The following is a 114,958-nucleotide window of genomic DNA, read 5'->3' as shown; positions in this document are numbered from 1 at the left end:
CACCACGCGGATGTTGTTTCGGGTATTGGCCTGTTGCCTGGCCGCGTCCTGCTGACTCATAACCACTCCAGAGTAAAAATTATCTTATTATTTGTTGCCGGTTGCGCGTTTTAACGCGATACGGGCGGTGATTCGCAATCTGATTAAGCGCCAGAAAATCCACACCAGCGTTGCGGCAGAGATCGCCGCCGTCAGGAGATAAGTGTCATTGTAGGCGAGAATATTGGCCTGTAGCGTCGAGGCGTTTTGCAGCAACGTGGTAGCCTGCACGTTCAATAGCGTGCTGTCGCCAATTTGGCTTTGATACATCTGGCTGTACTGCTGCAGTCGCTCGGCGATCAACGGGTTCAGCGTGGTTATCTGATCGGCCAACTGGCTGGAATGAAATTTTTCGCGCCAGGTCTGAAAGGTACCGAGGATAGCTGAACCGAGAAGACCGCCGATATTTTGGCTCATGCCAAACAGTACCGAGAAGCTGACCAGATTGCGCTGGTCGGCAATCACCCCGCCAATTCCCGCCAGCATGGCCGGCGCGAGGAAGAAGGCGCTGCCGAAACCAAGTAAAAACTGGCTGAACATTAACTGTTCCGGACGGGTCAGGGCAGTGGACTGACTATCAAGCAACGAGGCAATCATGATCAACGCCAGCGCGGTCGCGGTGGGCCAGTAAAGGCGCTGCGGGTTAAGCGTCAGACAACTGGCGACGATACCGCAGACGATACCGGCGAAAATCGACCACGCCAGGTTAGTCATCTGCTCGTTTTGCAAGCCGACGTACTGCAGCCAGCCGATGACCCCGGTATTCTGTTCCGCCAGTACGATACGAATCAGCAGCATAATCAGCCCCAGACGAATGATACTGCCGCTGGAAAGCCATTTGGTGTTAAGCAGCGGATTCGTTCGATTATGTTCAAAGGCGATAGCCGAAACGATCAGCACCACCGCCCCCGCCAGCGACCAGCCAAGCCACGGCGCCTCAAACCACCAGTCCAGACGGCCCAGCGACAGCACCGCGCAGACCAAAGCCATGCCGGGAGCCAGCAAGAAGAAGGTAATGAAATCCTTCTTCTCAAACACTTTTTTGCGATCGCTGGGCGGCAGTTTCAGCGCGATGACGCAGGCGAGCGACACCAGCGCCAGCCCGAGCTCAAAGAAATAGAGCCCGCGCCATTCGTCAATCTGCAGCAGTTCAGTCGAAAACAGACGCGCCAGCGGGATTGCCAGCGACGATCCGGTGATCCCAATGGTCAACGCCTTCAGACGGTGGCGCGCCGGCCAGGCCTGCACCTGATAGTAAATCCCCAGAGAACTCAGCGCCGCTGCCACCATGCCGTGCGCCGCGCGCACCATCACTGCCGAGCTGAGATCGTTGACGAACAGGTGGAAGAAAGTGACCAGTACATACAGTACCAGGAAGCCTTCAGTAAAGGCGCGCAGGCCAAACTGCTGGCGAAATTTCACCAGCAGCAGGTTGATAGAAACGTTAGTCATCACGTAGACCGCCGGCAGCCACGCAATTTCCGTCGACCAGGCGGCAAAAGTGCCCTGCAGCAGTTGCAGGTTGGCGGTAACGACGGCATTACCCAGCGCGCCGGTCAGACACACCAACAGCCCGACGATGCCGTAAGCGACGCGTTTCGGCGTACTGTGGATTGGCGTCGACGGCGAACCGAGCATCGCCGGCTTTTCATGCGGCGCCCAGTCGTGGGGCACATAAGGATTAGCTTCGCGACGAGGCATTATTTCTTTTCCACCTCGTGCAGCAGCTTTTCCAGTACCCGGTGGGTTTGCTCACGCTCTTCCGCAGTGATGGCGGTGAGGATCTCCTCGCGCAGGTCGTCGGCGACCGCTTTCACCTGATGGAAAAGCGCCATCCCTTTTGCAGTGGCGACCAGCAGACGCTTACGTTTATCGCTGTCAGGCTTAACGCGCTCCACCAGTTCAAGTTCGACCAGGCGGTTAATGAGCGGGACGATGGTGGCGCTTTCAACACCGAGCTCCTGCGCCAGTTCGCTTTGCGAGAGGGGCTGCTCGTTGCGGGCAATGGCTGAGACCGCCACCCATGACGCCTGGCTCATGCCAAGATTTTTCAACCGCCGGTTAACCGCCAGCCGCCAGTGATGCGCGGTTAAGTATAAGAGATGGGAAAAGTTAAGCTGTCGGTTATCCATGTTCCGCCTGCAAATTCATTAGAGCTCTAATGATTTTAGGCGCGGCGATTTACCGATTTCAAGTCACGAAGATAAAAATAGGTTAACGCAATGTGCGTTTTTTGTGGAAAAGGCCGGCTGACACGTGGAAAAAAAATAAAAAACCCGGGCGAGCCCGGGTTGAACATCTGGATTACCAGGACATTAGCCCGGATAGATGCCGCGATCTTTACGCGCCAGCAGGATGCGCTCACAGGCGACGATATAGGCCGCGGTACGCAGAGAACAGGCTTTCTCGGCGGCTTTATCGCAGACATGAACGATAGCATCGGTCATGATGCGGTCCATTTTGGCGTTGATCTCTTCTTCGCTCCAGAAGAAGCTCGCCATATCCTGAACCCATTCGAAGTAGCTGACGGTCACGCCGCCGGCGTTACAGATAACGTCCGGAACCACGATCACTCCGCGGTCGGCGAGCACGTCGTCGGCGTCCGGATAGGTCGGGCCGTTGGCGCCTTCGAGGATCAGCTTACAGCTGATTTTTTCCGCGCGCTCACGGGTGATTTGGCCTTCCAGCGCTGCCGGGATCAGGATATCCATCTCGGTGGTCCAGAAATCTTCTTTAGCGATTTCACGCGCGCCCGGGAAGCCGGCGATCTTCTTGTTCTCGGCCTGCCATGCGGTCAGCGCCTGCATGTCGATGCCGCCTTCGTTGAACAGGGTCGCGGTGTGATCCTGGATCACGACAATACGCGCGCCAACGTCGGCGAACAGACGAGCGGCTTCGCTGCCGACGTTACCAAAACCTTGCAGCGCGACTTTCGCGCCTTCGATTTCGATACCGTTACGACGAGCCACTTCACGACCGGTGACGAAGACGCCGCGGCCGGTAGCTTTTTCACGCCCCAGCGAACCGCCGAGATGAATCGGCTTACCGGTAACCACGCCGGTGATAGTGGTGCCGTGGTTCATGGAGTAGGTGTCCATCATCCACGCCATCACTTTACCGTTGGTGCCTACGTCCGGCGCCGGAATATCTTTCTGTGGTCCAATGATAATGCCGATTTCGCTGGTATAGCGACGGGTCAGACGTTCCAGCTCGCCTTCAGACAGTGAGAACGGGTCGACGCGGATGCCGCCTTTGGCTCCGCCGTAAGGAATATTGACCGCGGCGCACTTGATGGTCATCCAGGCAGAAAGCGCCATTACCTCGTTAAGATCGACATCCGGATGGTAGCGAACACCACCTTTACCCGGTCCACGCGATAGATTGTGCTGTACGCGATAGCCTTCGAAATGGCGGATGGTGCCATCATCCATCTGCACTGGAATATCAACGATCAGCGCGCGTTTCGGGTGGCGCAGGGTTTCCACCCAGTAGGCGAGGTCGCCCAGATACGGCGCGACGCGGTCGATCTGGCGCAGGTAAGTGGTCCATGGAGATGTACTACTTTCAGATGCGTAAGATAACTTTTCCATAAGAGTCCTGTATCTCAATGTTATTTGTGTCGTGTAAAACCGTGGAATAGGTACAGCAGTAAAATCTGTGTGATGAATGTTATCACCAATTTTATAAACCAGTATTTGACGGCTATTCCGAATTTTACATTTTTGTTAGTTTTTTGGGGTTGCATTTGAATAAATAAGCACACTCTGGCGCCTGCATGTCATGCATCAATATGCATATTTTATGCAGATAAGTGAATACTGAAATAATTTTTTCATATTTTTCATTATCTTGATGATCCTCTAAAAGTGAATAAAATGATTCGTGGTTGTATTGACTTTGTTGCGCGTCAGGGCCCAGCATTAGCTCACGCAATACACAAGGTATTAACCGTGAATTAACATATACCCATACAAATAAAATGGCTTATTTCAGTTGTGGTGAAAATATTTGTCATCGCAGCGGGACGTGTGCGCCCTGAAAACGGCTAAAGGGAAATTGTTAAATTCGACTATTCACGATTGGCCAATTTATGCCGCCGATCCTCGTTCCGGAGAATTGTTATGTCAGGCAGTATCACTCGCGAAGATTTTGATGCTTATATGGTTCCGTGTTTCGCTCCCGCGCCGTTTATCCCGGTGAAAGCGGCGGGCTCCCGCGTCTGGGACCAGCAGGGTAAAGAGTACATTGACGTGGCTGGCGGCATTGCGGTTAACGCGCTGGGTCATGCGAATCCGGCGCTGGCTAACGCGCTGAAAGCGCAGCTGGATAAGCTGTGGCACATCGGCAACGGCTATACCAACGAACCGGTGCTGCAGCTGGCGAAAACCCTGGTGGAGTCGACCTTCGCCGATAAAATTTTCTTCTGTAACTCCGGCGCTGAAGCCAACGAAGCCGCGCTGAAGCTGGCGCGCAAGTATGCGCACGACAAATTCGGCGCCGACAAGAGCGAAATCATCGCCTTCAAGAACTCTTTCCATGGGCGCACTCTGTTTACCGTCACCGTGGGAGGACAGCCGAAGTACTCCAGCGACTATGCGCCATTACCGCAGGACATCACCCATCTGCCGTATAACGACATCGATGCGGTGAAAGCGGCGTTCTCTTCCCGCACCTGCGCGGTCATCGTTGAACCGATTATCGGCGAAGGCGGCGTCATGCCGGCGGAACCGCAATTCCTGCAGGCGCTGCGCGACCTGTGCGATGAGCATGAAGCAACGCTGATTTTTGATGAAGTGCAGACCGGCGCCGGGCGTACCGGCCAACTGTATGCTTACCAGCATTACAACGTGGTTCCGGATATTCTCACCAGCGCGAAAGGGCTGGGCGGCGGCTTCCCAATTGGCGCGATGCTGGCGAAAGAGGCCTGGGCGCAGGTGTTCCAGCCCGGTACTCACGGCACGACTTTCGGCGGCAACCCGCTGGCGGCGACCGTCGCTAATAGCGTGCTGGCGCAAATGGATAGCGCGCTGCTGGCGGGCGTGGGCGAACGCCATACCCTTATCGTCGATAAACTCAATGCGCTGAACGCCAAATATGATGTCTTTAGCGCCGTGCGTGGGATGGGGCTGCTGATTGGCGCCGAACTGGCTAGCCATCTGCGCGGCAAAGCCAAAGCGCTGACCAATCTGGCGGCGGAAGAGGGGCTGATCGCGCTGATAGCCGGGCCGGACGTACTGCGTTTCGCCCCGGCGCTCAATATTCCCCTGGCGGATATTGATGAAGCCTTCGTGCGCCTTGAGCGCGCCGTCGCCCGCTTAACCAGCTAATCCGGGAGACGGCCTATGATGTTATTTCGTCCCGTACGGGAAAACGACCTTGATGATATTGTCCGCCTGGCCTCCCGGGCGGGCGTGGGAATGACATCGCTGCCCAATGATGCCGTGCGCCTCGCCGCACGGATCAAACGCAGCGTAGAAACCTTTGCCGGCAAGCTGACGCGCGGCGAACAGGGGTTTCTGTTTGTTCTGGAAGATACCGAACTGAGCCGGGTTGTCGGCGTCAGCGCCATTGAGGTCGCGGTGGGGCTCGACGAACCGTTCTACAATTTTCGTATTCAAAAGACGGTACGGGCATCTAAAGAGCTTGGGGTATACAAGCATCAGGAATTGCTCAATTTAAGCTACGACCATACCGGCCATAGCGAACTCTGTACCCTGTTTCTGGACCCGGAGTACCAGAAGAACCGCAACGGCCTGCTGCTCTCCAAAGCGCGGTTTGTCTTTATTGCCGCGTTCCGCGAGTGGTTTTCGCCTCATCTGTTTGCCGAACTGCGCGGGCGCAGCGACGAGCAGGGTAATTCGCCATTCTGGGATGCGTTGGGGCACCACTTTTTCGACATTCCTTTCGCCGATGCCGATCGCCTCACCGGTACAGGGATGAAAACCTTTATCGCCGAACTGATGCCAGCTTACCCGATTTACATCTCGCTGCTGCCGGATGATGCCCGCGAGGTGATAGGCCAGGTTCATGCTAACACCGCGCCGGCGCGGGCTATTCTCGAAAAAGAAGGGTTTAGCTGGCGCGGGTCCGTCGACATCTTCGATGCCGGCCCGGTACTGGAAGCTGAAACCGATAATATTCGCGCTATCAGAGAGAGCTATTCGCTGCCGGCGCTGCAACTCATGACGCCGCAGGCGACGCCAACCATCGTCGCCAACGGACAGTTTGATAATTTCCGCGCGGTGCTCATCGCGCAAGAGACGCCGGGAGCGCTCGATCAGCAGGCGCTGGACGCCCTGCAGGTCAATGCCACCGACCGGGTTCACGCGGTGACACTCAATCCAGAGGAAAACAGATCATGGCGGTAAATGCACAGTTTATAGCAGGTAAGTGGCAGCAGGGCGCAGGCGCGCCGTTAACTAAGCTGGCGCCGGAAGACCAGTCCGTTTTATGGCAGGCGCAAAGTGCGGGCGCGGCCGACGTGCAGGCCGCCTGCGCCGCCGCGCGCGAGGCGTTTTATGGCTGGTCGCATCGTCCATTAAGCGAACGCATTGCCGTGGTTCAGCGTTTCGCGGCGCTGCTGGAAGAGAATAAAGAGGCGCTGGCGACGTTAATTTCCCGTGAAACCAGCAAGCCGCTGTGGGAAACCCGCACTGAAGTACAGGCGATGATCGGCAAAGCCGGGATTTCCATTGATGCCTACGCCGAACGCACCGGTTATCGCGAGTCCGCTATGCCGGATGGCAAAGCGCTGCTGCGCCATAAGCCGCACGGCGTGATGGCGGTGTTTGGCCCTTACAACTTCCCGGGGCATCTGCCGAACGGCCATATTATCCCGGCGCTGATCGCCGGTAACACCGTGGTATTTAAACCGAGCGAATTGACGCCGGCGACCGCGGAACTCACCGTTCAGCTATGGCAGCAGGCTGGGATCCCGGATGGGGTGCTAAACCTGGTGCAGGGGGCGAAAGATACCGGCCAGGCGCTGCTGGAAAATCGCGATATCGACGGCGTGCTGTTTACCGGTAGCGCCGCCGCTGGCTTCCACTTCCACCGTTACCTCGGCGGTCAGCCGGAGAAAATGTTGGCGCTTGAAATGGGTGGCAATAACTCGCTGATCGTGGCCGACGTTACCGATAGCGTTGCGGCGCTGAACGTGATTATTCAATCGGCCTTTATCTCCGCCGGGCAGCGCTGCACCTGCGCGCGTCGTTTACTGGTACCGCGCGGCGAACAGGGCGATGCGCTAGTCGAACAACTGATTGATGCCAGCCGGCAGATCCGCGCCGGTAAATGGGACGCCGAACCGCAGCCGTTTATGGGCGGGGTGATTTCGCAAAGCGCGGCGCAGGGCATGCTGGCGGCGCAGGCGAAGCTGGAAGCGCTGGGCGGCAAAGTGCTGCTGCGCATGAGCCAGCCGGACCCTCACTCTACCGTGTTAACGCCGGGGATTATCGACGTTACCGGGATTACGGTACCGGATGAAGAGTACTTCGGCCCGCTGCTTACCGTGATTCGATACGACCGGTTCGATGAGGCGATCGCGATTGCCAATAACACCCGCTACGGTCTGGCGGTCGGGCTTATTTCCGCCGACCCGGCGCTGTTCGACAAGCTGGCCGACGAAGCGCGCGCCGGGATCGTTAACTGGAACAAACCGCTCACCGGGGCCTCCAGCAAAGCGCCATTCGGCGGTGTCGGCGCCTCCGGTAACCATCGCGCCTCGGCGTGGTATGCCGCCGATTATTGCGCCTGGCCGATGGCTTCTCTGGTCAGCGAAACGCTGACGCTTCCGGCGACGACGTCGCCAGGTCTGCCATTCTGATAACCGTTTTTGTGAGGACACTATGTCTGGATTTGAAGCGAATTTTGACGGCCTGGTGGGGCCAACGCACCACTACGCCGGGTTGTCGGTAGGCAACGAAGCGTCACAAAACAACCGTGACGGTTTATCTAACCCGAAGAAGGCGGCGCTGCAAGGGCTTTATAAGATGAAGACCCTGGCCGATCGTGGCTTTGTACAGGGCATTCTGCCGCCGCAGCCGCGGCCAAATATGACGATGCTGCGCAGCATTGGTTTTCAGGGCAGCGATGAGCAGGTGATCCAGCGTGCGGCCAAAGAGGCCCCGCAGTTATTATCGGCTTTTAGCTCCGCTTCCTCGATGTGGACCGCCAACGCCGCCACCGTGTCGCCGTCGGCCGATAGCGCTGATGGAAAAGTGCATTTTACGGTGGCGAACCTCAACAATAAGCTGCACCGCATGCAGGAAGCGCCGATCACCTCGGCCATCCTCAGGGCGACCTTCGCCGATGAGCGCTACTTTGCGCATCACGCGGCACTGCCGCAGCATGGCGATTTAGGTGATGAAGGGGCCGCTAACCATAACCGTTTCTGCGGGGATTATGACCGCCAGGGCGTGCAGTTTTTTGTCTACGGAAAGCGCGCCAGCGGCGGCATTGCGCCAGCTAAATACCCCGCACGCCAGACGCTGGAGGCCAGCGAAGCGGTGGCGCGTCTGCATCAGCTCGACCCGCAGTACACCGTATTCGCTCAGCAAAATCCGCAGGCTATCGACCATGGCGTATTCCACAATGATGTTATCGCCGTCAGCAACCGTCACGTACTGTTCCATCATCAACACGCCTTCCTGCAACAGCAGGAGGTGCTGGCGACGCTGAAGGAGAGAAACGCCAGTCTGAATATTCCATTTACCAGCGTTGAAGTGCCGGACGAGCAGGTTAGCCTCGATGACGCGGTGGCCTCTTATCTGTTCAACAGCCAGTTACTGAGCAAAACCGATGGCAAAATGCTGATCGTGGTGCCGGAAGAGTGTCGTCAGCGTGAAAACGTCTGGCGTTATCTCTCCGCTCTCGCCGCCGATAGCGCATCGCCTATCGATGAAGTGGCGGCATTCGATCTACGTGAAAGCATGCGCAACGGCGGCGGCCCGGCCTGTTTACGTCTGCGGGTGGTGCTTAACGATGCCGAGCGCGCGGCGGTCAACGCTCACAGTCTGATGAATGACGAACGCTACCGGCAGCTGACCGCGTGGGTTGAAAAGCATTATCGCGACCGCCTGCATGCCAGCGATCTCGCCGACCCGCAGCTACTGCGCGAGGTTTATCAGGCGCTGGACGAGCTGACGCAGATTTTACATCTGGGCGCGATTTATGACTTCCAGCGATAAGGGGCCGGGAATGGAACAAAACGTCAACGATTTACTGCATTGTAAACTGCAGACATGGACCTTTCCGCCGACTATCGAAGCCAGTTGGTTAGGCGATGGCATTCTGCAACTGCTGCCAAAAACGCCCTGGCGACAGGCGACGGTGCTTTCCGCCGGGGTGCACGGTAACGAAACCGCGCCGATTGAAATGTTGCTGCAGATCCTGCAGGGGTTAAGCCATGGCGAACAGCCGCTGACCCACGCGCTACTGGTGGTGTTCGGCAATCTGCCCGCCATTCGCGCCGGCCGTCGCTATCTGCATAACGATCTCAACCGGCTGTTTGGCGGTCGCCATCTGGCGGCGATGCCCGGTAACGAATCGCGGCGCGCTTTTGAACTGGAGATGGCCGTACAGGCCTTCTTCCGTAGCGCCGATGTCCACGGCAAGGTGCCGCGCACGCATCTCGATCTGCATACCGCCATTCGCGGGTCGAAATATCGGCAGTTTGCGCTGCTGCCCGCTCATGATGGCGACTACGGCGCGGATTTTTATCAGCTGTTACAGGCCAGCGGTATGGACGCCATCGTGCGCCATACCGAACCGGGCGGCACCTTTACCCACTTCACCAGCGAGAAGTTCGGCGCGCAAAGCGCCACGCTGGAACTGGGGAAGGTGATGCCATTCGGTGAAAATGATCTGCGCTTGTTTGCCGCCACCGAACTGGCCATCGGCGCGCTGATCGCCGACGGCATCATGCCGCCGCGTAGCAAAGCGCCGGTCGAATACTTTGTGGTGCAGCAGAGCATCATCAAGAGCGAGAACGGTTTCACCCTTAATCTCGACCCGAAAATTGAAAACTTTACCGCGCTGCCGGCAGGCTATGAAATCGCCCGTCAAGCGCAGAAAACCTGGGTGGTCAATGCCGACGCCCCCTACATCCTGTTTCCGAATGCGGGCGTCGCCGCCGGTCAACGCGCCGGGCTGCTGCTGACCGCTACCGCGCCAAGCCTTTCCATGCCTGCTTGAAGGAATCAACATGACTGAACATCAACGTGAGGGGCAGGTTCATCCTGCCGCCGACGGGGAGTGCCCGTCGCAGCTCAAACGCGGCCTTGGCGCCCGGCACATTCAGATGATTGCGCTGGGCGGCGCTATCGGCACCGGACTGTTTATGGGGGCGGGCAGAAACATCGCCGTCGCCGGAACGTCCATTCTGCTTATTTATCTACTGGTAGGTTTCTTTACCTATATGGTGATGCGGGCGATGGGGGAGCTGTTGCTGACCCGCCTGGATTATCGTTCGTTTGCGGATTTCGTCGGCGATTATCTCGGCCCGCAGGCCAGCTTCTATCTGGGCTGGACCTACTGGCTTAGCTGGGTGGTGACCTGTATCGCCGACGTGGTGGTTTGCGGCAGCTATATGCAGTACTGGTTCCCGGAGATGTCGGCGTGGATGCCCGCGCTGAGTACGCTTGGGATCCTGTTCTTGTTTAATCTGTTGTCGGTAAAGATGTTCGGCGAGGCCGAGTTCTGGTTTGCGCTGATTAAAGTTATCACCATCATCGCGCTGATTTTGACCGGCGCGTGGATGATTGCTATTGGCTGGACTTCGCCGGATGGCGTGAAGGCTTCTTTAGGCCATATTACCGACCCGACGGCCTTTATGCCCCACGGCGTGACCGGTTTCTTCGCCGGTTTCCAGATAGCGATTTTCTCCTTCACCGGTATTGAGCTGCTCGGCACCATGACGGCGGAAACACGCGATCCTGAGCGCATCCTGCCGAAGGCGATTAACGCGCTGCCGCTGCGCATCATTATTTTCTATCTGCTGTCGATGGTAGTGATTATTGCCGTGGCTTCATGGCCGGGCGTCTCGCCGGATGCCAGTCCGTTCGTGACCCTGTTCGCCAAGGCCGGGCTGCCTGCCGCCGCCGCGGTAATTAACTTTGTCGCCTTGACGTCGGCCATGTCGTCGGCGAACAGCGGCGTTTACTCCAGTACCCGCATGCTCTACGGCCTGTCGGTGGAAAAACATGCGCACTGGCAGTTCCGTATTCTGTCGCGTAATACCCGCATTCCGGTACGTAGCCTGCTGTTCTCCTGCTTCTGCATGCTAAGCGGCACGTTACTGCTGTTCCTGGTGCCAAACGTGATGACGTTATTTACCATTGTGTCGACGCTGGCGGCGATCATGGTGGTTTTCAGCTGGGGTATGATCCTCGTGGCATATCTGGTGTATCGTCATAAACGCCCGGACCTGCACGCGCAGTCGAAATTCAAAATGCCGGCGGGAGTGGTGATGTGCTGGCTGAGCCTGCTGTTTTTCGCCTTCTCGATCTTCATTATGATTTTCGACCCGGATACGCTGCTGGCGCTGATGGCCTCGCCGGTGTGGTTTATCGCGCTATGGTGCTTCTGGAAAGTGAAACAGAAGCGCGAAGGGCAACTGGCTTTGGATAATGTCAGCGCCTGATGATACCCGGCAGCTTAAGCGTGGCTGCCGGATTTTCCTTTTCGCCTTAGCGCGGTTTATGATGTCGCCCGGCACTCCATCGTTGGACCAGGACAAAAGAAGGAAAGGGTATGACAGAGCATTTCCCGGCGCTTTCGCTCGAGACGTTAGCGGCGGCCAATCAGATTGGCGCCTGGTTGGCGCAGGATGATTTACCGCAGGAGTCACAGCCGAAAATTGTCGTGCTGGCCGGCAATGCGGTGATCCCGACGATTGATGCCGCCTGTCACCTGGCGGCGCAGGCGCAGGTCCCGTTGCTGATAAGCGGCGGTATTGGTCATTCGACGACCTTTTTATATGACGCTGTACGAAAGCATCCGCACTATCAGGCGCTGCAGGTAGAGGGGCGTCCGGAATCACATATCCTGGCGGATATCGCCGAACGTTTCTGGCAAATACCGCGCGATCGCATTGTGGTGGAAGACCGTTCAACCAACTGCGGCGATAACGCGTGGTTTACCCGCCGGTTACTGGAAGAGCGTGGGCTGGATCATACCTCGGGCGTGGTGATTCAGGATCCGACCATGCAGCGTCGGACGATGGCGACGTTTGCCCGCGTCTGGCAGGATGCTCCGGCGCCGCCGCACTGGTGGAGCTACCCCGGTTGTTCGCCGCGGCTCGAAAATAGCGCTACTGGCCTGAGATTCAGCGGAGATGATAGTGGACTGTGGCCGGTGGGGCGTTATCTGGAACTGCTGCTTGGCGAGCTGCCGCGTTTGCTGGATAACCCGCAGGGTTATGGCCCCAACGGTAAAGATTTTATTGCCCATGTCGATTTCCCACGCGATGTTAGCGCGGCGTGGCAATGCTTGCGTGCAGATACGCTATTGAGCCAGGCGCTGAACGCCAGAACGCTGGGGTAGGGAGAAAGGCGGATAGCCGCAGCTATCCGCAGATTCTGGGATTACTTCGCGAATTTATCCAGCACGCGGACAAGCTGGGTGACAAAACCGTACTCGTTATCGTACCAGGCCACGGTTTTCACTAGCTGTACGCCGCCGGCCTCTACGATCTCCAGCTGGGTCGCATCATAGATTGAGCCGAAATGGCTGCCGATAATGTCGGAGGAGACAATTTCTTCTTCGGTGTAGCCAAAAGACTCGTTGTTCGCCGCCGCATTTTTCATGGCCTGATTAACCTCTTCCGCGGTGACTTTCTTCGCCAGCACGGACACAAGCTCAGTGACTGAGCCGGTTTTAGTCGGCACGCGCTGGGCGTGACCTTTCAGTTTCCCACTGAGTTCCGGGATCACCAGACCGATGGCTTTTGCCGCGCCGGTGGTGTGGGGTATAACGTTCTCCGCCGCCGCTCGCGAGGCGCGCAGGTCTTTGCCACGGGGTCCGTCGACCAGCGATTGCGTACCGGTATAAGCGTGAATAGTGGTCATGGTGCCCACGGTAATGCCGAAAGCATCGTTCAGCACTTTAGCCATTGGCGCCAGACAGTTAGTGGTGCAGGATGCAACCGAAATAATGGTGTCATCCGGGCTCATGGTGTCGTCATTGACGTGATAAACGATGGTTTTCATCTCGCCGGCAGGGGCGGAAATCAGCACTTTCTTCGCGCCGGCGGTCAGGTGCGCCTGCGATTTTTCAGCCGACGTATAGAAGCCGGTACATTCAACAATCACCTCTGCGCCCGCGGCTTTCCACGGAATATGCTGGGCCTCTTTTTCCGCATAAACGGTAATTTTCTTACCATCAACGATTAGCGCATCTTCTGTAAAATCAACGCTCCATGGGAAAGGGCCGTAGTTAGAGTCATGTTTAAGCAGATAGGCTAAGACTTTCGGCGAGGTGAGATCGTTGATGGCCACGACCTCTAGCGGGCTATTTACTTCCAACAGACGACGAAGTACTAAGCGTCCAATACGACCAAATCCATTAATACCAAGTTTACTCATGGGTACTCTCCTGGTGGTGAAGTTGATACATTAAAACTATCTTCAGATAGAGTGGGGAAGGATATTTCTCTTCCTTTCATTGACTTAGCTATTCACCTGCGGTGTTCCAATGGCTAAGTTATCTACCTTAAGCGTCTTCGGTCACTGTCACGTGGAGCGAGATGGTGCGAAGGAAGTATAACCCTGCCTGCTTCATCATGCGGCGTTAAATGGTAAACATTACCTACATGTCGTTACGGTATTTAGGCAGGCGTCCATCCTGCATGCACGCGTATGTGGTTGAATAATGAACATATGGCGAGAGGGTAGAGCTGACGCGGTCTGAGGCGAGTTATCCACAAACTATGCGATCTGATACTGACCCGTTTTGTGGATAACCTAAATGTTTCGGGATACTTAATTCACTCTGCGTTATAAGTTTGCGCCATACATCACGATAATCAATGTCTTCACTCGGTACCCTAATATAAGAATACTTAAATAGGGGAATAACATACCAATGAAAAAGAGCATTGCACTGACGATGGTGGCGCTGGCGTGTCTGTCGGCTAACGTTCTGGCGGCTGAGAAACTTGCGGGTAATGAAATACTTGCAGTACAAAAAGGCGGGGTGCCAGATAAAGTCTATACCCAAAATCAGCCGAAATTGCGCATAGCAACCTATAATATCGGCAAGAATGAAGCTTCTGATAATGTGGCCGATTTTACGGCACTTAATTCAGCGATTAAAAAAATTAACGCCGATATTATTGCCGTCCCGGAAGTCGATAACAAAACTCAGCGCAGCCAGAAAATCGATCAGCTTAAGACGATTGCCGATGCCAACAACATGCATTATGCCTTTGGTAAAGCGTTAGATTTCGATGGCGGAGAGTACGGTCTGGGGCTGCTGTCAAAATACAAAATCCTGCATTCGCAGGTGGTGAAGCTGCCATCAGGCAATGCGGAACAGCGTGTGGCGCTGCTGGCGCAGGTCGACGTACCTGGCTTTGATTCCGCGCCGATTATCATGGTGACTCATCTTGACTGGCAAAAAGACCCCACCATGCGTACCGAGCAGGCTCGCTATCTGCTCGATTTGAGTATTGGCGATGCGGCGTCTGATTTTAAAGATATCGCCTCCTCAATTAAGATCCTGGCCGGCGATTTTAATTCAACCCGTGAAGAACAGCCGGTGAAAGAGATCGGTTATTTCTTTAACGAAGTGTCGAAGCAGGGGACGGATACGCGTAGCTGGCCTGCCGTTAACCCGGCCATTGATATCGACCACATTTTCACCTTCAAAGGGCAAAAGTGGGATGTGAAGAAGCTGGAGATCCCGCATAATTCGCCGGAATTTAACTGGTCAGCGGCCAGCGACCATCTGCCGGTCATTGCAGAACTGCAGCTCACCGAGCAGTAACATTGCCCAGGGCTCTTTGCAAAAGAGCCCTATGATCTTCAATTCGCGCCAACGCTGTTGTTTAATCCTCGGTAAAGGTTAATGAAAATTTAAGGGAAGGCGGTTATGTTAACAACATCACACTTCCATTAAGGTTTATTCATGCGCGATAAATATTCTGGCCTGCAGATAGGAATACACTGGCTGGTCTTTTTACTGGTTGCCGTCGCCTACGCGGCGATGGAACTGCGCGGCTTCTTCCCACGCAGCGACCGCCCGGTAATCAACATGATCCACGTTTCCTGCGGCATTTCCATTTTTGTCCTGATGGTCGTACGGCTTCTGGTGCGCCTGAAGTCTCCAGCGCCGCCGATTGTTCCTAAACCCTCGCCGATGATGACCGGTTTCGCCCATCTTGGCCATCTGGTGATATACCTGCTGTTTATCGCGCTACCGGCGATTGGCATGGTAATGATGTATTACCGCGGTAACCCGTGGTTTGCTTTCGGCCTGACGATGCCCTTTGCGGCGCAAAGCAACTTCGCTTTGGTCAACACCCTGAAGGAACTGCACGGCGTACTGGCGAATATCGGCTATTTCGTCATTGGCCTGCACGCGCTGGCGGCGCTGCTGCATCACTATTTATGGAAAGATAATACGCTGCTGCGCATGATGCCGCGCAAGCGCTGAGTTCCCCGCTTATCACGACTGAACCCGCCGGCCGGCGGGTTTTTTGTTTCCGTCACTCGCCAATAAATGATTCGTGAAATGTTACTTATGCTGCAAATTTGTATCAATTATGTAAATAAAAATGTCTAAACGAAACGAAAGGTTCTATAAGAATCTCAGTGCGGTGGATTGAATCCAGCCGGGAGGTCGTCGAAACGATACCCTGGCACGTTCAGCGGTATCCGCAGCGTCATTGGCTAAAACGCCTGCATTTTCAATACCGATGAGCAAAAGGAAACCCTGACATGACCGATAATATACCGGCCACTTCTCCGCCTGTCGCCGACGCCGGTGGCGCTGAACGCCTGAGCCCGCACGAGCAGGTGGTGATCAATAAATTGTTCCGGCGCTTGATCCCTTTTCTGTTTCTGCTTTTTATCTTTTCGTTTCTTGACCGTATCAATATTGGCTTTGCCGGGCTCACGATGAGCCAGGATTTGGGGCTGAGTAGCACCATGTTCGGCCTCGCGACGACGTTGTTCTACGCGATGTATGTCATCTTTGGTATTCCCAGTAACATCATGCTGGGGATCGTTGGCGCCCGTCGCTGGATTGCCAGCATTATGGTGGTTTGGGGGATTGCATCGACAGCGACCATGTTCGCGACCGGGCCGAATAGCCTGTATCTGCTGCGCATGCTGGTGGGGATTGCCGAAGCCGGTTTTCTTCCGGGGCTTCTGCTCTACTTAACCTACTGGTTTCCGGCCTACTACCGGGCGCGCGCCAATGCGTTGTTTATGATTGCTATGCCGGTGACGATGGCGCTGGGCTCGCTGGTCTCCGGCTATATTCTCAGTATGGATGGTATGCTGGCGCTTAAAGGCTGGCAGTGGTTGTTCCTGCTGGAAGGATTCCCATCGGTGCTGTTGGGGGCGGTGGTCTGGTTCTATCTCGATGATAGCCCGAAAAAGGCCAAATGGCTGAGCGATGAAGACAAACGTTGCCTTAACGAGATGATGGAAAAGGACAAACTACGACTAGTGCAACCGAACGGTAGCGCCAGTCTCAGCGCGCTGCAGCAGGGGAAAGGCAGCCTCTGGCGCGACGTATTCACCCCGGTGGTGTTGATGTATACGCTGGCCTATTTCTTTCTCTGTAATACTTTAAGCGCGCTTAGCGTCTGGACGCCTCTAATTCTCAAAAGCTTTAACCAGGGCAGCAGCAATATCGCCATTGGCCTGCTCAGCGCCGTACCGCATATCTGTACCATTATGGCGATGATCTGGTGGAGCAAACGTTCTGACCGCTTACAGGAACGTAAGCTGCACACGTTATTGCCCTACCTGTTTGCCGCCGCGGGCTGGATGCTGGCGGCGCACGGGTCAAATAGCATCATGCAACTGTTGGGGGTGATTATGGCCTCGGCGGGTGCCTATGCGGCGATGGTGATTTTCTGGACCACGCCGGATCAATCCATCAGCCTGCGCTCGCGAGCGATCGGCATTGCGGTGATTAACGCGACGGGTAATATGGGATCGGCCATGAGTCCGTTATTATTCGGTTGGCTGAAGGATTTAACCGGTAGCTTCAACGCCGGATTTTACCTCGTTGCCGGGTTCCTGGTTTTGGGGGCGCTGGTGGTATCGCGCATCCCGATGAAGGCCAGCCGTCCACGAGCGACGCCATAAAAAAACAGGAGTAGCGATGAGAGTGAGACGCGCGGTACCCGATGAAGCCCCTGCGTTGTGGAATATCCGTAATCAGGCGATTCGCCATGGCTGTCGTCAAAGCTATGGCGCTGAAGTGATTCACGCCTGGACGCCGGAACAGATGCCCGAAGGGTATCGTCACGCCGTTGCCGATAATCCGTTTTATATCGTGGAAAATACGCAGGGCCAACCCGTCGCTACAGGCTATCTCGATATTGAGTCCTTAAGCGTGGAAGCGATCTTTACGCTTCCTGAGTGGGGCGGGCAGGGATGCGCGGATTTGATCATGGGGGCGGTTATTGCCGAAGCCCGCCGACGGGGGCTCGAAACCATTACGCTTGAGGCGACCCCCAATGCGGCGGGCTTTTATCTACGCCATGGCTTTGTTTCTCAAGGTGAAAAATATCATTATTCAAAAATGGCCAACGCCGAGTTACGCTGTATAGCTATGACCCTCACGCTCGATTAACGGTAATCCTGCGCCGCTATGCTATGGTTGTTAGCGGCGTTTCAATTTGCCACTTTAGTCAAATAAATATAGTATACCCCCCTATATGATATGGAGGGCATCTCGTGCCACATTCACCAGAAGACAAGAAGCGTGCGCTTAGCCGCGTACGCCGTATTCGCGGACAGGTTGAGGCGCTGGAACGCGCGCTGGAGTCCGGCGAACCCTGCATGACTATCCTGCAACAGATTGCCTCCATTCGCGGCGCCGCCAACGGTTTGATGGGGGAGCTGGTAGAGATGCATCTGCAGGATGAACTGGTTAGCGGCGATACCACCCCGGACCAACGCGCCGCTCGTATGGCGGAAGTTGGTCACCTGCTACGATCCTATTTAAAATAAAATCACGACGAGGAATGGACAGTATGAAATCACGTGCAGCAGTTGCCTTTGGCCCCGGCCAGCCGTTAAAAATCGTGGAGATTGACGTCGCGCCGCCAAAGAAAGGCGAAGTCCTGGTCAAAATCACCCACACCGGCGTTTGCCACACCGATGCTTTTACTCTCTCTGGCGACGATCCGGAAGGCGTGTTCCCGGCGGTGTTGGGCCATGAAGGCGGCGGTATCGTCGTTGAAGTCGGCGAGGGCGTGACCAGCCTGAAGCCAGGCGATCACGTTATTCCGTTGTATACCGCCGAGTGCGGCGAATGTAAATTCTGCAAGTCTGGCAAAACTAACCTCTGCCAGGCGGTCCGCGCCACCCAGGGGAAAGGTCTGATGCCGGATGGCACCACGCGATTCTCCTATAACGGCGAGCCGATTTATCACTATATGGGCACCAGCACCTTCAGCGAATACACCGTCTGCGCCGAGATTTCTCTGGCAAAAGTAAACCCGCAGGCGCCGCTGGAAAAAGTATGTCTGTTGGGCTGCGGCGTCACCACCGGTATCGGCGCGGTACATAACACGGCGAAGGTGAAAGAGGGCGACAGCGTCGCGGTGTTCGGGCTGGGCGGTATTGGCCTGGCGGTGATTCAGGGAGCGGTGCAGGCGAAGGCCGGACGCATTCTGGCGGTCGACACTAACCCGGATAAATTTACCCTCGCCAAAGAGATGGGCGCCACCGACTTTATCAACCCGAACGACTACGATAAACCGATTCAGGACGTGATTGTCGAGCTAACCGATGGCGGCGTTGATTTCAGTTTTGAATGTATCGGTAACGTCAACGTTATGCGCGCGGCGCTGGAGTGCTGTCATAAAGGTTGGGGTGAGAGCGTTATCATTGGCGTTGCCGGAGCGGGTCAGGAAATTAAAACTCGTCCGTTCCAGTTGGTCACCGGCCGGGTATGGCGTGGTTCCGCCTTCGGCGGCGTGAAAGGGCGTAGCCAGCTGCCGGGGATGGTTGAAGACGCGATGGCGGGTAAGATTCGCCTCGATCCGTTTATCACCCACCGGTTACCGCTCGATCAGATCAACGAAGCCTTCGATCTGATGCATGAAGGTAAATCGATTCGTACGGTTATTCACTTCGGTGATAACTAAGTATCACCGATAGCGAAGCCCGGGCCATTTATCGCCCGGGTTGACTTCTGGCTGTGTTAATACTTGCGCCAGTGCTCATAGCCCGATTGCCAACGTCGTTGCTCTCGCCGTTCTCTTTCGCGTTGAATATCTGACTTTTGATCCTCCCAGACTGGACAATCCGGGCCGCTTGCCACTTCGCAGGTGGCAGAGATTTCGTTTAGCGGATTGACCTTTTTTTCTTCCCACAGCGTCGGGTCGCGTAAATCCACTTCTGGCGCTTTCAGCGCCTGGGCTGAGGTGGTTGCGGCTAATAAGAGTGCGCCGATCGGCAGGTGATGGAGGGCTCCTTTCATCTTTTATCCTTGTTATATTGTTATTGATAACTGTTCGCAATAATAACATAACGCAATAAAACATTCTAAAATCGCAGCCTGTCGAAGAAACTTATAGTGCTGACTCAGGGATCATATTGATCTTAAATTCTCCCGGCATGGTTGATATCGCTTCTACGGTTAAACCGTTTTTATCGGTTCTGCCCTTAAAGACTCTACCGTCTGGTGTGGTGATTTGGTAAGGGAGATAGGGCAGCGGCATACCCGTACGCGGATTCTTCAACACAAAGTTGTGGCGATAAAGCTGTGGTGGTTCCTCGTTGGCGCATCCCGTTAGTAACGCAGCCAAAAGCAGCGCGCTTGAGCCTTTCATCAAAACCATAATGGCTTCCTCCCTGTTTATCCTGCCTGAGAAATGAGGTTCCATAGTAACAAAAGCCTGAAGATCGGCGCCTAAATGGAATCTGAAACCGGAGAGATAAAGAAAGGCCCCTGAACGGGGCCCTGGTTTTATTTTTGATCGGGTAAAGCGTAAGCGATGATGTAATCGCCGCGGTCGGGAGACTGACGCGCGCCGCCGGCGTTGATAATGATGTATTGCTTACCGGTTTTCGGTGAAACGTAGGTCATTGGGCCGGATTGGCTGCCCACCGGCAGGCGAGATTTCCAAATCTCTTTGCCGTTGGCGGTATCAAAGGCGCGCAGATAGAAATCCTGGGTGCCGGCGAAGAACAGCAGGCCAGACTGGGTAGAAAGCGAAGCTCCCAGCGTTGGCATGCCGATAGGGATCGGCATATGCATGCGGATACCCAACGGACCGGTATCTTCTACCGTACCTACCGGAACCTGCCAGACCAGCTTACCGCTTTTCAGATCGACCGCCGACATGGTGCCGAACGGCGGCTTCTGGCAGGGGATGCCCAGCGGCGACAGGAAACGCTCGCGCATTGCGCCATACGGCGTACCTTCCATCGGTACGATACCCATTTCGATACCGCTGGCATCTTTAGCCACTTTCGCTCGCGGTACCATGTAGTTAGCCAGTCCAAGGCGCATGTCGTTGACGAACATCAGGCCGTTATTCGGATCAACCGACACGCTGCCCCAGTTCATCCCGCCAAGCGAGCCCGGATATTGCAAGGAGCGGTCCTCACCCGGTGGAGTAAAGACCCCCTGATGGCGCATCTCTTTGAACTGAATACGGCACAGCAGCAGGTCAACCGGGGTGGCGCCCCACATATCCGATTCTTTCAACGTTTCGTTGCCGATCATCGGCATGCCGACGGAGTACGGTTGCGTCGGCGAGTAGCGTTCACCTTTAACGTTACCAGCCGGGACCGGACGCTCTTCCACTTTAGCGACCGGTTCGCCCGTCGCGCGGTTAAGCATAAAGATCATGCCCTGCTTGCTGGTTTGCACCAGTACCGGCGTCGTACCGCCTTTACCGTCCGGCAGATCGTACAGCAGCGGTTGCGAAGGCAGATCGAAATCCCACAGATCGTGATGGGTAGTCTGGAAATGCCAGCGTACTTTACCGGTGGTCGCATCGACCGCAACGATAGAGGAACTGTATTTATCATCCAGCGCCGTACGTTCGCCGCCGAAGAAGTCTGGCGTGGCGTTTCCGGTTGGCAGATAAATAAGATTCAGTTTGGCATCATAGGACATCGCGGACCAGACATTCGGCGTCCCGCGCGTGTAGGTCTGTCCTTCCGGCGGCACGCCGGTCAGTTGTGGATTGCCCGGATCCCAGGCCCAGGCCAGTTTACCGGTATGCACGTCAAAAGCGCGAACCACGCCCGGCGGTTCACCGGTGGAGTAGTTATCCGCTATACGACCACCAACGACAACAAGGTTACCGGCAACCAGCGGAGTAGAGGTCTGCTGATAATAACCGGGTTTGATTTCCCCCATGCCGACGCTGAGATCGACGGTACCGTGTTCACCAAATGCTTCACAGGCTTTACCGGTATCGGCATCGATTGCGATCAGACGCGCATCGGTAGTTGGCAGGAACAGGCGGCGGGCGCAGGCGGCAGGCTGGGTCCCGGCAACGGCATTAGCCTGTGCCTGGCTATCTTCGTAGTAGCCTAAACCGCGGCAACGTTGCCAGTTCGGCGCCGTCGCTTTTGAGTCGTAGCGCCATTTCTCTTTGCCGCTATCGACATCCAGCGCCAGGACTTTGCTATATGGCGTACAAACATAGAGAGTATCGCCAATCTGCAGCGGCGTATTCTGGTCTTCCGCGCCGGAACCGTTACTCTGCGGAATATCGCCGGTATGGGCAATCCAGGCAACCTGTAGCTGGTTGATATTGTTTTTATTGATCTGATCCAACGCGGCGAAGCGGTCGCCGTGAGTGGTATTACCCCAGTGCTCCCAGTTTTTTTGTTCTTCACCCGGTTGTACCGGTTTTACCGGCACGGGTTCGCTGGCGCTGACCAGCGGCTGGGATTTGAACATCCAGCCAAAGCTGACCAGCAGTACCACGGCCAGCACGCCCGCGAGGGTGAAGGCCGCGCCTTTTTTGGCCGGTGCGCTGGAAAGGAAAGGCCAAACAATGGCGCACAGAAAAGCCAGAACGCCAAGCGCGAACAGGCGTGAGAACAGCGGCCAGTAGGTCCAGCCGGCGTCGCTGATAGCCCAAACAATGGAAGCTGCGAAGGCGACGGCATAAAGAATGATGCCGCCGCGACGATTGCGGAAAATAAGCAGGGAGGCGATAACCATCACCAGCCCCATAATGGCGAAATACCAGGTGCCGCCGACGCTTGCCAGTTTGGCGCCTAAAATACCGATTGCCAGACCGATGATTAACATCAGTCCGGCGAGTAGCCACTGCAGGATCCGGGGGAATCCGCGCGGCACGTTGCCCGTAGCCATGTTGTCTCCTTTTACCACCCCTTGCCAGGTGTGTACCAAATGAATCAAGTGCAAATGGAAATTGCTTTTGAGTGAAGCTCCACAAAGCTTCATAAAGGTGATTTCAAAAGATGAATTCATTTCACATGAACCAAATGGTGAAATCATGGCTATGATAAATCTGTTAATGAAATGAGCGCAAATGTTAATGAATGATTTCGCACTAATTGATTAGCACGATGTATATATTAAGGGGCAGAAGAATGAACGTAGCGGTACCGTTACCCCGTTGTATTAGCTCGGGGTAACAACCATGAATAATCAGGCAGGCATGGATTTGCGTATCGCGCTGAGTAGAGTTTGCGCCCCCTGCGACAAGCTGGCGTCCACTCGGGTAAGAATACCGATCGGCTCGCCGGCGCCTTCGGTGGCGATAGGTAATGAGGTTAACAAACCGCGACGCAGGTCGTCTTTCACCGCGCCGGAAGGGACGAACCAGACATAGTCATAATCGACGGTGAGCTGGCGTGAAAGCGAGGCCGACAGCGTTTCAATACAGCCGGGGGGAATTTTACAGCCCTGGCTTTGCAGCAGCGTTTCCGCATTCTGCCGCGGAATGGTCCCTTTTGGTGAGACCACCACCGGCCATTCCATCACCCGGCTGAGCGTTACCGTCTCCTGCAGCAGCGGGTGGCCGGGGCGGACGACCAGTTTTAGCGATTCAAGAAACAGCAGTTCATAGTTGAGGCCGCTCATCAGTTCCGGATCGGACATGCGCCCAATACCAATATCGACATCGCCGGATTTCAGCCCCGCCAGCAGCATGGTGTTATTCATGGTGGCGACCTGTAAGGTGATATCTTTTTGCTGTTTGTGAAATTGACCAATCACCGTAGGCAAAATACCGAGCGCTGCGGTTGGCAGGGCGCCAATCCTAACCACATCGCTATTCATGCCTTCTTTACGATTGAGAGCCTGGCCTGCGGTATTGAGAGCATCCAGCACCTTGACCGCATGGGTTAGAAACTGTTCGCCAACCAGCGTCAACTGCGCGCCAAGCCGCCCGCGCTCAAAAAGCCGGGTACCGGTCAACTGCTCAAGCTCGTTGAGGGTTTTTGATAGCGCAGGTTGGCTAAGATTCAGGGTTTCTGCCGCCCGCCCCAGGGTTCCCTGTTGTGCGACGGCGACGAAAGTATGTAAATGGCGCAAGCGAATGCGCTGACTGAAGAGACCATTTTTTTCCATAATCGATGTTAAAAACAGAGCTGTCTCGGTAGCAAGCAAAGTTGTTTAATTTTGATAACTAGTTAGCAAAATACTATTAACATTTGATCTTATTGTCTTACAAGTCATTTCTACCAGAGGCGATAAAAAGCCCCGCACTCGGCGGGGCAGGGAAAAGGGAGTAATTTGGGGGGAAATTAAATATCGAAGAACACGGTCTCTTTATCGCCCTGTAAATAAATATCAAAGCGGTACACGACTTCATCTCCACGCACTTCACGTTGCGCGATAAGCGTCTGGCGGCGAACTTCCCATTCAATCAGATTCAGTACCGGATCCTGTTCATTTGCCGCCTGTTCATCAGCGAAATACATCCGCGTATTCAGGCCGATGTTGATACCCCGCGCCACTACCCACAGATTGAGGTGCGGCGCCATAAGGCGTCCGTCACGGCCGACGACCGCGCCGGGTTTGATGGTTTGAAAACGCCAGACGCCGGATGCAAAGTCAGAACAAGTACGGCCCCAGCCGCGGAAGTTCGTGTCCAGAGCCTTGTTCTGCTGGCGGTCGTCGGGATGGTTATAACGCCCGTCGGCGTTAGCCTGCCATAGTTCCAGCAGCACGTCGCGTACCGGGGTTCCGGAACCATCGAAAACCCGCCCTTCAATCGTAATGCGTTGGCCTTTGGTTTCCGCGCTCACTAAGTTGGGGCCAAAGTTTTTCTCAAAAATATGAAATCCTGCAGCGTCCGGCGCCAGACCAATATGCACATAGGGCCCGGCAGTCTGCGAGGCGGTTTCAGCTAAATAGTCTTTCATTGGGCGGCCCCCTGGGTACGATTTTCGAACAGCGTGGCGCGGTGGCCGCGCAGCACAAGGTCAAAACGATAGGCCAGACTGTCGAGCGGCACGGCGGCGTGGGTATCCAACTCGGCAATCAGGGTACGCACGGCATCATCGTTATTGATGGTTCTGACAATCGGACACTGTTTGATAAGCGGATCGCCTTCAAAGTACATTTGCGTAATCAGCCGCTGCGCCCAGGCATCGCCTGAGAGCGAAAAGTGAATATGCGCCGGTCGCCAGTCGCTAACCTGATTACGCCACGGATAGGGGCCGGGTTTGATCGTGCGAAAGCAGTAATAACCATTTTCATCGGTCAGAACCCGTCCGCAGCCGCCGAAGTTGGGGTCAATCGGCGCCAGATACTGGTCTTTCTTATGACGGTAACGGCCGCCGGCATTGGCCTGCCACACTTCGACCAGCGTATTTTTCATTGGCCGGCCAAAGCCGTCGCGCACGTAGCCGTGGACGATAATTCGTTCGCCAATCGGCAGGCCGTCTTTGGCGTAGTTGAGAATGAGATCGTTATCCAGCGGGCCAAGGTCGTCGCTGCTGAACACCGGGCCGGTAATCTCAGAAAGTGAATTTTGCAGGGAGATGAGCGCATTGCGCGGCGAGCGTAGCACGCTGGTTTTGTATCCCGGCGCCAGTGCCGGCGGATGGCTATTGTAATCGCGATGTACGACCTCGCGCGGTGACCATTTATTATTCATAGGGTACTCCATCAAACGGAAGAGAGGCATGTTGTTGTAATTTCGCCAGAAACAGTCTCTGTAAATGTTTTGTTAATTTAAAGTGAAATTAAATCTAATTTTTCATAACCCACGGTTATGATTTGTACAGGCGAAACGCGGTAGCAGGTTATCCGCATCACAGTTTGTAAATTCTTCCCGCCACTCTTAACGCGCTTTCCTACACTCCAGGAAGTATTCACTGGAGGTAAGACATCATGGCGAACACCATCACGGCTGATGAGATTCGGGAAAACTTTTCACAGGCTATGTCGGCAATGTACCAGCAGGAAGTTCCGCAGTATGGAACCCTCCTGGAGTTGGTGGCGGATGTGAATCTGGCGGTCCTGGAACACAACCCGAAATTACATGAACAATTGGCTAATGCCGACGAACTGGCACGGCTGAACGTTGAGCGCCACGGCGCGATCCGCGTGGGAACGGCGGAAGAACTGGCGACCCTGCGTCGCATGTTTGCCATTATGGGGATGTATCCCGTTAGCTATTACGATCTGTCGCAGGCTGGGGTACCCGTGCATTCTACCGCCTTTCGCCCGGTCGATGACGCGGCGCTGGCGCGTAACCCGTTTCGTATTTTCACCTCGTTGCTGCGCCTTGAACTGATCGGCAACGAGGCGCTGCGCCAGCGAGCGGCGGATATTCTCGCCCGTCGCGATATCTTTACGCCGCGCTGCCGTGAGCTGATTGCGTTACACGAAGATAGGGGGGAATTCACGGCTGCAGAAGCGCGCGAATTCGTCAACGAAGCGTTGGAGACTTTCCGTTGGCACCGTCATGCCACCGTCGACGAGCAAACCTATCACGCGCTGCATAATGAGCACCGGTTGATTGCCGATGTGGTCTGTTTCCCCGGTTGCCACATTAACCATCTGACGCCGCGCACTCTCGATATCGATCGGGTTCAGGCGCTGATGCCGCAGTGCGGTATCGAACCGAAAGCGCTCATTGAGGGACCGCCGCGCCGCGAGGTGCCGATTTTACTGCGGCAAACCAGTTTTAAAGCGCTGGAAGAGCCGGTGATGTTCGCCGGCGAACATAAAGGTACGCACAGCGCGCGCTTTGGCGAAATTGAACAACGCGGCGTCGCGTTGACGCCGAAAGGACGAGCGCTGTATGACCGCTTACTGAATGAGGCCGGGGTCGGTAAAGACAATCTTAACCACCAGCGCCATTTGCAGGAGGTCTTTAGCCAGTTTCCTGACAGCGAATTTTTGCTGCGTCAGCAGGGGCTGGCGTGGTTCCGCTATCGCCTGACGCCTGCGGGGGAAGCGCATCGCCATGCTTTTGGCCCCGGCGACGATCCGCAACCGCTGATCGAGCGCGGTTGGGTAGTCGCGCAGCCGATTGTTTATGAAGATTTTTTACCGGTGAGCGCCGCGGGGATTTTCCAATCAAATCTTGGCAACGAAACGCAGGCCCGCAGCCACGGTAACGCCAGCCGTGACGCTTTTGAAGCGGCGTTAGGCTGTGAGGTCCTCGATGAGTTCGAACTATATCAACAGGCGGAGGAACGGAGTAAACGCCGTTGCGGTCTGCTCTAAAATCGGTACTCTGCATGGCATAACTTGCAAAAGGACGTTGTTATGCAGAATTCATCTATGCCGCTAGTAAAAACGCGGCAGGGCACGCTATCCGGCACTAATGAACAGGGGATCCATATCTGGCGCGGTATTCCCTACGCGCAGCCGCCGGTAGGCGAGCTGCGTTGGCGTTCGCCGCAGCCTCCAGAGCGCTGGCAGGGCGTGCGTCAGGCCGATACCTTTGCCGCCGCCAGCTGGCAGGATATCGAATATTGTCGTGAACTGGGCGGCGGCGATCCTGGCCGTTTCTCGGAAGATTGTCTGTATCTCAACGTGTGGGCGCCCGCCGCCCGCTCGCAGCCGCTCCCGGTGATGGTCTGGCTGCACGGCGGCGGCTACACCATCGGCGCCGGCAGCCTGCCTCCCTACGACGGTAGCGCGTTGGCCAGCCGCGAGGTGGTGGTGGTCACCGTCAATTATCGTCTTGGGCATCTCGGCTTTTTCGCTCATCCGGCCCTGGAAGGCGAAGAGGGCGAGCGGTTGTATAATTTTGCGCTGCTCGATCAGATAGCCGCGCTGCGCTGGGTGCAGGATAATATCCACGCCTTCGGCGGCGACGCCGCCAATGTCACCTTGTTCGGCGAATCCGCGGGGGCGCGCAGCGTCCTGTCGTTGATGGCGTCGCCGAAAGCGAAAGGATTGTTCCATAAAGCCATCGTGCAAAGCGGTTATACCTTACCGGATTTACCACGGGAAAAGGCGCTGGCGAAGGGAAAGCTGCTGGTGGAACATTTTTCTCTTGCCGATGCCAGCGCGGAACAGCTGCGGGCAATCCCCGCCGATGCCTTTTGGGCGCTGACGGCGCCGCTGAATATCGGCCCGGCGCCGATTGTCGGCGATGCGGTGCTGCCGGAGCCTATGCTCGACACGTTCTTTAAGGGCCGTCAGCATGCGATGCCGGTGATGATTGGCTCCAATAGCGATGAGGCCAGCGTGATGGCGGTATTTGGCGTCGATATTGCCGGCCAAATTCAAAAACTGCGTCGCGAACGCCGTTTTGGCCTTGGGCTTATCAAACTGCTGTATCCTGGCGTCAAAGGGGATGAAGCGTTAGGCAGAGAAGTGTGCCGCGATATGGCGTTCACCACCCTGGGTTACGTGGTAATGCAGGCGCAGCAGCGTGTTGGGCAACCGTGCTGGCGCTACTGGTTTGATTATGTTGCGCAAGCGGAACATGAAACCTATCTCCACGGCGCATGGCATGGCAACGAAGTGGTTTACGTTTTCGACAATCTGACCCGCGCCGAACCGGTGTGTCAGTACGCCAGTGAGGCGGACCGAGCCTTCGCCGCGCAGGTCGCCGACTACTGGGCCAATTTTGCCAGGCTGGCAGGCAATCAGTGTAGTGAGTTAACCGGCCCGGTGCGCTGGCCCGCCTGTTTGCGCGGGCGAGATCGGTTGCTGCGTATCGGTCTTAACAAGCGGGCGGGTTTTAAAGTCGAGAACCGCTTTATGCGCGCGCGGCTGGCGCTGTTTCGCCGGGTGATGAAGCATCATGTGACGCTGGATTAACCAGCGCGGCGCGAAAGCGCGCCAGGCCGTCGGCTTTGCTTTGCGAGCGGCGAACGACCAACCGGTAGCTGGCGCCGGTTTTGACGCTGAGCGAGAAGGGGCGGCATAGTCGCCCGGTACGAAGATCCTCGGCGATTAGCGTCTCGTCCGCCATGGCGACGCCGAGCCCCTGCATCGCGGCGGTGATGGCGAGGTCCATGGTGTCGAAATATTGGTTTTTATGCATTTTTAACGTTGGTTCATGCGGATAGTGCGCCAGCCACAGCAGCCAGTCGGTTTTATCCCGCGTCGGATGTAAAAATGTGATGGCGGAGAGCTGCGTATCGCACGGCGTATCGGGACTGGCCACCGGCGTGAGGGCTTCTTCAAACAGCAGATCGCCGGCGCTCTGATGGGTGCCAAAGATAATCGCCGCATCGTAGGGTTCAGTCTTAAAGTTAACGTTATGCTCGGTGGTGGTGGTCAACGCCACCTGCAGTTCCGGATAACGTCGTTCTATCTCCAGCAGTTTCGGCACCAGCCAGCGGATCGCGCAGGTAGGCGCTTTCAGGCGCACGACAGTTTGCTGCTGGCGCGCCTGCTCGGCTACCGTTAACAGGCGGCCAAATGCCGACTGCAGCTCCGGATAAAGCGCGCTGCCCTGCGGAGATAGCCGCAGCCCGCGGGCGTGGCGTTCAAATAGCGGGAAGCCAAACCAGCTCTCCAGCGCGGCAATCTGCCGGCTGACCGCCCCCTGCGTCAGGCACAGCTCCTGCGCGGCATGGGTTAAGTTGAGATGCCTCGCGGTTATCAGAAACGTTTCTACGGTATGAAAAGGCAGGGCGCTACGCGACATGTTGGCTCCAGCTATGCATTTTGATCATAGGCAGTATGCCACGCATCGTTGCGAAATTGGGACGATGCGTTCCGTTTTTGCCATCTAATCGTCATCCTGTGCTTACACTATTATTAGTCTCGTTGATACAACGTCTCTCACCGATTAGTTGATGTGTATAAAAGGAGCCATCATGTCTAAACCTTACGTTCGTCTGGATAAAAATGATGCGGCAGTATTACTGGTTGACCACCAGACCGGGCTGCTGTCACTGGTTCGTGATATCGAGCCGGATAAATTCAAGAACAATGTCCTGGCCCTCAGCGATCTGGCTAAATACTTTAAACTACCGACTATTCTGACCACCAGTTTTGAGAATGGCCCTAATGGTCCGCTGGTGCCGGAACTGAAAGAACAGTTCCCTGACGCCCCTTATATCGCTCGTCCCGGCAATATTAACGCCTGGGATAACGAAGATTTCGTTAACGCGGTAAAAGCCACCGGTAAGAAACAGCTGATTATTGCCGGTGTCGTCACTGAAGTCTGCGTGGCCTTCCCGGCGCTGTCGGCGATTGAAGAGGGATTCGACGTCTTTGTGGTGACCGATGCGTCCGGTACTTTTAACCCGATCACCCGTGATGCCGCGTGGGATCGTATGTCGCAGGCGGGCGTGCAGTTAATGTCGTGGTTTGGCGTGGCCTGTGAGCTGCACCGCGACTGGCGCAATGATATCGAAGGATTGGGAACCCTGTTCTCCAACCACATTCCGGATTACCGTAACCTGATGACCAGCTTTAACCTGCTGAGCAAGAAATAAGCAGCTGGCGGCCAGTTTTCAGGCCTGGCCGCCGCTTCAATCAGACGGGATTATTCACTCATCGAGGCGACAGGGCGCGACTTTTCACGTTGATTTTTCAATAGCCGCGTCGCCAGTACGCCCGACATCATCGACCCATTCACATTCAGCGCGGTACGCGCCATATCGACAATTGGCTCAATGGCGATAAAAATGCCGACCAGCGCCACCGGGAAGTTGAGCGTAGACAGGACAATCAACGCCGCAAATGTCCCGCCGCCGCCGACGCCTGCGACGCCAATTGAGCCCAGAGCGATAGCCGGAAGTAAGCTTGCTAAAAACGAGAACGACAGTGGGTCGATACCCAGCGTTGGCGCGATCATGGCCACCATGATGGCCGGATAGATCCCGGCGCAGCCGTTTTGCCCCATACTGGAACCAAAGGAGGCGGCAATGTTGGCGATGGTATTCGGCACGCCGAATTTTTCCTGTGCGGTAATCGCTAATGGAATCGAAGCCGCGCTGCTGCGGGAAACAAAGGCGAAGGTAAGCACCGGCCACACCGTTTTAAAGTAGCGCAGAGGATTTTGACCGCTAATAGTCAGCAGAATCGCATGCACGATAAACATCATGGCGACTGCCAGATAACAGGCGGCGATAAAGCCTAGCAGGCTGGTGAATTGCGCTAGCTGATAGGTTGAAAAGACTTTTGCCATCAGTGCGAGGACACCGTATGGCGTCAGCGCTATGACGATACGCACCATCTTCATCACCCAAATTTGAATCGCGTTAATTCCGCTACTTAATTTTTGACCTTCCTCCGGCGCCTCTTTTTTCACCTTTAATAACGCCACGCCGGCCAGCAAGGTAAAGATGACGATGCCGATAACCGATACGCTGCGCGCGCCGGTAAGGTCGAGAAAAATATTTGTCGGGATCAGCGAAGTGACCAGTTGGGGTAGCGAAACGGCTGCGGTTTTGCTGACGTCTTCGGCGGTCAGCGTCGATTGCATATGGCTGAATGCGCTGGCGTCGAGACCGATCAGGTTAGCGGTAAACAGGCCGACCCAACCCGCAATCATTACCAGGCACAGCATGCAGGCGACGATGGTTAAGGACATTCGGCCAATACCGGCGCTATTTTCGAGTTTGTTAATCGCTGACAAAATTGAAATAAAAATCAGCGGTACGGCGACAAGTTTCAGCAAATTAACATAGCCGTTGCCGACGATACTGTACCAGTCAATGACCGTTTTACGTTGTTCGTTGGCAATGAAATGGAGTGATAATCCGAGAAGGGCGCCGAGAAAGATTGCGATAAAAACGCTTTTTGATAACGAGTTGCTTTTTTGGTCGAGTTTAAAAAGTCCCCATGATGCGATTAAAAATAACGCGATATACGCTGACGTAATAAACATATGATTTGCCTCTTGCCCCATTCAGCACCTGAAATGCCGGAAAGAGATATATTCTAAATTTCTCTAAGGCGGTCAGTAGCCTTAGAACCGCTGGGGATTATAAAGAATTGAATAGCATAAGGCATACTAAAATTGTGGTTTATACCCTGAGTGTTAGCCCTGTCATGTTTTAAAGGCGTCCTGAGAGCCATGATCGGAATGCATAGCTCTTATGATAACAATTCGCTTGTCGCCTGAAGGCGCTTTGGTTTGAATGGATATGCAAATAAAACGAGAAAGGATTAATCATGGCTCTTAGTGCTTCGGTCACCACTCGCTCGAAATTGCTGGATGTCGGCACCACGATTTTTACCGTTATCGGCCAGCTTTCAGCGCAGCATAATGCGATTAATCTCTCTCAGGGCGCGCCTAATTTTGCCTGCGACCCACAGCTGGTGGCCGGCGTGACGCAGGCGATGAACGCCGGACATAACCAATACGCGCCAATGACCGGTCTGCGGGCTTTAAAAGAGCGTATCGCTGACAAAATCGCTACGTTATATGGCACGCAATATGATGTCGATAACGAAGTGTTGGTTACCGCCAGCGCCAGCCAGGGGATCTATTCCGCCATTGCCGGGCTGGTGCATGCTGGCGACGAGGTGATTTACTTTGAGCCTTCGTTTGATAGCTATGCCCCGATAGTGCGTCTGCAAGGCGCGACGCCGGTGGCGATTAAGCTCACCGTGCCGGATTTTGCGATTAACTGGGACGAGGTGCGTGCCGCGATTACCCCGCGGACGCGGATGATCATCATTAATACGCCGCATAATCCAAGCGGCCAGGTATTATCCGCCAACGACCTTAATCAACTGGCGATGCTGATCCGCAATACCGATATCGTGGTTTTGTCCGACGAAGTCTACGAGCACGTAGTCTTCGACGGCGAAAAGCATCACGGCATGGCGACCCATCCGCAGCTGGCGGAACGCAGCGTGATTATCTCTTCCTTCGGTAAGACTTACCACGTGACCGGCTGGCGCGTTGGCTACTGCGTGGCGCCGGCGGCGCTGATGGATGAGATCTGCAAGGTACATCAGTTTCTGATGTTTTCTGCCGATACGCCGATGCAGTACGCTTTCGCAGAGTATATGCAGAACCCGGCTTCATGGCTGTCGCTGGCCGCTTTTTATCAGCAAAAGCGTGATTTGCTCCAGCAACTGCTGCAAGACTCGCCGTTCCGTTTATTGCCGAGCGCCGGCTCTTTCTTCATGCTGGCGGACTATCGCCATTTCAGCGATGAGCATGACAGTGAGATGGTTAAGCGGCTGATTACCGAATACGGCGTCGCCACGATTCCGCTATCGGCATTTTATACCGATGGCACTGATAACAAACTGATTCGGCTCTCTTTTGCCAAAGATGAAGCCACATTGCGGGCCGGCGCCCAGGCGCTGTGCCGCGTTAAGCCGCGTTAAGGAGCCAGATGATGAAAATAAAAGCCCTAACTCTTGCTTTGGGAATGCTGTGTACCGTTTCAAGCTTTGCCGCCAGCGAGTTACGCTACGGCGTGGAGGCGGAATATCCGCCGTTCGAAAGCCGCAATCCGGCAGGGGAGTTGCAGGGTTTTGATATTGACCTCGGCAACGCGATTTGTCAGGCCGCGCAGTTGAAGTGCAGTTGGGTCGAAACTTCCTTTGATGCCCTCATTCCGGGGCTGGTAGCGAAGAAATTCGACGCGATTAATTCGGCGATGAACATTACCGAACAGCGGCGCAAGAGTATTGATTTCACCCAGCCGATCTACCGTATTCCTTCACAACTGGTGGGCAAGGCCGACAGCGGTATGCAGGCGACGCCGGAAGGGCTGAAGGGCAAAACCATCGGCGTGCTACAGGGCTCGATTCAGGAGACCTTTGCCAAGGAGCACTGGGAAAAACACGGCGTCACGGTGGTTTCCTACAAAGACCAGAACATGGCGTGGGCCGATCTGCTTAACGGCCGTATCGACGCCTCGCTGGTGATGTCTGCCGCCGGCCAGGCCGGGTTCCTCAGTAAGCCGCAGGGTAAAGGATTCGGCTTTATCGGTAAGCCGGTGGCTGATGATACGATTCTGGGTAGCGGTATTGGCTACGGCTTGCGCAAGGGCGATGAGGCGACCAAAAAACAGCTCGACGCCGCAATTGATAAAGTGCGCGCTGACGGCACTATCACCCGTCTGGCGGCGAAGTACTTCCCCGGTATCGACGTTAGTGTGAAATAATCTTTATTTGCGGCTCTTTGCAAGGCAAAGAGCCGCCCGCATTACATCAGTACCACCGGTTTGATGACTTTACCGGAAGCTGAATCTGCGAAAGCCTGATTAATCTCTTCGAGCGGATAGAACTCGATAAGCTTATCAATGGGGAATTTCCCTTGTTTATAAAACTGTACCAGCTGCGGAATAAACAGCTGCGGTACGGCGTCGCCTTCAATGACTCCAATCAATGATTTACCTTCCGCCATCAGATCGTTTTGCACATTAAAGGTGATATCGCCGGTAAAGCCGACGACCGCCACCGTGCCTAACGGCTTAATCGCGTGGATCGCCTGCAGGACGATGGCGGCGACGCCGGTCGTTTCGATGGCGTAGTGCGCCCCTTTGCCGGTCAGTTGGCGAATGACCGCAACGCTATCTTCCTGTTTGCCATCGATCACGTGGGTTGCGCCGAGTTCACGTGCCAGCTCAAGGCGATTGGCATGAATATCGACGGCGATGATTTGGCTACAGCCGGTAAGCTTTGCGGCCATAATGGCGCTTAAACCAACCGCGCCGCAGCCGAATACCACCAGCGACTCCCCGGCAACCGGTTTAAGTCGATTCAACACCGTCCCGCTGCCGGTTTGAATTCCGCAACCCAGCGGACCAAGAAGCGAAAGTTCGACTTCACGGTCGACAACAATAGCATTCGTCGCTTTGGTGACCACATACTGACTAAACGAAGATTGGCCAAAGAAAACGGATAATTCTTGATCATCAAGACGATACGGGGTGGAGCCATCGTCTAAGCGTCCACCAAAGTTTAAGTCATTGAAACTTTCGCACGCGGAAGGATGGTTGGTGAGGCAGTTTTCGCAGCGATGGCAGGCGGCGTAGCTCAGTACTACATGATCGCCAATTTCGACCCCACGAACGGCATCACCGACGTTAACCACGATACCGGCGCCTTCGTGGCCCAGAATGGCCGGCATCGGCAGGATCCCGGCGTTATCGCGGATCACCGCGTCGGTATGACAGACGCCGGTAGCGACAATTTTTACCATCACTTCGTCTTTTTTAGGGGCGCTAACCTGAATATTTTTAATGCTGAATGGCTGTTGATAACCCAACGTCACGGCGGCTTTTACTTTCATTAGATACTCCTGACATTTTTCCCTGGAGAATAGAGATTACACCTGGTGTGATGAAAATTTATCCTGTTCGTGCTGAAAATAAACAAAACGCGGGTAAAAATGGGTAGGTATCGGATCAGTGTGTGTTCGCCAAAACAGGTCAGCGATAGCGATCGTATGGCGGTTATTCAGTCTGTTCCGGTGGACATCTTTTTTTTCATGCTTTTCGCCTGCCAACAATTGGATTATCAATCATTTTTGTCTAGAGTGAGCGGAATTCACGACGCAGATGTTTGCAACGTTGCGTATCCGTCGAACTCTTAAAAAGGACGCTCTTCCAGGCATGAACCGCAGACGTTTTCTTAAATCATCCATGGCTGTTGCCGCCGTATGCGGAACGTCAGGAGTCGCCTCGTTATTCACTAAAGCGGCTTTCGCCGCGGATTCCGCTATCGCCGATGGTCAGACGCGCCGCTTTGACTTTTCCGTGCTGCAGGCGATGGCTCATGACTTAGCCCGCCAGCCGTGGGGCGGCGCGCCGCGCGACCTGCCGCCGACGCTGGCGAATCTGACCCCTCAGGCCTATAACAGCATCCAGTATGATGCGGCGCATTCGCTGTGGAATAACGTTGAAGAGCGCAAGCTGGATATCCAGTTTTTCCATGTTGGTATGGGTTTCCGCCGCCGGGTGCGCATGTTCTCGCTGGACGCGCAGTCCCAGCAGGCGCGTGAAATCCATTTCCGTCCGGAGCTGTTCCAGTACAACGACGCCGGCGTTGATACCAAACAGCTGGAAGGGCAGACCGATCTCGGTTTCGCCGGTTTTCGCGTGTTTAAGGCGCCCGAATTGGCGCGCCGCGATATCGTCGCTTTCCTGGGCGCCAGCTACTTCCGCGCGGTCGACAGCACTTATCAGTACGGCCTGTCGGCGCGCGGTCTTGCCGTCGACACCTTTACCGATACGCCGGAAGAGTTCCCGGATTTCACGTCATTCTGGTTTGAAACCGTCAAACCTGGCGCGACGGTGTTCACCGTCTACGCGCTGCTCGATAGTCCGAGCGTCACCGGCGCCTATAAGTTCACCGTGAATTGCCAGGAAACGCAGGTGATCATGGATGTCGAAAATCATCTCTATGCGCGCAAGGACATTAAGCAGTTGGGTATTGCGCCAATGACCAGCATGTTCAGCTGCGGTAATAACGAGCGCCGGATGTGCGATACCATCCACCCGCAAATCCACGATTCTGACCGCCTGTCGATGTGGCGCGGCAACGGCGAGTGGATTTGCCGTCCGCTGAATAATCCGCAAAAGCTGCAGTTCAACGCGTTCCAGGATAAAAACCCGAAAGGTTTTGGCCTGCTGCAGCTGGATCGCGATTTCAGTCATTATCAGGACGTGATGGGCTGGTATAACAAGCGCCCGAGCCTGTGGGTGGAGCCACGTAATCAGTGGGGTAAAGGCGCCGTTAGCCTGATGGAAATCCCGACCACCGGTGAAACGTTGGATAATATCGTCTGCTTCTGGCAGCCGGAAAAACCGGTAAAAGCGGGTGATGAACTGGACTTTAGCTACCGCTTGTACTGGAGCGCGCAGCCGCCGGTGCGCTCGCCGCTGGCGCGAGTGCTGGCGACACGCACCGGAATGGGCGGCTTCCCGGAAGGATGGGCGCCGGGTGAACACTATCCGGACAAATGGGCGCGTCGTTTCGCCATCGACTTTGTCGGCGGCGACCTGAAAGCTGCGGCGCCGAAAGGTATTGAGCCGGTGATTACGCTCTCCAGCGGCGAGGCTAAGCAGGTAGAGATCCTCTACGTCGAGCCGTTTGACGGCTATCGTATTCTTTTTGACTGGTATCCGACTTCAGATTCCACCGATCCGGTGGAGATGCGCATGTTCCTGCGCTGTCGCGGCGACGCTATCAGCGAAACCTGGCTGTATCAGTACTTCCCGCCAGCGGCGGATCGGCGTAACTACGTTGATGACCGGATTATGAAATAACCCAGGCCGTCGCTACCCGCCCGCGGTGCGCTACTGCGGGCGTTGTTGTTTATCAGTGAGATATTGTCATGACTGGCGAAAACAGCCCCACCATCGAAACTATCCCGGTCAACGAACAGCTGGAGCTGCGTGCGGTTGACGAACGTTACGTCAGTGAGCTACATCAACTGGTGCTCAAAAACCGTAATTGGCTGCAGCATACGTTAAGCTGGCCTGCGGAGGTGCTGAGTGAAGATGAAACCCGGCGCCACGTGCAGGGAAACGTGATTCTGCACCAGCGCGGTTATGCAAAAATGTTCCTGCTGTTTTTACAGGGGCAGATGATCGGCGTTCTGTCATTTAACCAGATAGAACCATTGAATAAGACGGCCTATATCGGTTACTGGATCGATCAAAGCCATCAGGGGCAGGGACTGTTGTCGCAGGCGTTACAGGCATTTATCCATCATTATGCGCAAACGGGCGTCGTGCGCCGTTTCGTGATTAAATGCCGGGTCGCCAACCAGCGCAGTAATCAGGTGGCGCTGCGTAATGGTTTCGAACTGGAAGGTTGTCTGAAGCAGGCCGAGTTTTTAAATGGCGCGTATGACGATCAGAATATCTACGCGCGGATTATCGACCCGCAATAATCGGCTATAGCGAACCCAGCAGCGGTGTGCGGGTGATATGCTCGTCGCCGCTGACGATTTTGCGCCCGCGAAGATGAATTCTGTCACCCTCCAGCGCTTCGATACAGGCGTTACCGCAGATTTCTACCTGATGTTCGATAATCACATCGCCTCGAATCGTCGCGTGCCCTTCGATAAGGACCTCGTCATCCAGCAGAATGGGGCCGCCGAGAAGATGGGCGTGCCCGCCGACCATCACACGATGTTTTAACAAGCAGTTGCCTTCGACCACGGCGTTTTCGCCCACCTGGGAACTGTAGCGCAGGGTTGGGATCTGATCCTCGCCGCGCCCGGCGACCAGCCGCGCGCAATCGTAGACCCGGGCGTTGTCACATATCCATACGTCGTTATCTTCATTACCTTCAATACGCGCGTTATCGAACACTTCGGCACGGTGTTCAACAAAAGCGTGCTCAACCACGGCATCGCCGTAAATTTGCGCCTGGTGAACAATCCGTGAGGCGCTAACCGTAGCGCGCTGATAAATTTGCAGCACTTTATCGGTATCAGAGGTGAGTCCCTGAGCGGCAATCACCAGACAGTGGGGGAGAACACGCGCCTGGTCGGCGATTCGACAGACGCCGCGAATTTGTGAATGCTTTATTGTGACGTTGTCACTTATCCTGGCACCGTGACTTGCCTGAACGTTATCAAGCCAGGCGTTATCGCTAATTGTCGCCCCGTGGCTTATTACACAGGTGCCGGTCAGGCGGGCGTTGTCGTCAACGCGCGCGCCAGCGAAGACAACGCTGTTGGCATCATAAATCCAGCAGTCGCCGCCCTGGCTTAACGCGGCTTCATCATCGAGCCAGCCGCCTTCGCTACCCGCCTTAACGTCTGAGAAATCAATCAGCGCCACGATTTGCCGCAGAGTTACGCTATGTTTAATCCCGTCTTCTTCAAACTGATACAGGCGGACGTGGTCGCTCAGACGATATTTCTTCATCAGTATTTCTCTTTACCGTTGGTTAACACAAACATAGCAAAAATCTCCGTAGCGCGTTTTATAAGGTTCCTTTAAAATGCAACTTAAAATTAAATTGAAAGTTTAATTAAAATGAATAAAAACGCAGCGAGCGGCCAGGTGCTGAATCTACCGGCTGGCTATTTTGGTATGGTGCTGGGAATTATCGGCATGGGGTTTGCCTGGCGCTATGCCAGCACTCTCTGGCCGGTGAGCATGCTTATTGGCGATGCGCTGGTGGTGCTGGCGACGGGGATCTGGGCGCTATTAATGTTAGCGTTTATTGCACGGGCGATTCGTTTCCCGTGCAGCGTGCTGCAGGAGATGCGTCATCCGGTGGCCAGCAGTTTTGTCAGTTTGCTCCCGGCGACAACGCTGTTGGTGGCAATCGGCTTTGTCCCCTGGTACCGACCGTTATCGCTGGCGTTATTTGCTGCGGGCGCTACGCTGCAGCTTTGCTATGCGGCCTGGCAGAGCGCGGGGCTGTGGCGGGGTAAACATCCGCAAGAGGCAACGACGCCCGGTTTATATCTGCCGACCGTCGCCAACAATTTTATCAGCGCCATGGCCTGCGGTGCGCTGGGGTTTAATGATGCCGGACTGGCGTTTCTCGGCGCTGGCGTCTTTTCCTGGCTCAGCCTGGAGCCGGTTATCCTGCAGCGGCTGCGCAGCAATGGCGAGCTACCGGCGGCGTTGCGGACATCGTTGGGCATCCAACTGGCGCCGGCGCTGGTGGCCTGTAGCGCATGGCTCAGCGTCAACGGCGGTGAAGCCGATACGTTTGCCAAAATGCTGTTTGGTTACGGTCTGCTGCAATTGCTGTTTATGCTGCGCCTGATGCCGTGGTATCTGCAGCAGCCGTTTAATGCTTCATTCTGGAGCTTCTCGTTCGGGATTTCCGCACTGGCGACCACCGGCCTGCATTTGGGGCACGGTCAGCCGCACGGTTTTTTCCATACGCTGGCGATCCCCTTATTTATTTTTAGCAACCTGATTATCGGCCTGCTGCTGCTGCATACCTTTCTGCTGCTGGTGCGAGGTAAACTGTTCATTCGCGTAGACCGTGACACTTTATTGCCAAACAAGGATTAATCATGACGACTCGTGACGAAAACTACTTTACTGAAAAATATGGCCTGACGCGCACCCACTCAGAAGTGGTGTATGCCGCCTCGCTGATGCAGCCGGGGCAGACGCTCGACCTTGGTTGCGGCAATGGACGAAACAGCCTGTATCTGGCAGCGAAAGGTTACAACGTCACGGCGTGGGATAAAAATCCCATGAGTATCGATAATCTGGAGAACATTCGTCAGGCTGAAGGGCTGGAGAACCTGCAGACGGCGATTAAGAACCTGAATACGCTGAGCTTTGATGGCGAGTATGATTTTATTCTTTCTACCGTGGTGATGATGTTCCTGGAAGCCAAAACCATCCCTGGTCTTATCGCCAACATGCAGCGCTGCACGAAGCCTGGCGGCTATAACCTGATTGTTGCCGCCATGGATACCGAAGATTACCCCTGTACCGTGGGCTTCCCGTTCGCCTTCAAACCTGAAGAACTGCGTGACTATTATGCTGGCTGGCAGCTCCTCAAGTACAACGAAGACGTCGGCGAACTGCACCGCACCGACGCCAGCGGCAACCGCATCAAGCTACGCTTCGCCACGATGCTGGCGCGTAAACCGGCTTAATCCGCCGCCAGCAGGCACAGCTGCAGGGCGGTTAGATAGGAGGCCTCAAAGGCGCGCAGCGGCAAAAATTCGAATTTCGAATGGAAATTATGCGCGCCGGTGAAGAAGTTCGGCGTCAGCAGACCCTTTGCCGATAGCGCTGCGCCGTCGGTACCGCCGCGCATCGGCGTGGGTTTTGGCGTTATACCGAGGCTTTCCATCGCGGTGAACATCAGGTCAATAGCCCGGCGGTCTTCGCCAATGGCGTTGCTGATATTGCTGTAAGTATCGCTTATCGTGAATTCAACTCTGGCAGTGGGGTACTGGGCGGCGATTTTCTCTGCCACTTCGCCAATCTGTTGTTTGCGGCGGTTAAAACTGTCCAGATCGAAATCGCGAATGTTGGCCTGCAACCGCGTGCTGTTCTGATCGCCATGAATACCGTTAAACCACACGTAGCCTTCGCGCCCGGCGGTGTGCTCCGGCGTCTGCTGGCGGTCGAAATAGCTCATAAAGTCGGTAGCCATTAACAGCGGGTTGACCAATACGCCTTTGGCGGACATCGGATGTGCCGTGACGCCGGTAAACCGTATCTCCGCAGAGGCGGCGTTGAAGTTTTCATAAACGAGTTCGCCCAGTTCGCAGCAGTCGATGGTCCAGGCAAAATCGACGGCGAAACGCGAGAGATCCAGCGCTTTTGCCCCGCGAAGACCCACTTCTTCGTCCGGGACGAACGCCACGACGATATCGCCATGCTTATGTTCGGCGGTCAGGTTTTCCAGCAGCGTCATGACAACGGTCACCGCCGCTTTGTTATCGGCGCCCAGTACGCTGGTGCCGTCGCTGAAAATAATCTCTTCATCACGATAGGCCAGGATTTCCGGATGCTCGTCAACCCGCAGCCAGATTTGCTGTTCCGAATTAAGACAGAGATCTTCACCAGTAAATCGCAGAATTTGCGGATGAATATCCGGCGACAGCCCGACATCAACGGTATCAATATGCGTGATAAAGCCGATCCGCGGCGCCCCGGGGACGGTGCCTTTTTTTACCGCCGTCACGGTCGCATGCTCGTCGACAACGATATCGTCAAGGCCAAACTGACGTAGCTCGTCGGCTAACGCCTGCGCCATCTGATGTTGTCCGGGCGTCGTGGGTAACGTGGTTGCTCGTGGATCGCTTTGGCTGGTGATAGCCAGATAGCGAAAGAAGCGCTGGGTTAATTGTCTGGTTAAGGGCGAGGCCATAGTGTTTCCTTCTATATACCCGTCATACTTCAAGTTGCATGTGCGTTGGCAATAACTCGGCCCATCCCTGGGCCTCGCCCTTACGGGCGCAGTGAACTGCGTTCAAATTCGTTCCTGACGAATTTGTCCTCACTCACCCCAGTCACTTACTGGAGTAAGCTCCTGGGGATTCGCTGCGTCGCCGCCTTCCTGCAACTCGAATTATTTAGGGTATAGTTATTTTTAAGGTGTTTGCAATCTGGCTTTAGTGTTATCTATGGGCAATAAAACAACAAGCTATTCATTAGTCAAAAAATGAAAAGGGAAACGCATGCAACGCACATTTACTTCAATAGCTCTGACGATAGCGGCATTAGCGGTGAGTTCCGCTGTGAATGCGAAAACACTGGTTTATTGCTCTGAAGGCTCGCCGGAAAACTTTAATCCGCAGCTTTATACTTCCGGGACCAGCGTCGATGCCAGCGCGGTACCGATATATAACCGGCTGGTGGACTTTAAAGTTGGCACCACGGAATTGCAGCCCAGCCTGGCGGAAAGCTGGGAGGTGAGCGACGATGGCAAAGTTTATACTTTCCACTTACGCAAGGGCGTTAAATTCCAAAGTAATAAGTATTTTAAACCGACCCGTGATTTTAATGCCGATGACGTTATTTTTTCCTTTATGCGGCAAAAGGATCCGAATAACCCTTATCATAATGTCTCTAATGGCAACTACTCCAATTTCGAAAGCCTGGAGTTTGGTTCGTTAATTACCGCAATTGATAAACCGGATGAATATACGGTGCGTTTTACCCTCGCGCACCCCGAGGCGCCTTTTGTTGCTGACCTCGGTTGGTATTTTGCTTCAATCCTCTCTGCGGAATATGCTGATGCGATGCTGAAAGCCGGTACCCCGCAGCGTGTTGATATGGATCCCATCGGCACCGGGCCGTTTAAGCTTGCGCAATATCAAAAAGATTCGCGGATTTTGTTTACCGCATTCCCTGATTACTGGCAGGGAAAAGCGAAAATCGATCGTTTAGTATTCAGTATCACGCCTGATGCCTCGGTGCGCTACGCTAAGCTCGAGAAAAATGAGTGTCAGGTCATGCCGTTCCCTAATCCCGCCGATTTACCGCGGATGAAAGATAATCCGCAGATCAATCTGATGAGCAAAGCCGGGCTTAATACCGGTTTCCTCGCCTTCAACACCCAGAAAGCGCCGCTGGATAACGTTAAGGTGCGCCAGGCGTTGGCCATGGCGATCAATAAACCGGCAATTATCGACGCGGTGTTCCACGGTACCGGGACAGTAGCGAAAAACCTGCTGCCGCCTGGCGTCTGGAGTGCCGATGCCGACCTGCAGGACTACAGCTGGGACCTGGAAAAAGCCAAAGCGCTGCTGCGTGAATCCGGCGTGAAGAGCCCCATTACCATCGACCTGTGGGCGATGCCGGTTCAGCGTCCTTATAACCCAAATGCGAAACGAATGGCGGAAATGATCCAGGCCGACTGGGCTAAAATCGGCGTGCAGACCAAAATCACCACCTATGAATGGGGCGAATACCTTAAACGGGTGAAAGACGGCGAGCATCAGGCGGCGTTGATGGGCTGGACTACCGCGACCGGCGACCCGGATAACTTCTTTGGCCCATTATTTACCTGTCAGTCGGCCAACGGTGGTTCTAATTCGGCGAAATGGTGCTACGCGCCGTTTGATAAAATTATCGCCGAAGCCAAAACCATCACCGACAGGCCGCAACGAGAAGCCTTGTATAAACAGGCGCAGCAGATGATGCACGATCAAATGCCGGCCGTGATGATTGCGCACTCAACTATTTTTGAGCCGGTTAATAAATCGGTGATTGGGTATGAAATCGACCCTTTTGGTAAACATATTTTTTATCAAGTGGACGTAAAATAAACATCGTAAATAAATCCGCCGCGTTGGCGGATTTATTTTTTGCAAGGAGTTGACGGACCACCTTTTTTGTCACAAAACTTAGCGTGGGAATTTGTTATAAATCTTGCCGACAAACTGCATTTACAGGGATCATCCATGCGTACAAAAATGTTATTTAAAGTAGCCGCTCTGGCCGGGCTACTGGCATTAACCGGTTGTGCATCTAAACTGGCGCAACCGGATCAGTATTCCGGGTTCTTAAAAGATTACTCTAAGTTAAAAGAGACTACCTCGGCTTCCGGCAAACCAGAGCTGCGCTGGATCTCCCCGGACTACAATCCGAACAACTATGACAATGTTGTTTATCGTCCAATCACCTACTACCCGGTGCCGAAACCAACGACTCAGGTAGGGGAGAAAGCGCTGCAGGACATCCTCAATTACACCAACAAGCAGATGAAACAGGCCATCAGCGAACGTAAACCGTTGGCGACCACGGCTGGCCCTCGCAGCCTGATTTTCCGCGGCGCCATCACCGGTGTTGATACCAGTAAAGAAGGGCTGCAGTTCTATGAAGTGATCCCGGTAGCGATGATTGTCGCGGGTACCCAGGCGGCAACCGGCCATCGCACGATGGACACGAATCTCTACTTCGAAGGCGAACTGATCGACGCGAAGACTAATAAGCCGGTTATTAAGGTTGTGCGTAAGGGCGAAGGTAAAACGCTGTCTAATGAGAGCACGCCGCTAACCGCTGATACGTTGAAGCAGGTGATTGATGACATGGCGATCGACGCGGTGAAATTCGACCCGTCACAGAAGTAATTGATGCGTTAAGCCCGTCTGGCGCGATGCCTGACGGGCTTATTATCAGGCCAGCCGGCGGCGCATAAATAGCTGCTCGGGGCGGGCGAACATCACCAGATTTCCTACCAGTATTAACGCAAGACCTATCACCGCGTTGCTATGCCAGATGTAACCTTCATAGAAGGTGGAGATAGTTAATGCCACCAGCGGGAAAAGCAGCGTGCTATAGGCCGCTTTACTGGCGCCGATACGTCCTACCAGGGTGAAATAAGCGCCGAAGGCGATCACCGAACCGAACAACGCCAGATACAGCAGGGCGCCCATATAACTCCAGGTCCACTGTGGCATAAAGTTATCGCCGCGCAGCAGCGCGATCGCGCCCATCACCAGCGTGCCGTAAAACATGGCCCAGCTATTGGTGGTCAATGTCTCAAGCCCGCGGCGCTGGTGGCGAATACTCAGCATATTGCCCAATGAAAAACCGTACGTTCCCAGGGCGCTCAGGCCGATTCCCCACAGTAGCGACGCGTTCAGACCATTGGCGAGGAGATCGTCCCAGAAGAGGGTGACGATTCCGGCGAGCCCCAGCGCCGCCGCCAGCCAAAAGCGCCCCGGCGGCTGCTGGCGGAAGAAAATAAAACTGTTGATCGCGTTAAATAATACCGCCATCGAAAAGATCACCGACTCAAGGCCGGTATTGATATGCGCCGCGGCGGTATAAAAACACCAGAAGTTAAAGCAAAAGACGCAGCAGCCTTGCAGCATGCAAAACAGATGATCGCGCATTGCCAGCGGGCGCAGACGGCGGGTAATCAGCAAAATTGTCAGCATGGTGACGCTGGCGACGGCAAAACGCCAGAAAATTGACACCGGCGCGGCAACGGGCCCCTGTTGTAAAAAGATAGCAATCCATGTGGTACCCCAGATAACCACCACCAGCCCGTAGAGTAATGCGTTCAAAATGTCTCTCCTGTTAATATGCCTGGCGTGAGTGTGCGGTTTTTCCGGGCAAAGCGCTGTCACCTTTTTGTTGCCGACTTGCAAAATCTTGCGCTTATTTTTCACAAGCTCATGGTCAATGCTGGTAAGCGGAGAGGACAATTTATAGACTAGAGGTCTGCGGATTAAAAACGATGTGAAGGCTATGGCATACGGGACGTTCGAAACATTACAACAACAAAATGCGGTGCTGCGGGGGACCGTAGAACTCAATTCCGGGATCCAGCTTGCCGCGTGGTACAACGACCTCGATCGAATCACGGTGCGCAGCGACCACCACACGTTGAGCCTGTATGTCGCCGATGGTTACGAAAGCTACCAAAAAACGCCCTACGGCTGGAAGAACGGCGGCGGGCCGGATCGTTTTTGTCTGATGCCGAAGGGCGATGAAAGCACCTGGGATATTCGCGGCGATCTTTCGTTCGTTCATCTCTATTGCACCGATGAACACCTGCGCCGCGTCGGCGAGCAAATTTGGGATCGCAGTCCTGCTTCTTTCACCTTGCAGGAAAAGACCTTTGCCAGCGATGACAAAATTACGGCGGTCTATCGTCAGTTTCTGCTCGACAACGACTGGCGCCAGCAGGCTAATCAACTGCTGTTAAGCTCGGCCAGTACGCTGCTGTTGACGCATCTGATCCAAAACTATTCGAACGTCCAGTGGCGGTTGCCGACCGTTACCGGCGGCCTGGCGCCGCATCTGTTGCGTAATCTGTTGGCGTGGATTGAGGAGCACCTCGAGCAGCCGCTAACGCTCGCCGATCTGGCCGCCCAGGCGTCGCTTAGCGAATACCATTTTGCACGGATGTTCCGCCAGTCAATGAATATGGCGCCGCACCAGTATGTGATGCAGCGGCGGATGCTCAAGGCGCAACATCTGATTTGCCATACTCAGCAGCCGTTGACCGAGATAGCGTTAGCCTGTGGCTTTAGCTCCGCCAGCCATTTTAGTCATCGGGTAAAAAGCGCCACGGGTCTTACGCCAAGCCAGCTACGCGCGGCGCAGCGCGGTTAATAGCGCATAGCTGATACCGCCGAGGACCAGCCCCCAAAAGGCCGAGCCGACTCCTGCAAGGGTAACGCCGCTGGCGGTGACCAAAAATGTTACGACTGCGGCATCGCGTTCGCTCTCATGCCCCAGCGCCTGATAGAGACTGCCGCTAATGGTTCCCAACAATGCCAGCCCCGCCAGCATCTGGATCCACACCGGCGGCAGCGCCGCCATTAGCGCGGTTATCGAACCGCCAAATAGACCCGCTAACAGATAAAAAAAACCGGCCGCCGCTGCGGCGAGCCAGCGCTTATCCGCATCCGGATGCGCATCCGGACTTTGACAGATCGCGGCGGTAATGGCGGCGATGCATACGGAATAGACGCCAAATGGTGAAAATAGCAGCGCCAGCGCGCCGGTAAATACGATAAGCGGCGAGACCGGAACCCGATAGCCTGATGCCTGAATAGTCGCCAGCCCCGGGGCATTCTGCGAAGCCATGGTGACAAGAAAAAACGGTACACCGACGCTGAGTAACAGCGAAGGAGTGAACTGCGGGGTAATCCACTGCGGAGCAACAAAAACCATATCGTTTGCCACTGGTGACAGCGCGCCGGTTAGCAGGGCGATGACCCCACCTGCCGCTAATGCCGCGACCACCGCAAAACGTGGATAAAGCGCTTTGCATAACAGCCAGGCGGCGAACATCCCGCCGCATAGCAGGAGATTATCCTGCAAACTGCCAAATGCCTGCAGACCAAAGCGTAGCAGGATCCCCGCCAGCATTGCCGCCGCCAGCGAATGCGGAATGATTTTCATGAGGCGGGCAAACAGTCCCGTCACGCCACATAGCAGGATCAGCGCGTTGGCGAAAACAAATATTCCCACCGCCTGTGCCAGCGTCGCTCCCTGTAATCCACTGACCAGTAAAGCCGCGCCTGGGGTTGACCATGCGGTGAGGATGGGGACTTTCCGCCATAACGTTAATACCAGCGTGCTGACGCCCATCGCCAGGCCAAGGGCGGTCATCCAACCGGCTATTTGCCCGGCGTCGGCGCCAGCGGCGGCGGCCGCTTGCCAAATGATGGCGGCGGAGCTGGCGTAGCCTACCAGCACGGCGACAAATCCCGCGAGCAGCGTGGGGATGGGAAGGGTAAAGGAGCGCATGAACACCTCTTGTGCGTTATAACATACGACGAAGGTAGCATTGTGCGTTATAGCGTACAACTGGTAATATCAAGAAAATGACGAGGAGCACCAATGAATATTGCCCAACATCTGGCATTGACGCTGAAAAGCCTGCGTCAGCAGCGCGGCTGGAGTTTGTCGCGGCTGGCGGAAGAAACCGGAGTATCAAAGGCGATGCTCGGGCAAATCGAACGTAATGAATCGAGCCCAACGGTTGCGACATTGTGGAAGATAGCCACCGGCCTCAATGTGGCGTTTTCGACTTTTATTGTCGCTGATGAGTCCGCAGCGCCCGCCGCCTTCGACCCGCAGCAGCAGGCGATGGTGGTGACGCCCATCTTCCCATGGGATCCCGAACTGCGTTTTGACCATTTTTCGATTACCCTCGCCCCCGGCGCGCTGAGCGAATCGACGCCGCATGAGACCGGCGTCATTGAACATGTGGTGGTCATTAGCGGTACGCTGGATTTATGTCTGCAGGGGCAGTGGCATTCATTGCAGGCGGGAGAAGGGCGGCGCTTTGCCGGCGACCTGACGCACGCTTACCGCAATAGCGGCGCGCAGACGGCGCACTTTCATTCGCTGATTCATTATCCAAAAGAAAAAGCCGCGGACTAATCCGCGGCCAATCAAGATGACTGAGACTAAAATTCACAACGTGACGAGGAAAATCCGGAATACGCAGCCACTGTAACCTTGCCGGGTTTTCATGAGAAATAGCTTTTTCTTCAATGCTTTGCCGATTTCTGCAAATTCGCTGTGCGGGCGCGGCGGAAAATGTTTTCGTCTGCGCTCAGTTCTGACTACAATAGCCGCCATTTCGACCCCCTATAACGGATAACGACGAGCGTATGCGCCTGCAAAACCATCATCTTGAACTTCTTAGTCCCGCCCGCGATGCCGGGATCGCCCGTGAAGCGATTTTACACGGCGCCGATGCGGTCTATATCGGCGGGCCGGGCTTCGGCGCGCGGCATAATGCCAGTAATAGCCTGAGCGATATCGCCAACCTGGTGCCGTTTGCGCATCGCTTTGGCGCTAAGGTGTTTGTGACGCTGAATACCATTCTTCATGATGATGAACTGGAACCCGCGCAACGTCTGATTACCGATCTGTACGAGACCGGCGTCGATGCGCTGATCGTGCAGGATATGGGGATAATGGAGCTGGATCTGCCGCCAATCGAGCTGCATGCGAGCACCCAGTGCGATATTCGCAGCGTCGAGAAGGCGAAGTTTCTCTCTGATGCAGGCTTCAGCCAGATTGTTCTGGCTCGCGAACTCAACCTCGATCAAATTAAAGCGATCTACGACAATACCGACGCGACTATCGAGTTCTTTATTCACGGCGCCCTGTGCGTTGCCTATTCCGGCCAGTGCTATATTTCTCACGCGCAAACCGGACGTAGCGCCAACCGCGGCGACTGCTCTCAGGCTTGCCGCCTGCCTTACACCCTGAAAGACGATCAGGGGCGCGTCGTGGCTTATGAAAAACATTTATTGTCGATGAAAGATAACGATCAAACTGCCAACCTGGCGGCTTTGATCGACGCCGGCGTGCGCTCCTTTAAGATTGAAGGGCGCTATAAAGATATGAGTTATGTGAAAAATATCACCGCTCACTATCGTCAGATGCTGGATCGTATTATTGAAGACCGCGGCGATCTCGCGCGTTCTTCCGCCGGGCGCACCGAGCACTTTTTCGTACCGTCTACCGATAAAACGTTCCATCGCGGCAGCACCGACTATTTTGTTAACGCGCGTAAGGGCGATATCGGCGCCTTTGATTCGCCGAAATTTATCGGTCTGCCGGTAGGCGAAGTATTAAAAGTCGGAAAAGATTATCTCGATGTCGAAGTGACCGACGCGTTGACTAACGGCGATGGTCTGAATGTCATGATCAAACGTGAAGTTGTCGGCTTCCGTGCCAATACGGTGGAGAAAACGGGGGAAAACCGTTATCGCGTCTGGCCAAACGAGATGCCGGCAGACCTGCATAAAGTACGTCCGCATGAGGCGCTTAATCGTAACCTCGACCATAACTGGCAGCAGGCGCTACTGAAAACTTCCAGCGAGCGTCGCATTGCGGTTGATATCGCGCTGAGCGGCTGGCAGGAACAATTGGTGCTGACCATGACCTGTGAAGACGGCGTCAGCGTCACGCATACGCTGGATGGCGAATTTGCCGAAGCGACCCAGGCGGAAAAAGCGCTGGCTAATCTGCGTGATGGCGTGGCGAAGCTCGGGCAGACTATTTACTACCCGCGTGATGTGCAGATTAATCTGCCGGCGCTGTTTGTACCGAACAGTATGCTCAACCAACTTCGCCGCGAAACGGTAGAGATGCTCGATCAGGCGCGCCTCGATGCCTGGCAGCGCGGTACGCGTAAACCGGTCTCCGTACCTCCGCCGGTGTATCCGGAAACGCATTTGTCGTTCCTGGCGAACGTTTATAACCACAAAGCGCGCGCTTTTTATCAGCGTTACGGCGTACAGCTGATTGATGCGGCGTATGAAGCTCATGAAGAGAAGGGCGACGTACCGGTGATGATCACCAAGCACTGCCTGCGTTTTGCCTTCAACCTATGTCCGAAGCAGGCTAAAGGCTCGATTAAAAGCTGGAAGGCGACGCCGATGCAGCTGATCCACGGTGATGAAGTCCTGACGCTGAAATTTGATTGTCGCCCGTGCGAAATGCACGTGGTGGGTAAAATCAAAAATCATATCCTCAAGATGCCGCATCCGGGCAGCATCGTCGCCTCCGTTAGCCCGGACGAGCTGATGAAAACGTTGCCCAAGCGTAAAGGCGCGTAAGGGCCGTTCTCACAGCGGGCCGTTATGCGCCTTTGCTTTGCGCGCATACTGCCGGTGATGATGCTCGCGCAGCGAACTGGCGGTCTCCTCAGCCTGACTGCGTAGCTCATCGCAATCAGCATCGTGCAGTAACTGCTGTTCGAGGCTTTGCACCGGGAAATATTCATGCCCCTGACGCTGGGCTAACACATGGCCGGACAATAACCCGCACATCAACACAACCGCTGTCAAAAATTTTCGCCACATATCATTTTCCATATCAATAGATAACGCATGAGTAATATGGTTGATTTAATATCGGCTTTTTTGCCTGGTTATCAAAGAAGCGCAAGGCTTTGTCAGGCGCGGCTGAAGAATGATGAAAAAAAAGCCTGACGCGTCAAGCGCCAGGCTAAGAAACAGTTTCTTTTCTCAGGCGCGAAGCCCGGCGGCGTTCATCAGCAGGCGGAAAATCATGCTGACGGCGCCCAGCGCCAGCACGCTAGCCCCCCATATGGCCACCAGCCATAGCAAACGTTTTATCCATGATCTCTCCATCAGTGATATCCCTCGCCAGGTTGAACTTTGCCGCGGAATACGTAGTAGCTCCAGAAGGTATAACCAAGAATGACGGGAATAATCAGTAGCGCGCCAACCAGCATAAAGCCCTGGCTTTGCGGCGGCGCCGCGGCCTGCCACAACGTAATCCCCGGCGGGATAATATTCGGCCAAATGCTGATCCCAAGCCCGCTAAAGCCAAGAAAGACTAATCCCAGCGTCAATATAAACGGCAGGACGTGAGCGTCGCGTTTCCCAAGCGTGCGCCATAACAAGGCGCTGATGGCGATAACCAGTAGCGGCACCGGCAGCAGGTAAAACAGGTTCGGCAGGCTAAACCAGCGCTCGGCGATAGCCGGCAGAGAGAGCGGCGTCCACAGACTAATCGCGGCTATCGCCACCAGTAAGGCCAGCAGAAGAAAGCGTGAAATTCTGCGCATGGTATTCTGCAACGGATTCTCGCTTTTCATCACCAACCAACTGGCGCCCAACAACGCGTAAGCAACGGTGAGGCCGAGGCCGCAGAAAAGGGTAAATGGCGTGAACCAATCCCACATTCCGCCGCTAAAGCTGCGACCGCTGACCGGAAAACCATGAATGACCGCGCCAACGACCATGCCCTGGGTGAATGTCGCCAGTAGCGATCCGCCAAGAAAAGCTTTATCCCAGAAAGGACGGTGCGTAGGGGTAGCTTTGAAGCGAAACTCGAAGGCCACGCCGCGAAAAATAAGGCCGATCAGCATCAGGGTTAAGGGTACCGACAGCGCGTCGATAATCACCGCATAGGCCAACGGGAAGGCACCGAAAAGACCTGCGCCGCCAAGCACCAGCCAGGTTTCATTGCCATCCCATACCGGGGCGACGCTGTTGACCATCACGTCGCGCTCTTCATCGCCGCGTACGGTAACAAACAGAATCCCAATCCCTAAGTCGAAACCGTCCATGACGATGTACATCAGCGTGGCGAACACGATGATAACAAACCAAATAACCGATAAATCAATACCCATTAGCGGGACTCCTTATGCTGAAAACCATCCATAACGGCAGAAAGCGGACGTGCGGGCGTACCTGTTGGCGCCGGTGTCTGCTCCTGCGGTCCTTTGCGGATCAGGCGCAGCATGTAGCTATAACCGACGCCGAACACCGAACTGTAGACGGCAATAAAGGCTAGCAGGCTAATGGTCATATGCAGATCGCCGTGAGCTGATACGGCCTCGGAGGTGCGCTGTACGCCGTAGACGACCCATGGCTGGCGCCCAACTTCGGTTGTCACCCAGCCGGCCAGGATAGCAATCAGTCCGGAAGGCCCCATCCATAACGCGAAGCGCAGGAAAGGTTTTGAGGTATACAGACGCTGGCGATAGCGCAGCCACAGCGCAATGGCGCCAAGCAATATCATCAGCATTCCCAGACCGGCCATCAGACGAAATGACCAGAAGACAATGGTTGAGTTAGGGCGATCTTGCGGGGCGAATTCCTTCAGCGCCGGTACCTGCTTATCGAGGCTATGGGTAAGAATCAGACTGCCGAGGGCGGGGATCTCCAACCCGTAGCGGGTGCGCTCTTGTTGCATGTCCGGCCAGCCGAACAGCAGCAGCGGCGTCGGTTCGCCGGGCGGATTTTCCCAGTGGCCTTCGATGGCGGCAATCTTCGCCGGTTGGTGTTTCAGGGTATTAAGCCCATGCATATCGCCGATTAATGCCTGGATGGGGGCGACAATCAGCGTCATCCATAGCGCCATTGAGAACATGGCGCGGATGGCATGGGTTTGGTTGCCGCGCAGCAAATGCCATGCGGCGGATGCGCCCACGAATAACGCGCTGCTAAGAAACGCAGCAACGGACATATGGAATAAGCGGTAAGGGAAAGAAGGGTTAAAGATAACGGCGAACCAGTCTACGGGTACGACCTGGCCGTTAACAATTTCAAAACCTTGCGGTGTTTGCATCCAGCTATTTGAGGCCAGGATCCAGAACGTGGAAATAATGGTGCCCAGCGCCACCATACAGGTGGCGAAAAAATGCAGGCCGGGGCCGACACGGTTCCAGCCAAATAACATCACGCCAAGGAAACCGGCCTCCAGGAAGAACGCGGTAAGGACTTCATACGTTAGCAATGGGCCGGTAATGCTGCCGGCGAACTGAGAAAAACCGCTCCAGTTTGTGCCGAACTGGTAGGCCATAACCAGCCCTGAGACCACTCCCATACCAAAGTTGACGGCAAAGATTTTCGACCAGAAATGATACAGCGAGCGCCAGACAGGATTTTTTGTTTTTAACCACAATCCCTCAAGTACCGCCAGGTAACTGGCAAGACCGATGGTGATTGCTGGAAAGATGATATGAAATGAGACGGTAAAGGCGAATTGGATCCGCGCCAGATGAAATGCATCAAGACCGAACATGCAAGGCTCCACAACAAAATTGATTCTGCGCAATTTTAGAGGGGGGAGAGGCGTGATAGCAGACGCAGAAAAGCGCTTTTTTATGATAACAGTTGCGGATTGTTATTCTTTCTCTTGATGTTTCATATTTGTGAAGTTAATTTTCATGTCATCATAAATAATCAATTTCGTATTGTGAATTTATATCAGTTATACTTCACACTTTTATTTACGATTTTCCTTATGACTTGCGCTGTTTTTTGTTAATTATTCTGCTAGCCTGTGATGGCGTTATGTTTTGCCGTCAAGTTTACCTCTTAAATATCCGTATTCATTATGTGAATTTGATATCCATTATTTTTTAATATATTAATTGATAAAGAAAGGGAGAGGGTTTGTCAAAGAAAGGCCTGCGAAGTTTACTTATCTCATTGTTGATAATGAGCATTTTTTGGCTTGCCGTGGGCGGCGGAGTCTATCTGCTTATTTGAGCTACTAGTATCCCGGCATGAAATTACTTCATTTTTAGATGCGTGATGAATTTATCGGTCGGGCTGATTTAATCGCTGATTCACAACATGAGAAATAAAGCGTATCTATGTTCAAACGATTAGAGTTGGCATCGATACGTCGTGCGCATCATTCATATTTTTTCTAACTTGCGGACTTGCCTGATACTTTATTGCTATCCTCAAATGCGAATAATTCATCATTGATAATACAATTTCATGTTCTTTCAGCGGCAAGATCACCACTTGCCGTGCTATGAGATACTCGCTCAGTGGCATCTGTCAGGTATATCAGTTTTTAAAACCTGCCATTTTTGACCATCTGTTATAAGATAAGGCATCCCGTTGATGGAATGGATGCGGTAATGAAAAAGTATCAGCAGCTTGCGCGACAGTTAACTGAACAGATCGCGCTTGGCGTTTGGCAACCAGGCGATCGGCTGCCCTCCTTACGCGAACAGGTTGTCAGCAGCGGAATGAGTTTTATGACCGTCAGCCATGCCTACCAGTTACTGGAAAGCCAGGGACGGATTATCGCTCGTCCACAATCCGGTTATTATGTGGCGCCGCAGCCGGTGAAGCAGCGCCAGCCTGAGCCTCCCGCGCAAGTGACGCGCAATGAGTCGGTTGATATCAATACCTATATTTTCGACGTCCTGCAGGCGAGCCGCCAGGCATCGATGCTGCCTTTTGCTTCCGCTTTTCCCGACCCGCGTCTGTTTCCCTTGCAGCAGCTAAATCGTTCTCTGGCTCAAGTGAGTAAAACCGCCACCGCCATGAGCGTGATCGAGAATCTGCCGCCGGGTAACGATGAGCTTCGTCATGCTATTGCCCGGCGTTATGCGTTGCAGGGAATGAACGTATCGCCGGATGAGATAGTCATTACCGCCGGTGCGCTGGAGGCGTTGAACCTCAGCCTGCAGGCGGTAACTGAGCCCGGCGATTGGGTCGTCGTCGAAAATCCATGCTTTTACGGCGCGCTGCAGGCGCTCGAACGGTTGCGACTTAAGGCGCTATCGGTGACCAGCGATGTGAAAGAGGGGATCGATTTAGCGGCGCTGGAACAGGCATTGCAGAGCTACCCGGTCAAAGCCTGCTGGCTGATGACCAATAGCCAGAACCCGCTCGGATTTACGCTGACGGCAGACAAAAAGGCGCAACTGGTGGCGCTATTGACACGCTACAACGTCATGTTGATTGAAGATGACGTTTACAGTGAGTTGTACTTTGGTCGGGAAAAACCGCTACCCGCAAAGTACTGGGATCGTGATGAGATGACGCTACACTGTAGCTCATTTTCAAAATGCCTTGTCCCGGGATTTCGTATCGGCTGGGTTGCCGCTGGCAGGCATGCCCGCCGTATTCAGCAGTTACAGCTGATGAGTACGCTATCTACCAGTTCGCCGATGCAGTTGGCGCTGGTCGATTATCTCTCGACCAAACGTTACGACGCGCATTTACGCCGGTTGCGAAGACAGCTTGCCGAGCGGAAACAGCTGGCCTGGCAAGCGCTACTGCGTTTTTTACCCGCCGAGGTCAAAATTCATCATAGCGACAGCGGTTATTTCCTGTGGCTGGAGCTGCCCGCTGGCGTCGATGCTGGCGAACTCAGCGCTCTGGCGTTACGGGATAACATCAGTATTGCGCCGGGTAAAATGTTTTCTACCACCGCTAACTGGACCTCATTTTTCCGTTTTAATACCGCCTGGGGCTGGGGAGAAAAAGAAGAGCAGGGAGTCAAACGGCTCGGCGAACTTATACGTCAACTTTTGTCTTAGCTTATTCATCGCTTTTTTTAATTGCCGGTTTTTATTATTCAGGCAATTTATCCACTTCATTCTTGTATTCATTAATCAGTTTAAAATATCCACCAGCACCGGGTCGTCATAGGGAATATGCATACTCATCCCCCTGCCATAACTCCTTGTCTATAATCCATATTATCGAATCGTGGTGGCGATTTTTGCGGAATGCGCACCTGGTCACAACCTGAGGAAATTTCCCCAGAGCCCCGCAGGCCGCCGTCTACCCTTATTAAGGGAGATATTTTTACGGCACGGCTGCCGCTACTTTTATTCTGACAGGAGTAAGTTCAAATGAGCAAAAAATTTGCCCGTGGCAGCCTGTGCGCGCTGAGTATGGTTGTGCTGACAGCGCAAGCCGCTGAACCGCCGTCTTCGCTGGATAAAGGAGAAGGGCGGCTCGATATTATTGCCTGGCCGGGTTATATCGAACGCGGTCAGACGGATAAGAATTATGACTGGGTAAGCCAATTCGAAAAAGAGAGCGGCTGCCAGGTTAATGTGAAGACTGCCGCCACTTCAGACGAAATGGTCAGCCTGATGGCGAAGGGCGGTTACGACCTGGTGACCGCCTCCGGCGACGCCTCGTTGCGCCTTATCATGGGCAAGCGTGTACAGGCGATTAATACCGCGCTGATCCCAAACTGGAAAACGCTTGACCCGCGAGTTGCCAAAGGCGCGTGGTTTAACGTCGGCGATAAAGTGTACGGCACGCCCTATCAATGGGGGCCGAACCTGCTGATGTACAACACTAAAACCTTCCCGACGCCGCCTGATAGCTGGAAAGTGGTTTTCGTCAAACAAGATCTACCGGACGGAAAAAGCAACCAGGGGCGAGTTCAGGCCTATGATGGTCCGATTTATATCGCTGATGCTGCGCTATTTGTCAAAGCAACGCAGCCGCAGTTAGGAATTAACGATCCCTATGAACTCACCGAAGCGCAGTATCAGGCGGTGTTGAAGGTGCTGCAGGATCAGCATCCGCTGGTTCACCGTTACTGGCACGATGCAACCGTTCAGATGAGCGACTTTAAAAACGAAGGCGTGGTTGCCTCGGGCTCCTGGCCGTATCAGGCCAATGGTCTGAAAGGTGAAGGTCAGCCCATCGCTACCGTCTTCCCAAAAGAAGGCGTGACCGGCTGGTCCGATACGACGATGTTGCATAGTGAGGCAAAGCATCCGGTATGCGCTTATAAGTGGATGAACTGGTCGCTGACGCCGAAAGTACAGGGCGATGTCGCCGCCTGGTTTGGATCGCTGCCCGTGGTGCCGCAGGGCTGTAAAGCCAGTACGCTATTGGGAGACAAAGGCTGTGAAACCAACGGTTACAACCAATTCGACAAGATTGCGTTCTGGAAAACGCCGATTGCCGAAGGCGGAAAGTATGTTCCTTATAGCCGTTGGACCCAGGACTATATCGCGATTATGGGTGGCCGCTAAGCGCCTGGAGACTGAACATGACGTACGCGGTAGAGTTTGATGACGTTTCGCGTTTGTATGGTGACGTACGCGCGGTGGATGGCGTGAGTATCGCCATTCGCGATGGCGAGTTTTTTTCCATGCTGGGGCCGTCAGGCTCCGGCAAAACCACCTGCCTGCGCTTAATCGCGGGCTTCGAACAGCTATCCGGCGGTTCGATTCGTATTTTTGGTCAGCAGGCCAGCGAATTACCGCCCTGGCAGCGTGACGTCAATACGGTTTTTCAGGATTACGCGCTATTTCCGCATATGTCGATCATCGACAACGTCGCCTATGGGCTGATGGTGAAAGGCGTGGGCAAAAAAGAACGTCAGCTTCGCGCCCAGGAAGCCTTAGAAAAAGTGGCGCTTGGGTTTGTGCACGCTCGCAAGCCTTCGCAGCTATCCGGCGGTCAACGGCAACGGGTCGCCATTGCCCGCGCGCTGGTCAACCAACCTCGTGTGCTGTTATTAGATGAACCGCTTGGCGCGCTGGATTTAAAACTGCGCGAACAGATGCAGGTAGAGCTAAAAAAACTTCAGCAGTCGCTGGGTATTACTTTCATTTTTGTTACTCACGATCAGGGTGAGGCGCTGTCGATGTCCGATCGCGTGGCGGTGTTTAACAATGGCCGTATTGAGCAGGTCGATTCGCCGCACTCGCTCTATTTACAGCCTAAAACCGCCTTTGTCGCCGGATTTGTCGGCACCGCGAACGTTTTTACCCCAGAAGTTTCGCAGCGCCTATGCGGGGTGGCTGGCGCGTGGTCACTCCGTCCTGAACATATTCGACTGAATGGCGGCGGTGATATTCAGGTTCAGGGGACCGTGCAGGCGGTGCAGTTTCAGGGGGCATCAACGCGTATTGAACTGAAACTTGCAGCGGGCGAAAAGCTGCTAGTCAGCCAGGCCAACGTTGATGGCGGGGCGGCGTTGAGCGCGCCGCGGTTGGGGCAACAGGTATTGGCCGGCTGGTCGCGTTCGGCGATGGTCTCCCTGGAAAGCGGAGGCTGAGATGACGATGGCGCTTGTACAACCAACGACCGGGAGGATGTCAGGGCTGTTCTGGCGAAAACCGTCATTGGGCCTGTTTTTACTGCTGCTGGGCCCGTTGATGTGGTTTGGGATTGTCTATCTGGGATCGCTCCTGACGCTGTTGTGGCAAAGCTTCTATACCTTTGATGACTTTACGATGTCGGTCACCACGGATTTGACGCTCGCTAACCTGAAGGCGCTGTTTAATCCCGCCAACTACGACATCATTGTCCGTACCCTGGTGATGGCCATCTGCGTGACTATTGCCAGCGCAATCCTGGCGTTGCCGATGGCGTGGTATATGGCGCGTTATACCCGCGGCAAGATGAAAGCCTTCTTTTATATCGCGGTGATGTTGCCGATGTGGGCCAGCTATATCGTTAAGGCGTACGCCTGGACGCTATTGCTGGCGAAAGATGGCGTGGCACAATGGTTTCTCGGCCACCTTGGTCTGGAGAGCGTGTTAAATATGGTATTGACCATCCCGGCGGTCGGCGGCAATACCTTATCGACCTCCGGGCTCGGGCGATTCATGGTGTTCGTCTATATCTGGCTGCCGTTCATGATCCTGCCGGTACAGGCGGCGCTGGAACGCCTGCCGCCGTCGCTGCTGCAGGCCTCCGCCGATTTAGGCGCTCGACCGCAACAAACCTTCCGCTACGTGGTACTGCCTTTAGCCATACCGGGTATCGCGGCAGGTTCTATCTTTACCTTTTCCCTCACCCTTGGCGATTTTATTGTGCCGCAACTGGTGGGACCGCCCGGTTTCTTTATCGGCAACATGGTTTATTCGCAGCAAGGCGCGATTGGCAATATGCCGATGGCGGCGGCGTTCACGTTGGTGCCGATTGTTCTTATTGCACTGTATCTGGCGTTTGTTAAGCGCCTGGGAGCGTTTGATGCACTCTGAACGCGCACCGTTGTTTCTCAAAATCGCTACCTGGGGCGGAGTGGTATTTCTCCATTTTCCACTGCTGATTATCGCCTTGTACGCCTTTAATACAGAGGATGCCGCTTTCAGCTTCCCGCCGAAAGGGCTGACGCTCCGCTGGTTCAGCGAGGCTGCCGCTCGCGCAGATATCATTGAATCAGTGACGTTGTCACTTAAAATCGCCGCTTTATCCACGGGGATTGCGCTGGTGTTGGGCACTCTCGCTGCCGGCGCGCTGTGGCGGAGTTCGTTTTTTGGTAAGAATGCCGTGTCGCTGCTGTTGCTATTACCTATTGCACTTCCCGGCATCATTACCGGCCTGGCGCTGCTGACGGCATTTAAAGCCGTCAATCTTGAGCCTGGCTTGCTAACCATCGTGGTGGGTCACGCGACCTTCTGCGTGGTGGTGGTGTTTAACAACGTCATTGCCCGATTTCGCCGGACATCATGGAGTCTGGTGGAAGCATCGATGGATCTTGGCGCTACAGGCTGGCAAACCTTCCGTTACGTGGTGCTGCCCAATTTGGGTTCGGCACTGCTGGCGGGCGGGATGCTGGCATTCGCTCTGTCCTTTGATGAAATTATCGTCACTACCTTTACCGCCGGACATGAGCGGACGTTACCGTTGTGGTTGTTAAATCAACTGGGGCGCCCGCGCGATGTACCGGTCACCAACGTGGTCGCGCTGTTGGTGATGTTAGTGACGACTGTACCCATCCTGGGGGCCTGGTGGCTAACCCGTGACGGTGAGAATAACGCCGAAAGCGGAAAATAATACACTTTACAGGATCATGCTATGCAACATAACCTTTTGATAAACGGTCAATTAGTGGCGGGGGAAGGCGAGGTGCTGCCGGTATTCAATCCTGCCAATGGCGAAACGATTATTGAGATTGCGGAGGCGACCGAGGCGCAGGTTGATGCCGCCGTCAATGCTGCAGATCGTGCGTTTGTCAGCTGGAGCCAGACAACGCCGAAAACCCGCGCCGAATGTTTGCTGAAAATGGCGGATGTGATTACTGAACATGCAGAAACGCTCGCCAAACTGGAGTCTTTAAACTGCGGTAAACCGCTACATTGCGTTATCAATGATGAAATGCCGGCGATTGCCGATGTATTTCGCTTCTTCGCCGGCGCCGCGCGTTGCCTGCCGGGAATGGCTGCTGGGGAGTACCTTGAGGGGCATACCTCAATGATCCGCCGCGACCCGGTGGGGGTGGTGGCCTCGATTGCGCCGTGGAACTATCCGCTAATGATGGCGGCGTGGAAGCTGGCGCCCGCGCTGGCGGCCGGTAACTGCGTGGTGATTAAACCTTCAGAAATCACCCCACTGACGGCCTTGAAGCTGGCGGAACTTGCAAAAGACATTTTCCCGGCCGGCGTTATCAACGTGCTTTTCGGCCGGGGCCCAACTGTTGGCGACCCGCTCACCGGCCATAGTAAAGTGCGTATGGTTTCGTTGACTGGTTCGATTGCCACCGGCGCCCATATTATTGGTCACACGGCGAATTCGATTAAACGCACCCATATGGAGCTGGGCGGTAAAGCGCCGGTCATTGTTTTCGATGATGCCGATATCGATGCCGTCGTCGAGGGCATTCGTACTTTCGGTTTTTATAACGCCGGTCAGGACTGTACTGCCGCTTGCCGTATTTACGCGCAACAAGGCGTCTACGATCGGCTGGTTGAAAAACTAGGCGCGGCCGTGGCCAGCCTGAAAATGGGGCAACCGGACGATCCATCCACGGAACTGGGGCCGGTCAGTTCGCTTGCGCATCTCGAACGGGTGACAGCGGCTGTCAACGCTGCGCGCGCCTTACCGCATATTAAAGTGGTAACCGGCGGCAGCCGCGCGGCGGGGAGTGGTTACTATTTCCAGCCCACGCTGTTGGCTGGCGCACAGCAGGATGACGCTATCGTACAACGCGAAGTTTTTGGCCCGGTAGTTAGCGTGACGCCGTTTAGCGATGAGGAACAAGTATTAACCTGGGCTAATGATTCGCAATATGGGCTTGCCTCCTCGGTGTGGACGCAGGACGTGGGCCGCGCCCATCGCCTGAGCGCGCGTTTGCAGTACGGTTGCACCTGGGTTAATACCCATTTCATGCTGGTTAGCGAAATGCCGCACGGCGGACAGAAGCTATCTGGTTACGGCAAGGACATGTCGATGTATGGCCTGGAGGACTACACGGTGGTTCGTCATGTAATGGTGAAACATTGAATATTAACGTGCCGGCAGCATTACCACGCTAATAGTTGCAATAGCAATAAATGTTAAAAAAGATAAGGGGTAATATGAGAGTATTCTTATACCCCTTCAAGAGCTAAGCCATTGTGAGTGCCGGAGATAAGCGCCGGATGGGGTGTAAACAACTATGCATGCTATTAATTGTTGATCCCTGCAGGATGATGCGGGGATTTTTTTTGCGTATCGACTTTTTATGCCGATTTAATAATCAATGTTTGTCTTTTTTTGATGGCAGGCCCGAGTGGCGGCGCTCACGAATATAAGAGATAAGACTGTAGATTGCGATCACCAATAAGACTAAAGCCATTAGCAGGGCAAGTATTCCTGACATAAGCGACCTCAAAAATAAGTAACAGGAAAAGCAAAAACGTTATAACTAATAGTAATGAACCTATGCGGAAGTTCGTAAGTTTGCAAATAATAATTTCTTTCACTTACCGGAATATAGAGCACAAAATAACACCTGGAAATCTACAGTCCGCATTAACCATAAGGTTGAGCAGTCGATTGCTGATTATCGGCAGTCGCTAATTTAAGAAAATTCTCACCTCATAAAAGCCAAGTATAGTTAGCTATCCATAATCCGGTATGCGGATTGCCAGATCATTTTGTTATTTCCAATGAAATAAATTTCCTCTCGCTAGCAGAAGGGGGACATAACGGATCGCACTTCTCAGAAATGCTCTCCAGGAAGGGAATGATTGTAGCCATAATGTTAAATTCTGGATGAGATCGCCACGGGACAGTTGTTAGCGTGTAGGCGATTTGACTTTTTCGCCTCGCTCATGAGAAAATTTTACATAATTTGTTATTCTGACGTTGAATTGGTTTTGAAAAAGCTAGCATTTATCCTGTTACTCATCGGCGTAAGCGCAATGCTTTACGACAATCTCCCTGCCCAGCGAATTCGCGGCTGTGCAAGCCTGGGGGCAACAGAGGGGGTTTGTGCAGCGGTCGAGTGGGATACCGAAAAGCTTAATTTCTTGCCGTCATATAACCCGGAAAGTCTTAAGACTATTGTAGTGCTTCAACAGAAAGCCGACGGGAAACGCGCGACAATTAAATCATAAAAAAAGCAGCCGTTGAGGCTGCTTTTTTAGGTTTAGTTGCTGAAAAATTACTAAAACCAACCAAAACGAACGGATAACAGGCTAATAAGCGCAAGCGCTGCGCCGACATTAATCAGAATTACGGTTTTGCTGGAAACATCCATAACGCCACCTTTATGAGTAAGCCCCTACATTTATAGTCGGTGGCGTAGAGTTGCGCTATCGGACAACACTGAATCAACCGTTTTTCCATGGTCTTTGCAGTTGCTTGTTTTGTGAAGTATTGATCTCTGACGTACTAAGTGGTGCGGGACAGGATAACGCGTGTTGCGCGATGTCTGACAGGGAAGGAAAAAATGACTTTATACCAGAAGATGCTGGTTTTTTATGCCGTAATGGGCTGTATTTGTGCGTTGATAAGCTGGTTTTTAACTAAGGAAAGCCGCTGCATTCGGCTGCTGGCAGCGCTGTTGATTGGTGCGACATGGCCGTTCAGCTTCCCTATGGCACTGCTGGTTTCACTTTTCTGAACAACAGAAATGGCTGGCCTAATTATCTTGATGGCTGTATATAAATACAGTTAAAAATAATAAGGATGCCATCTGATGAACAGCTTCTATTCGCATTTAGCCGGCGCAACGGTCCGTTGGTTTGATTTCCAAGGCCAGGGGGACCCTATTGTGTTCATTCATGGGTTAGGTTGCGCCTCTTCATACGATTACCCGCCAGTGGTTTCTAACCCTATATTGAATGGGCGCCGGGCCTTACTAATTGATCTTCCAGGCTATGGTTACAGCGATAAACCGCTTCAGTTTGGCTACCGAATTGCTGACCAGGCTGCGGTCGTTGTGGAGTGGCTGAACAAATTGCAGGTCAGCCGCTGCATTCTCTACGGCCATAGTATGGGGGGCAGTGTGGCTATTGAGGCAGCGCAGCGGCTGGGCAAACGCGTTGAGGCCTTAATTGTCGCCGAGCCCAATCTCTATGCCGGTGGGGGATTTTATAGCTGTAAAATCGCCGGGCAGACGGAAGATGATTTTATCGCCAACGGCTATCAGTCGATGCTGGCGGCAGAAACGTCCCCATGGAAAGGTTGCCTACAAAATAGCGCACCGTGGGCGTTATGGCGGGGAGCTACCAGCCTGGTAGTAGGTGCTTCTCCCTCCTGGTTTGAGCGTTTTATTCACCTGCAATGCCGTAAGACGCTTATCTACGGTAGTTTATCGCTACCCTCACAGGAAGCGGAAGACGTCGAAACTGCGGGTATCGCATTGGCTGTCATACCACAGGCGGGGCATTCGATGGCTTGGGAAAACCCGGCCGCGCTGGCGCGCGCGATTGCCGGGCTGGTCTGAAAGCATCGCGGTAAATCAGAACGGTAATTCGCGTGGCCGAGTTTGCATGGTTATCCAGCGAAGCTCGGTGAATTCAGCGATCCCGGCGCGCCCGCCAAAGCGACCATAGCCGGACGATTTACAGCCGCCGAACGGCATCTGGGCTTCATCATGTACGGTAGGGCCGTTAATATGGCAAATACCGGTTTGCAGGTTTTGCGCCACATTCCAGGCGCGGGCGCTATCGCGGCTATAAACCGCTGCCGCCAGGCCGTATTCGCTATCGTTCGCGACGGCCAGAGCCTCTTCCTCGCCGTTAACCCGGATCACCGATTTGACCGGGCCAAAAGATTCCTCATGCCATATGCGCATTTCACGCGTTACGCCATCCAGCAGGGTGGCGCGCATTTGCGTCGACTCCGCTTTTCCACCGCAGAGTAAATGTGCGCCTTTACTTAGCGCATCATCAATCAACGCGTTGCAGCGTTGTACCGTTTTCAAATCGACCACCGGGCCGAGAAGCGTAGAAGGTAGTGCGGAAGCGCGTTGGCTGATTAATGCGACGAACTCATCCGCGATGCTCTCATCGACAATAATGCGTTCGGTCGACATACAAATCTGTCCGGCGTTGGCAAAAGCGCCGAAAATCGCGCCAGCCGCGGCTTGTTGTAAATCTGCGTCATCCAGGGCTAACAGCGGCGCTTTGCCACCCAGTTCAAGTATCGCAGGTTTCAGATGCTCTCCGCAGGTGCGGGCAATAATGCGCCCCACTGGCGTTGAACCGGTAAAATTGACCCGTCGTATGGCGGGGTGAGCAATCAGCGTCTCCACCAGCGCAGGCGCATCGGCTGGCGAGCAGGTAAGATAATTCACTACTCCATCGGGAAATCCCGCCGCCGCGAGGGCATCGACGATTAAGCTTTGCGTCGCCGGTGAGAGTTCCGAGCCCTTAAGGATAACCGTATTGCCACAGGCCAGCGGCGTGGCGATGGCGCGGGTCGCCAGAATGAGCGGCGCATTCCACGGCGCCATAGCCAGCACCACGCCGGCCCCCTGACGTACGCCCATCGCCAGATTGCCGGCCACGTTGGAGGGAATAATTTGACCTTCGATTTGCGTGGTTAAGGCCGCGGCTTCACGCAAAATATCTGCCGCCAGGTGTACGTTGAATCCGGCCCAGTGCGCTGTCGCGCCGGTCTCCGCCGCCATAGCAGCGATAAATTTCGCCTCTCTACGCTGCATTTGCTCGGCGGCTTCCAACAACAGCCGGCGACGTTCGGAGGGGATGGTGTCGCGCCATGAGGGGAATGCGGCGGCGGCTGCTTCTGCACAGCGACGAGCGTCGTTGATGCTCGCCGCTGCGGCGGTAGAGGCTATCTCGCTATGTTGCGGATAACGGCGAGTGAAAGTGGCGTGACCTTCGGCATCGTGCCAGCGGCCGCCGCTATATAAGCTGCAGGTTATTGTCATTAGCGTAACCTCATTGGTCTGCGGAGCGTCGAGTCTACCGCCTTACCTCATTGCGCAGCGGCGAAAGGGCGGTTATCGCACAATTTTTTTGCAGATTTCTCAGCGGGTCACAACTTAGTACAATAATGAGAACGGCGAACATGGGCCGCAGCAAACACAATCTATTCGCCACAGCCCACAGAGGATAGTTAATGTAATGGCTGTTCCTGTAGCGCGTCAGAATATTGTTTTAGTCTTTTAATTTTATCTTTTAAAATCCAGCTTAACTCGGAAATATTCATTTTTATTTCGTCAATATCGACCGAACTGCCTTCCACGAAGGCAGGCGTTGTGCCGACGACGCCGCTCGCCAACGCTTTATTTGTTTCACAGCGATAGCCGATCTCATAAAGCCTATCGCTTAGCTTTTTCTCAAAAGCGTTGAGATTGTCATAAGCCCTGAGATAGTCCGTAATTTGCGCGGCGGAATGTAATATATAAAATCGTGATTTCACGGCCGGCGTTTTATCAAGATCAATAGCAATTGAGTCGTCGGGAACGAATAGATTAACGGTGGGTACTGCCGCCGCTGGCGAACGTCGGGTTACATCATAAATCCCTCCATCGTCGGCCTGTAAGGCGGCGTGATGCGTTGCGACCAGAAAACAGCCCGGCCAGTAGTTTATCTCCCAGCCCAGCAGCATTTTTCCACCGACCTGTTCGATCGCCGCGCTGACGTTCCAGTAGGCGTTTCCCTCGGGCCCCGGTTTATCAATAACCGGGAGATAGATTGGACTGGCGCCAGGATTCAACTCTTCGGCAAATTGCAACAACCGCGGATCGTTGAGGGTGATAGGCTGATAAATCGAATTCGTCATGTAACGCTCCTTTGACTGAAATGGGACAATGCGGCACGCGATTGGATCTTAGTCGTAAATAATCATTTTGTCGTACCGGTGCGGGAGTCGCTGATGATAGTGACGTTAAGCAAAGCAAACAGCGCTAACCTTATGAGTTAAAGTGTGAATCTAATAGCGATTCATTATTTGCTGGTTGTATTCCGCTGTGCTGTTATTAGTAGGCATATAACAAATTTATAAGGTTTATAACCATGTCTACAGGGAAATCACTACTTGCGCTGGCCCTAAGCGCGCTGCTACCGGCCGGCGCCGCGTGGGCGGCATCCAACGACACGCTGGTCTACTGCTCGGAAGCCTCGCCGGAATCCTTTAACCCGCAAATCGCCAGCTCTGGCCCTTCATTCGTTGCCAGCTCACAGGTGCTCTATAACCGCCTGATTACCTTCGACCCGCTTAAAAACACGCCGATTCCGTCGCTGGCGACCGAATGGAAAGTGTCTCCGGATGGTAAAACCTGGACCTTTACGCTGCGTAAAGGCGTGCAGTTCAACAGCAATAAATACTTTAAGCCGACCCGCGATTTCAATGCGGATGATGTGCTGTTCTCGGTGCTGCGTCAGCAGGATCCGCAGCATCCTTATCACAACGTGTCGCAGGGCAATTATGAATATTTCCACGACGTCGGTCTTGATAAGCTGATTAAAGAAGTGAAGAAGATCGATGATTATCACGTTCAGTTTGTACTGAGCGAGCCCAACGCGGCGTTTCTCGCCGACTGGGGGATGGATTTCGCTTCGATTCTTTCTGCGGAATATGCCGATGCGATGTTGAAAAAAGGAACGCCGGAATACGTCGATAGCTGGCCGATTGGCACCGGCCCGTACGCGCTCCAGCAGTATAAAGTGGATTCACAAATCCGCTATATTGCCAACCCGCACTATTGGGAAGGCGAGGTGCCGACTAAACATCTGATCTTCTCGATTACGCCGAACGTTGAGACTCGTCTGGCTAAGCTGCAGACCAATGAATGCCAGATTATTCCCGCACCATCGCCGGTACAGTTCCCGGTGATTAAAGGGAATAAAGATCTGGCGCTACACGCGGTGGAAGCGTTGAACGTGGGGTATCTGGCATTTAATACTGAAAAGAAACCGTTTGATAACGTGCTGGTACGTCAGGCGCTGAACTACGCCACCGATAAGCAGGCGATTGTGAAAGCGGTCTTCCTTGATTCCGGCAACGTGGCGAAATCGCCGATCCCGGCCAATATGCTCGGTTACAAGAAGGATTTACCGGATTACGACTACAATCCGCAGAAGGCGAAAGAGCTGCTTAAGCAGGCGGGATTGGAGCAGGGCGCAGAAGTGACCCTATGGTCGATGCCGGTACAGCGTCCGTATAACCCGAACTCGAAGCGGGTCGCTGAAATGATTCAGAATGACTGGAGTAAGGTCGGCATTAAAGCGAAAATCGTTAGCTATGAGTGGGGCGAATACCTTTCCGGGATGCGCAAGGGCGAGCATGATAGCGCGCTGTTTGGCTGGATGTCCGATAACGGCGACCCGGACAACTTCGCCGGCACGCTGTTAAGCTGTGATAATATCAAAACCGGCTCTAACGTGGCGCGCTGGTGCGATAAGTCCTATGATGCGCTGGTGAAAAAAGCGCTTCTGCTAAGCGATCCGCAGGCGCGCGCCAAACTTTACCAACAGGCTCAGGAAATTTTCTATCAGCAGGCGCCGTGGATCACGCTGGCGACGGGTAAAACTTTCTACGCCACCCGCAGCAACGTCAGCGGCTACAGCGTGAGTCTGATGGGAAGCGATTTTTCCAAAGCGAAGCTGAATTGATCAAAAAGGAGAGCAGGATGGCCCATCTGGACGATGTCATTGCCAGGGTCGATGAGACCATTGCCGGGGGCGTGATTAGCCATATGAACGAGCTACTGATTGCGTTAAGCGATGATGCTGAACTGGGCCGTGAAGAACGCTATACCCAGCAGCAGCGCCTGCGCACGGCGATAGCCCATCACGGGCGTCAACATCATGAAGATCAGGAAGCCCGCCGCGAACAGTTAACCAAAGGCGGCGAGATCCTTTAAGGGTGAGCTCAAAACTGGCGTCTGGCGACCAACCAGGCGCCGACCACCAGCATCACCGCCCCGCATACTGGCCCGATTAACGCCCTAATCGGCACGCCGTGGGCGCGAATCAAATCAATAATCAACCCGCCTACCAGTTGACTGGCCACCAGTACCGCAATGGTCGTCGCCGCCCCTACGGTTTGATAACCGCTGATGCTGGCGAAGACGAAAAACGATCCCAGTAGGCCGGGGATGAGGGTCCACCATTTGATATTCAGCGCCAGTTCCTGAAAACCTGCCGCGCCGTGGCGCAATAGCAAAATAGTCACAAAAATAACAATTCCCACCAGCGAATTGAGCAACATGGCGATAAGAATCGTCGAGGCGGATTGGGTAATGCGGACCATCAGGGTGTTTTGCAACACCAGACCGACGCCCGCCGCTATCAGGCAGGCAAGGGTGAGCGACTGATTCATGCCTCGCCGTCCGGTTCCTGGCGATCGTCGAGCTGTAGCTGCATAAAGGTCAGATCCAACCAGCGGCCGAATTTAGTTCCCACCTGCGGCATCTGCCCACTGGTGATAAATCCCAGGGTTTCATGCAGATGCAACGAAGCGTGGTTGCGGGATTCAATTCCGGCTACCATCACATGTTTACGCAGGCGTCGCGCTTCAGCGATAAGCGCGACCAACAACTTGCGGCCGACCCCCTTACCTTGATGATCGGGATGGACATACACCGAATGTTCAACGGTATGGCGGAAACCGTCAAATGCGCGCCAGTCGCCGAACGAGGAGTACCCGGTAATCACGCCGTTTTCTTCACTCACCAGCACCGGATAACCGGCAATCTGCCGGGCTTCAAACCAGGCAATACGGTTATCGGTATCGACGGTTTTGTCATTCCAGATGGCAGCGGTATGCAGTACGGCGTGATTATAGATTTCGGCGATCGCCGCGCAATCGTCTTTACTGGCATGGCGGATGGACATAGCAAGCCTCAAAGTCTGTACACTATAGTAGTACGGTATTATTACAATAATGAACGGCAGGCTGTCATCAGTTTTAGCAATAAATTTTACACAGAACGCTGCAGTATCGGGGATAGCGGACAGTTGTGTAATACGGTGGTGCGCACTATATTGTTACGCCATGAATACTATAGAAGACAACCTCAACCAGCGCATTAGCGCACGCATTCGTATCGAACGCGAGTCCCGCGGCTGGTCGTTGAGCGATCTGGCTGAACGCGCCGGGGCCTCGCGGGCAATGGTGCATAAAATTGAACGTGGCGAGAGTAGCCCCACCGCGGCGATGCTGGGCCGTCTCTCTGGCGCGTTTGGCATCAGTATGTCGACGTTAATTGCGCGTGCAGAGATGCAGGAGGGCAAGCTTTTGCGCTTTGCCAACCAGCCGGTGTGGCGCGATCCGCAAAGCCACTATTTGCGCCGGCACGTCTCGCCGCGTAGCGATCTGCCGATCGACCTGGTGCAAATAGAGTTGCCGGCCGGCAGCGATGTACCGATGCCCGCTTCTTCGTACGCGCTGGCGCGACAGCTCATCTGGCTACAGCAGGGTGAGTTAGTTTTTGTTGAAGGGAATACTCGCCATCAGATGCAGGCGGGGGATTGTCTGGAACTGGGGCCGCCCAACGATTGCCGGTTTATCAATGAGTCCAGCGAGACTTGCGTCTATCTGGTGGTACGCCTGAATCAATCCGGCTCATAATGTTAAAGCGCGTTAAGCATAAAACGGCTAGCCTCAGTACAGGCCGTTAACAAGAGGAGTTTGCTATGACCGCTAATCCACAACGCCATCACCGCTGGGTATTGGCTTCACGCCCGCACGGTGAACCTACCGCCGAAAATTTCAGACTGGAAGAGGGCGATCTGCCGACGCCGGGGGCGAACCAGATCCTGCTGCGGACTATTTATTTGTCACTCGACCCTTATATGCGCGGACGGATGAGCGATGCGCCTTCTTATTCGCCACCGGTGGAGATTGGCGCGGTGATGGTCGGGGGGACGGTAAGCCGTGTGGTGAGCTCTAATCACCCTGATTTTAAACCCGGTGAGTGGGTGCTTGGCTATAGTGGCTGGCAGGATTATGCGCTTTCCGATGGTAGCGATTTGGTTAAGCTCGGCGACAATCCTGAACACCCTTCCTGGGCGCTGGGGGTGTTAGGTATGCCGGGATTTACCGCTTATATGGGGCTGCTGGATATCGGCCAGCCGAAAGCGGGCGAAACGCTGGTGGTGGCGGCGGCAACCGGGCCGGTGGGGGCCACCGTCGGGCAGATCGGCAAACTTAAGGGTTGCCGCACCGTCGGCATTGCCGGCGGCGCCGAGAAATGTCGTTATGCGGTAGAGACTTTAGGCTTCGATGTTTGTCTTGATCACCGCGCTGCGGATTTCAGCCAGCAGCTGGCGCAGGCGTGTCCGCAGGGAATCGATGTCTATTATGAGAACGTCGGCGGTAAAGTCTTTGATGCGGTTCTGCCGTTGCTGAATACCGCGGCGCGGGTTCCCGTGTGCGGATTGGTTAGCGGCTACAACGCCACCTCGCTGCCGGATGGACCGGATCGGCTGCCGCTGCTGATGGCGACAATCCTTAAAAAACGCATTCGTATGCAGGGCTTTATCATTGGCCAGGATTATGGCCATCGCATTGCCGAGTTCCAGCAGCAAATGGGGCGCTGGGTACAGGAAGGTAAAATCAAATATCGCGAGCAGCAGATTGATGGCCTGGCGCAGGCGCCGCAGGCGCTGATTGGTCTGCTGAAGGGAGAAAACTTCGGCAAAGTGGTGATTAACGTCGCAGTGGACGAGTAACGTCACCGCCTTCTCTGACGCCCCCGAAGACGCGTGCGGGGGCGCTTTCGCCGCCTTTAACCAACAAAATGACTAATCCATACTTTTATTAATGGTTTGCTTTTCCGTGAGCGGCTTTTTATCCTTAAGGAAACTTAAGAGGTTAATGCGATGAAAGATGTAGTTGATAAATGCAGTACCAAAGGCTGCGCCATTGATGTTGGCACCATTATCGATAACGAAGACTGCGTTTACCGGGTCGAGAAACTTTTCCCTACCCGTGAAGAGGCGGAGTCCGCGGTAGCGGCCATTCGCGAACGCGCCGTTGCCGCCGCCAGCGAAACGCCGTCCGTAAATTACACGATTGAGCCGGTGGGTAATGAGGCGAAACTGGGCGCGGCTGTGAATTTCTCCTGCCAGGCGGAAAAAATTATTTTCGAATTGTCCTTGAGAAGCGCGTTCTAACAGACTGCGGCGGAATCAAAAAGGGATCCCAATTGGGATCCCTTTTTTATCATCACCCATCGGCGGGCGTAGTTACTCGAAACGCCAGGCGAGATTCATACCGATGCCGAAGTTACGGCCCGGCGCCGGTTCGTAATAACGACCATTGGATTCGTTGACAATCACTGAGCCCGCGTAATTACGGTCAAACAGGTTATCGACCCGGCCGAACAGATCCATATCCATTTTCCCGTAGCTCCACTTATAGCCGGTGGTCAGGCCAACCACGGTCCAAGATGGCGCTTTGGCGGTGTTGGCGTCGTTGGCCATAATGTCGCCCATATAACGGATATCGCTCCCCGCGTACCAACCCTGTTCCGGCTGGTAGCCGAAAGAGGCATAGCCCATATTGCGGGCGATGCCCGGAATGCGATTGCCGTTGCAGTCTGACGAACCGCAAACGTTCGTGCGATAGGTGGCATCGAGCCAGGTCCATGCCGCTTTTAATTTCCAGCTGTCGCCAAACTGCTGGTCGAGGCCAAGTTCCATTCCCTGACGACGGGTTTTACCGGCGTTTTTATAGCTGGTGCGGCCGCCGCTGCTGGAGTCGACCACAATCTCATTGTCGGTATCGGTCTGGAACAGCGCGGCGGTGAACAGTCCGTTGCCTATCCGCGTTTTGCTGCCAATTTCCACGGTCTCATTCGTAGATGGTTTAAGATCGAAGTTTAATCCGCTCTGATTGCCGGAACGATACGAGAGTTCATTGATTGTCGGCGTTTCAAAACCGCGCCCGGCGGAAAGATAGATATTCCAGGCATCCGTGACGGCATATTTCAATGAACCGGCTGGCAGCCATTTGTGATAGCTGGCATCGCCGCTATCGTCGCCGTTACCCGGAGTGACGTAATAGTCGTTAGAGTCAAACCACACCGAACTGTAGCGGACGCCAGCATCTAGGGTAAGCTTCTGCGTCAACTGCCACTGGGTTTGCAGGTACGGATCCAGGTTCCACATCAGATTGCGTTCATTACGGCGCAGGTCGCCCTGTTCGCCGTATTGCGGCGCGCCGTTCACCAGAACGTAGTTTTCATAGCCCTTACGTCGTTCGCTCATGTTTTCGTAATCAAGACCGGTGGTAAAGGTCACCGGCACCAGTAATTCACCGCGGTGGGTCCAGCGGGTGTCGATCCCCTGATAATGTCGAGTTAAATCGATGACGCCCCCGGAATGCGAGGGCTTCAACTGCGGCGCCATCGGGATTGATTGGTACTGAGTGGTTTCGCGCTCGCCGGCGTACATCATCACGCTCAGATCGTCCTGCTGGCTAAGCTGGCGTTCGTAACGTAACCCGGCCTGGGTCTGTTTCACCGTTTTACGCGTGTTGTATTGATCGCCGCGCGGCGATTGGCGCGGATTATTCTGCCACTCCTCGTAGCTCAATCCGCCCGGGTCATTAGCTTTGATATCCACGCTATTGAATAGCAATGTTAATTTACTGACGTCGTTAATCCGCACGCCTAATTTGGCGTTGGCGAGATTTTTACGCGCGCCGCTGTGATCGCGAGAACCATGAGTGGTGAAACGGTTGGTCGACACCGTGTAGTCGACATCACCTGCCTGGCTACCGTCGCCGACGGCGCCGGTAGCTTTCAGTCCGTAATGCCAGGTACCGAAGCTGCCGTAGTAGCTGCTGGCCTCGATGGTCGGCGGCTGGCTGCCGGTTTGGGTATTGACGTTAATTACGCCGCCGGAAGAGTTGCCATAGAGCGCGGAAAAAGGTCCGCGTAACACTTCCAGACTATCGATGCTGCCGATATCGATATTCGATGTCTGCCCCTGGCCATCGGGCATGGTGGCAGGGATACCGTCAACATATAGCCGCAGGCCACGGACGCCGTAGGTGGAGCGGGAACCGAAACCACGAATCGACAACTGCAAATCCTGAGCATAGTTTTGCCGGTTTTGTACCTGCAAACCGGGTACCGCGCCGAGCGATTCCGAGAGGTTAATTCGCGGGGCGGCCTGACGCATATCATCGCCATTCACTACGCTGACGGCGGCAGGGGTATCCAGTTCGGAAACCGCGGTAGGCGTCGCCGTGACGACCATGGTTTGTTCGTCGTTGGTGCTGGCGTGCACGTTGGCGACGAGAGGGAGTAATAAAGCGGGGAGCGCGACCGTGCGCATGGCAATAATCTTCATCAGAGCGACTCGCAAAGAGAAACGTACCAAATGGAACATATGTATATATGTTACACCGTTTGTAAATTCTTTGAAAAGAATTAACTAACCGGTCGTTAAGTAATGGCAAGTAAAGGTGATTCTTTTAACCAAAAAAGGCAATTAACGCTCCACATTACGATAAATAATGATTACTATTCTCATTTACAAAAAGAGTGAAGTTAACCTTCACGCTGTGGAAGCCATCTCTAACCAGTAATTAATTGTTCTATAAAGGGAATCGTTATGTCATTACGTCAGTTATCCGCGCCGCGTCTGCGTCGTTCTCTGTTATTAACGTCGTTACTGTTGGCAGGCAGCTTCAGCGCCCACGCCGCCGAGGAGCTCCTGCGCAAAGCGGTCGGTAAAGGCGCGTACGAAATGGCGTATAGCCAGCAGGAAAATGCGCTGTGGGTTGCCACCTCGCAAAGCCGTTCGCTGGATAAGGGCGGTATCGTCTATCGTCTGGATCCGACCACGCTCGACATCACCCAGGTTATTCATAACGACCTGAAACCGTTCGGCGCCACCATCAATAACACCACCCAGACGTTGTGGTTTGGCAACACCGTTGATAGCAGCGTGACCGCAATAGATGCCAAAACCAGCGCGGTGAAAGGGCGACTGGTCCTCGATGACCGTAAACGTAGTGATACCGTGCGCCCGCTGCAGCCGCGTGAGCTGGTGGTGAATGAGAAAACCAATACCGTGTATATCTCCGGGCTGGGTAAAGAGAGCGTGATTTGGGTGGTGGATGGCGACAAGCTGACGCTGAAAGATACCATTGCCAATACCGGCGCGATGGCCACCGGGCTGGCGCTCGATGCTGACGCTAAACGTCTTTACACCACCAATGCCGATGGCGAACTGCTGACTATCGATACCGATAGCAATAAGATCCTCTCGCGTAAGAAGCTGCAGGATGACGGTAAGGAGCATTTCTACCTGAACCTGAGTCTGGATACAGCCGGCCACCGCGCTTTCATTACCGACAGCAAGCAGCCGGAAGTGCTGGTGGTGGATATTCGTGACGGGAAAGTGCTGCAAAAAATCGCCGCGCCGGAATCTTTAGCGGTGCTGTTTAACCCGACCCGCAACGAAGTCTACGTCACCCATCGCAAAGCGGGTGAAGTCAGCGTCATTGATGCTAAGACCTATAAGGTTGTCAAAACCTTCAAAACGCCGACCTTCCCGAATAGCCTGGCGCTGTCCGCCGATGGAAAAACGCTGTTTGTTAGCGTGAAGCAGGAGTCAACTCGTCAGAAAGAGGCCACCGCGCCGGACGACGTAATCCGCATTGCCCTGTAATTCCCAGGGAGGGGGCGACCCCTCCTTACTCCGGGTCTCATCCTCTGTTACAAACCGCTATTAGCCTGATTACTATAAAGGTTATACACTTACTTTTTCCCGCGCGCGGCGGGAGAGTGGTAATCATTCTGGAGAAATTATGAAAAAGCCATATATGGTGATCTGCGCGGCGGCAATGCTGGCGCTTCTGGCAGGCTGCAGCTCTAATTACGTCATGACGACAAAAAGTGGGCAAACTATTGTGACCCACGGCAAACCGCAGTTGGATAAAGAGACCGGCATGACCAGCTATATTGATGAGTCTGGCAACAAACGCGAAATCAACAGCAGCGACGTTGCTCAACTGGTGGAAGATAATTAATTTTTCGGTGACGGTTTGCCCGCTGAGGGGCAAACCGTTATGGAAAAGCGCTTAGCGTTTTTCACCGCCCGGCGCCGTGCTGTGAACATCAGCCACGCGTTTACGTACGCCGAACCAGCCTGCGACCAGCAGCACCGCCAGCAGCGGAATGGACCCGATGGTATAGGTGCCGTTCGGGTAGTCAAATGCCATCAATACCAGTACGCTCAGCAAGAACAGCAGCGTTAGCCATGAAGTAAATGGCGCGCCCGGCATTTTGAAGCTCACATCCGCCGCTTTGCCTTCCTTGATAGCCTTACGCAGACGCATCTGGCAGATCACGATAAAGCCCCATGAAGCGATAATCCCCAGGGATGCGACGTTAAGCACGATCTCAAATACCTGCGACGGCACCAGATAGTTGAGGAAAACCCCCACCACGTAGACTGCCAGCGTCGCGAGGATCCCGGCGTAAGGGACGTGATGGCGGCTCATCTTCGACATAAACTTCGGCGCTGAACCTCCCATCGACATCGAACGCAGAATTCGCCCGGTGCAGTACAGGCCTGAGTTCAGGCTGGAGAGGGCGGCCGTTAATACCACGATGTTCATCACGCTACCGATGTATGGTACGCCGAGCTTCGAGAAGAAGGTGACGAACGGGCTTTGCCCTGCCTGATAGGCGTTCCACGGCAGCAGCAGCACCAATAGCACGACGGAACCGACGTAGAACAGGCCGATACGCCAGATCACGCTGTTAATCGCTTTCGGTACCATGGTTTCCGGGTCTTTACATTCGCCCGCCGCGGTACCCACCAGCTCGATGGAAGCGAAGGCGAAGACAACGCCCTGAACCAGCACCAGTGCCGGCAACAGACCGTGGGGGAAGAAACCGCCGTTGTCGGTAATCAGATGGAAGCCGGTGGCATTGCCATCCAGCGGTTTTCCGGTACCGAGGAAAATCGTGCCGACTACCAGGAATGCGACAATAGCCAGTACTTTTACCAACGCGAACCAGAACTCCATCTCAGCGAACCATTTCACACCGATCATATTCATGGTGCCGACGATCGCCAGCGCGCCAAGAGCGAAGACCCACTGCGGAACATCGCCGAAAGCGCCCCAATAATGCATATACAAGGCGACGGCGGTGATATCGACGATACCGGTCATTGCCCAGTTAACGAAATACATCCAGCCGGCGACGTAGGCGGCTTTTTCACCGAGGAATTCACGAGCGTAAGAGACGAAACTACCGCTGGAGGGGCGATGGAGAACCAGTTCGCCGAGGGCGCGAAGGATGAAGAAGGAGAAGATACCGCAAACCAGATAAACCAGCGCCAGCGCCGGACCCGCCATTTGTAAACGCGCCCCGGCGCCGAGGAACAGACCGGTACCGATGGCGCCGCCAATGGCGATCATCTGTACCTGACGGTTGCCCATTGCTTTGTGGTAACCCGATTCGTGCGAGTTGAGCCAGTGGCGTTTCGCGGCATGATGTTCCGCCGCGTCAGTGTGTTTGTTATTCATTGATGTACCCATTTTCCTGTCAATGTCCATGAGTGGTTGTCGTATCGCGCAGCGGCGATACATCGTGCTGGCTTTCTCACCATTCTGTCGTAGAGATAAACCATACACGGCGCTGCATCCTACACGTAACGTGATAGTGACGCACGTAAAACATTTCGCTACAGCACTTACTTAAATATCAATGAGTTCAATGACGCAACGCGTCGACGAGTAGCGCAAACGCAGCGGTGTGCTGCCGGCGACTGGGGTAATACAGATGATAACCAGGGAAGGTTGGCGTCCAGTCTTCGAGAACCTGCACTAATCGACCGGCCGCCAGCGCCTCCTCGACGACATCTTCAGGGACATAGGCCAGGCCGAGACCGGATTCCGCGGCATCAATGCGTTGCGGCAAGCCATTCAGCGTCAGTTGTCCGTCCACATAAACCTGGAAGGTTTTATTATTGTCGCTGAATTCCCAGGCGTAGAGCCCGCCGCGGGTCGGTAGCCGTATATTAATACAGCGATGCTGATCCAGTTGATAAGGCGTCTGCGGTGTGCCGTGGCGTTGAAGATAATCAGGCGAGCCCACGACGACCATGCGCATGTCCGGGGCGATGCGCACCGCAATCATGTCCTTTGCCACCTGATCGCCGAGACGTATACCGGCGTCAAAGCGGCCATCGACGATATCGGCCAGGCCGTTATCGACGGTAATTTCGATATTGATATCGGGATAACGCAACATAAATGGCTTCAATGCCGGCCACAAAACCGCGCTGACGGCGTGTTCGCCGGCGTTAAGGCGAATATTACCCGCCGGAAGGTCGCGGTTATCCCTCAAGGCGCTGAGCTCGCGTTCAATTTCCGTGAGATGTGGACGTAAATTCTGGAACAATTTTTCACCCGCGTCGGTGGGGGCGACGCTGCGGGTAGTACGGGTCAGCAGGCGAACATCAAGCCGGGCCTCGAGGTTGCGCATCGCATGGCTCAGCGCAGATTGCGACACCCCAAGTTGGGCGGCGGCGCGGGTGAAACTGCGTTCGCGGGCAACTACCATAAACGACAGGAGATCGTTGAAGTTATCTTTTAGCATCATTATTCCGCATTGATGAATTTAATTCATGGCTGGGAATTGAGTCTAAACCTTGTCCGGCAGATCCGCCACGAAGAGACCATATTGGACCCGTATCTTATTGCGCATATCTAATTTCCGGCAGAGTACATGTGAATAAATTGTTTCTCAGTACGCGTTGCAGATTCTAATAATGCAGGCATGTTAATTAAAACGAGCCTGCGAAATGTCTTATCGAATCAGTATCCTGGATAAAAGTCCTCTTGCTCCTGGCGAAACTGCTGCTCAGGCGCTGGCGCGTACGTTAACGCTTGCGCAACAGGCAGAACGCTGGGGATATCATCGTTTCTGGATTGCCGAGCATCACAACGCGGAACAGCTGGCGAGCCCGTCGCCGGAGCTATTGATTGCCTGGATCCTCGGGCAAACCCGGCAGATCCGCGTCGGCTCCGGCGGCGTGATGCTGCAGCACTATAGCCCTTACAAAGTCGCCGAAAACTTTAATTTGCTCGCCAGTATTGCACCAGGACGCGTCGATCTCGGCGTTGGCAAGGCGCCAGGCGGTCTGCCGCTTGCTACTCGCGCGCTGCAACAGGGCGTCCATCAGCATGAGAAGGGCAGTTTTGCCGAACAGCTTGCCCAGCTTGATAACTGGCTAACGTTGACCGAAAGCCAGGGTGAGGAGAGCCTGCGCGCAACGCCTATCCCGCCGCGCCGCGCGGACGGTTTCCTGCTCGGCGCCAGCGTCGAGAGCGCCCGCCTGGCGGCCCGTCTGGACTGGAACTTTGTTTTTGCCGCGCATCTCAACGGCGATAAAAACCTGTTGCGGGAAGTGTTAACCAACTGGCGCGAATTGAGCCGCCGGGAGGTCATCGTGGCCGTACAGGTTATCGTTGCGCAAGACGCCGCCAGCGCCGCTGAACTGGCGAAGCAGGTAGAGGTCTGGGGCGTTGAACTGGCAAACGGCCAGCGGGTAACGGTGGGTAGTGAAGCTCAGGCGGCAGCCTTCGCCCGTCAGGCCGGTAGCCCGCCCACGCGGATTGAGCGCCGCGAGTCCTCGCTGTTGTTCGGTACCGCAGAAGAGGTTAAAGCGCAACTCGATGCCCTTCAGGCGCAATGGGGCATTGATGAGTTTATTATTGATACCCCTATTGCTGAGGGCGGGGCGCGGCTGGAGTCGCTGGGGCTGTTGGCGCAGGCGCATTCTGGCGTGGAGGTGACGCCATGAATTTCGAACAACAGTTGATAAGCTGGCGGCGCGAACTGCATCAGAACCCGGAACTCTCATTACAGGAAGTAGCAACCACCGCGCGCATTCGCGACTGGTTGCAAAGCGGCGGCCTGCCGTTACTGCCTTACGAGTTAACCACCGGGGCGGTCACGGAGGTGGGCAGCGGCGGTAAAATCATCGCCCTCCGCGCGGATATCGACGCGCTACCGATAGAAGAGGCCACCGGGCTGCCGTTCCGCTCGCAAAATCCAGGCGTCATGCATGCCTGCGGTCACGATATACATACCAGCGTGATGCTTGGCGCGGCGTTGTTGTTAAAGGAACGAGAAGCGCAACTGCCGGGGCGGGTACGGATCCTGTTCCAGCCTGCGGAAGAGAGTTTCGGCGGCGCCAAAACGCTGATCCGCGTTGGCGCGCTTGACGGCGTATCGGCCATCTTCGGCATGCACAATGAGCCCAATTTACCCGTGGGCGAATTCGCCACCCGCGGCGGCCCGTTTTATGCCAACGTCGATCGCTTCGTATTCAAAGTGACCGGCAAAGGGGCGCATGCCGCCCGGCCGCATGAAGGTAAAGACGCCATCCTGCTGGCGAGCCAACTGGTGACGCTGCTGCAGAGCGTCGCCAGTCGCGAAGTGAACACCCTGGATTCGGTGGTGCTCAGCGTGACGCGGATCCAGGGGGGGAATACCTGGAACGTTTTGCCGGAAAGCGTGGAGCTCGAAGGGACGCTGCGCACCCACAGTAGCGAGGTGCAGCAGCGGGTTAAGGCGAGAGTCAGCGAAATCGCCGCCGGTTTCGCCAGCGCCTTTGGCGCGCAAATCGATGTCTTCTGGTATGCCGGGCCAACGGCGCTGGTTAACGATGAGCGCTGGGCGGCGTTCGCCAGTGCGGCGGCCGACCGCTTCGGTTATCGCACGCATCACGCCGATTTACATCTGGGCGGGGAAGACTTTGCCGTCTATCTGCAGCATATTCCGGGCGCTTTCGTCAGCATAGGTAGCGCCAGCGAATTTGGCCTGCATCACCCGGCTTTTAATCCGGATGAAAACGTCATTGCTCCAGCCGCGCGCTATTTCGCGGATCTGGCGGAACAGGCATTACATCATATTTAATTTTTGACAGGGTAAGGGGTCACTATGTCTGAAAAACGGCAATTACGTCTGGGGACGATTTTACATGGCGCCTCAGGAAATATGTCCGCCTGGCGTCATCCGGCGGCGTTGGCGGATGCCAGTATTAATTTTGAATTTGTGAAAGAAACGGCGCAAAAAGCCGAGCAGGGGAAACTCGATTTTATTTTTGTCGCCGACGGGTTATATATTAACGAAAAATCCATCCCGCACTTTTTAAATCGTTTTGAGCCGTTAACGGTATTATCAACGCTGGCGGCGGTGACCGATCGTCTGGGGCTGGTCGGTACGCTCTCCACCTCCTATAGCGAACCGTTCACGACCGCGCGACAGTTCGCCAGTCTTGACCATTTAAGCCACGGGCGCGCTGGCTGGAACGTGGTGACGTCGCCGCTGGAAGGCTCGGCGAAAAACTTCTCCCGCGCCCAGCATCCCGATCATGCGCTGCGCTATCGTATCGCCGACGAATATCTTCAGGTGGTTAAAGGATTGTGGGATTCCTGGGAAGACGGCGCTTTTGTGCGTAATAAAGAGAGCGGCCAGTTTTTTGATAAAAATAAACTGCATACGCTTAATCATCATGGCGATTTCTTTAAAGTCTCTGGTCCTTTGAATATTGCCCGCACGCCACAGGGACGGCCCATTATATTCCAGGCAGGCGCCTCAGATGACGGCAAAAAATTAGCCGCTCGCCACGCTGATGCCATTTTTACCCACCAGGAGTCATTAGCCGAGGCGCAGGCGTTTTATCAGGATGTCAAAAGCCAACTGGCAGCCTATCAGCGCAGTGCGGATCAACTGCATATTTTCCAGGGCGTCAGCGTAATCGTCGGTGACGACGCGGAGGATGCGGAGCGTCAATACCAGACCACGGCGGCGCTGGTCTCGATCGACGACGCGTTGAATTACCTGGGGCGCTATTTCGAGCATCACGACTTTGCGCAATATCCGCTGGATGAACCCTTCCCGGATATTGGCGACCTTGGGCAAAACAGTTTCCGCAGCACCACCGATGAGATTAAACGCAATGCCCGTGAACGGGGATTAACCCTGCGCCAGGTGGCGCTGGAGGCCGCCAGCCCGCGCCCGCGCTTCTCCGGCACGGCCAGCGATGTCGCCGACGGCCTGCAGCTGTGGTTTGAACAACGCGCCGCCGATGGATTCATTATTCAGGGCGGCACGCCGGAAACCTTCCCGCGTTTCGTTGATGAAGTGGTGCCATTGCTGCAGGCGCGCGGATTGTTCCGCCGCGACTATCCAGGCACCACGCTGCGGGAAAGCCTGGGGCTGGATCTGCCCATTAACCAATTCGAAAAATAATAAAAGAGAACCGCGCTATGCAGAAATCAACGCTATTGCTGGCCTTCGCGTTGGCAATTAGCGCCCCGTCGTGGGCGCAGGACGTCAATATCAACGGCACCGGGGTTAGCCTGGAGGCCAATAAAACTCCGATTCATACGGCAAAAAATCCGCAGGCAATTGCGCTGTTGCCGAAAGATCTGCACCTGGCGGTACCGGGGAAATTTACCGTCGCGGTTGCGGCGCTGAACTCGCCGCCGCTGACGGTGTTTTCGGATGATAACAAAACGTTGCTCGGCAGCGAGGCGGATATTGCGCGTCTGGTGGCTGACAGCCTCGGCCTCGAAGTCAACGTTGTTCCGACCTCGTGGGAAGACTGGCCGCTCGGCGTCGCCTCCGGCAAATATGATGCCGCGATCAGCAATATTACCGTCACCAAAGAGCGCAAAGAGAAGTTCGATTTCGCCACTTATCGTAAAGATTCGCTGGGTTTTTACGTTAAAAGCACCAGCCCACTGAACAAGATCGACAAAGCGGAAGATATTGCCGGGCTGAAGATTATCGTCGGCTCCGGCACCAATCAGGAGGCAATCTTACTCGCATGGAATGCGGAAAACGTTAAGCGCGGGCTTAAACCGTTTATACCGGTCTATACCAAAGACGACGCCGCGCAGACGCTGGCTTTGCAAACGGGCCGCGCCGACGCATTCTTCGGCCCTAACGTCATAGGCGCCTGGAAAGCGGCCCTTACTGGCAAAACCAAGCTGGTGGGCAGCGTGGACGGCGGGTGGCCGAAGGCGGCGCATATCGCGGTGACGCTGAAGAAAGGCAGCGGGCTGGTTAATGCCGTACAGGCGGCGCTCAACGGCGCTATCGCCAGCGGTGACTATGCCAAAGTGCTCAACCGCTGGGGCGAGGGAGTGGAGAGTATCCCACAATCGGAAATCAACCCCGCCGGGCTGGGCGATTAACAGGGGGCGCTATGAGCGAAGCATTTCGTGATATTTCTCCGGACGCGCCGGAATTACAGCCGATTATTAGCGGCCTGTTTGCCGAGTACGCCGCCCGTTACGGCGACTATTTTTCTCGTGATGCGGAAGTGGAATTAACCGAATGGTATCTGCCGCCGCAGGGGCTGTTTATTGTGCTGGAGCGTGACGGCGAAATCATCGCCACCGGCGCCTACAAGCCGAAAGACACGCACATCGCGGAAATTAAACGGATCTGGACGCATCGTCGGCTGCGTCAACAGGGGCTGGCCGCCAGGGTTGTACAAGAACTGGAGCGTCGGGCGGTGCTGGCAGGTTATAGCCATATTTTTCTCACCACCGGTTTTCGTCAGCCGGAAGCGGTAAAGCTCTATTTAAGCCAGGGGTATGAGGCGCAGTTTGACCTCGCTCGCGACCCGGAAGAGTACAGCCGGCCGCCCTATGATGGCCGGTTGCGGTTCAGTAAAGCGCTGGCGGTTAGCGCCCTCAGCCACAGCGCTTAAGGAGGCATTATGCAATCATCTGAAACGATCAAAGTGGTTCCGGCGCGCTACCCGCTGCGCGTCGCCGGGGCGGTATTGGCGCTGCTGGTGCTGGCGGTCGTCGTGCAGTCGGTCGCGTTCAATCCGCGCTGGGAGTGGGGGGTATTCGCCCACTGGTTCTTCGACCCGGTGATCCTCGAGGGGTTGGGGCAAACGCTGCTGCTCACGCTACTTGGCACCCTTTTAAGCGTTATCTTCGGCGGCCTGCTGGCGCTGGCCCGCCTGTCGTCGTCATGGCTGCTCAGCAGCCTGGCATGGGGGTATATCTGGCTGTTCCGTTCGCTGCCGCTCATTGTGGTGTTGATCATTCTGTATAACTTCTCTTATCTGTACGACAGCTTTTCGCTGGGGATCCCTTTCACCGGCGTAACCTGGGCGAGCTATCAGACTATCAACGTACTGGGGCAGTTCTCCACGGCAGTAGTTGGCCTGACGCTGGTGCAGAGCGCCTATACCGCTGAAATTATCCGCGGAGGCTTTTTGGGCGTGGATCACGGGCAGTATGAGGCCGCCGCCGCGCTGGGACTCCCCGCCTGGCGACGCACGCTGCGGATCATCTTGCCGCAAGCGCTGCGCACCATTCTGCCGGCAGGGTTTAATGAAATCATCAGCCTGGTAAAAGGGACGGCGATGGTTTACGTACTGGCGATGCCGGAATTGTTCTACACCATTCAGATGATTTATAACCGCACCCAGGAAGTGATCCCGCTGCTGATGGTGGGCGCCGCGTGGTACCTGGTGATTACCAGCGTGCTCTCCGCAATTCAGTACCTGGTCGAACGCGCGCTGGCGCGCAGCGAACGCCGCTCGGCGGTGAACAGCGTGCGTAATAATCGCCTGACCCAACCGGTTCGTCAGCCGCAGGAGGCCGTCCATGCTCAACTCTCGTAATGGTCATATTTCGATAACCGGGGTCAGTAAATACTTTGGCCGTCATAAAGCGCTGGATGATGTTTCGCTGGAGATAGCGCCGGGAACGGTGACGGTGATCCTCGGGCCGTCCGGTTCGGGAAAATCGACATTGCTGCGCACAATTAACCATCTTGAACGGGTCGATGAAGGGTTTATCCAGATTGATGGCGACTATATCGGCTATCGCCGTAAAGGCGACAAGCTGTACGAGCTGAAAGAAAAAGAGATCCTTCGCCAGCGGGTCAACGTGGGATACGTATTTCAGAACTTCAATTTGTTTCCGCATCTGACGGTGCTGGAGAATTTAATTGAAGCGCCGATTGCCCACAAACGGGCCAGTCGAAAGGAGGCCATCGCTCGTGCTTATGAATTGTTGGACATTGTCGGTTTGCGCAACAAAGCCGATGCCTGGTCGCGGCATCTTTCCGGCGGCCAGCAGCAGCGCATCGCCATCGCCCGCGCGCTGGCGCTCAATCCGCGCGTGATCTTGTTTGATGAACCCACTTCCGCGCTGGATCCGGAACTGGTTGGCGAAGTGCTTGATGTTATCAAGAAACTTGCCCGCTCCGGGACGACGCTCGTGGTGGTAACACACGAAATCGGCTTTGCCCGCGAGGTTGCCGACCAGGTGGTGTTTATGGTCGATGGCAAAATCGTTGAACAGGGCAGCAGCGATGAAGTGTTAAATCATCCGCAACACCAGCGTACCCGGCAATTTTTATCACGGGTGCTGGCATGAGGAAATTAGCTGCAGCCCTCATGCTGCTCCTGAGCATCGGCGAGGCGCGCGCCGAACTCGATTTGCGCGCCAATGAACAGCCAATGCCGGTGACGCGAGATGATAACGCGATTAGCAAAATTCCTCCGGACTATCGTTTTGTGAAGCCCGGTGTGCTGACGGTGGCGATTTCGGCATTAAATTCGCCGCCGCTGGCGCTGCTGGCCAGCGACAACCGCACGCGTATCGGCAGCGACCCGGACATCGCCCGTTTACTGGCGGGTAGCCTTGGTCTGAAACTGAACCTGGTGCCAACGGCCTGGGAGGACTGGCCTTTGGGGATCGCGTCAGGGCGTTACGATGTGGCGTTGATTAACATCGCGGTGACCGAGAAGCGCAAAGAGAAGTTCGATTTCGCCACCTACCGCGTAGACTCGCTGGCCTTTTCGGTGAAATCAACCAGTGACATTACGCGGATCTCAAATGCGCAGGATCTCTCAGGACGTAAAGTCATTGTCGGTTCTGGTACCAACCAGGAGCGGATCCTGCTGGGATGGAATGCGGAAAACGAAGCCGCGGGACGGCAACCGGCGTTACCGGTTTATCTTACCGACGATGCCTCCGGCAATTTGTATATTCAGTCGGGAAGGGCGGACGTCTTTTTTGGCCCGCAGTCGGTGGCCTCTTATAAGGCTGCATTAAACGGAAAAACCAAAGTTGTCGGGCTCGGTCCCAAAAAAGCATGGGTGGCCACCACCACTAAAAAAGGCAATGGGCTGGTATACGCGCTGCAGGCGGCGCTGAATGGCGCGATCGCGCGTGGCGAGTATCAGCAGGTTCTCGCGCGCTGGGGGGAACAGGGGGAGGTAGTCAGGCAATCGGAGGTCAATCCGCCGGGGATAACATATTGATGCTGTGATTATTAATAGCCAGGGATTGCTATACTCATGGCTACATCGTGTGTCTTATTAATGGATTAATCTCTGTGGCCGAAAACCAACTCTTACTGGAGCAACGCTGGCAGCACCATCGTGAGCCCGCGTTGCTCGCCGCTTCCGGCGGCGCTATCGACACTATCAGCTTCATCACCTTGTTTGGCCTGTTTACCGCCCACGTCACGGGAAACCTGGTAGTGGCCGGGGCAGCCCTGGCCACCAACAGCGAAGGTATTTTATCGAAACTGCTCGCCATTCCTGTTTTTATGCTGGCGGTGGCGATCGTCACGCTGGTTATCAAAAGTCGAAAAACCATTACGCCAGGCTTTCTTGGCAGCTTGTTCGTCGTTGAGATTCTGCTGTTACTCCTTTTCGGCCTGTTGGGGCTGCTGTGGCAGCCCTTTGTCGGCGCGGATAGCGCGACCGCGTTAATCACCGGTATGGCCGGCGTGATGGCGATGGGGGTGCGGAACGCCACCACCCGATTATTATTACCCACCACCAGCCCGAGTACGATGATGACCGGTAACGTCACGCAGTTAACCATCGATGTGGTTAACTGGTGCCAGGCGCCCAACCGCGAGAATAGAGAAAAAATCAAAAAATCGGGGGCTTCGGTGCTCGGTTTTCTGCTGGGAGCAGGGCTTGGGGCGCTGGGCTACATCCTGACGGGTTTCTACTCGGTGCTTATTCCGGTGGCACTGGTAGCCATCGTCGCCTGGCGCGAATTCAGCGCCGCGCGGAATTAGTGCTACGCTAAAAGTTTTCTGCCTGGGAACTGACGATCATGAAATTGTATGGTGTGCCGGGGTGGGGCTCGGCAATAAGCGAGATGATGTTGACCTTGGCCAACATCCCTTATCAATTTATCAATGTCGATGGCTTTGACCAGCCAGGCGCGCAGCGAGAGAAACTACTGGCGATCAACCCGCTGTGTCAGGTGCCTACCCTGCAACTGGCGGATGGCAGCGTGATGACGGAAACAGCGGCGATCGCGCTGATGATCCTCGACGAGCGCCCGGATCTGGCGCCGCCAGCCGGTACGCCACAGCGCCAGCAGTTTCAACGTTTGCTGATCTGGCTGGTGGCTAACGTTTATCCGACCTTCACCTATGCCGACTATCCCGAACGCTGGACAGCCTCAGCGCCTGACGAACTGCGTGAGAGCTGTCAGCAATACCGCAAATCACTCTATCTCTGGCTGGAACAGCAGCTGGCTGCCGGGCCTTACGCATCAGGCGGGAATATCACGCTGTTGGATTGCTATATTGCCGCGATGTACAGCTGGGGGCCCCGGCGCGAGTGGTTTGCCGCGCATACGCCAAAGTTTGCCGCTGTGGCTCAGGCGGTTTATCGCCGTGCGGAGCTGCAGCAGGTACTGCGTGACAATAATCTTCTCTAAGGCACAAATCGTGATTTGAGTTAGGGAATCTGTGATAGTTTTAAAATCCCAATAATAAGGAGCCTGCTATGCCACATGTCGATATCAAATGTTTTCCCCGTGAACTGAGCGAAGAGCAAAAAAGCGCGCTGGCTGCTGAAATCACTGAGGTTCTGATCCGTCATCTCAGCACCAAAGACAGTTCAGTTAGCGTTGCCCTTAATCAGGTACAGCAGAGCGACTGGCAGCGGGTGTGGGATGATGAGATCGCGCCGCAAATGGATTCTTTGATTAAGAAACCGGGCTACCGAATGTAAAGGACGGGCCGCTTTTCATCGCGCCAATTAGACTACTATCGACCAAGGTCAATTTTACCTGAGCGAAAGATATGCCGCTTTATTGATTTAGATCAATAAAAGTGGCTTTTTTTTGATTTCCATACCTTTCATTAATTTACCTTTTGTAAAGGAAATGGCCATTTAAGAATAATCCTAATCAACATAAATAACTGATAATATTAAGTTATAAGGTCATTTACGCTTTGTATGTATTTAAATGTAGTTTTATGTTTTGATTATTATGCATATCAAAATTGTTTAGGCGATTGCTCATTTGCCATGTAACCTGCCTTTGAAATGATGATTTTTATCATGGAGAGATGAATGATAATAGGTAGTGCGTTACTTGGTTACCAATTAGAGGATGATTTTTTTTACTTCTTGAAGTACCGGGAAATAGCTACTGTAAGTGGTAATAGAAAAAACATCCGTCTACGAAAAACGATGGCCTGTCTAATTGAATATTTATTTGAACATGGCCTTGAAAGAATTGTTAGTGATGAAGAGTTGATGGTGCATGTCTGGGAGAAAAATGATTTAAGGCCTTCATCGCAACGTTTATGGCAAGTGATGCAAAATTTACGTCGACTCCTCAAGGATGTCGGCATTGAGCAAGAAATTATATTACGCGTCAAGACTCAGGGTTATTATATCAACAGTCACTACGTTACAACTGTTTATTCTGTGAAAAGTGATAAACCGTTCTGCCAGAATGATGGCGCTATCATACAGTTACGTGGAATATCCGACGTAAGGTAACAGTCGAGTAGGATTTTCTATATTCAAGGTGCGCCTGTCGTTCTTATGCCAGGGTTATAAAATTGAAGGTTATAATTAATAGCAAGGATATCTGGTTTCGACTGGGTGTAGAATATTGTCTACAACAGATATCTTCTGAGTGTCATGAGCCCGCTTACGTTGAATTGGCTTACACTAACCATTCTATACAGCAAGCGGATCTTATTATTTTGCCGCTACATGGCTATCAAGATTACAAGCATCTCTATGCGTTATCTCAATTGTTTAAGGGCATTATTTTGGGAGTAAGCACGTCCAGAAGTAGTCGCCCTGGACGGTTGATTTATCGGGGGAATATATTGTGGGTGAGTAGTCGCGAATCGACAGCCAATATTCAAAAGTTGTTGTTGGACATTAAGCATCGGCAGTTATATGACCATGGCGGTCAGCCGGACTTTAGTCTAATAAAGGCAAAGGGGGGAGCCCCGCTCAGTGAAAGAGAGATGATGATTATCGATCATGTCGTAGCCGGCATGTCGGTGAACGTCGTTGCCAGAGTGTTAGGTCTGCGGGTAAAAACCATTTATGCGCATTTAGACAAGATTAAAGCTAACTTCAACCTTAAAGGCGGCAGTCATCTTCATCGCTTTATGATAAGCCCGCTGTCTTATCACTTATTGTAAAAGATGGTCATCCGGGAATGACGGCAGGGTTGCCGTCATTTTGTACCCTATTTAAAACCAGATTTCTGTCTGTACGCCAAAATTCCAGTTGCCGCCGGCGGTAAAACCAGAACTGCCAAAATCATCGTTAATGGCGTAGTGATCCAGAGCTTTGTCCCAGTTCATCCATGTTGCGAAGAAGCGAATCTCCGGGCGAGCTTTAATATCGAAAATGTCGCCGACTTTAAACGTTGGTGCGAAGGTAAGCTTGTAAAAATCGCCGCTGACGGCCTGATACTGATAAACATTGTCGTTATAGCGATAGGTTCGGCCATTAGGATTCAAATCCATATATTGCCAGGAGGCTTCATATAGCAGGGCAAAGTTGCGGGTGATCCCTTGGGAAAGACGCAGGTTAAAAGTAGCCCAGTCGTAGCGGTCGCCGTCACGATAACGGTTTTCGCTGTGTTGCGCGATGACCGATGGCGCCAATTGCCAGTTTTTCCCTAGCGGCAAAATACCGTAAGAAGCAAAACGCAGGGATTTAGCATTCCCGGTAAGATCGCCGTCGCTGCCCGGCTGGCGAGCTTCTGCGCCTAAACCGCCACCGTACTGCAGGGCGCTTTCTGAGATGCCAGGCGCAAGGCCGTAGAACTGCTGTTTGTCGTGATAAGCCAACATCGCGTAATAGCCATTTTTGGCGGTGTTGTCGCTACGTAGCGCATAACTGCCGGTCGTTGAGGTGTTGTCTTTTAGCGTGTCATTACCCTGCGCGGTCATTACCGTGGTCATTAACTGCCAGTTTCGCCAGAAATGATTGGCGGTAAACATCAGATTCTGAATATCGTTATCTTCATAGTTATCGCTACCTAAATCGCCAAAGTTGCGGGCGTAGACTGAATAATCGCCCCGAAGCTGTTGACTCCAACGCACATCATTGATTCCGCCGCCGGTACCGCCGAGGAACATAATATCGCTATCGGTAAAGTGAATATCGAAGTTATCCCGATCAAAGCGTTTTCCGGCCCAAATCGACGCCTGGTTAAATGGACCGCTAAAATCAGCGAAGCTACCCATCTCGACATACAGTTGGCGTACGTTAAGGTGGTGGCTATTATTATCCTGCACCCACGGATCCGGGTTGGTGGCGCCATCGGCAAGCATTGTTTTGAAATGTGCCCATGAACCGTCGCTAAAGGTCATTTTTTTGCCAAAGCTCAGTTCAACATAGTTATCTTTCTCATTGCCAAGACGACCCACGTGGGCGTCGCCGTTAAGCGAACTGGCCGGTGAAATACCGGGTCCGCCGCGCGCGCCTTTACCGTGGCTGTTCACCAGCATTCCGGAACGGGCGTAGGCATTAAATTCAAAACCGTTATCGTCGGTGGATTTGGCCAATTGACGACTGATCTGCTGCTGTTTTTGTTCGCCGGCATCAGTGCGCTTACTTAGGCTTTGTATCTGTTTTTCGGCATTGCTGGCGCGTTGTTCTGCGACGGAGGTTCGCTGTTCGGCCTGCTGCGCACGGCGGTTTGCTTCGGCTGCCTGGTGTTCCGCATGTTTCAGTCTGGCCTCAAGTTGGGCCAGCCGCTGCTCGATAGTGAGCGGCGCGGCCAACGCGTCGGAGGCCGAAAAAAGGGCGCAGCAAACTGCTGCGCAAATCAAAGAGAGACGCATACTTATCCTTGTCAGTTTCAGAGGTAATAAAAGAGGGGGCGAACTTAAATCGCCTGACGTTCTCCGTCTGTTGAATGAATGTCGGACGTGGCATAGCGCCCGGCATCGAGGTCTGCGCGGATTTGCTCGTAATGATCGTCAAGCCGATAAAAACGACCCATCCACAACATCGAGGCAAAGATCAGTAGCGCCGGAATGTAGAGATAGCAGGACTTTATCGCCAGCATCGCCGTTTCACTTTGCGCCTGGTTGGCGATATAGCCGCCTGAAGTGAGCTGGGCGCCCGTAATCGCGCCAGCGCCAGCCATGGCCACTTTGCCAAGAAAACCATTGATTGAGGTCAGGATCCCAGCGGTATTCACTCCGGTTTTCCAGACGCCATAATCCACCGGATCCGCCTGCATCGAGAAGTAAATAGCCGTGCGTTGTCCGGCACCGAGCGAAAGGATCACCGCACCAGTAACCAAACCCCAACTATTTACCCCTGCCGCCATCATTACGATCATTCCAATGAGATTGATAGCACTGGCAATCAGGTAGACATGGCGTTTTTTTAGCCGACTGGCCAGCAGTGGGACGGTCAATGTCCCCAGCAGAGGCACAAATGTCGAAATACCGGCGACGATTGCCGTCAGACTGCTATTGCCGACGTAGTAGTGGAAGAAGTAAACCAACGCGCCTGTCTGGAAGAAAAAGGCGCCCCACATCAGGAAAATGTTAATCGCGAAAACCCACCACGGACGGTTGGCGCGTAGGCTGAACCAGGCGCGTTTCAGAGTCATTTTTTCTTGAGTGATGGTGATTGTTTCTTTGACGTTGCGGAAACTGACCAGTAGAAAAAAAGTGGCAATCACGCCGAACATCACCGCGGTATAGAAAAACCCACGAGCCTGATCGCCCTGACCGAGGGTGCTGACAAGCGGCAGCGTGGTGACGGCGACAATGGTCGCCCCCAACGAGCCAAGTAAGATTCGTACTGCCGAGAGCGTAGTGCGCTCCTGGGAATCGTTTGTCAGAAACGGCAGCATCGCGCAAAACGGAATATTGACCAGTGTGTAAAGAAACGACAGACACAGATAGGTAATAAAGGCGTAAATCAATTTTCCGGTAGTGGAGAATTCGGGGACGTAAAACGCGAGGATACATAGCAGGCCGAACGGTACGGCGCCAATCAGCAAATAGGGACGACAGCGGCCCCAACGGGTTGCGGTATTGTCTATTACCAGTCCCATCAGTACATCGGCCACGCCATCCACCAGACGTGTCACCAGAAACATCACGCCGACGTACCAGGCGGGTAAGTTCATTACATCGGTGTAGAAGAACATCAGGTACAGAGAGATAAGCTGCCACACCAAATTGCAGGAGAGATCTGCTATGCCGTAGCCCAGGCGTTGCCGCCAAAGAGTGAATATATTGTTTGCCATAATGATATGCTCGTATTTAATTGTTATTAAAGATTATATTGGCGGATAAACCAGGCCGGGGTACAGCTCCACGCGTGACAATAGCTGTTAATCAGCTTGCTGCCGTAAGGTGAAAACTCAGGGTTGTCAGGATCAAAAACCTCCCAGAACGTATCCGCGCCGTAATCTATCATCGCGCCCCAGTAGGCTTTGATTTCGTTAATAGCTTCCGCGCGTAGCCCACATTGCAGCAGAGCAGCAACAAAATGGTGACGCAGATAGGGCGTGTTGATGGCCACCGACGGCGGGGAGGAAAGCAGATGACGCATGAGCGTTTCTCGTTGCGCACTATTGCCGACTTCGGCTAGCACCATCCAGATTTGTGATGCCCAGGAGACTTGACGTTGCGCGCCGCTAATGAAAAATCCTTGCGCTTCGTCCCACAAGCAGGACAGCGCAGCCGACTTTAGCTGCTGCAGATGCATCTGATAACCCGCTACTAACTCGGGCTGAAATTGTCCGGCGAGCAATACGGCGCGCTGCAGGCAGTAAATTAAGACGCCCTGGGCCGAAGTTTGCTTGTTTAGCGTCTCTTGCCAGTCGATAAATATCCACCAGTCGTCGCTATCGCGAACCAAATGCTGTTTATCGCAACGTTCAAGCGCCAACTCGATTTGCCGTCTGGCGGTGGGCCAGAGCTCTTGCGCGGTGGCTACGTCGCCGGTACTGCGTAGATAGTTGAACAGCGTATCAACAAAAAACAGCGAATAATCAAACAAAAAGGTGTCGTCGGCTATGACTTGCGGCTGAACGAAAATATTGGCGGAAACCATACCGTCTTGCCGGGTATGGCCAGCAAAAAGATACAAACAACGGCGAACCAGCGAGTGATTCGCGAACGTGACATCGTTAACCAGCGCCTGCAGGCGAAGATCGCCAAGCCACAGACGACGGTCGCGCTTGGGCCCATCTTCGAATACGTCTTGCATACAATTCTTCAGCGTCAGTACGGCTGTCTGGTCGATAAGCTGTAAACGTGGGTCTTGGGTAGTTGATGGGGGGCAGATACTGTGGGCCGAACTGACGGCATGGATGCGCAGTCGGGTGAAACACAGATTAAATTTTCTGGAAACCGCCTTGACCTCCACTTTGAGATAACGAAAGCAATAGCGTCGCGGGAGTCTGATTTCTCCAGGAAGTTCATCAATCCACAAATCCTGCTGTTGCAACCAGCTGCTGCTGAGCCAGCCCCGGTAATCATCAAATGATTCACAAACCTCGCTCAGCGTCTCGCCGAAGGTAAAATGAAGGTGCGCCGGGGCATCGGGAGGACTGCCGACGCTTAGACATGCCAGCTCAACATAGCCAACAAAGTGATTACCGAAGTCCACGATGACGCTGTCGCCACTGGTGAATTCACGCTGGTAAAATTGCTGTGGGGTGCAAAGCTCCACTGCCTGCCAGCCGAAGGGGGCGCTGGCATCGGCATGAGCGTCAATAATGGCCTGCGGTTCGCGGTATTCGCTGTGCAGTGCGGGTTTAAGCGACTCCGCGGTGCGTAAAAACTGCGGATGGCGGATCATCGCAACTTGGGCGTTGTATTGCATGGTTTGTGACATACTGCGTCCTCAAAGTTAGGGGACTCGCAGCATAAAATGACGATGTGAGTGGCAACCACTCTGGCAATGCCAACGCGATGGCCATGTTGGCAATGGCAGTGGGATGGGGCGGGTGACGATCACAATTTGATAAATCTTACCGATAGTGGTTTGGGAAATGCATTATCGTGCTATCAGCTGCCTTGCCGTATTGGATATTAAGTGATGATGACGTTGACTATTGATTCTTATTTCAGCAATCCACTCGCTAAACTGGCTATTTACGCCAGCGATCCAGAGGATAATAACCGCGAACATGGTCATGAATTCGCGGAGTTAGTGATAGTTGAACAAGGACATGGCCTCCACGTTATTAATGGCCGGCCTTTGTATATTCAACAAGGGGATGTTTTTTATGTTTCTCCTGGCGATACGCATTATTATGATGAGCTTGGGACGCTGAAGTTAATTAATCTATTAATTAATCCGCAGGTTGACTTTATCTATTTACGCGAACTTGCACCGTTATTGCAAAACTTTGCGGCCACCGACTCCTCGCGCTACGGTTGGTTATCGCAGGAGACCCGGCAACAGTGTAAGCTATTGATTGAAAAAATATGTAGTGCCGAATACCAACAAACTAAGAATAACGCCCTGCGTGAGGCCACCTTTTTTCAGCTAATTACGCTTATTCAACGAGCGGAAAGTGAAGTCGAATATAGCACCACTAAATACAAACTCCATAAGCTGCTCACCTGGTTACAGGAACATTGCTTTGAGGAACATAACTGGCCGCAACTTGCTGAACAATTTCACCTGACGTCGCGCACTGCTTTTCGTCATATTAAAGAGGCGACTGGATTAACGCCCGATAATTATGTCAAACGCCTGCGCCTGGTATCCGCACGAGTAAAACTGCGGGAAACGGAAATGACGATCACAGAAATCGCCTTTTTATGCGGTTTCGCCAATAGCAATCACTTCACGACGCTGTATAAAAAGGTCTTTGGCCTGACTCCCAGCGATGACCGCCGCCGCCAACACCAGGCGTCGTAGGAAACCTTATTTGTTTTCTGGCGTATTGGCCTGCACGTGACGTCCGCTGGCGACAAAATTACCGGTACCGAGATGGTGAATGGTATTGAGTTTATCATCGTCAAACTGCCAGCGGCCGCTGACGAAAACGCGTTCATCGGCCGCGGCGGCAACCACTTCGCCAAACAGCGTATCGTATTGTTCTTGTGCCGCGGTGGCGGGTAGCAGACGGCATTCCATCCACGCCAGGCATTTCTCTTCAATTAACGGTAACCCCAGTTCGGGCCCCTGCACCGTCGGGATACCGTAAGCATTGAACTTATCTTCATCGCGCCCGCTTACGCTGCCTACCGCATAGACCCAACTGGCGGCGGCCACGCCTGGCACCACGATACCAAAGGCGCCGTTACGCTCAATGAGATCACGCGTCCAGGTGCTTTTATCCACCACAATAGCCACGCGAGGCGGGGCAAATTCAACTGGCATCGACCAGGCGGCGGACATCACGTTGCGCCGCCCTGACTGCGCGTCATAACTGGTGATCATAATGGTCGGGCCGTGGTTGAGCAGGCGACTGGCGTACTGAAGTTCGACGTGGCGAAAACGGCTCATAAGCGTTCCTTGGTGAGTGGCGAATGCCTGTAAGTAGTTTATTCACAATACAAAGGTAATCAATACGTCAACCGCGACCTAAATCAGAAATCATCTGGCGCGATCGCACAAAATACGCCGTCGCGGGGAAAAAATACGCTATAAATGTCGGACACCAAAAGCTGGAGGCGTTGATGACCCCATTTTTAAGCGCGTATTTTACTCGTCTGGCCTGGACGGGAACCCCCGATGTTTCCATTGACACCCTGCGGGAGTTGCATAGCCATCACAATAGCGCGATCCCGTTTGAGAATCTGGACGTTTTACTGCCGCGTGAAATCCACCTTGACGATCGGGCGCTCGAGGAGAAGTTAATCACCGCCCGCCGCGGCGGTTACTGCTTTGAGCAGAACGGGCTTTTGCAACGGGCGCTAAGTGAGATTGGTTTCTCGGTTCGCAGCCTGCTGGGGCGCGTGGTGTTGGCTAATCCGCCGCAGATGCCGCCGCGTACCCATCGCTTATTGCTGGTGGAAGTGGAGGGCGAACGCTGGATCGCCGACGTCGGTTTCGGCGGCCAGACGCTGACCGCGCCGATTAAGCTGCTGGCGGATATTCCGCAGCATACGCCGCATGGTATTTATCGCCTGGTGCATGAAGGCGATGAGTGGACGTTGCAGTTTAATCATCATGAGCACTGGCAGTCGATGTACCATTTCGATCTGGGTCGACAGTATGCTTCTGATTATGTGATGGGTAACTTCTGGTCGGCGCACTGGCCGCAGTCCCACTTTCGTCACCATCTGCTGATGTGCCGTCATCTGCCTGACGGCGGTAAAATGACGCTCACCAATTTCCATTTTACCCACTGGGAGAACAACCACGTGGTGGAGAAGGTGGATCTTGCGGACGTGTCGGCGCTGTATGAAGCGCTGCAAACCCGATTCGGATTAGGTGTAGACGACCCAAAACACGGCTTCAGCGAAGCCGCGCTGGCAGCGGTAATGGCGGCGTTCGATACCCATCCGGAAGCCGGGAAGTAACGTTTATAACGGGACGAGGAAAGCGCATGGTCGCCGTAGGCCGGATAAGGCGTAGCCGCCATCCGGCGTAAAGGCTGGAGCCAGGGTCGATACATACCCGGAGTCGGCGCGAGCGCCTCGTCTGGGCTACACCGCTACAACCGCATCAATGCTGACTGAAACTGCCGATGTTGGTGGCCTCAAAATCGCTGAGACGTTCCCGGCATGCCGGGGCAGCCCGCATGGATGCGGGCTGAGGGCCGTGATTTGCAAGGACGCTGCCTCGGCCCGACCCGAAGCCTGCCGGGATAAGTCGAAGGAACCACGAAGTGGCGATTTTGGCGGCCAGAGCCCGGGAGTACAGAGGGCGGCGGCGACTGGCCGCCCTCTGTGCGCTCCCTGCGCCATGAGAGCCATAACGCAGAAAAAATATCGGGAGCGCAATGTGCTCTGAATTAACACAAAACACGTGTTTTTCCCGGACCATAATAGTTGCAAACCTATAACAGTATCTACCGGTATGGATGAATGATAAAAGCCGCTGGCTTTCAGCGCCGGGAGCGTACCACCTGGTAGCGGCGGGTGAAATACTCTATCGGCGCGCTCCAGACGTGAACCAGCCGGGTGAACGGGAAAATAAGGAAGATAGTCATCCCCAGCACCAGATGGACGCGGTACACCCACGCGACGCCGTCCAGATGCGCCGATGCGCCGCCGTGGAAGGTGACTACCGCCTGCGCCCAATCTACCAGTTTCAACATTTCGCTGCCGTCCGGATGCTGGGCGGAGAACGGAATAGTCGTCAGCCCCAGCGCGCACTGAATCAGCAGAATGCACAGGATCAGGATATCCGCAGTGGTGGAGGTGGCGCGAATGCGCGGGTTGGTCAGACGACGCACCAGCAGGCCTATGCCGCCGACCAGGGTCAGCACGCCGCAGACGCCGCCCAGCACCATCGCCATCACCTGTTTCTGCGACATCGGCAGGAACCATGAATAGACCCAGTGCGGCGTCAGCATCCCGAAGAAGTGGCCGAAGAAGATGCCGAGGATGCCGATATGAAATAAGTTCGACCACAGCACCATGCCCCGTTTATCGAGCATCTGGCTGGATGACGCGCGCCAGGTATACTGACCGTAGTCATAGCGCAGCCAACTGCCCACCAGGAATACGGTGCCGCAGAGATAAGGGTAGATATCGTAAAAGAAGACGTTTAAGTACTGTATCATTTCGGGCCTCCGGCGCGGATGTCGACGTACTGCGGCGCCACATCCTGGCTAAAGCGTCGTTGATAAGCTTGCATTGGCGAGCTATCGCAAGCGGTTGCATTATCTTCAATAAACTTCACCTGTTCTTCTTCCCACACCGCATCCAGCGCCTGGCGCGTGTCGTCACGCTTCTCACTCGCTACCTGCCTGGTGACACTGTCACTATTGAGTGGGCTATCCGCCAGCGTGAGGAGGGCGTCAAAGAGTTGATAGTAATCGCATTCGCGCTGCTTTAAGCGTCCACCGAGCAATGCCAGAATGGGCGCGACGTTCTGCAGTCCTTCACGGGCATCGGCCAACGGGAGAGTGCTGAGATACTCAAGATATAAAGGCAGGTGGTCCGGGAGTTCGCGACAATCGATCTGCAGACCCGCCTGTTCATACTGATTCATCAGATCGACCATCGCCTGGCCGCGGTCGCGCGATTCGGCGTGAACGTGTTCAAACAGCAGCAGCGAGGTGGCGCGACCGCGCTCAAACACCTCACACCATTCGGCCTGACGGTCGAGCAGCGGCGCCGCCAGTAATCGCGTAACAAACGGCGTCAGGGCGGGCGCATCGGCGCTGACCAGCGCCAGCGCCTCCTCGCGGTTATCCCACAGCGCGTCGTCGGGATACTCCAGCAGTAAAGCGATGACTTTGAGAAGCCGCATTACTCTCCCTCCCCATGTCGACGAACGTCTCCCACATCAATCGCGTCGATGCGCCGACTGTTGAACAGGTTGAATTTAGTATCAGAACCATGGCAACCATCGCCGAAGGTAAAACCGCAGCCGTTGCGTTCAGGGAAGGCGTCTTCCGCCAGTTCGCGGTGGCTGGTGGGGATCACGAAGCGGTCTTCGTAATTGGCGATCGCCAGGTAGCGATACATCTCTTCCACCTGCTCGACGCTGAGGCCCACTTCTTCAATGGCGCGGGTATCGGTCACGCCTTCAACGGTTTGCGAACGTTTGTAATGGCGCATCGCCATCATGCGTTTTAACGCGCGCAGGACCGGGCCGGTATCGCCGGCGCTCAGCAGGTTCGCCAGATACTGTACCGGTATACGCAGGCTTTCGACCGCTGGCAGGATATTGCCGTTACTCGGCAGGCCGCCGGCGTCGGCGACGGACTGAATCGGCGACAGCGGTGGGACGTACCAGACCATCGGTAAGGTACGGTATTCCGGATGCAGCGGCAGCGCCAGCTTCCAGTCCATTGCCAGTTTATACACCGGTGATTGTTGCGCGGCTTCGATCACGTTATGCGGAATACCCTGCTTCAACGCCTCTTCGATGACCGCCGGGTCGTTAGGGTTGAGGAACACCTCGCACTGGCGCTCGTAGAGGTCGGTTTCATGTTCGGTACTGGCCGCCTCTTCGATGCGGTCCGCGTCGTACAGCAGTACGCCAAGATAGCGGATGCGGCCGACGCAGGTTTCGGAGCACACCGTCGGTTGCCCGGACTCAATACGCGGATAGCAGAAGATGCATTTTTCCGATTTGCCGCTCTTCCAGTTAAAGTAGATTTTTTTGTACGGACAACCGCTGATGCACATCCGCCAGCCGCGGCATTTATCCTGGTCGATCAGCACGATGCCGTCTTCTTCGCGCTTGTAGATAGCGCCGCTTGGGCAGGTCGCCACGCAGCTCGGATTAAGGCAATGTTCGCAAAGACGCGGCAGATACATCATGAAGGTGTTTTCAAACTGGCCGTACATCTCTTTTTGCATCGCTTCGAAGTTGCGGTCTTTGGCGCGTTTTTCAAACTCGCCGCCGAGCAGTTCCTCCCAGTTTGGCCCCCAGCTGATTTTATCCATCCGTTCGCCGCTAATCAGCGAACGCGGACGGGCGGTAGGCAAGTATTTGCCTTCCGGCGCGTTGTGCAGGTGCTGATAATCGTAGGTAAAGGGTTCGTAATAATCGTCAATCTGCGGCAGCACCGGGTTAGCGAAAATCTTCGACAACACGCTGACGCGGTTGCCCAGACGGGGAGTGAGCTTGCCGCTGATACCGCGGATCCAGCCGCCTTGCCACTCGTCCTGATCTTCCCAGTTTTTGGGGTAACCGATACCGGGCTTGGTTTCCACGTTGTTGAACCACGCATATTCCATCCCTTCGCGGCTGCTCCAGACATTTTTACAGGTGACGGAGCAGGTATGGCAGCCGATGCATTTATCCAGATTCAGCACCATTCCGACTTGTGAACGTATTTTCATTTTTTCGCCTCCTGTACCTGGTCGCGACCTTCGCCATCCAGCCAGTCAATGTTTTTCATTTTGCGGATCATAATGAACTCGTCGCGGTTGGAGCCGACGGTGCCGTAGTAGTTAAAGCCGTAAGCCAGTTGGGCGTAGCCGCCAATCATATGCGTGGGTTTTGGACAGACGCGGGTGACGGAGTTGTGGATGCCGCCCCGACGACCGGTCACCTCCGAACCTGGGATATTCATAATGCGTTCCTGGGCGTGATACATCATGGTCATGCCCGGCGGCACGCGCTGGCTCACCACCGCACGCGCGGTGAGGGCGCCGTTGGCGTTGAAGGCTTCAATCCAGTCGTTATCTTCAATCCCCAGTTCTTTTGCGTCGGTTTCGCTTAGCCAGACGATGGGTCCGCCGCGCGACAACGTCAGCATCAGCAGGTTTTCGCTATAGGTCGAGTGGATACCCCATTTCTGATGCGGGGTCAGGAAGTTGAGCGCTTTTTCCGGGAAGCCGTTTGGCGGCACGTCCTTCATCTGGCTGACGCTGCGCGTATCGATAGGTGGGCGATAGGCCACCAGACTTTCGCCGAAGGCGCGCATCCAGGGATGATCCTGATAGAGCTGTTGCCGCCCGGAGAGGGTGCGCCACGGGATCAGTTCGTGAACGTTGGTATAACCGGCATTATAAGAGACATGTTCGCTTTCCAGACCAGACCACGTTGGGCTGGAGATGATCTTGCGCGGCTGCGCCTGAATATCGCGGAAGCGGATTTTCTCATCCTCTTTATTCAGCGCCAGATGGGTGTGGTCGCGGCCGGTAAATTCTCCCAGCGCTTGCCAGGCTTTCACCGCCACCTGGCCATTGGTTTCCGGCGCCAGGCTCAAGATGACTTCACTGGCGTCGATCGCGCTGTCGATGCGCGGGCGGCCTTTGGCCGGACCGTCGGGCTTGACGTAGTTGAGTTTACCGAGGAAGTCGACTTCGTTTTGCGTATTCCACGAAATGCCTTTACCGCCGTTGCCGAGCTTATCGAGTAGCGGCCCCAGCGAGGTGAAGCGCTCCCAGGTGGCCGGGTAGTCACGTTCAACCAGCGCAATTGACGGCGCGGTTTTGCCTGGAATGAGATCGCATTCGCCCTTGCGCCAGTCGAGGACATCAAACGGCTGTGACAGCTCCGCCGGAGAGTCATGCTGCAGCGGCACCAGTACCACATCGGTCTCTTTATCAAGGTGGCCGACGCATACTTCAGAGAAACTTTTCGCAATGTCCTTGTAGATTTCCCAGTCGCTTTTCGCCTCCCATGCCGGGTCGACGGCGGCGGAAAGCGGGTGGATAAACGGGTGCATGTCCGAAGTGTTCATATCGTCTTTTTCGTACCAGGTGGCGGTCGGCAGGACGATATCTGAGAACAGGCAGGTACTGGACATGCGGAAATCGAGGGTCACCAGTAGATCGAGTTTGCCCTCAATCGCCGCGGTCTGCCACTCGACTTCCTCAGGCTTCACGTCAGCGGTGGCGCCAAACTCCTCGCCCTGAATACCGTTATCGGTACCGAGCAGGTACTTGAGCATGTACTCATGGCCCTTACCGGACGATCCCAGCAGGTTCGAACGCCAGATAAACAGGTTGCGCGGGTGGTTGTTGCCGCTATCCGGCTGCTCGGCGGCAAAGCGAATATCGCCTGCTTTTAACGACTGGACGGTGAACTCTGCGGGGGACAGCCCGGCAGCGTCGGCCTGCTGCTTGATGCTCAGCGGGTTAACGTTAAGCTGCGGCGCGGAGGGCAGCCAGCCCATGCGCTCGGCGCGAACGTTGAAGTCGATCATATGGCCGCTGAATTTGCTGGCGTCGGCCAGCGGTGAGAGCAGCTCCTGAGCGGTTAGTTTTTCGTAGCGCCACTGGCTGGCGTGGTTGTAGAAATAAGAGGTACTGTTCATCTGCCGCGGTGGACGAGTCCAGTCCAGCGCGAACGCCAGCGGCAGCCATCCGGTCTGCGGGCGCAGTTTCTCCTGGCCGACATAGTGCGACCAGCCGCCGCCGCTCTGGCCGACGCAGCCGCAGAATACCAGCATGTTGATCATCCCGCGGTAGTTCATATCCATGTGGTACCAGTGGTTCACACCGGCGCCAAGGATAATCATCGAACGGCCATGGGTTTTATGCGCCGTATCGGCGAACTCGCGGGCGATTTGCTCGATATGGTGACGCGGCACGCCGGTGATCTGTTCGGCCCACGCCGGGGTATAGGCTTTGACATCCGCGAAGTCACGCGCGGCATTGGCATCGTCAAGACCGCGATCCAGACCGTAGTTCGCCAGCACCAGGTCATACACGCTCACTACCAGAGCGTTTTCACCACTGGCTAACGGCAGCTGTTTCGCTGGCAGTTGATGAAGCGTTACCGGCTCCTGCTTCACGCTGCGAAAATGCGGGTTTTCATTGCCGCCGAAGTAGGGGAAGCCGACCGACACCACGCTATCGTGTATATCCAGCAGCGACAGTTTTAAGTCAACGTCACGGCCGTTAGCCCGCTGTTCGAGATTCCATTTGCCTTTTTCGCCCCAACGGAAGCCGATGGATCCGTTCGGCGCGACCAGTTCGCCGTCGGCGTTAAAGGCGACGGTTTTCCATTCCGGGTTATTACTTTCTCCCAGTCCGTTAAGCAGGTCAGCGGCGCGTAGCATACGGCCCGGCGCATAGCTGCCGTCGTCACGACGGTCGAGCATCACCAACATTGGCATATCGGTATAGGTACGGCAGTAGTTGAGAAAGTAATCGCTCGGATTATCGAGGTGGAAAGTTTTGAGGATCACGTGGCCCATCGCCATCGCCAGCGCGCTGTCGGTACCTTGCTTCGGCGCCAGCCACTGGTCGCAGAGCTTGGCGACTTCCGAATAGTCCGGAGTAATGGCGATGGTTTTGGTGCCCTTGTAGCGCACTTCGGTGAAGAAGTGGGCGTCCGGGGTTCGCGTCTGCGGGACGTTTGAACCCCAGGCAATAATGTAGCTGGAGTTGTACCAGTCAGCGGATTCCGGTACGTCGGTCTGTTCGCCCCAGGTCATCGGCGAGGCGGGCGGCAGATCGCAATACCAGTCATAGAAGCTCAGACAGGTGCCGCCGAGCAGCGATAAATAACGGGTGCCCGCGGCGTAGGAGACCATCGACATCGCCGGGATCGGCGAAAAGCCCGCGACGCGATCCGGACCGTAGTTTTTAATGGTCCAGACGTTGGCCGCGGCGATCAGTTGATTTAACTCTTTCCAACTGGAGCGAACAAAGCCGCCTTTACCGCGAATTTCTTTGTAGCTGCGGGTTTTCAGCGGGTCCTGCATGATGCTATCCCAGGCCTGTACCGGGTCGGGATGCTGTGTCAGGGCTTCGCGCCACAGCTCAATCAGCCGTTTACGCGCCAGCGGGTACTTCAGGCGGTTGGCGCTGTAGAGATACCAGGAGTAGCTGGCGCCGCGCGGGCAGCCGCGCGGTTCGTGGTTTGGCAGGTCCGGTCGGGTGCGCGGATAATCGGTTTGCTGGGTTTCCCAGGTGACCAGGCCGTTTTTGACATAAATTTTCCAGCTACAGGAGCCGGTACAGTTCACACCGTGCGTGGAGCGGACAATTTTGTCGAATTGCCAGCGTTGCCGGTAGCTATCTTCCCAGTCACGGTTGTTGTCGTAGACCTGACCGTGGCCGTTGGCAAAGGTCTCGCGTTTCTGCTTAAAGTAGCGAAAGCGATCCAGTAATTTACTCATGACATTTCTCCTGCTCCGATGATGTCCGGCATCGTGCCACCCGGCCGGATGAGCGAACGAACTCGTAGGCCGGATAAGGCGTAAGCCGCCATCCGGCAGATAAATCGTTATGGTTAGGCGGGTTTACGGCGGCCATAGACCAGCCAGGTCACCAGCACGCAAACCACATAGAAGACAAAAAAGACTTTCATCGCGCCCACCGGCGAGCCGGTCATGGCCAGAGAGGTCCCGAAGGCTTTTGGAATAAAGAAACCGCCAATGGCGCCGATTGCGGCGATAAAACCGAGCGCGGCGGCGGTATCGGTCACCGCTTCGTGCTGGGCCTGTTCGTCGCTGCCGCCGCGCTTTTTCACGCTATCGATGGTGAGCTGGCGGAAAATCACGGCGATCATCTGGAAGGTGGAGCCGCTACCGAGACCGGCGGTTAAGAACAGGCCCATAAACACCACGTAGAAGGCGAAGAAGCTGCCGGAACCGGAGCCCGGCAGGGTGAGGAAAAGCAGGCCGGTAAAGACCGCCATCAGAATGAAGTTGACCAGCGTCACCCGTACGCCGCCCAGGCGGTCGGAAATGATACCGCCGAAGGAGCGCGCCAGCGCGCCGATAAACGGGCCGAAGAAGGCCAGTTTCAGAATATCGACATCCGGAAACTGGGTTTTCGCCAGCATCGCGAAGCCGGCGGAGAAGCCGATAAACGAGCCGAAGGTCGCCAGATACAGCAGGCTTAACAGCCACATATGCGGACGCTTCAATACCGGTAACTGATCGCGAATCGAGGCTTTGGAACTGGCAATATCGTTCATACCGAACCACGCGAAAATGGTGGCGATGACCAGTAACGGCACCCACAGCAGCGGTGAGTTGCCAAGCCACAGCATGGCGCCGCCTGGTTGCTCAACGCCGCGGACGCCCAGGAAGGTAAAAATCGGCAGAAAGATAAAAATGGGCGAGACCAGTTGCATCACGCTGACCCCGAGGTTGCCGAGACCACCGTTGATGCCTAATGCGCTGCCCTGTTTAGCCTTGGGGAAGAAGAAGCTGATATTGCCCATGCTTGAGGCAAAGTTGGCGCCGGCAAAACCACACAGTAACGAAATAGCGATAAATACCCAGTACGGAGTAGTTGGATTTTGCACTGCCAAACCCAGCCATAAACAGGGAATCACCAGAATAACCGTGCTAATAACCGTCCAGTAACGCCCACCCATTATAGGTACCATAAAGGAGTAGGGGACGCGTAATATTGCGCCGGAAAGTGAAGGTAGCGCCGTTAATAAAAAAAGCTGGTCGGTTGTGAAATTAAAACCCACTTTATTGAGATTGACCGCGACCGCGCTAAATAACATCCAGACGCAGAAGGCGAGTAACAGACAAAATACGGAAATCCATAAGTTCCTGCGTGCGATGGCTTTTCCTTTATTTTCCCAGAAGGCTTCATTTTCTGGTCGCCAATCTTTTAAAAGATAATGATTCTTTTTATCACCTTCTATCGACATAACACCCTCACTAAAGCGTACGAGATCAAAAGGATAAATAAAAAAACAGCTGAAGTTGTGCAGGCTGGAATTAAGGCTCAGCTGTTTTTAATAATTGTATTGTTTGAGAATAGATAAGAATCGAGACGTGAAAGAATTCACGCCGGCAATGAAGGGTGGTCAATTGTTACTAAATGTAACCTAAGCCTGAGGGAGTTCCAGCGCGATATAATGTTTTAAGTAACGGGTAAATGCCGCATCGTCAATGGCTTGCATCCCCAACGCGTAAATGCCATCCAGCCCGCAAACCAGGGCAATCAGACGCCAGGCGATATTTTCTGCCGTATCCTGCGGCTGAAATTCACCGGCTTCGGCGCCGCGGTTAATCGCCGTGACCGTTTCATCATGCCACATGCTCATGGTCAGCAGATACGCGGCCTTAATTTCCTCATCGCTATCGGACAAAATCTGCGCTTCCCGCCACAGGCGTATATAGGGCTCGAGACGGCCATCTTCGCTGCCGAGTAATGAAAACAGGCGTTCGCTCCAGGAGGCGTCATCGGTCAGCAGCTGAATATCGAGCATTTCGCGGATCAAGCGGATAAAGGCCTGCGCTTTTAGCTCGCCGGTCGAGGCAAAATGATGATGTAACTGACCTGCGGCGACGCCGGCTTCGCTGGCTATCTGGCGTACGGTCATGGCGCTGAAGCCGCCATTTAGCGCCACTCGCATGGCGGCCTGCATGATAACTTCCCGACGCGCTTCCCGATTTAAATAGTGCATAGCGACCCGTAACAAAGAGGTGATGGGATGATGGTAACAAAAAGTTGGACAGACGTTCAACAATCCGGCAGGATCGCAATCCTGGACGCGTGTCCAATTTCGAAAATTGAGGAAAAGTAGTATGTCTCGGCAATGGTTAACGCTGATGGCGATTTTGCTGGTTTATATCCCGGTAGCAATTGACGCAACGGTGCTGCATGTGGCCGCCCCGACGCTCAGCGTCGCGCTTGGCACCAGCGGCAACGAGCTACTGTGGATCATTGATATCTATTCGTTGGTGATGGCCGGTATGGTGCTGCCGATGGGCGCATTGGGCGATAAAATCGGCTTTAAGCGCTTATTGCTGCTCGGTAGCGCAATTTTTGGTATCGCTTCGCTGTGCGCCGCGCTGTCGCCGTCGGCGATAACGCTGATTATTTCCCGCGCGCTGCTGGCGGTTGGCGCGGCAATGATTGTGCCGGCGACGCTTGCCGGGATCCGCGGCACTTTCGCCGAAGCCAGCCAGCGTAACATGGCGCTGGGATTATGGGCCGCGGTGGGATCCGGCGGCGCGGCATTTGGCCCGCTGGTGGGCGGCATGCTGCTGGAACACTTCTACTGGGGATCGGTGTTCCTGATCAACGTGCCAATCGTGCTGCTGGTCATTGCCATCAACGCTAAGGTTGTGCCCCGTCAGCCCGCCCGCCGCGAGCAACCGCTGAATCTGCCGCAGGCGCTGATCCTGATTGCGGCCATTCTGATGCTGGTGTTTAGCGCTAAGTCGGCGCTAAAGGGGCAGCTGGCGCTGTGGCTAATCGCGCTGGTGGCTATCGGCGGGGCGGCCATGTTGACCTGGTTTGTCCGCAAACAGCTGTCGATGCCGACGCCGATGGTGGATATGCGTCTCTTCACCCACCGCATTATTTTAAGCGGGGTGATGATGGCGATGACCGCGCTCATTACGCTGGTTGGTTTTGAATTGCTGATGGCGCAGGAGCTACAGTTCGTGCATCAGAAAACGCCGTTTGAAGCCGGGTTGTTCATGCTGCCGGTGATGGTCGCCAGCGGCTTTAGCGGGCCGATTGCCGGAATGCTGGTATCGAAACTAGGGCTGCGGCAGGTGGCGACCGGCGGTATGTTGCTGAGCGCTTTAAGCTTTTTGGGACTGTCGATGACCGACTTCAGCACGCAACAGTGGCAGGCGTGGGGGTTAATGACGCTGCTGGGCTTTAGCGCCGCCAGCGCGCTGCTGGCGTCAACGTCGGCGATCATGGCGGCAGCGCCGAAAGAGAAGGCGTCGGCGGCAGGCGCCATTGAAACAATGGCCTATGAATTGGGCGCGGGGCTCGGTATTGCGCTGTTCGGCCTGATTCTGACCCGTAGCTACAGTTCGGCGATTGAACTGCCTGCCGGGATTGGCGGTGAGGCAGCGGTACAGGCCTCATCGTCCATCGGCGAGGCGATGAAGGTGGCGCAATCGCTCCCCGCGATACCGTCAGATTCACTAATCGCGGCGGCGAAAACCGCGTTCATCAGCGCCCATAGCATTTCCCTGGCGACGGCTGGCGTTCTGCTGTTGTTACTGGCGCTGGGGATCTGGCGCGGGCTGGCCAATACGCCGGCGCCACGGTAATGTCATAGCTGAAGAGAAAGCTCCATCGCCGCACGGCGCAGCGGCGCCAGGGCTTTCTCCTTCAGCGCCGCGGCGCTCATCGAAGAGGCGGGGACGCCAACGTTGAGCGCTGCCACCACCTGGCCGCTACGCGACAGCAGCGGTACCGCAAGCGAGCATAATCCAACTTCAATTTGCCTGTCCGCCAGCGCATAGCCCTGCATGCGAACTTTGGCGATTTCCGCGCGCAGTGCCGCGGGATCGCACAGGGTATACGGGGTGTAGCGCATCAGATGTGCGCGTGACAGCGTCACTTCTAGTTGGTCTTCGGGCAACGCGCTCAGCAATACCCGTCCCATTGAGGTTGTCCATGCCGGGAGGCGGCTGCCGCGGCCCAGATCGACGCTGAGCAAGTTATTGACCGCCGCGCGGGCGATATACAGTACGTTGTCGCCATCAAGCGTGGCGGCGGAGCAGCTTTCACCTAACGTCTTACCAAGATTGTCCAGCGCCGTTTGCGCCACCTTCGCCAGCGGGGTTCCTGCCAGATAGGCGTGGCCCACTGCCAGCACGCGCGGCAGCAGTTCATAGCTGCGGCCGTCCGGGCTATGCACCATCCCCAGCGCCGCCAGGGTATACAGGCAGCGGCGCACCGCCGCGCGAGAAATTTGCGTTTTTTGACTTAACTGCGAAATGGTCAGCCGCTGGCGCTGGGGAGTAAAAGCATTGAGCACCTCCAGCCCGCGGGCGAGTGACAGCATAAAATTGGGGTCGTGCTCGGCCTGCCTGGCGCTCAGCGTAGTGTGGGTATTGTCGCTCATTGCATCTTTCTCCGTTGCAACGTAAAGCTCACGGGGAATCACTATACCGCGCGCAAACCAGGGTGCGGCGAATTGTGCCTGTTTTACCACCTCGATCACATTATTAACCGCAATTTAACAAGCGTGCCGATAATCGCACAACATTTCGATTATCGCCGTTGACCATCCGCCAGGCTGGACCCTATTGTCAAAGCACAGACATCCCCGTTATGGATGTGGGTACAAAAAGTTATGCATCTTTCAGGAACAAAAAATGACTGCGACCGTAGAACGCATTGAGAGCTGGTTAGTGGATGTACCGACTATCCGGCCACATAAATTATCGATGACCACCATGGGCTGCCAGACGCTGGTCATCGTGCGCATTACCCGTTCCGATGGCGTATGCGGTATCGGTGAAGCGACGACCATCGGCGGGCTGAGCTACGGCGTCGAGAGCCCGGAGGCTATCTCATCGGCCTTGACCCACTATCTGACGCCGCTGCTGAAAGGGCAGCCGGCGGATAACCTGAATGCGCTGACGGCGCGTATGAATAGCGCCATTAGAGGCAATACTTTCGCAAAATCTGCCATTGAAACCGCACTCCTTGATGCCCAGGGCAAAGCTTTAGGGCTACCGGTATCGGCACTGCTCGGCGGCGCGCTGCAAACGTCGTTGCCGGTGCTGTGGACGTTAGCCAGCGGCGATACCGCGAAAGATATTGCCGAAGGGGAAAAGCTGTTAGCCGAGCGCCGTCATCAGGCATTCAAGCTGAAAATTGGCGCACGGGAATTAGCCACCGATCTCCGCCATACCCGCGCCATTGTGGAAGCCTTAGGCGATCGCGCCAGCATTCGCGTTGACGTTAATCAGGCCTGGGACGCCGCGACCGGCGCGAAGGGCTGTCGCGAGCTGGCGGCGATGGGGGTCGATCTCATCGAACAGCCGGTGAGCGCGCAGGACAATGCAGCGCTGGTGCGCCTGAGCCAGCAAATCGAAACCGCGATCCTGGCGGATGAAGCGGTCGCGACCGCTTACGATGGTTACCAACTGGCGCACCAGGGCTTTACCGGCGCTTACGCGCTGAAAATCGCCAAGGCGGGCGGGCCGAATAGCGTGCTGGCGCTGGCCCGCGTCGCGCAGGCGGCGGGGATTGGCCTGTATGGCGGCACGATGCTGGAAGGGACCGTGGGGACCGTTGCTTCTCTGCATGCCTGGTCGACATTGCCGCTGCAGTGGGGAACCGAGATGTTCGGCCCGTTGCTACTCAAAGACGATATCGTCAGCGTGCCGCTGACCTTTGCCGACGGTCAGGTGGCGTTGCCGCAAACGCCAGGGCTTGGTGTGGAGCTGGATGAAGACAAGCTGCGCTTCTATTCCCGTAAAGCATAACAGGAGAAAATAATGCTATTTAAAGTTGATATGACCGTTAATATTCCGATCGGGTTTCCTGCCGCCGAAGCGGATGAAATTAAACAACGCGAAAAAGCCTATTCGCAACAATTACAACGTGAAGGCAAGTGGCGACATATTTGGCGCGTCGCCGGTCTTTACGCCAATGTCAGCATTTTCGATGTAAAAGATGCCGAAGAGTTGCATCAAATTTTAATGGGATTGCCGTTATATCCATTCATGGATATTCGCGTAGAGGCGCTGTGCCGTCATCCCTCGTCTATTCGTGAAGACGATAGCTAATAATAATAAAACATGACCTCATGCCGGGGTCACCCGGTAAATATCCTACAACGATAAGAGAGAATAATTATGAGTAATGCTTTCGTACAACAAGAAGCCGTGCAGAAATTATTACGTGAAGGCGCGGGTTTAAATGTTCCAGGCGGTAACGAACGTTTTAAAGCCATTGTCCACCGTTTGCTGGAGAATATCTGCACGCTGATCGATGACTATAACGTCACAGAAGAAGAGTTCTGGCATGCGGTGAACTATTTGCACGAGCTGGGTGGGCGCCAGGAAGCGGCGCTGCTGGCGGCGGGGCTGGGTCTTGAGCACTTCCTCGACCTGCGTCAGGACGCAATCGACGCGGCGGCGCATCGTGAAACCGGCACCCCTCGCACCATCGAAGGGCCGCTGTATGTGGCCAATGCGCCGCTGGCCGACCGCCATGCCCGCATGGATGATGGCACCGACGCCGGCGAAGTGATGTGGCTGCACGGCCAGGTTAAAGATAGCCAGGGCCAGCCGATCGCTAACGCCATCGTTGATATCTGGCACGCCAATACCCTGGGTAATTACTCGTTCTTCGATCAGAGCCAGAGCGACTACAACCTGCGTCGTCGTATTCGCACCGGCGCCGATGGCCGCTATAGCGTGCGCAGCATCATGCCATCCGGCTACGGCTGCCCGCCGGATGGTCCAACCCAGAAGTTGCTGGATCAGTTAGGCCGCCACGGCAACCGTCCGGCGCACATTCACTTCTTCGTCTCCGCGCCGGGGCATAAACATCTGACCAGCCAGATCAACCTCAGCGGCGACAAATACCTGTGGGATGATTTTGCCTTTGCCACCCGCGATGGACTGATTGCCGACCCGGTGAAAGTGAGCGACCGCGAGACGATTGCACTGCGTGAACTGGACGGCGAGCACACCGAAGTGCGCTTTGATTTCACCCTCTGTAAAGCGCTGAGCCCCGACGAAGAGCACCGCGGCACCCGTCTGCGCGCCAAAGAGTAATCTGCTTTAGCGGCCCCGGCCACGCTGATGGCCCGGGCCGCGCTCTACACCCGATAATCACCACATTTGCCAAATATCTTTAATCCTGAATTCTGCAGGAGGAGTTAACTCATGCAAAAAACGCTATCAGCGCTTAAAGACAAAATTAACAACGCGTTAATTGTCGACCGTGAAAATCATATTTACCGTTGCCACCGCTCTATATTTACCGATCAGCAGTTATTTGATTTTGAAATGAAACATATCTTCGAAGGTAATTGGGTGTTTCTCGCCCATGAAAGCCAGATTGCCGAGCCGGGAGATTATTATACCCTGACGCTGGGACGGCAGCCGGTTATTATTACTCGCGATAAAAAGAATGAATTGCATGCATTAATTAATAGCTGTGCCCACCGCGGCGCCATGTTATGTCGACGCAAAACCGGGAATAAAAATTCGTTTACCTGTCCGTTCCACGGCTGGACCTTCAGCAATAACGGCAAATTATTAAAAGCCAAAGATGAGAGCACCGGCGCTTATCCTGACACCTTCAAACATGAAGGGTCTCACGATCTGCAAAAATTGCCGCGTTTTCAGTCTTACCGCGGTTTCTTATTCGGTAGCCTCAATGCGGACGTGCAGCCGCTGGAGGAGTATCTCGGCGAAACCCGCAAAATCATCGATCTGATCGTCGATCAGGCGCCGGAAGGACTGGAAGTGCTGAAGGGATCGTCGAGCTACGTTTACGAAGGCAACTGGAAGCTGGGCGCGGAGAACGGCGCCGATGGTTATCACGTCAGCGTGGTGCACTGGAATTACGCCTCAACCATGTCACGCCGCAACTATGAAGCGGAAGGGACGCATGCGGTTGACGCCAACGGCTGGTCAAAGAGCGTCGGCGGCGGCTACGGATTTGACAACGGCCATATGTTGCTGTGGACCCGCGCGTTGAACCCGGAAGTGCGCCCGGTCTATGCCCACCGCGACCGTCTGCAGGCGGAGTTCGGTGAACTGCGCGCCGACCAGATGGTTAATGAAACCCGCAACCTGTGCCTGTATCCCAACGTCTACCTGATGGATCAGTTTTCTACCCAGATCCGCGTAATCCGCCCGATTGCGGTCGACAAAACCGAAGTCACCATCTGGTGTTTTGCGCCGAAAGGGGAATCAGACCAGGCCCGGGCGTTACGCATCCGCCAGTACGAAGATTTCTTTAACGTCAGCGGAATGGGGACGCCGGACGATCTGGAAGAGTTCAGCGCCTGCCAGCGCGGCTATCTTGGCGAAAATCTGGCATGGAGCGACCTCAGCCGCGGCGCGCTACGTTGGGTCGACGGCCCGGATGAACACGCCAGGCACGCGGGTTTTACGCCGCGGCTAAGCGGGGTGAAATCGGAAGATGAGGCGCTGTATATTGCCCATCATCACCACTGGCAAACGGTCATGCTGGCGGCGCTGGAACAGGAACAGCAACGCTACAACCAGTCCATTACCCAGCGCGTGGAGGTGGCCTGATGCTGAATCTCGAACAAGTTCGTCAGTTTCTCTATTACGAAGCCCGCCTGTTGGATGACCGTCAGTGGGATGAGTGGCTGAGTTGTTACAGCCCGCAGGTGGTCTACTGGATGCCGGCATGGGGCGACGATGACCAGCTGACGCGCGACCCGCAAAAAGAGATTTCACTTATCTACTACCCCAACCGTGAAGGACTGGAGGATCGTGTCTATCGCATTAAAACCGAACGTTCCGGCGCCAGCACGCCGGAGCCGCGTACCACGCACATTATCAGCAATGTCGAGCTGATGGGCGAGAGCGATGAGGGGCTTGCGGTGCGCTACAACTGGGTCACCTGGAGCCATCGCTATCAACACACGGATGCCTATTTCGGCTCTACCTGCTGCACGCTAATTGAGCAGGACGGCAGGCCGCAGATCGTTCGTAAAACGGTACGCCTGAATAACGACTATATCCGTCAGGTCATCGACGTTTACCACATTTAAGAGGCGCTTATGACTTTTAATATTGCTCTTAATTTTGAGGACGGCATTACGCGATTTATTCAATGCAATGCCGGAGAGAAGGTGCTGGATGCGGCCTATCGCCAGAAGGTAAACCTGCCGATGGACTGTTCTGACGGCGTTTGCGGCACCTGCAAATGTCACTGCGCCAGCGGTGAATACGACCTGGGGGAGGATTATCTCGACGAGGCGTTAAGCGACGACGAGGCGCAGGCTCGCCAGGTGCTGACCTGCCAGATGGTCCCAACCAGCGACTGTGTGATCGACGTGCCGGTGGCCGCCGCGCAGTGTAAAACCGCGCTGACGAACACCGGGGCGCAGGTACGACAGGTGAATTTACTGTCCGATACCGCTATCGAACTGGTGGTCGCGCTGGATGAACCGCTGGCTTTTCTGCCGGGGCAATATATCAACATTCAGGTACCGGGCACGCCTCATGTGCGCGCCTACTCATTTAGCTCGTTGCCGGGTTCTCTCGAAGGGCGCTTTCTGATCCGTAACGTGCCTGGCGGCATGATGAGCCAGTGGTTAACCCAGCAGGCGCGGCCCGGCGACCGCCTGACCCTCAGCGGCCCGATGGGCAGCTTCTATTTGCGCAGTGGCGAACGCCCGCTGCTCATGCTGGCGGGTGGCACCGGGCTGGCGCCGCTGCTGTCCATGTTACACACCCTGCAGACACAGGGTAGCCCGCGTTCGGTGACGTTACTGTACGGGGTGACCCGTGACGACGATCTGGTGAAAACCGACGCGCTGGATGCGTTTAAACAGCAACTGACGGGATATCGCTGGCTGCCGGTAGTGGCGGATGAAAGCAGTTCCTGCCCGCAGCGCGGCTTTGTGACCGAACATCTCGATGACGCGATGCTGAATAACGGCGACGTTGACATCTATCTTTGCGGACCGCCGCCGATGGTGAATGCGGTCGCCACGGCGCTGCGCGAACGAGGAATTTCCCCGGCAGGGTTCTGGTATGAAAAATTTATCGCCAGCCAGAGCGCGGCGGCGTAAGGAGACATGATGCGTTTTACCAATAAAATCGTCGCTATCACCGGCGCGGCGCAGGGCATTGGTCGCCAGACCGCGGAACAGGCGGCAACTGAAGGCGCCGCCCTGTTGCTGATTGACCGCTCGCCTTACGTACATGAACTGGCTGCCGTTTTAGCCCTGGCCGGAAGTCAGGTACTGGCGCTGGAGGCTGACCTTGAGCAGTGGCAGAGTACTGAACAGGCGTTTGCCGCCGGGGTCGCGCATTTTGGCCGCCTCGACGTGCTCATCAACAACGTCGGCGGCACCATCTGGGCGCGACCTTTCGCCGAGTATCAGCCAGAACAAATTGAGAAAGAGATCCGCCGCTCGCTGTTCCCCACCTTGTGGGGCTGCCGCGCGGCGCTCCCCTGGATGCTGAAGCAGGGGAAAGGCAGCATCGTCAATATCTCGTCGGTGGCGACGGCAGGGGTGAACCGGGTGCCTTACTCGGCGGCGAAAGGCGGCGTTAACGCGCTGACCCGGTCTATCGCTATGGAGTACAGCGGCAGCGGCATTCGGATTAACGCCGTCGCGCCGGGCGGTACGGAGGCGCCGCCGCGCCTGACGCCGCGCAATGAAGAGCAGCCGAGCGAGCAGGAAAAGGCGTGGTATCAGCAGGTTGTCGATCAGACGGTGGCGAGCAGCCTGATGCGCCGTTACGGCACGCTGGCGGAACAGGCGAATGCGATCCTGTTTCTCGCCAGCGATGAGGCCAGCTATATCACCGGCGTGACGCTACCGGTGGCGGGCGGCGACCTCGGCTAACGGCGGGTGGCATACCAGCAGAGCAGGGAGCCGAGACATACCATCCCGGCCCCCTGCCAGAATGACCATGAGAGCGCGGCGCTGAGCAGCACCGCCGCCAGCGCGGAAGAGAGCACCGGCGTAAAGTACGACGCCGCCGCCAGCAGGCTGACGTTGCCGTGCAGGATGCCAACGTTCCACGCCGCGTAGGCCAGCCCCAGCGCCACGGAGACCGTAATCAGCTTAATGACCACCGGCCAGCTAAACAGCATCGGCGGCTGCGCGCTGGCCAAAAACTTCAGCCACAGGGTCAGCGCCGTTAATAAGACGAAGAGGGTAATGCCATTTTTGCCTTTGGCATATTTCGCGGTAACCGTGCAGTACGCCGCCCAGATAAACGCGCCGATAAATGCCAGAAAATAGCTCAGCGGGCTGGAGATGACGTTATTGATAATTTCATCGAGGTTAAGTCCGTGTTCGCCGCCAAGCACCCAGCTCACGCCGAACAGCGCCAGCAATAAGCCGGGGATCACCAGCCAGCTGCTTTTCTGACCGTTAAAAAGAATGGCGAATAAAATGGTCAGGCTGGGCCACAGGTAATTGACCATTCCCACTTCAATGGCCTGCTGGCGGGTGGCGGCGAAGCCCAGCGACAGGGCGAGGCAGATCTCATAGCTGACAAACAGCACGCTGCCGGCCAACAGATAGCGGCGCGGGATCTGGCGCAGGTTGGGAAAGCCGACGGTAAAAATGAGCAGCAGGCCGCTGAGACTATAAATCATCGCCGCGCCGCCGACAGGACCTAGCCCTTCGCTAACGCCGCGAATCAAGCCGACCATCGTGCTCCATAATATAATGGCGGCGAAGCCTATTGACGTCGCTCTCTTTTTTTCCATGTTTAACCTGATAGTGACTCAAACGCAGCAAGAATTTATAACATCTTTTCGCTCCCGGCGGTCGATCTTTTCCGTAGCGCATAACTCTTTGGGGT

Annotated in this window: 105 protein-coding genes and 2 pseudogenes (1 of these 107 cut by a window edge); 64 read left to right on the top strand and 43 right to left on the bottom strand. The window is 54.8% G+C overall.

Translation table 11 applies throughout. The features are described 5' to 3' along the window. The 4 genes from PGR09_RS07295 to PGR09_RS07280 form a co-directional block, all read right to left on the bottom strand. Positions 1-60: the beginning of an HlyD family secretion protein gene (locus tag PGR09_RS07295; protein ID WP_020078647.1), read on the bottom strand. The gene continues 1,026 nt to the left of window position 1, outside the view; only the first 60 of its 1,086 coding nucleotides appear in the window; the start codon lies at positions 58-60; its stop codon lies beyond the left edge, outside the window. 27 nt (positions 61-87) lie between these two features. Beyond that, positions 88-1,740, bottom strand: a complete 1,653-nt coding sequence (locus tag PGR09_RS07290; RefSeq protein ID WP_047079073.1) for an MFS transporter — start codon at positions 1,738-1,740, stop codon at positions 88-90. After that, complete coding sequence (locus PGR09_RS07285) at positions 1,740-2,171, bottom strand: MarR family winged helix-turn-helix transcriptional regulator (RefSeq protein WP_045382685.1); 432 nt, start codon at positions 2,169-2,171, stop codon at positions 1,740-1,742. Before PGR09_RS07285 ends, PGR09_RS07290 begins: the two co-directional genes overlap by 1 nt. 183 nt (positions 2,172-2,354) lie before the next feature. After that, the gene (locus PGR09_RS07280; protein ID WP_015366353.1) at positions 2,355-3,629 is read right to left on the bottom strand and encodes a Glu/Leu/Phe/Val family dehydrogenase; all 1,275 of its coding nucleotides are present in this window, start codon (positions 3,627-3,629) and stop codon (positions 2,355-2,357) included. Between the two features lie 531 nt (positions 3,630-4,160). Here PGR09_RS07280 and PGR09_RS07275 point away from each other — a divergent pair. From PGR09_RS07275 to PGR09_RS07245, 7 genes are all read left to right on the top strand, one after another. Continuing rightward, positions 4,161-5,366, top strand: coding sequence for a bifunctional succinylornithine transaminase/acetylornithine transaminase (locus PGR09_RS07275; protein WP_047079074.1), 1,206 nt, complete (start codon positions 4,161-4,163; stop codon positions 5,364-5,366). Between the two features lie 18 nt (positions 5,367-5,384). Then, on the top strand, positions 5,385-6,407 hold the full coding sequence (astA, locus tag PGR09_RS07270) for an arginine N-succinyltransferase (RefSeq protein WP_161801935.1): 1,023 nt from the start codon (positions 5,385-5,387) through the stop codon (positions 6,405-6,407). Then, entirely contained in the window at positions 6,398-7,864 is a 1,467-nt protein-coding gene (gene astD, locus PGR09_RS07265; RefSeq protein ID WP_049060835.1) for a succinylglutamate-semialdehyde dehydrogenase, read from the top strand. Before astA ends, astD begins: the two co-directional genes overlap by 10 nt. Before the next feature lie 22 nt (positions 7,865-7,886). Then, positions 7,887-9,227, top strand: coding sequence for an N-succinylarginine dihydrolase (gene astB, locus PGR09_RS07260; protein ID WP_430915985.1), 1,341 nt, complete (start codon positions 7,887-7,889; stop codon positions 9,225-9,227). A gap of 10 nt (positions 9,228-9,237) precedes the next feature. Then, on the top strand, positions 9,238-10,233 hold the full coding sequence (gene astE / locus PGR09_RS07255; protein ID WP_045393920.1) for a succinylglutamate desuccinylase: 996 nt from the start codon (positions 9,238-9,240) through the stop codon (positions 10,231-10,233). 10 nt (positions 10,234-10,243) lie between these two features. Beyond that, positions 10,244-11,680 (top strand): amino acid permease, encoded by a 1,437-nt coding sequence (locus PGR09_RS07250; RefSeq protein ID WP_047048834.1) that lies wholly within the window; start codon positions 10,244-10,246, stop codon positions 11,678-11,680. Between the two features lie 110 nt (positions 11,681-11,790). Beyond that, complete coding sequence (locus PGR09_RS07245; protein ID WP_430915984.1) at positions 11,791-12,582, top strand: YdcF family protein; 792 nt, start codon at positions 11,791-11,793, stop codon at positions 12,580-12,582. A 41-nt stretch (positions 12,583-12,623) separates the two neighbouring features. Here the strand turns inward: PGR09_RS07245 and gap are convergent, their stop codons facing one another. Continuing rightward, positions 12,624-13,622 carry a type I glyceraldehyde-3-phosphate dehydrogenase gene (gap, locus tag PGR09_RS07240; protein ID WP_045393926.1) on the bottom strand — a complete coding sequence of 333 codons (999 nt, stop codon included), beginning with the start codon at positions 13,620-13,622 and terminating at the stop codon, positions 12,624-12,626. 499 nt (positions 13,623-14,121) lie between these two features. On the opposite strand from gap, the gene PGR09_RS07235 reads away from it, so the two are divergent. From PGR09_RS07235 to PGR09_RS07210, 6 genes are all read left to right on the top strand, one after another. Next, positions 14,122-15,024, top strand: a complete 903-nt coding sequence (locus PGR09_RS07235) for an endonuclease/exonuclease/phosphatase family protein (protein WP_052766971.1) — start codon at positions 14,122-14,124, stop codon at positions 15,022-15,024. Between the two features lie 141 nt (positions 15,025-15,165). Next, on the top strand, positions 15,166-15,693 hold the full coding sequence (gene cybB, locus PGR09_RS07230) for a cytochrome b561 (protein ID WP_047048825.1): 528 nt from the start codon (positions 15,166-15,168) through the stop codon (positions 15,691-15,693). Positions 15,694-15,977: 284 nt separating this feature from the next. Beyond that, entirely contained in the window at positions 15,978-17,360 is a 1,383-nt protein-coding gene (gene hpaX, locus PGR09_RS07225) for a 4-hydroxyphenylacetate permease (protein WP_047048824.1), read from the top strand. Between the two features lie 16 nt (positions 17,361-17,376). Continuing rightward, positions 17,377-17,850: a GNAT family N-acetyltransferase gene (locus PGR09_RS07220; RefSeq protein ID WP_047048821.1), complete on the top strand. Its 474-nt coding sequence runs from the start codon at positions 17,377-17,379 to the stop codon at positions 17,848-17,850. A 104-nt stretch (positions 17,851-17,954) separates the two neighbouring features. Further along, entirely contained in the window at positions 17,955-18,230 is a 276-nt protein-coding gene (locus tag PGR09_RS07215; RefSeq protein ID WP_015705585.1) for a metal/formaldehyde-sensitive transcriptional repressor, read from the top strand. 23 nt (positions 18,231-18,253) lie between these two features. Further along, positions 18,254-19,372 carry an S-(hydroxymethyl)glutathione dehydrogenase/class III alcohol dehydrogenase gene (locus PGR09_RS07210; protein ID WP_045393936.1) on the top strand — a complete coding sequence of 373 codons (1,119 nt, stop codon included), beginning with the start codon at positions 18,254-18,256 and terminating at the stop codon, positions 19,370-19,372. A gap of 56 nt (positions 19,373-19,428) precedes the next feature. Here the strand turns inward: PGR09_RS07210 and PGR09_RS07205 are convergent, their stop codons facing one another. The 6 genes from PGR09_RS07205 to pcaH all read right to left on the bottom strand — a co-directional run bounded on the left by PGR09_RS07205 (position 19,429) and on the right by pcaH (position 25,327). Further along, positions 19,429-19,707: a hypothetical protein gene (locus tag PGR09_RS07205; protein ID WP_430915983.1), complete on the bottom strand. Its 279-nt coding sequence runs from the start codon at positions 19,705-19,707 to the stop codon at positions 19,429-19,431. 91 nt (positions 19,708-19,798) lie between these two features. Then, positions 19,799-20,068 carry a hypothetical protein gene (locus PGR09_RS07200; protein ID WP_430915982.1) on the bottom strand — a complete coding sequence of 90 codons (270 nt, stop codon included), beginning with the start codon at positions 20,066-20,068 and terminating at the stop codon, positions 19,799-19,801. A 128-nt stretch (positions 20,069-20,196) separates the two neighbouring features. Then, positions 20,197-22,569 (bottom strand): glucose/quinate/shikimate family membrane-bound PQQ-dependent dehydrogenase, encoded by a 2,373-nt coding sequence (locus PGR09_RS07195; RefSeq protein WP_047048811.1) that lies wholly within the window; start codon positions 22,567-22,569, stop codon positions 20,197-20,199. A gap of 300 nt (positions 22,570-22,869) precedes the next feature. Beyond that, positions 22,870-23,793 (bottom strand): LysR substrate-binding domain-containing protein, encoded by a 924-nt coding sequence (locus tag PGR09_RS07190; protein WP_045382604.1) that lies wholly within the window; start codon positions 23,791-23,793, stop codon positions 22,870-22,872. A 176-nt stretch (positions 23,794-23,969) separates the two neighbouring features. Continuing rightward, positions 23,970-24,590: a protocatechuate 3,4-dioxygenase subunit alpha gene (gene pcaG, locus PGR09_RS07185; RefSeq protein ID WP_063416054.1), complete on the bottom strand. Its 621-nt coding sequence runs from the start codon at positions 24,588-24,590 to the stop codon at positions 23,970-23,972. Beyond that, positions 24,587-25,327: a protocatechuate 3,4-dioxygenase subunit beta gene (pcaH, locus tag PGR09_RS07180; RefSeq protein ID WP_020078656.1), complete on the bottom strand. Its 741-nt coding sequence runs from the start codon at positions 25,325-25,327 to the stop codon at positions 24,587-24,589. Before pcaH ends, pcaG begins: the two co-directional genes overlap by 4 nt. A 236-nt stretch (positions 25,328-25,563) precedes the next feature. On the opposite strand from pcaH, the gene hglS reads away from it, so the two are divergent. Continuing rightward, on the top strand, positions 25,564-26,907 hold the full coding sequence (hglS, locus tag PGR09_RS07175) for a 2-oxoadipate dioxygenase/decarboxylase HglS (RefSeq protein ID WP_045393952.1): 1,344 nt from the start codon (positions 25,564-25,566) through the stop codon (positions 26,905-26,907). Positions 26,908-26,949: 42 nt separating this feature from the next. After that, positions 26,950-28,458, top strand: coding sequence for a carboxylesterase/lipase family protein (locus PGR09_RS07170; RefSeq protein ID WP_430915981.1), 1,509 nt, complete (start codon positions 26,950-26,952; stop codon positions 28,456-28,458). Here the strand turns inward: PGR09_RS07170 and PGR09_RS07165 are convergent. Then, a complete protein-coding gene (locus PGR09_RS07165; protein ID WP_047048805.1) occupies positions 28,397-29,293 on the bottom strand; it encodes a LysR family transcriptional regulator in 897 nt (298 codons plus the stop codon). The two genes, PGR09_RS07170 and PGR09_RS07165, sit on opposite strands and share 62 nt — an antisense overlap. Before the next feature lie 172 nt (positions 29,294-29,465). Here PGR09_RS07165 and ycaC point away from each other — a divergent pair, with 172 nt between their 5' ends. Continuing rightward, positions 29,466-30,089 (top strand): isochorismate family cysteine hydrolase YcaC, encoded by a 624-nt coding sequence (gene ycaC / locus PGR09_RS07160; protein WP_015366381.1) that lies wholly within the window; start codon positions 29,466-29,468, stop codon positions 30,087-30,089. 50 nt (positions 30,090-30,139) lie between these two features. Here the strand turns inward: ycaC and PGR09_RS07155 are convergent, their stop codons facing one another. Next, positions 30,140-31,486 (bottom strand): L-cystine transporter, encoded by a 1,347-nt coding sequence (locus PGR09_RS07155; RefSeq protein WP_047048802.1) that lies wholly within the window; start codon positions 31,484-31,486, stop codon positions 30,140-30,142. A gap of 287 nt (positions 31,487-31,773) precedes the next feature. Here PGR09_RS07155 and PGR09_RS07150 point away from each other — a divergent pair, with 287 nt between their 5' ends. Then, on the top strand, positions 31,774-32,943 hold the full coding sequence (locus PGR09_RS07150; RefSeq protein ID WP_430915979.1) for a pyridoxal phosphate-dependent aminotransferase: 1,170 nt from the start codon (positions 31,774-31,776) through the stop codon (positions 32,941-32,943). An 11-nt stretch (positions 32,944-32,954) separates the two neighbouring features. Beyond that, the gene (locus PGR09_RS07145) at positions 32,955-33,728 is read left to right on the top strand and encodes an ABC transporter substrate-binding protein (protein WP_015366384.1); all 774 of its coding nucleotides are present in this window, start codon (positions 32,955-32,957) and stop codon (positions 33,726-33,728) included. A gap of 41 nt (positions 33,729-33,769) precedes the next feature. On the opposite strand, the gene PGR09_RS07140 is transcribed toward PGR09_RS07145, so the two are convergent. Beyond that, entirely contained in the window at positions 33,770-34,858 is a 1,089-nt protein-coding gene (locus tag PGR09_RS07140; protein WP_045393968.1) for an NAD(P)-dependent alcohol dehydrogenase, read from the bottom strand. A gap of 322 nt (positions 34,859-35,180) precedes the next feature. On the opposite strand from PGR09_RS07140, the gene PGR09_RS07135 reads away from it, so the two are divergent. Beyond that, positions 35,181-36,836: a glucan biosynthesis protein D gene (locus PGR09_RS07135; protein ID WP_289577686.1), complete on the top strand. Its 1,656-nt coding sequence runs from the start codon at positions 35,181-35,183 to the stop codon at positions 36,834-36,836. A 68-nt stretch (positions 36,837-36,904) separates the two neighbouring features. Further along, positions 36,905-37,465, top strand: a complete 561-nt coding sequence (gene rimL / locus PGR09_RS07130) for a 50S ribosomal protein L7/L12-serine acetyltransferase (protein WP_430915978.1) — start codon at positions 36,905-36,907, stop codon at positions 37,463-37,465. A 4-nt stretch (positions 37,466-37,469) separates the two neighbouring features. Here rimL and ydcK read toward each other — a convergent pair whose 3' ends face one another. Then, entirely contained in the window at positions 37,470-38,450 is a 981-nt protein-coding gene (gene ydcK, locus PGR09_RS07125) for a YdcK family protein (protein ID WP_213292508.1), read from the bottom strand. A 111-nt stretch (positions 38,451-38,561) separates the two neighbouring features. Here ydcK and tehA point away from each other — a divergent pair, with 111 nt between their 5' ends. Both tehA and tehB read left to right on the top strand, forming a co-directional pair. Next, on the top strand, positions 38,562-39,560 hold the full coding sequence (gene tehA, locus PGR09_RS07120; RefSeq protein ID WP_430915976.1) for a dicarboxylate transporter/tellurite-resistance protein TehA: 999 nt from the start codon (positions 38,562-38,564) through the stop codon (positions 39,558-39,560). A gap of 2 nt (positions 39,561-39,562) precedes the next feature. Beyond that, entirely contained in the window at positions 39,563-40,159 is a 597-nt protein-coding gene (gene tehB, locus PGR09_RS07115; protein ID WP_047048785.1) for a tellurite resistance methyltransferase TehB, read from the top strand. Here tehB and pepT read toward each other — a convergent pair. Further along, positions 40,156-41,385 carry a peptidase T gene (pepT, locus tag PGR09_RS07110; RefSeq protein ID WP_315710654.1) on the bottom strand — a complete coding sequence of 410 codons (1,230 nt, stop codon included), beginning with the start codon at positions 41,383-41,385 and terminating at the stop codon, positions 40,156-40,158. The genes tehB and pepT overlap by 4 nt on opposite strands. 310 nt (positions 41,386-41,695) lie before the next feature. On the opposite strand from pepT, the gene PGR09_RS07105 reads away from it, so the two are divergent. Both PGR09_RS07105 and PGR09_RS07100 read left to right on the top strand, forming a co-directional pair. Further along, a complete protein-coding gene (locus PGR09_RS07105) occupies positions 41,696-43,288 on the top strand; it encodes an ABC transporter substrate-binding protein (protein WP_047048778.1) in 1,593 nt (530 codons plus the stop codon). Positions 43,289-43,423: 135 nt separating this feature from the next. Further along, entirely contained in the window at positions 43,424-44,092 is a 669-nt protein-coding gene (locus PGR09_RS07100; protein ID WP_045393989.1) for a DUF3313 domain-containing protein, read from the top strand. A 45-nt stretch (positions 44,093-44,137) separates the two neighbouring features. Here the strand turns inward: PGR09_RS07100 and PGR09_RS07095 are convergent, their stop codons facing one another. Then, a complete protein-coding gene (locus PGR09_RS07095) occupies positions 44,138-45,034 on the bottom strand; it encodes a DMT family transporter (protein ID WP_047048775.1) in 897 nt (298 codons plus the stop codon). A 184-nt stretch (positions 45,035-45,218) separates the two neighbouring features. On the opposite strand from PGR09_RS07095, the gene PGR09_RS07090 reads away from it, so the two are divergent. Next, positions 45,219-46,088, top strand: a complete 870-nt coding sequence (locus tag PGR09_RS07090) for a helix-turn-helix domain-containing protein (RefSeq protein WP_047038408.1) — start codon at positions 45,219-45,221, stop codon at positions 46,086-46,088. On the opposite strand, the gene PGR09_RS07085 is transcribed toward PGR09_RS07090, so the two are convergent. Further along, a complete protein-coding gene (locus PGR09_RS07085) occupies positions 46,065-47,237 on the bottom strand; it encodes a benzoate/H(+) symporter BenE family transporter (protein WP_264673710.1) in 1,173 nt (390 codons plus the stop codon). The genes PGR09_RS07090 and PGR09_RS07085 overlap by 24 nt on opposite strands. A gap of 87 nt (positions 47,238-47,324) precedes the next feature. On the opposite strand from PGR09_RS07085, the gene PGR09_RS07080 reads away from it, so the two are divergent. Together PGR09_RS07080 and PGR09_RS07075 are read left to right on the top strand one after the other, a co-directional pair. Then, positions 47,325-47,870: a helix-turn-helix domain-containing protein gene (locus tag PGR09_RS07080; protein ID WP_047048772.1), complete on the top strand. Its 546-nt coding sequence runs from the start codon at positions 47,325-47,327 to the stop codon at positions 47,868-47,870. Between the two features lie 233 nt (positions 47,871-48,103). Next, the gene (locus tag PGR09_RS07075) at positions 48,104-50,065 is read left to right on the top strand and encodes a peptidase U32 family protein (protein WP_042897246.1); all 1,962 of its coding nucleotides are present in this window, start codon (positions 48,104-48,106) and stop codon (positions 50,063-50,065) included. Between the two features lie 9 nt (positions 50,066-50,074). On the opposite strand, the gene PGR09_RS07070 is transcribed toward PGR09_RS07075, so the two are convergent. From PGR09_RS07070 to PGR09_RS07055, 4 genes are all read right to left on the bottom strand, one after another. Beyond that, on the bottom strand, positions 50,075-50,311 hold the full coding sequence (locus PGR09_RS07070; RefSeq protein ID WP_430915975.1) for a DUF2554 family protein: 237 nt from the start codon (positions 50,309-50,311) through the stop codon (positions 50,075-50,077). Between the two features lie 165 nt (positions 50,312-50,476). Next, the gene (locus tag PGR09_RS07065; protein WP_064571560.1) at positions 50,477-50,602 is read right to left on the bottom strand and encodes a DUF2474 domain-containing protein; all 126 of its coding nucleotides are present in this window, start codon (positions 50,600-50,602) and stop codon (positions 50,477-50,479) included. Further along, positions 50,602-51,612 carry a cytochrome d ubiquinol oxidase subunit II gene (cydB, locus tag PGR09_RS07060; protein ID WP_047048766.1) on the bottom strand — a complete coding sequence of 337 codons (1,011 nt, stop codon included), beginning with the start codon at positions 51,610-51,612 and terminating at the stop codon, positions 50,602-50,604. The genes PGR09_RS07065 and cydB overlap by 1 nt, the downstream gene beginning before the upstream one ends. Further along, positions 51,612-53,009, bottom strand: coding sequence for a cytochrome ubiquinol oxidase subunit I (locus tag PGR09_RS07055; RefSeq protein ID WP_045394007.1), 1,398 nt, complete (start codon positions 53,007-53,009; stop codon positions 51,612-51,614). The genes cydB and PGR09_RS07055 overlap by 1 nt, the downstream gene beginning before the upstream one ends. Positions 53,010-53,862: 853 nt before the next feature. On the opposite strand from PGR09_RS07055, the gene PGR09_RS07050 reads away from it, so the two are divergent. The 6 genes from PGR09_RS07050 to patD all read left to right on the top strand — a co-directional run bounded on the left by PGR09_RS07050 (position 53,863) and on the right by patD (position 60,943). Next, entirely contained in the window at positions 53,863-55,275 is a 1,413-nt protein-coding gene (locus tag PGR09_RS07050; RefSeq protein ID WP_430915974.1) for a PLP-dependent aminotransferase family protein, read from the top strand. 318 nt (positions 55,276-55,593) lie between these two features. Further along, positions 55,594-56,739, top strand: coding sequence for a putative ABC transporter substrate-binding protein YdcS (ydcS, locus tag PGR09_RS07045; protein WP_045394012.1), 1,146 nt, complete (start codon positions 55,594-55,596; stop codon positions 56,737-56,739). A 17-nt stretch (positions 56,740-56,756) separates the two neighbouring features. Further along, positions 56,757-57,770: an ABC transporter ATP-binding protein gene (locus tag PGR09_RS07040; protein ID WP_047048760.1), complete on the top strand. Its 1,014-nt coding sequence runs from the start codon at positions 56,757-56,759 to the stop codon at positions 57,768-57,770. 1 nt (position 57,771) lies between these two features. Then, entirely contained in the window at positions 57,772-58,701 is a 930-nt protein-coding gene (locus PGR09_RS07035; protein ID WP_045394017.1) for an ABC transporter permease, read from the top strand. Continuing rightward, positions 58,691-59,497 carry an ABC transporter permease gene (locus PGR09_RS07030; RefSeq protein WP_045394020.1) on the top strand — a complete coding sequence of 269 codons (807 nt, stop codon included), beginning with the start codon at positions 58,691-58,693 and terminating at the stop codon, positions 59,495-59,497. Before PGR09_RS07035 ends, PGR09_RS07030 begins: the two co-directional genes overlap by 11 nt. Positions 59,498-59,518: 21 nt before the next feature. Further along, complete coding sequence (patD, locus tag PGR09_RS07025) at positions 59,519-60,943, top strand: aminobutyraldehyde dehydrogenase (RefSeq protein WP_045394023.1); 1,425 nt, start codon at positions 59,519-59,521, stop codon at positions 60,941-60,943. Between the two features lie 235 nt (positions 60,944-61,178). Here the strand turns inward: patD and PGR09_RS07020 are convergent, their stop codons facing one another. Continuing rightward, a complete protein-coding gene (locus PGR09_RS07020) occupies positions 61,179-61,301 on the bottom strand; it encodes a small membrane protein (protein ID WP_072251384.1) in 123 nt (40 codons plus the stop codon). Positions 61,302-62,090: 789 nt separating this feature from the next. Next, entirely contained in the window at positions 62,091-62,183 is a 93-nt protein-coding gene (yncL, locus tag PGR09_RS07015; protein ID WP_064571558.1) for a stress response membrane protein YncL, read from the bottom strand. 192 nt (positions 62,184-62,375) lie between these two features. Here yncL and PGR09_RS07010 point away from each other — a divergent pair, with 192 nt between their 5' ends. Beyond that, positions 62,376-62,549 (top strand): GhoT/OrtT family toxin, encoded by a 174-nt coding sequence (locus tag PGR09_RS07010; protein WP_015366412.1) that lies wholly within the window; start codon positions 62,376-62,378, stop codon positions 62,547-62,549. Between the two features lie 75 nt (positions 62,550-62,624). Beyond that, the gene (locus PGR09_RS07005) at positions 62,625-63,374 is read left to right on the top strand and encodes an alpha/beta fold hydrolase (protein WP_045394028.1); all 750 of its coding nucleotides are present in this window, start codon (positions 62,625-62,627) and stop codon (positions 63,372-63,374) included. A gap of 15 nt (positions 63,375-63,389) precedes the next feature. On the opposite strand, the gene PGR09_RS07000 is transcribed toward PGR09_RS07005, so the two are convergent. Both PGR09_RS07000 and PGR09_RS06995 read right to left on the bottom strand, forming a co-directional pair. Then, complete coding sequence (locus PGR09_RS07000; RefSeq protein ID WP_430915973.1) at positions 63,390-64,823, bottom strand: aldehyde dehydrogenase; 1,434 nt, start codon at positions 64,821-64,823, stop codon at positions 63,390-63,392. Positions 64,824-65,011: 188 nt separating this feature from the next. Continuing rightward, positions 65,012-65,680 (bottom strand): hypothetical protein, encoded by a 669-nt coding sequence (locus PGR09_RS06995; protein ID WP_047048753.1) that lies wholly within the window; start codon positions 65,678-65,680, stop codon positions 65,012-65,014. Between the two features lie 233 nt (positions 65,681-65,913). On the opposite strand from PGR09_RS06995, the gene PGR09_RS06990 reads away from it, so the two are divergent. Together PGR09_RS06990 and PGR09_RS06985 are read left to right on the top strand one after the other, a co-directional pair. Further along, on the top strand, positions 65,914-67,512 hold the full coding sequence (locus tag PGR09_RS06990) for an ABC transporter substrate-binding protein (protein WP_045394035.1): 1,599 nt from the start codon (positions 65,914-65,916) through the stop codon (positions 67,510-67,512). Between the two features lie 17 nt (positions 67,513-67,529). Then, a complete protein-coding gene (locus PGR09_RS06985; protein ID WP_047048747.1) occupies positions 67,530-67,763 on the top strand; it encodes a YdcY family protein in 234 nt (77 codons plus the stop codon). Between the two features lie 8 nt (positions 67,764-67,771). On the opposite strand, the gene PGR09_RS06980 is transcribed toward PGR09_RS06985, so the two are convergent. Beyond that, positions 67,772-68,221 (bottom strand): DMT family transporter, encoded by a 450-nt coding sequence (locus tag PGR09_RS06980; protein WP_047048744.1) that lies wholly within the window; start codon positions 68,219-68,221, stop codon positions 67,772-67,774. Further along, positions 68,218-68,736, bottom strand: coding sequence for a GNAT family N-acetyltransferase (locus PGR09_RS06975; protein ID WP_430915972.1), 519 nt, complete (start codon positions 68,734-68,736; stop codon positions 68,218-68,220). Before PGR09_RS06975 ends, PGR09_RS06980 begins: the two co-directional genes overlap by 4 nt. Before the next feature lie 160 nt (positions 68,737-68,896). Between PGR09_RS06975 and PGR09_RS06970 the strand changes: the two genes are divergently transcribed. From PGR09_RS06970 to PGR09_RS06960, 3 genes are all read left to right on the top strand, one after another. Further along, a complete protein-coding gene (locus PGR09_RS06970) occupies positions 68,897-69,472 on the top strand; it encodes a helix-turn-helix domain-containing protein (RefSeq protein ID WP_015366420.1) in 576 nt (191 codons plus the stop codon). Between the two features lie 65 nt (positions 69,473-69,537). Continuing rightward, positions 69,538-70,575: an NADP-dependent oxidoreductase gene (locus PGR09_RS06965; RefSeq protein ID WP_430915971.1), complete on the top strand. Its 1,038-nt coding sequence runs from the start codon at positions 69,538-69,540 to the stop codon at positions 70,573-70,575. A 150-nt stretch (positions 70,576-70,725) separates the two neighbouring features. Beyond that, positions 70,726-71,019 (top strand): DUF406 domain-containing protein, encoded by a 294-nt coding sequence (locus PGR09_RS06960; RefSeq protein ID WP_430915970.1) that lies wholly within the window; start codon positions 70,726-70,728, stop codon positions 71,017-71,019. Positions 71,020-71,091: 72 nt separating this feature from the next. On the opposite strand, the gene pqqU is transcribed toward PGR09_RS06960, so the two are convergent. After that, on the bottom strand, positions 71,092-73,203 hold the full coding sequence (gene pqqU / locus PGR09_RS06955; RefSeq protein WP_047048732.1) for a TonB-dependent receptor PqqU: 2,112 nt from the start codon (positions 73,201-73,203) through the stop codon (positions 71,092-71,094). A gap of 264 nt (positions 73,204-73,467) precedes the next feature. Here pqqU and PGR09_RS06950 point away from each other — a divergent pair, with 264 nt between their 5' ends. Continuing rightward, the gene (locus tag PGR09_RS06950; RefSeq protein WP_047067725.1) at positions 73,468-74,529 is read left to right on the top strand and encodes a YncE family protein; all 1,062 of its coding nucleotides are present in this window, start codon (positions 73,468-73,470) and stop codon (positions 74,527-74,529) included. A gap of 139 nt (positions 74,530-74,668) precedes the next feature. Beyond that, positions 74,669-74,890 (top strand): YgdI/YgdR family lipoprotein, encoded by a 222-nt coding sequence (locus PGR09_RS06945; protein WP_015366425.1) that lies wholly within the window; start codon positions 74,669-74,671, stop codon positions 74,888-74,890. Positions 74,891-74,941: 51 nt separating this feature from the next. Here PGR09_RS06945 and ansP read toward each other — a convergent pair whose 3' ends face one another. Together ansP and PGR09_RS06935 are read right to left on the bottom strand one after the other, a co-directional pair. Further along, the gene (ansP, locus tag PGR09_RS06940) at positions 74,942-76,399 is read right to left on the bottom strand and encodes an L-asparagine permease (RefSeq protein ID WP_430915969.1); all 1,458 of its coding nucleotides are present in this window, start codon (positions 76,397-76,399) and stop codon (positions 74,942-74,944) included. A 187-nt stretch (positions 76,400-76,586) separates the two neighbouring features. Further along, positions 76,587-77,474: a LysR family transcriptional regulator gene (locus PGR09_RS06935; RefSeq protein ID WP_047079092.1), complete on the bottom strand. Its 888-nt coding sequence runs from the start codon at positions 77,472-77,474 to the stop codon at positions 76,587-76,589. 205 nt (positions 77,475-77,679) lie between these two features. On the opposite strand from PGR09_RS06935, the gene PGR09_RS06930 reads away from it, so the two are divergent. The 12 genes and pseudogenes from PGR09_RS06930 to PGR09_RS06875 all read left to right on the top strand — a co-directional run bounded on the left by PGR09_RS06930 (position 77,680) and on the right by PGR09_RS06875 (position 88,352). Next, the gene (locus PGR09_RS06930; protein ID WP_063416008.1) at positions 77,680-78,681 is read left to right on the top strand and encodes an MsnO8 family LLM class oxidoreductase; all 1,002 of its coding nucleotides are present in this window, start codon (positions 77,680-77,682) and stop codon (positions 78,679-78,681) included. Beyond that, on the top strand, positions 78,678-79,799 hold the full coding sequence (locus tag PGR09_RS06925; RefSeq protein WP_320482383.1) for an amidohydrolase: 1,122 nt from the start codon (positions 78,678-78,680) through the stop codon (positions 79,797-79,799). The genes PGR09_RS06930 and PGR09_RS06925 overlap by 4 nt, the downstream gene beginning before the upstream one ends. Before the next feature lie 24 nt (positions 79,800-79,823). Beyond that, positions 79,824-82,087, top strand: a pseudogene (locus PGR09_RS06920) (NtaA/DmoA family FMN-dependent monooxygenase). A gap of 11 nt (positions 82,088-82,098) precedes the next feature. Continuing rightward, positions 82,099-82,608: a GNAT family N-acetyltransferase gene (locus tag PGR09_RS06915; protein ID WP_430915968.1), complete on the top strand. Its 510-nt coding sequence runs from the start codon at positions 82,099-82,101 to the stop codon at positions 82,606-82,608. A 9-nt stretch (positions 82,609-82,617) separates the two neighbouring features. Continuing rightward, on the top strand, positions 82,618-83,538 hold the full coding sequence (locus PGR09_RS06910; RefSeq protein WP_430915967.1) for an amino acid ABC transporter permease: 921 nt from the start codon (positions 82,618-82,620) through the stop codon (positions 83,536-83,538). Further along, on the top strand, positions 83,522-84,298 hold the full coding sequence (locus PGR09_RS06905; RefSeq protein ID WP_045394065.1) for an amino acid ABC transporter ATP-binding protein: 777 nt from the start codon (positions 83,522-83,524) through the stop codon (positions 84,296-84,298). The genes PGR09_RS06910 and PGR09_RS06905 overlap by 17 nt, the downstream gene beginning before the upstream one ends. Positions 84,299-84,318: 20 nt before the next feature. Beyond that, positions 84,319-85,188 (top strand): transporter substrate-binding domain-containing protein, encoded by an 870-nt coding sequence (locus tag PGR09_RS06900; protein WP_430916011.1) that lies wholly within the window; start codon positions 84,319-84,321, stop codon positions 85,186-85,188. Positions 85,189-85,262: 74 nt separating this feature from the next. Next, the gene (locus PGR09_RS06895) at positions 85,263-85,961 is read left to right on the top strand and encodes a YoaK family protein (RefSeq protein ID WP_063416004.1); all 699 of its coding nucleotides are present in this window, start codon (positions 85,263-85,265) and stop codon (positions 85,959-85,961) included. A gap of 35 nt (positions 85,962-85,996) precedes the next feature. Next, a complete protein-coding gene (locus PGR09_RS06890; protein ID WP_289577736.1) occupies positions 85,997-86,614 on the top strand; it encodes a glutathione S-transferase family protein in 618 nt (205 codons plus the stop codon). Between the two features lie 68 nt (positions 86,615-86,682). Beyond that, complete coding sequence (gene pptA / locus PGR09_RS06885; RefSeq protein ID WP_047048700.1) at positions 86,683-86,910, top strand: tautomerase PptA; 228 nt, start codon at positions 86,683-86,685, stop codon at positions 86,908-86,910. Positions 86,911-87,255: 345 nt separating this feature from the next. Then, positions 87,256-87,690 (top strand): winged helix-turn-helix domain-containing protein, encoded by a 435-nt coding sequence (locus tag PGR09_RS06880; protein ID WP_047048697.1) that lies wholly within the window; start codon positions 87,256-87,258, stop codon positions 87,688-87,690. Between the two features lie 62 nt (positions 87,691-87,752). Then, positions 87,753-88,352 (top strand): helix-turn-helix transcriptional regulator, encoded by a 600-nt coding sequence (locus tag PGR09_RS06875; RefSeq protein WP_045394080.1) that lies wholly within the window; start codon positions 87,753-87,755, stop codon positions 88,350-88,352. Between the two features lie 51 nt (positions 88,353-88,403). On the opposite strand, the gene PGR09_RS06870 is transcribed toward PGR09_RS06875, so the two are convergent. From PGR09_RS06870 to PGR09_RS06860, 3 genes are read right to left on the bottom strand one after another with little or no spacing between them, the layout of a single operon-like run. Beyond that, positions 88,404-90,008 carry a carbohydrate porin gene (locus PGR09_RS06870; RefSeq protein WP_047067707.1) on the bottom strand — a complete coding sequence of 535 codons (1,605 nt, stop codon included), beginning with the start codon at positions 90,006-90,008 and terminating at the stop codon, positions 88,404-88,406. 44 nt (positions 90,009-90,052) lie between these two features. After that, positions 90,053-91,435 (bottom strand): MFS transporter, encoded by a 1,383-nt coding sequence (locus PGR09_RS06865; protein ID WP_430915965.1) that lies wholly within the window; start codon positions 91,433-91,435, stop codon positions 90,053-90,055. A 26-nt stretch (positions 91,436-91,461) separates the two neighbouring features. Next, on the bottom strand, positions 91,462-93,033 hold the full coding sequence (locus PGR09_RS06860) for a sugar hydrolase (protein WP_430915964.1): 1,572 nt from the start codon (positions 93,031-93,033) through the stop codon (positions 91,462-91,464). 204 nt (positions 93,034-93,237) lie between these two features. Between PGR09_RS06860 and PGR09_RS06855 the strand changes: the two genes are divergently transcribed. Continuing rightward, positions 93,238-94,068 carry a helix-turn-helix domain-containing protein gene (locus PGR09_RS06855; protein ID WP_045394088.1) on the top strand — a complete coding sequence of 277 codons (831 nt, stop codon included), beginning with the start codon at positions 93,238-93,240 and terminating at the stop codon, positions 94,066-94,068. A gap of 6 nt (positions 94,069-94,074) precedes the next feature. On the opposite strand, the gene PGR09_RS06850 is transcribed toward PGR09_RS06855, so the two are convergent. Further along, the gene (locus PGR09_RS06850; RefSeq protein WP_045394090.1) at positions 94,075-94,659 is read right to left on the bottom strand and encodes a flavin reductase family protein; all 585 of its coding nucleotides are present in this window, start codon (positions 94,657-94,659) and stop codon (positions 94,075-94,077) included. Positions 94,660-94,832: 173 nt separating this feature from the next. Between PGR09_RS06850 and nhoA the strand changes: the two genes are divergently transcribed. Then, the gene (nhoA, locus tag PGR09_RS06845) at positions 94,833-95,678 is read left to right on the top strand and encodes an N-hydroxyarylamine O-acetyltransferase (RefSeq protein ID WP_045394092.1); all 846 of its coding nucleotides are present in this window, start codon (positions 94,833-94,835) and stop codon (positions 95,676-95,678) included. Between the two features lie 527 nt (positions 95,679-96,205). On the opposite strand, the gene narI is transcribed toward nhoA, so the two are convergent. The 6 genes from narI to PGR09_RS06815 all read right to left on the bottom strand — a co-directional run bounded on the left by narI (position 96,206) and on the right by PGR09_RS06815 (position 105,117). Then, the gene (gene narI / locus PGR09_RS06840; RefSeq protein ID WP_045394095.1) at positions 96,206-96,886 is read right to left on the bottom strand and encodes a respiratory nitrate reductase subunit gamma; all 681 of its coding nucleotides are present in this window, start codon (positions 96,884-96,886) and stop codon (positions 96,206-96,208) included. Continuing rightward, on the bottom strand, positions 96,883-97,578 hold the full coding sequence (gene narW / locus PGR09_RS06835; protein ID WP_045394098.1) for a nitrate reductase molybdenum cofactor assembly chaperone: 696 nt from the start codon (positions 97,576-97,578) through the stop codon (positions 96,883-96,885). Before narW ends, narI begins: the two co-directional genes overlap by 4 nt. Then, a complete protein-coding gene (gene narH, locus PGR09_RS06830) occupies positions 97,578-99,122 on the bottom strand; it encodes a nitrate reductase subunit beta (protein ID WP_047048682.1) in 1,545 nt (514 codons plus the stop codon). The genes narW and narH overlap by 1 nt, the downstream gene beginning before the upstream one ends. Next, positions 99,119-102,859, bottom strand: coding sequence for a nitrate reductase subunit alpha (locus PGR09_RS06825; protein ID WP_430915963.1), 3,741 nt, complete (start codon positions 102,857-102,859; stop codon positions 99,119-99,121). Before PGR09_RS06825 ends, narH begins: the two co-directional genes overlap by 4 nt. A 113-nt stretch (positions 102,860-102,972) precedes the next feature. Then, entirely contained in the window at positions 102,973-104,355 is a 1,383-nt protein-coding gene (locus PGR09_RS06820; protein WP_430915962.1) for a NarK family nitrate/nitrite MFS transporter, read from the bottom strand. Positions 104,356-104,535: 180 nt separating this feature from the next. After that, positions 104,536-105,117: a TetR family transcriptional regulator gene (locus PGR09_RS06815; RefSeq protein ID WP_316422347.1), complete on the bottom strand. Its 582-nt coding sequence runs from the start codon at positions 105,115-105,117 to the stop codon at positions 104,536-104,538. A 121-nt stretch (positions 105,118-105,238) separates the two neighbouring features. Between PGR09_RS06815 and PGR09_RS06810 the strand changes: the two genes are divergently transcribed. Next, complete coding sequence (locus tag PGR09_RS06810; protein WP_063415991.1) at positions 105,239-106,729, top strand: MFS transporter; 1,491 nt, start codon at positions 105,239-105,241, stop codon at positions 106,727-106,729. A 2-nt stretch (positions 106,730-106,731) separates the two neighbouring features. Here PGR09_RS06810 and PGR09_RS06805 read toward each other — a convergent pair whose 3' ends face one another. Continuing rightward, positions 106,732-107,529: an IclR family transcriptional regulator domain-containing protein gene (locus PGR09_RS06805; RefSeq protein ID WP_047048665.1), complete on the bottom strand. Its 798-nt coding sequence runs from the start codon at positions 107,527-107,529 to the stop codon at positions 106,732-106,734. Positions 107,530-107,738: 209 nt separating this feature from the next. On the opposite strand from PGR09_RS06805, the pseudogene PGR09_RS06800 reads away from it, so the two are divergent. The 7 genes and pseudogenes from PGR09_RS06800 to PGR09_RS06770 all read left to right on the top strand — a co-directional run bounded on the left by PGR09_RS06800 (position 107,739) and on the right by PGR09_RS06770 (position 113,988). Then, a pseudogene (locus PGR09_RS06800) lies at positions 107,739-108,901 on the top strand (muconate cycloisomerase family protein). A 12-nt stretch (positions 108,902-108,913) separates the two neighbouring features. Next, positions 108,914-109,204, top strand: a complete 291-nt coding sequence (catC, locus tag PGR09_RS06795; protein WP_015366454.1) for a muconolactone Delta-isomerase — start codon at positions 108,914-108,916, stop codon at positions 109,202-109,204. A gap of 69 nt (positions 109,205-109,273) precedes the next feature. Next, positions 109,274-110,200, top strand: coding sequence for a catechol 1,2-dioxygenase (catA, locus tag PGR09_RS06790; protein WP_430915961.1), 927 nt, complete (start codon positions 109,274-109,276; stop codon positions 110,198-110,200). A 111-nt stretch (positions 110,201-110,311) separates the two neighbouring features. Continuing rightward, positions 110,312-111,694 carry a Rieske 2Fe-2S domain-containing protein gene (locus PGR09_RS06785; RefSeq protein ID WP_045394118.1) on the top strand — a complete coding sequence of 461 codons (1,383 nt, stop codon included), beginning with the start codon at positions 110,312-110,314 and terminating at the stop codon, positions 111,692-111,694. Next, entirely contained in the window at positions 111,694-112,179 is a 486-nt protein-coding gene (gene benB / locus PGR09_RS06780) for a benzoate 1,2-dioxygenase small subunit (RefSeq protein ID WP_015366457.1), read from the top strand. Before PGR09_RS06785 ends, benB begins: the two co-directional genes overlap by 1 nt. 9 nt (positions 112,180-112,188) lie before the next feature. Next, positions 112,189-113,205: a benzoate 1,2-dioxygenase electron transfer component BenC gene (gene benC / locus PGR09_RS06775; protein WP_047067681.1), complete on the top strand. Its 1,017-nt coding sequence runs from the start codon at positions 112,189-112,191 to the stop codon at positions 113,203-113,205. Positions 113,206-113,214: 9 nt separating this feature from the next. Then, entirely contained in the window at positions 113,215-113,988 is a 774-nt protein-coding gene (locus PGR09_RS06770) for a 1,6-dihydroxycyclohexa-2,4-diene-1-carboxylate dehydrogenase (protein WP_430915960.1), read from the top strand. On the opposite strand, the gene yddG is transcribed toward PGR09_RS06770, so the two are convergent. After that, positions 113,985-114,863, bottom strand: coding sequence for an aromatic amino acid DMT transporter YddG (yddG, locus tag PGR09_RS06765; RefSeq protein ID WP_047064740.1), 879 nt, complete (start codon positions 114,861-114,863; stop codon positions 113,985-113,987). The two genes, PGR09_RS06770 and yddG, sit on opposite strands and share 4 nt — an antisense overlap. Positions 114,864-114,958 lie beyond the last annotated feature (95 nt).

The sequence above is a fragment of the Klebsiella sp. 141251 genome (assembly GCF_050600725.1).
In the GTDB taxonomy this organism is placed as follows: Bacteria; Pseudomonadota; Gammaproteobacteria; order Enterobacterales; family Enterobacteriaceae; genus Klebsiella; species Klebsiella aerogenes.
Note: the sequence above shows the minus strand (reverse complement) of the source record. Positions and strands in the feature narration are given on the sequence as shown.

Excerpts from the sequence above, each read along its gene's own strand:
- ycaC (WP_015366381.1), top strand. The coding sequence starts at position 29,466 with ATGTCTAAACCTTACGTTCGTCTGGATAAAAATGATGCGGCAGTATTA.
- PGR09_RS06905 (WP_045394065.1), top strand. The coding sequence starts at position 83,522 with ATGCTCAACTCTCGTAATGGTCATATTTCGATAACCGGGGTCAGTAAA.
- PGR09_RS07075 (WP_042897246.1), top strand. The coding sequence starts at position 48,104 with ATGCGCCTGCAAAACCATCATCTTGAACTTCTTAGTCCCGCCCGCGAT.
- PGR09_RS06945 (WP_015366425.1), top strand. The coding sequence starts at position 74,669 with ATGAAAAAGCCATATATGGTGATCTGCGCGGCGGCAATGCTGGCGCTT.
- ydcK (WP_213292508.1), bottom strand. The coding sequence starts at position 38,450 with ATGAAGAAATATCGTCTGAGCGACCACGTCCGCCTGTATCAGTTTGAA.
- pcaG (WP_063416054.1), bottom strand. The coding sequence starts at position 24,590 with ATGAAAGACTATTTAGCTGAAACCGCCTCGCAGACTGCCGGGCCCTAT.
- PGR09_RS06970 (WP_015366420.1), top strand. The coding sequence starts at position 68,897 with ATGAATACTATAGAAGACAACCTCAACCAGCGCATTAGCGCACGCATT.
- gap (WP_045393926.1), bottom strand. The coding sequence starts at position 13,622 with ATGAGTAAACTTGGTATTAATGGATTTGGTCGTATTGGACGCTTAGTA.
- PGR09_RS07145 (WP_015366384.1), top strand. The coding sequence starts at position 32,955 with ATGAAAATAAAAGCCCTAACTCTTGCTTTGGGAATGCTGTGTACCGTT.
- PGR09_RS07245 (WP_430915984.1), top strand. The coding sequence starts at position 11,791 with ATGACAGAGCATTTCCCGGCGCTTTCGCTCGAGACGTTAGCGGCGGCC.
- PGR09_RS06910 (WP_430915967.1), top strand. The coding sequence starts at position 82,618 with ATGCAATCATCTGAAACGATCAAAGTGGTTCCGGCGCGCTACCCGCTG.
- PGR09_RS06965 (WP_430915971.1), top strand. The coding sequence starts at position 69,538 with ATGACCGCTAATCCACAACGCCATCACCGCTGGGTATTGGCTTCACGC.
- hpaX (WP_047048824.1), top strand. The coding sequence starts at position 15,978 with ATGACCGATAATATACCGGCCACTTCTCCGCCTGTCGCCGACGCCGGT.
- PGR09_RS07205 (WP_430915983.1), bottom strand. The coding sequence starts at position 19,707 with ATGAAAGGAGCCCTCCATCACCTGCCGATCGGCGCACTCTTATTAGCC.
- PGR09_RS07090 (WP_047038408.1), top strand. The coding sequence starts at position 45,219 with ATGGCATACGGGACGTTCGAAACATTACAACAACAAAATGCGGTGCTG.
- PGR09_RS07140 (WP_045393968.1), bottom strand. The coding sequence starts at position 34,858 with ATGAAAGTAAAAGCCGCCGTGACGTTGGGTTATCAACAGCCATTCAGC.
- PGR09_RS07005 (WP_045394028.1), top strand. The coding sequence starts at position 62,625 with ATGAACAGCTTCTATTCGCATTTAGCCGGCGCAACGGTCCGTTGGTTT.
- PGR09_RS07250 (WP_047048834.1), top strand. The coding sequence starts at position 10,244 with ATGACTGAACATCAACGTGAGGGGCAGGTTCATCCTGCCGCCGACGGG.
- PGR09_RS06930 (WP_063416008.1), top strand. The coding sequence starts at position 77,680 with ATGTCTTATCGAATCAGTATCCTGGATAAAAGTCCTCTTGCTCCTGGC.
- PGR09_RS07065 (WP_064571560.1), bottom strand. The coding sequence starts at position 50,602 with ATGGAGAGATCATGGATAAAACGTTTGCTATGGCTGGTGGCCATATGG.
- tehA (WP_430915976.1), top strand. The coding sequence starts at position 38,562 with ATGAATAAAAACGCAGCGAGCGGCCAGGTGCTGAATCTACCGGCTGGC.
- astA (WP_161801935.1), top strand. The coding sequence starts at position 5,385 with ATGTTATTTCGTCCCGTACGGGAAAACGACCTTGATGATATTGTCCGC.
- rimL (WP_430915978.1), top strand. The coding sequence starts at position 36,905 with ATGACTGGCGAAAACAGCCCCACCATCGAAACTATCCCGGTCAACGAA.
- PGR09_RS06990 (WP_045394035.1), top strand. The coding sequence starts at position 65,914 with ATGTCTACAGGGAAATCACTACTTGCGCTGGCCCTAAGCGCGCTGCTA.
- narH (WP_047048682.1), bottom strand. The coding sequence starts at position 99,122 with ATGAAAATACGTTCACAAGTCGGAATGGTGCTGAATCTGGATAAATGC.
- PGR09_RS06925 (WP_320482383.1), top strand. The coding sequence starts at position 78,678 with ATGAATTTCGAACAACAGTTGATAAGCTGGCGGCGCGAACTGCATCAG.
- PGR09_RS07210 (WP_045393936.1), top strand. The coding sequence starts at position 18,254 with ATGAAATCACGTGCAGCAGTTGCCTTTGGCCCCGGCCAGCCGTTAAAA.
- PGR09_RS06810 (WP_063415991.1), top strand. The coding sequence starts at position 105,239 with ATGTCTCGGCAATGGTTAACGCTGATGGCGATTTTGCTGGTTTATATC.
- PGR09_RS07190 (WP_045382604.1), bottom strand. The coding sequence starts at position 23,793 with ATGGAAAAAAATGGTCTCTTCAGTCAGCGCATTCGCTTGCGCCATTTA.
- PGR09_RS06855 (WP_045394088.1), top strand. The coding sequence starts at position 93,238 with ATGATGACGTTGACTATTGATTCTTATTTCAGCAATCCACTCGCTAAA.
- yncL (WP_064571558.1), bottom strand. The coding sequence starts at position 62,183 with ATGGATGTTTCCAGCAAAACCGTAATTCTGATTAATGTCGGCGCAGCG.
- PGR09_RS07220 (WP_047048821.1), top strand. The coding sequence starts at position 17,377 with ATGAGAGTGAGACGCGCGGTACCCGATGAAGCCCCTGCGTTGTGGAAT.
- PGR09_RS07150 (WP_430915979.1), top strand. The coding sequence starts at position 31,774 with ATGGCTCTTAGTGCTTCGGTCACCACTCGCTCGAAATTGCTGGATGTC.
- PGR09_RS06870 (WP_047067707.1), bottom strand. The coding sequence starts at position 90,008 with ATGCGTCTCTCTTTGATTTGCGCAGCAGTTTGCTGCGCCCTTTTTTCG.
- PGR09_RS07275 (WP_047079074.1), top strand. The coding sequence starts at position 4,161 with ATGTCAGGCAGTATCACTCGCGAAGATTTTGATGCTTATATGGTTCCG.
- PGR09_RS06915 (WP_430915968.1), top strand. The coding sequence starts at position 82,099 with ATGAGCGAAGCATTTCGTGATATTTCTCCGGACGCGCCGGAATTACAG.
- nhoA (WP_045394092.1), top strand. The coding sequence starts at position 94,833 with ATGACCCCATTTTTAAGCGCGTATTTTACTCGTCTGGCCTGGACGGGA.
- PGR09_RS06975 (WP_430915972.1), bottom strand. The coding sequence starts at position 68,736 with ATGTCCATCCGCCATGCCAGTAAAGACGATTGCGCGGCGATCGCCGAA.
- PGR09_RS07235 (WP_052766971.1), top strand. The coding sequence starts at position 14,122 with ATGAAAAAGAGCATTGCACTGACGATGGTGGCGCTGGCGTGTCTGTCG.
- PGR09_RS07070 (WP_430915975.1), bottom strand. The coding sequence starts at position 50,311 with ATGTGGCGAAAATTTTTGACAGCGGTTGTGTTGATGTGCGGGTTATTG.
- astD (WP_049060835.1), top strand. The coding sequence starts at position 6,398 with ATGGCGGTAAATGCACAGTTTATAGCAGGTAAGTGGCAGCAGGGCGCA.
- yddG (WP_047064740.1), bottom strand. The coding sequence starts at position 114,863 with ATGGAAAAAAAGAGAGCGACGTCAATAGGCTTCGCCGCCATTATATTA.
- PGR09_RS06865 (WP_430915965.1), bottom strand. The coding sequence starts at position 91,435 with ATGGCAAACAATATATTCACTCTTTGGCGGCAACGCCTGGGCTACGGC.
- patD (WP_045394023.1), top strand. The coding sequence starts at position 59,519 with ATGCAACATAACCTTTTGATAAACGGTCAATTAGTGGCGGGGGAAGGC.
- PGR09_RS07100 (WP_045393989.1), top strand. The coding sequence starts at position 43,424 with ATGCGTACAAAAATGTTATTTAAAGTAGCCGCTCTGGCCGGGCTACTG.
- PGR09_RS07195 (WP_047048811.1), bottom strand. The coding sequence starts at position 22,569 with ATGGCTACGGGCAACGTGCCGCGCGGATTCCCCCGGATCCTGCAGTGG.
- PGR09_RS07030 (WP_045394020.1), top strand. The coding sequence starts at position 58,691 with ATGCACTCTGAACGCGCACCGTTGTTTCTCAAAATCGCTACCTGGGGC.
- benB (WP_015366457.1), top strand. The coding sequence starts at position 111,694 with ATGCTGAATCTCGAACAAGTTCGTCAGTTTCTCTATTACGAAGCCCGC.
- ansP (WP_430915969.1), bottom strand. The coding sequence starts at position 76,399 with ATGAATAACAAACACACTGACGCGGCGGAACATCATGCCGCGAAACGC.
- cybB (WP_047048825.1), top strand. The coding sequence starts at position 15,166 with ATGCGCGATAAATATTCTGGCCTGCAGATAGGAATACACTGGCTGGTC.
- PGR09_RS07050 (WP_430915974.1), top strand. The coding sequence starts at position 53,863 with ATGAAAAAGTATCAGCAGCTTGCGCGACAGTTAACTGAACAGATCGCG.
- PGR09_RS06785 (WP_045394118.1), top strand. The coding sequence starts at position 110,312 with ATGCAAAAAACGCTATCAGCGCTTAAAGACAAAATTAACAACGCGTTA.
- catC (WP_015366454.1), top strand. The coding sequence starts at position 108,914 with ATGCTATTTAAAGTTGATATGACCGTTAATATTCCGATCGGGTTTCCT.
- PGR09_RS07105 (WP_047048778.1), top strand. The coding sequence starts at position 41,696 with ATGCAACGCACATTTACTTCAATAGCTCTGACGATAGCGGCATTAGCG.
- PGR09_RS06820 (WP_430915962.1), bottom strand. The coding sequence starts at position 104,355 with ATGTCGATAGAAGGTGATAAAAAGAATCATTATCTTTTAAAAGATTGG.
- PGR09_RS06985 (WP_047048747.1), top strand. The coding sequence starts at position 67,530 with ATGGCCCATCTGGACGATGTCATTGCCAGGGTCGATGAGACCATTGCC.
- PGR09_RS07200 (WP_430915982.1), bottom strand. The coding sequence starts at position 20,068 with ATGGTTTTGATGAAAGGCTCAAGCGCGCTGCTTTTGGCTGCGTTACTA.
- PGR09_RS07155 (WP_047048802.1), bottom strand. The coding sequence starts at position 31,486 with ATGTTTATTACGTCAGCGTATATCGCGTTATTTTTAATCGCATCATGG.
- PGR09_RS07280 (WP_015366353.1), bottom strand. The coding sequence starts at position 3,629 with ATGGAAAAGTTATCTTACGCATCTGAAAGTAGTACATCTCCATGGACC.
- PGR09_RS07020 (WP_072251384.1), bottom strand. The coding sequence starts at position 61,301 with ATGTCAGGAATACTTGCCCTGCTAATGGCTTTAGTCTTATTGGTGATC.
- PGR09_RS07010 (WP_015366412.1), top strand. The coding sequence starts at position 62,376 with ATGACTTTATACCAGAAGATGCTGGTTTTTTATGCCGTAATGGGCTGT.
- tehB (WP_047048785.1), top strand. The coding sequence starts at position 39,563 with ATGACGACTCGTGACGAAAACTACTTTACTGAAAAATATGGCCTGACG.
- PGR09_RS06950 (WP_047067725.1), top strand. The coding sequence starts at position 73,468 with ATGTCATTACGTCAGTTATCCGCGCCGCGTCTGCGTCGTTCTCTGTTA.
- PGR09_RS06825 (WP_430915963.1), bottom strand. The coding sequence starts at position 102,859 with ATGAGTAAATTACTGGATCGCTTTCGCTACTTTAAGCAGAAACGCGAG.
- PGR09_RS07285 (WP_045382685.1), bottom strand. The coding sequence starts at position 2,171 with ATGGATAACCGACAGCTTAACTTTTCCCATCTCTTATACTTAACCGCG.
- PGR09_RS06980 (WP_047048744.1), bottom strand. The coding sequence starts at position 68,221 with ATGAATCAGTCGCTCACCCTTGCCTGCCTGATAGCGGCGGGCGTCGGT.
- PGR09_RS07055 (WP_045394007.1), bottom strand. The coding sequence starts at position 53,009 with ATGTTCGGTCTTGATGCATTTCATCTGGCGCGGATCCAATTCGCCTTT.
- PGR09_RS06850 (WP_045394090.1), bottom strand. The coding sequence starts at position 94,659 with ATGAGCCGTTTTCGCCACGTCGAACTTCAGTACGCCAGTCGCCTGCTC.
- narW (WP_045394098.1), bottom strand. The coding sequence starts at position 97,578 with ATGCGGCTTCTCAAAGTCATCGCTTTACTGCTGGAGTATCCCGACGAC.
- PGR09_RS07135 (WP_289577686.1), top strand. The coding sequence starts at position 35,181 with ATGAACCGCAGACGTTTTCTTAAATCATCCATGGCTGTTGCCGCCGTA.
- PGR09_RS07035 (WP_045394017.1), top strand. The coding sequence starts at position 57,772 with ATGACGATGGCGCTTGTACAACCAACGACCGGGAGGATGTCAGGGCTG.
- PGR09_RS07170 (WP_430915981.1), top strand. The coding sequence starts at position 26,950 with ATGCAGAATTCATCTATGCCGCTAGTAAAAACGCGGCAGGGCACGCTA.
- PGR09_RS06960 (WP_430915970.1), top strand. The coding sequence starts at position 70,726 with ATGAAAGATGTAGTTGATAAATGCAGTACCAAAGGCTGCGCCATTGAT.
- cydB (WP_047048766.1), bottom strand. The coding sequence starts at position 51,612 with ATGGGTATTGATTTATCGGTTATTTGGTTTGTTATCATCGTGTTCGCC.
- pqqU (WP_047048732.1), bottom strand. The coding sequence starts at position 73,203 with ATGAAGATTATTGCCATGCGCACGGTCGCGCTCCCCGCTTTATTACTC.
- astB (WP_430915985.1), top strand. The coding sequence starts at position 7,887 with ATGTCTGGATTTGAAGCGAATTTTGACGGCCTGGTGGGGCCAACGCAC.
- PGR09_RS06770 (WP_430915960.1), top strand. The coding sequence starts at position 113,215 with ATGCGTTTTACCAATAAAATCGTCGCTATCACCGGCGCGGCGCAGGGC.
- astE (WP_045393920.1), top strand. The coding sequence starts at position 9,238 with ATGGAACAAAACGTCAACGATTTACTGCATTGTAAACTGCAGACATGG.
- PGR09_RS06860 (WP_430915964.1), bottom strand. The coding sequence starts at position 93,033 with ATGTCACAAACCATGCAATACAACGCCCAAGTTGCGATGATCCGCCAT.
- PGR09_RS06815 (WP_316422347.1), bottom strand. The coding sequence starts at position 105,117 with ATGCACTATTTAAATCGGGAAGCGCGTCGGGAAGTTATCATGCAGGCC.
- PGR09_RS06900 (WP_430916011.1), top strand. The coding sequence starts at position 84,319 with ATGCTGCTCCTGAGCATCGGCGAGGCGCGCGCCGAACTCGATTTGCGC.
- PGR09_RS07165 (WP_047048805.1), bottom strand. The coding sequence starts at position 29,293 with ATGTCGCGTAGCGCCCTGCCTTTTCATACCGTAGAAACGTTTCTGATA.
- catA (WP_430915961.1), top strand. The coding sequence starts at position 109,274 with ATGAGTAATGCTTTCGTACAACAAGAAGCCGTGCAGAAATTATTACGT.
- PGR09_RS06805 (WP_047048665.1), bottom strand. The coding sequence starts at position 107,529 with ATGAGCGACAATACCCACACTACGCTGAGCGCCAGGCAGGCCGAGCAC.
- narI (WP_045394095.1), bottom strand. The coding sequence starts at position 96,886 with ATGATACAGTACTTAAACGTCTTCTTTTACGATATCTACCCTTATCTC.
- PGR09_RS07080 (WP_047048772.1), top strand. The coding sequence starts at position 47,325 with ATGAATATTGCCCAACATCTGGCATTGACGCTGAAAAGCCTGCGTCAG.
- pptA (WP_047048700.1), top strand. The coding sequence starts at position 86,683 with ATGCCACATGTCGATATCAAATGTTTTCCCCGTGAACTGAGCGAAGAG.
- pcaH (WP_020078656.1), bottom strand. The coding sequence starts at position 25,327 with ATGAATAATAAATGGTCACCGCGCGAGGTCGTACATCGCGATTACAAT.
- benC (WP_047067681.1), top strand. The coding sequence starts at position 112,189 with ATGACTTTTAATATTGCTCTTAATTTTGAGGACGGCATTACGCGATTT.
- hglS (WP_045393952.1), top strand. The coding sequence starts at position 25,564 with ATGGCGAACACCATCACGGCTGATGAGATTCGGGAAAACTTTTCACAG.
- PGR09_RS06880 (WP_047048697.1), top strand. The coding sequence starts at position 87,256 with ATGATAATAGGTAGTGCGTTACTTGGTTACCAATTAGAGGATGATTTT.
- pepT (WP_315710654.1), bottom strand. The coding sequence starts at position 41,385 with ATGGCCTCGCCCTTAACCAGACAATTAACCCAGCGCTTCTTTCGCTAT.
- ydcS (WP_045394012.1), top strand. The coding sequence starts at position 55,594 with ATGAGCAAAAAATTTGCCCGTGGCAGCCTGTGCGCGCTGAGTATGGTT.
- PGR09_RS07290 (WP_047079073.1), bottom strand. The coding sequence starts at position 1,740 with ATGCCTCGTCGCGAAGCTAATCCTTATGTGCCCCACGACTGGGCGCCG.
- PGR09_RS07000 (WP_430915973.1), bottom strand. The coding sequence starts at position 64,823 with ATGACAATAACCTGCAGCTTATATAGCGGCGGCCGCTGGCACGATGCC.
- PGR09_RS06935 (WP_047079092.1), bottom strand. The coding sequence starts at position 77,474 with ATGCTAAAAGATAACTTCAACGATCTCCTGTCGTTTATGGTAGTTGCC.
- PGR09_RS06995 (WP_047048753.1), bottom strand. The coding sequence starts at position 65,680 with ATGACGAATTCGATTTATCAGCCTATCACCCTCAACGATCCGCGGTTG.
- PGR09_RS07040 (WP_047048760.1), top strand. The coding sequence starts at position 56,757 with ATGACGTACGCGGTAGAGTTTGATGACGTTTCGCGTTTGTATGGTGAC.